Source organism: Paraburkholderia sp. BR14312, assembly GCF_040948675.1.
Taxonomy (GTDB): domain Bacteria; phylum Pseudomonadota; class Gammaproteobacteria; order Burkholderiales; family Burkholderiaceae; genus Paraburkholderia; species Paraburkholderia nodosa_A.
Window position 1 is genome coordinate 57,672 of the sequence record NZ_JBFPKI010000009.1, and the last position, 115,084, is coordinate 172,755.

The following is a 115,084-nucleotide window of genomic DNA, read 5'->3' on the forward strand; positions in this document are numbered from 1 at the left end:
TAAAGGTATATTGTAGAATTGCGCTCCAATCGTGGAACCGGTTCCATTTACCATCTCCGTTCCGTGGCCGCCGCGGCGGATGTCACGCGCAACAACTCAGGATGGCTACGCGGACACGGTCGAACCACACCGCGCCGAACTCATACAGAATCCCACCATGTCTGACTCTCCTCTCACGACACGCCGCGGCTTCCTGCGCACGGCAGCGGTGCTCGTGCCCGCCAGCGCACTGGCGGGCTGCGAGGGCGGCAAGCAGCCGTCGAGCGAAACCGCCGCGGCGGGCAGCGCCGCCTCTGCGCCCAACGTCAGGCCAGAAGCCGGTCAGGCCGTCGCCTACAAGCCGCGCTTCTTCGACGCGCGCGAGTGGGCCTTTGTCGAAGCCGCCACCGACCGTCTGATTCCCGCCGACGCCGAAGGCCCCGGCGCGCTGCAAGCCGGCGTGCCCGAATTCATCGACCGGCAGATGGATACGCCCTACGCGCACGGCGCGCTCTGGTACATGCAGGGACCGTTCCAGCAAGGTGTGCCCGAACTCGGCTACCAGCTGAAGCTCGTGCCGCGCGACATCTACCGGCTCGGCATCCAGGCCGTGAACGCGTACTGCGCGAAGGCCTACGGCAAGGACTTCGACGCGCTCGACGCGAGCACGCGCGACAGCGTGCTCAGCGCGCTCGAAGCGGGCAAGGTCGAGCTGGATGGCGTGCCGGCCTCCGTGTTCTTCGGGCAGCTGCTGCAGAACACGCGCGAAGGCTACTTCTGCGACCCGATCCACGGCGGCAACCGCAACATGGCTGCGTGGAAGATGATCGGCTTTCCTGGCGCACGCGCCGACTTCATGGATTTCGTGAACCAGAACGGCAAGCCCTATCCGTACGGCCCGGTCTCGATCAACGGGGAGCGTACCTGAATGGCGATCAAAAAACCTCATGTCGATGCCGTCGTGGTCGGCTTCGGCTGGACCGGCGCGATCCTCTCGAAGGAACTGACCGAAGCCGGTCTGAAAGTGGTGGCGCTCGAGCGCGGCGAGTATCGCGACACCTACCCGGACGGCGCGTACCCCAACACCATCGACGAGCTCACGTACAACATCCGCAAGAAGCTCTTTCTCGACCTGTCGAAGACCACGGTTTCGATCCGCCACGGCGTGAACGACACGGCCCTGCCCTACCGCCAGCTCGCCGCGTTTCTGCCAGGCGAAGGCGTGGGCGGCGCGGGCCTGCACTGGTCGGGCGTGCATTTCCGCATCACGCCCGAAGAGCTGCGCCTGAAGAGCCATTACGAAGAGCGTTATGGCAAGAAGTTCATCCCCGAAGGCATGACGATCCAGGACTACGGCGTCACCTACGACGAACTGGAGCCGCACTTCGACTTCGCGGAAAAGGTGTTCGGCACTTCGGGCCAGGCGTACAAGGTGAAGGGCAACGTGGTCGGCGACGGCAATGTGTTCGAAGCCGCGCGCAGCGACAATTTCCCGTTGCCCGCGCAACTGAATACCTATTCGGCGCAGCGTTTCTTCGATGCGTCGAAGTCGCTCGGCCTGCATCCCTACCGCCTGCCTTCGGCGAACACGTCGGGGCCGTACACGAATCCCTATGGCGTGCAGATGGGCCCGTGCAACTTCTGCGGTTTCTGCAGCGGCTACGCGTGCTACATGTACTCGAAGGCTTCGCCGAACCTCAACATCCTGCCCGCGCTCAAGCAGGAAAAGCACTTCGAACTGCGCTCGAAATGCCACGTGCTGCGCGTCGAACTCGACGACACGAGAAAGCGCGCCACGGGCGTGACGTATATCGATCCGGCGGGCCAGGAAGTGTTCCAGCCTGCCGACCTCGTGATCGTCTCGGCGTTCCAGTATCACAACGTGCACCTGCTGCTGCTCTCGGGCATCGGCAAGCCCTATGACCCGGTGTCGGGCGAAGGCGTAGTGGGCCGCAACTTCGCGTACCAGAACCTCTCGACCATCACGGCGTTCTTCGACAAGGACACGTGGACGAACCCGTTCATCGGTGCGGGCGGCAACGGCGTGGCCGTGGACGACTTCAACGCCGACAACTTCGACCACGGCCCGCCCGGCTTCGTGGGCGGCTCGCCGCTCTGGGTGAACCAGGCGGGCGTGAAGCCGATCAGCGGCATCGCCACGCCCGCGGGCACGCCGAACTGGGGCGCAGGCTGGAAGAAGGCCGTGAAGGACCACTACGCGCACACCATTTCGATGGACGCGCACGGCTCCAACATGTCGTACCGCGACGTGTACCTCGACCTCGATCCGACCTATCGCGATTCGTACGGCCAGCCACTTCTGCGCATGACCTTCGACTGGAAGGACAACGACATCAAGATGGCGCGGTACGTGACGGGCCAGATGCAGAAGATTGCCGAGGCGATGGGCCCGAAGGCCATCAACGTCTACACGCGCGAGTTCGGCGCGCACTTCGACTCGCGCCGCTACCAGACCACTCACCTCGTGGGCGGGGCCGTGATGGGCACCGATCCGAACACCAGCGTCATCAACCGCTATCTGCAGAGCTGGGATGTGCCCAACGTGTTCGTGATGGGCGCCTCCGCGTTCCCGCAGGGGATCGGCTACAACCCGACCGGCCTCGTCGCCGCCCTCGCTTACTGGAGCGCGAAGGCCATTCGCAACCAGTATCTGAAGAACCCCGGTCCCCTGGTGAGCGTGTGAAGAGCCGCATGAAGAAGAACATTTTTTCCATCGGCGCGAACGTTGCACGCGCAACTTTCGCGTGTGTGGCGTTCATGGCATTTTCGGCGCACGCGGCTGAGCAACCGAACGCCGCGCTCGTCGCGCATGGCGAATACCTGGCACGCGCCGGCGACTGCATTGCCTGCCATACCACGCAGGGCGGCAAGCCCTTCGCGGGCGGCCTGAAGTTCGACACGCCGATCGGCGCGATCTACTCGACCAACATCACACCCGACGCGAATACGGGCATCGGCAAGTGGAGCTACGACGATTTCGCGAAAGCCGTGCGCCAGGGCGTGCGGCCGAACGGCGACACGCTTTACCCGGCGATGCCCTACCCGTCGTACGCACGCCTCTCCGACGACGACATGAAGGCGCTCTACGCGTACTTCATGCATGGCGTCGGGCCCGTGCAGGCGCAGAACCGCGCCGTGGACATTCCCTGGCCGCTCTCGATGCGCTGGCCGCTCGGCGCCTGGCGCGTGCTGTTCGCGCCGAAGGTGCAGGCGTTCGACGGCTCGCATTACAACGATGCGATCGTCGCGCGTGGCGCGTATCTCGTGCAGGGCCTCGGCCACTGCGGCGCGTGCCACACGCCGCGCGCACGCACGATGCAGGAGCTTGCGCTCACCGACCTCGAAGGCGACGACTTCCTCGCGGGCGGCGCCCCGATCGACGGCTGGGTCCCCTCCAGCCTGCGCGGCAACCCGCGCACGGGCCTCGGCAACTGGAGCGAGGACGACATCGTGCAGTTCCTCAAGTCGGGCCGCAATCTGCATACTGCGGCCTTCGGCGGCATGACCGACGTGGTTCAGCACAGCATGCAGCACATGAACGACGCGGACCTGCTCGCCATCGCGCGCTACCTCAAGACGCTGCCCTCCAGTGACCCGAAGGAAACCGCGTATGCCTACGATCCCGCCGCCGCGCACAAGCTGCAAAACGGCGACGCGAGCGCACGCGGCGCAGCGGTCTATCGCGACAACTGCATGGCCTGCCACCGCAGCGACGGACGCGGCTACACGCGCGTGTTCCCGGCGCTCGGCGGCAACCCGGTCGTGCAGGGCAAGGACCCCACTTCGCTGATTCACGTGCTGCTCGCAGGCAGCGCGCTCGAAGGCACGCAATCCGCGCCCTCGTCGTTCACGATGCCGTCGTTCGGCTGGCGTCTGTCCGACCAGGAAGTGGCCGACGTGTCCACCTTCGTGCGTGCGAGCTGGGGCAACACCGGCGCGCCAGTGAGCGCCGAAGACGTCGGGAGGGTCCGCAAGACCATCACCGTGAGCACGCCGGGGCTGCCGCCTGGCGCAACGCTCAAGCACTAACGCGCCCCGCGCAGCACTTTTCCCTCCCCGCGTTTCACACCTGCGGTCTCGTTCGCGAGACCGCACGTGTGTGCGCGCATAACCAGAAATCGCTCAACAGGCGATCTTTAGACGTTGATACAACAAATGATGAGAAAACACCTGCTCGCCGCACCAGTCCTGTTCTCGCTCGCCGGCATCGCATCGGCGCAAGGCTCGGTCACGCTGTATGGCATTGCCGACGCCGGCATCACGTATCGCAGCAACGAGCGCACCGGCACCACCGGCGCTTACACGGGCCATTCGAACGTGGGCCTCTCCACCGGCAACCTCTCGGGCAGCCGCTGGGGCATCAAGGGCAAGGAAGACCTGGGCAACGGGCTCGCGGCCATCTTCCTGCTCGAAGACGGCTTCGACATCACGAACGGCACCTCGGGCCAGAGCGGGCGCCTGTTCGGCCGTCAGGCCTTCGTGGGCCTCTCGGACCAGCGTTACGGCTCGCTCACCATGGGCCGCCAGTACACCTCGCTCGACGACTTCGTCGGGCCGGTCGCGCCCGTGAACTACATCGGCGGCTTCGGCGCGCATCCGGGCGACATCGACGACCTCGACCAGACCACGCGCGTCGACAACTCGATCAAGTACACGAGCGCGAACTACGGGGGCTTCACGTTCGGTGCGCTGTACGGTTTCGGCGGCCAGGCGGGCAGCATCAAGCGCAAGAACACCTGGAGCGTGGGCGCGGGCTACGCAAACGGCCCGCTGCGCATGGGCGTGGGTTATGAACGCTCGGACAACAGCAAGACCGGCCTTGACGATCCCACCTACGGCAAGTGGCAAGGCACGTACGACGGCACGTTCAACTCGTCGATCAACGAAGGCTATGCGAGCGCGCAATCGCAGCAGGTGGTGGCGGCGGGCGCAACGTGGGACTTCGGTCCCGCCGTGGTCGGCGTGAACTACAGCAACGTGCAATATCGCTCGGGCGCGAATTCGCTGTTTTCGGGAAATGCGATCTTCAATATCGCGGGCATTTTCACGCAGTGGAACGTGCAGCCGCGCACGCATCTGTTCGCGGGCTACAGCTATACGCGGGGCAGCGCCGTGGAAGGTGTGGATGAAGACGCGCAGTACCACAACGTTTCGGTGGGCGCGACCTATGATCTCTCGACGCGCTCGACGGTGTATCTACTCGCGGGCTACCAGCATGCAGGAGGCATGACGCTCGACGCAGCCGGCAATCCGGTCGCGGCAACCGCTTCGGTGTCCGACAAGGGCAACGGCCACTCGTCGGCCACGCGGTCGCAAGCCATCGTGAGCGTGGGCTTGCGTCAGAAGTTCTAATACTCCGAAGTTTCGTTGCTTGCGCAACGAAATTGCGGGTGCTCACGCCATGAGCGCCCGCTTGCCTTTGCCGGCCGCGCCGCCGCTCAGTGCAGCACCTCCGGCCGGTCCAGCAGGCCGTAGAACTCGTCGATCGTCACGGTCGGTGCGAACTGCGAGAGCGTGGCGACGATCACGTCGTCGGTAATCGCCGATCCTGCCGCCGATTCGAGCTGAACCCCGGCCGCGGCGGCCTGGCTCTCGGCCAGCTCGAGGGCGATCGACAGGATGAAGCGTGCGTCGGTTTGGGTGAGTAGGGCTTTCATGCCTGCTCTAACGGCGCGCGCACAGGGAATCTTTAGGGTTTTGTGGGGTTTCGTAAGGCTTCGTAATCGTTACGCGCAGCCCTATGTTCAACGCGTACGGGCCACGAACTGTCCGGGACTCGTGCCCGTCAATCGTCGGAACATTGCGATGAAAGCCGACGACGTGGCGTACCCCAGATCCAGCGCCACGGCCTCGACGCTGCGCCCGGCATGCAGCATCGGCAGCGCGTTGACGAGCCGGATGCGCTGGCGCCATTCCGTCAACGACATGCCGAGCTCGTTTTGCGCGCGGCGCATGAGCGTGCGCTCGCTCATGTGAAATGCATCGGCAAGCTCTGCAAGCGAGCGATTGTCGGCGGGATTCTGCCGTAGCACCTGGAGGATAGCGTTGAGATCGGCGTCGTCGGTATGCGGCACGAAGCTGCCCGTGGTCGCGCAGGTCGACAACTGATCCACGAGCACACGCAACAGACGCGCGCGCTGCGCTTCGCCCTCCTCCTCCGCTAGCGTCACACGCAGATGCTCGAGGATCGCGCGCACGAGCGGCGACACCATCACCGCGCAGCTCGTTGCCGGCATGCGCGTGCACAGGTCGCGGCTGATGTAGACCGAGCAATGCACGGTCTCCTGCTCGTTGAAGCCCACGTGCTCGGTGCCCGGTGCGATCCACAGCCCGAGATGCGGCGGCGTGATGTAGTGCTCGTCCCCCGCCTTCACCTCGGTCGTGCCGCTGAACGCATAAACGAACTCGCCCCACGGGTGGCACATCTGCGGATAGGTGGCATGCGAAGGCATGTGCTCCATGCGGAAGAACACGGGCGTGGGCAGCACGTCGGTGAAGGGCGGCAGGCGCAGGTAGCGCGCCGGGCGAGCACGGGCAGGTGTTTTGGGCATGGCGGTCTGGGGCTATCGATTGTCAGTTTTGCGCTATATGCGCGCATCCCGTCGCATCAATACTACGCCCACTGCCAACAAACTTCAGCCGAATCCTTCAAATCAGTGAGCCCGCAATGAGAAAGCAAGTCGACGCAACGGCCGTGGCCATCATGGTGGCGCTCTGCCTCGCATGGGGTCTGCAACAGGTCGCGATCAAGGCGGTGGCCGGGGACATCCCGCCCATGCTGCAGATCGGGCTGCGTTCGGGCGTGGCGGCGGCACTCGTGTGGCTCTTCAACCAGCTCGTTTCGCGCGAGCGCTGGCTGCCGGGCGTGGCGCGCGGCGCGGGGCTCGTCACAGGCGGCTTGTTCGCGCTCGAATTCGTGTTCGTGGCCATGGGCCTGCGCTGGACCAATGCCTCGCACATGGCCGTGTTTCTCTATACCGCGCCGATGTTCGCGGCAATCGGCCTGCATCTGCGCCTGCCCGACGAACGCCTCGCGCGGCTGCAATGGGGCGGCATTGCGATCGCCTTCGCGGGCATCGCCATCACGTTCCTCGGGCCCGCGCTGCTGGGCGCCGACATCCCGGGCTCGCCGTTGTGGCTGCTCGGAGACTTCATGGGTCTTTGCGCGGGCGCGGCGTGGGGGCTCACCACTGTCGTCGTGCGCACGAGCCGCCTGAGCGAGGCGCCCGCCACGCAAACGCTCTTCTATCAACTGGCGGGTGCTTTCGTCGCGCTGGTGCCGTTCTCGTTCCTGACCGGCCAGGCGCATTTTCACGGCACGCCGCTCGCGCTGGCCTCCCTCGCATTCCAGACCTTGCTCGTCTCGTTCGTGAGCTATCTCGTGTGGTTCTGGCTGCTGCGCCGCTATCTGGCCGCTCGCCTCGGCATACTGTCGTTCATGACGCCTCTGTTCGGCGTGGCGTTCGGCGTCGCGCTGCTGCACGAGCGCGTAGAGCCCGCGTTCCTGTTTGGCTCGGCGCTCGTGCTGATCGGCCTGCTGGTGGTGAACGCCCAAAGCTGGGTCCGCCAGGCTTTCGGCCGTCGTGCCGCCAACGCAAACGGCGCTCGGGTTTCCTGATTCGATCAACAAAGTACCCGAATTACGCGGCATCTACGGTCTTTCGGTTGGCGTGACGGCGTCTCGCCGCACGCCTGCGCTTTCTGAGGTAAAGTCGCTCGGGTTCCGACTCACCTCGAATCCGGCACCCGATGCAAACCCTCTCGACTTTTACGCCCGTAGCGCTCGAACACGCGAGCCGCCTCATCAATCACGGCCCCACCGTGCTCGTCACCAGCAGCGACGGCAAGCGCCGCAACGTCATGGCGGCCGCGTGGTCGATGCCCGTAGAATTCACACCGCCGCGCATCGCCATCGTGATCGACAAGCGCACGTTCACGCGCGAACTCATCAACGCGAGCGGCACGTTCGGCGTGATCATTCCGGGCGCCGCCGCAATCGATCTGACCTACGCCGTGGGCAGCGTCAGCGGCCGCGAGACCGACAAGTTCCAGCGTTTCGATATCGCCGCCATTACGGGCCCGAAGCTCGGCTTGCCCCTGCTCGAAGCAGGCTGCTGCGCGTGGATGGAATGCCGCCTGATTCCCGAACGGCACACCGAAGACGCCTACGATACGTGCTTCGCCGAAGTGATCGCTGCCGCGGCCGAGCCGCGTGTCTTCCGCAATGGCCACTGGGAACTCGACAGCAGCAACGCGGACTTGCACACGATTCACCATCTGGGCGCCGGCAATTTCGTGCGCGCCAGCGACACGATTAAGGCACGCGAACTCGCGTAAGCGCACCAACGCGATCAGGCCGCTATGATTCGCGTGTGGTGTGAAATCGCCACAAATATTTCGCATTGCATATATTTGAAAACATCCAACGGCGTGCTTTCAAACGGCCAGGAGCCACGCATGAGCGATCTCGATACGCCGGCATCATTTGGCAGCCCCAAGGCGACCGCGCAAGCCGGACGACTCGGTTACCTGCCCGTCGCGCTGTTCGGCTCGGTCATGGGGCTTGCCGGGCTCTCGTCGGCGTGGCGGCTCGCGCACCGCATGTACGGCGTGCCGCTGTGGATCGCGCAGTTGATCGGCGTGCTCGCCGTGCTGGCGTTCCTGATGATCGGCTTCGGGTACGCCGTGAAATGGGTCACCGGCCCCGATGCCGTGAAAGCCGAATTCAATCATCCCATTGCGAGCAATCTCTTCGGGACGCTGTTCATCAGCCTGTTACTGCTGCCCATCCCGCTTGCCGACGTGAGCGTGCCGTTCGCGCGCGCGGTGTGGATCGTCGGCGCCATCGGCATGATCGTGTTTGCGTGGTTCGTGATCATGCGCTGGCTCAGTCAGCGTCAGCATCCGTCCCATGCCACACCCGCGTGGATCGTGCCCGTCGTAGGGCTCATCGACATCCCGCTCGCCACGCCCGCCATCCAGATCACGGGCGTGAACGGCGTCTTGATGCTCGCGCTCGCCGTGGGGCTCTTTTTCGCTGTGCCGCTCTTCACGCTGATTTTTTCGCGCCTCATGTTCGAGGAGCCCATGGCCAACAATCTGCAGCCGACGCTCGTCATTCTGCTCGCGCCGTTCGCCGTGGGCTTTTCGGCCTATGTGACCGTGACGGGCGAAGTGGACCGCTTCGCCGATGCGCTCTACATGCTCACGCTGTTCCTGCTCACTGTGCTCGTCGGCCGGTTGCGCTATCTCGCGATCGCCTGCCCCTTCCGGCTCTCGTGGTGGGCCGTGAGCTTTCCGCTCGCGGGCTCGGTGAGTTGCGCCGAGCGTTACGCCGACCATGCTCCGGGCCCCTTCACGCACGGCATCGCGATCTTTCTGCTCGCGACGGTCACGCCGCTGCTGTTCCTGCTGGCCGGCCGCACATTGTGGGGCGTGCTGCGGGGAGAACTGGAAGCGCTGGCCCGCTAGCAGCTCGAACACAACTGCGTGCTTGAATTTTATAGACGATCGGTCTAATATCGGCGACATGGAACCGATCATCGCCAAACCGCGCCGCGGCAGGCCGCCGAAAGATCCGCGCGCGCACGCCGACACACGCGACACGCTCATTCGCGCCGGCATGGAAATGCTGACCGAACAGAGCTTCGCGGCCACGGGGCTGGATGCCCTGCTCAAGCGGGTGAACATTCCCAAGGGCTCCTTCTATCACTACTTCGACAGCAAGGAAGCATTCGGGCGCGAGTTGATGAGCGCGTACGATGCGTACTTCTGCGCGAAGCTCGACCGCTGGCTGCAGGACGACACGCGCCCTGCTCTCGAGCGGCTCGGCGCCTTCGTAGACGACGCCAGCAAAGGCATGGCCCGCCACCGCTATACACGCGGCTGCCTCGTGGGCAACCTCGGCGTCGAGGTGGACATCCTGCCCGACGACTTCCGCGACACGCTCGAACGCATTCTGCAGGGCTGGCAAGCGCGCATCGTGGCGTGCCTGCACGAGGCCCAGCACGAAGGCGTACTCGCAAAGCGAATCGACCTTGCGTCACTCGCCGCTTTCTTCTGGATAGGCTGGGAAGGCGCCGTGCTGCGCGCCAGGCTCGTGCGCAGCGCGGCTCCACTCGAGACATTTTTTAGGGGTTTCATCGCGGGGTTGCCTCGCGCGTGAGCGCGTGAGCCGCGGCAACGCCAACCGTTCACCGTTTCAGGAGCAAGATGCATCATGTTCAAGGCCATCGTCATTGATAAGGAATCCGGATCGTATGAAGCGCGCGTTGCCGAATTCGACGAAGCGCGCCTGCCGGAAGGCGACGTGCTCGTCGATGTCGGCTATAGCACGCTGAACTACAAGGACGGCCTCGCAATCACAGGCAAAGGCCCGGTCGTTCGCAGCTTCCCCATGGTTCCGGGCATCGACTTCGCGGGGACGGTCGCGCAAAGCGCGAACCCTGCCTACGCGGTGGGCGACGCGGTCGTGCTCAACGGCTGGGGCGTTGGCGAACAACATTGGGGCGGGCTCGCGCAGAAGGTGCGCGTCAAGGGCGACTGGCTCATTCCGCTGCCGGCGGGCTTTACGCCGCGGCAAACGATGGCAGTCGGCACGGCCGGATACACGGCCATGCTCTGCATTCTTGCGCTGGAACGGTACGGCATCACGCCCGCGCACGGCGACGTGCTCGTCACGGGCGCGAGCGGTGGCGTGGGCAGTTTTGCCATCGCGCTGCTCACGCGCCGAGGCTATCGCGTGGTGGCGTCGACCGGCAGGCTGCAAGAGGCGGAGTATCTGAAGCAACTTGGCGCCGTCGAAGTCATCGACCGCGCCTCGCTATCGGAGCCGGGCCGCCCGCTGCAAAAAGAGCGCTGGGCCGCCGCGATCGATTCGGTTGGCGGCCACACGTTGGCAAATGTCTGCGCAAGCCTGTGCGCCGATGGAGCGGTGGCTGCCTGTGGCCTGGCACAAGGCATGGATCTTCCCGCGACGGTCGCGCCATTCATTCTGCGCGGCGTGAGCCTCCTCGGCATCAATAGCGTCACGCGTCCGTTTGCGCAGCGGCAGCAAGCCTGGCACGCGTTGGGAGAGACGCTCGATCTGAAGCAGCTCGACATGATTACGCGAGAAATCGGCCTGGCCGAGGCCATTGCCGCCGCAAGCGATCTGCTCGCCGGACATGTGCGCGGGCGGCTCGTGGTGGACGTCAACCGGTAACGTGCACAGCCGCGGCGATTCGACGATTCACGATGTCGCCGCGTTCACGAACGATTCGCGAACGCGCGCGGCGTGACGCCGAGAAGCCGCGTCATCCAGTGCGCCATATGGCTCTGATGCGCGAAGCCCGCTTCGAGCGCCACCTGGCTCAGGCTGAGTTTGCCTTCGATGAGCAGCGCCCTCGCGCGTTCGACGCGCCGCCGCACGACGTATTGATGCACCGGCATCCCCAGCGTTTCGCGAAACAGGACCTTGAAATGTGGCACGCTCAGGTCGACGACTGCCGCGAGTTCGCCGAGTGTGAGGCGTCGATCGAGATGGCTCTCGATGTAATCGGTCACGCGCGCCGCTTTGTGTGTCGCAAGCATGGTTGCGCCCCGGCCTTCTGATGCGCCCGTGCCGCCGAGCAGCCGCACGACCATTGCCGTGGAAATGCTCTCGGCAAATAGCGGATCGCAAGCCGTTCCCGCATCGATCTCGGCCAGCAGCGCGCCAGCCAGCGAATTGATGCGCGGGTCGCGCAACTGCAGATGCGGCCGGATCTCGCGCTTACCCCACGGGTTCTCCATCTGCTCCGCAATCGATCGCACGAAGCGGTCGTCGAACCACACGCGCAGAATCATGCAGTCCGCATCATCGGTCCATTCGCCTTCGACCCCGGCAGGCACCACATCCGCGTCGCCGTGCGCCTGGAGCCGCGATTGACGGCGGCCGTCGCAGGCGCATCGCGCACGCACCGGCATGCCGACATGAATGCCTAGGCGGTGGTACGCCATGGCGGGAAAGCGATGCTGCCCCGCACTCACACGCAGCAGTTCGGCGCCACCGCCCTGCCAGCCCAATCCGGCGCTCGAACGCAGGCTGACGCTTGTTCCAGCGTGCCGGTGCGGATCTGCAGTCAGTGCGCTCATGGCAATCCTTTTCGACGCTCAAGCCGTGCGGGAATTCGTGCGATGTTTGCGGCCAGTTTACTGGATTCGGGCCACGCTCGCGCACCGCGCCATGGTGGACGTATTCAATCATCCGTTTCTGTCCAAGGCCATCCGTTCCTGCGCGCCATACGGCGTTCGTCTGCCTACGATGATGCAGACCACGCACACCAGGAGAAAGCGATCATGTTCGTGATTTTTGGAGCAGCGGGAAAAGCCGGGCGCGTCACCGCCGCCGCGTTGCGCCGCGCGGGCAAGCCCGTGCGCGCCGTGGTGCGCCACGCTCGTCAGGGCGAGAGTCTCGCGGCGCTGGGCTGCGAAATCGCACTCGCCGACCTGACAGACGCGCACTCGGTCGCGGCCGCGATCAAGGGCGCACACGCCGTCCAGCTGCTATGTCCCGTTCCATCCGGTGATACGGATCCCGAAGCGACCATGCGCACGACGATCGACGTCGCCACCGATGCCCTGCGCGAAAACCCGCCCGCCACGCTGCTCGCCATTTCCGACTATGGCGCGGAGCTGCCGTTGAATACCGGCATCACGCGGCTCTATCACTACCTGGAAAAGCAGCTGAAACCCATTGCCACGCAATTGGTGTTGCTGCGCTCGGCGGAACATATGCAGAACTGGGCGGCGTTCTTGCCCGGCGCGCTCGCAACCGGTGCGCTGCCAAGCCTCCATCTGCCTTTGGAGCGCCGCTTTCCCACGGTTGCCGCACAGGACGTTGGCGCGGCGAGCGCCGAACTGCTGCTCGAATCGCATCAGTCCGGCACGCCGAGAATCGTGAGCATTGAAGGACCGCAGAGGGTCAGCGTGAACGACATCGCGACGGCATTGAGCATTGCGAGCGGCCGCACGATCACGCCTCATGCGCTGCCGCGCGAATCGTGGGCACCGATGCTTCTCAAAGCCGGACTCAGCGAGAAGCACGGCCGGCTCATCACCGATCTGTACGACGTTTACAACACCGGCCGCATCGACGTGGAAGCGAGCCGCAGCGAGCGGCGCTTCGGCATGACTGCGTTAAGCGACGTGTTCGGGCCGCTCGTTGCGAAATTCAAGAGCCAATAGCGTGCACGCCGCAGTGACAAAAAAGCCGGGCGCTACGCACGCCCGGCCTTCAGTGCATGACTGCGCGGCGATCAGAACCACTTGCCGAACTGGCCGCCCGGAGCAAGCGACACCCCGCGCAGCACTTCACCGAAGCCCGCGTTGCGCAGCGTCACGAAACGCTCGTTCGCCGCACCCGAAGCCGTGGTGTTGCGCAGCACGTCGCGCACGGCGACGAGGCGATTCGGGTCCGCGCCCTGGTCGCCGTTGCCGCTCACCGTCGAGGTGATCGCCCAGATCGTGACCGTGCCGTCCTGCTCGACGTGGCCCGTGATGTTACGCAGGCCGTCGGTGGCGGGCGACCACGGCAGGCCGGTCGCGCTGTTCGTGCCCACCGGATAACCGGCCACGGTGTACGACGTCCCCAGATTCAGACCGTTCTGGATCGTGTAGGCAAGCTTCCACGACTTCGTTCCGGCGTCGTACACCCACTTCTGCAGGCCTGCACCGGTCTGCTGCGCGGCGTGCGTGTAGAGGTCCGTGCCGCCCGAATAGCCATCGCCCTCGTCGGCCACATAGAGCGTATTGGCGTTGGCGAACCACAGGCCGAACGGATACGAGAGCGTCGTCGCCGTCTTGTTCGGCGTAGCGGGGAAACCCGCGAGCACGCATACGTTGCTCGGCAAGCCGCTGGTCGTCAACGTGGAGGCGTCGTACGCGAGCGGGTTGGACGGCAGTTTCGCGCCCGCCACCGGCACGCCCACGCCGCCCGAAGGGCACGCCTTGCCCGTGGTGTCGACGAAGTACACTGTGTTCACGCCGTTGCCGCCGCTGCCCTTCGTGAAGTACACCACGTTGTTGAAGACGGTGAGCCCGCGGAAGTTGTCGTCCTTGCCGACCTTGTCGGCCTTCGCACCGAGTTGCGTGACCGAAAAGCTCGCGAGCGGCGTGGGCGTGCCCGGCGTTTGCTGCGCCTCATGCTGATGCGTCGCCTCGATGAATTGCGCACCTGCACCGAGAATCACACCTGCCGGCTGCGGATTCGAACCGTTGCCTGCGTTGCCCACCGTGAAGTAAACGCCATTGCCTTCGCCGTTGTCGTTGCCGTTGTTGAGCAATGCGGCGCGGCCGTTATTGCCGCTGTATGCATTCGTCTCCGTAAAAGAGAAGTGCCCTTCGGCATCGAGCCGCGCGACGGCGCGATAGAACGCCTGACCATCCGGATTCGTCGGATCGATCGCGCCCGGCGTATTCGAGTTCGATACGTCGATCGTATTGACCGGCGCAACGTAGCCCATGAAAGTCAGGTAACGGCCGTCGCGCGAGAGGTTGAGCCCGAGTTCGGACTTGGAGCTGAAGCTCGTTACGAGCTGGTCGTGGCCATGGCCCGGATGCAGACTGTTGGGCACTTCCAGCGTGTGGACGACCTGGCCGCCCGGCGTAATGGTATCGAGGAAAATGCGCGCCGTGATGCCGAAGCTCGGATCGTAGAGCGCGTTGTTCCAGACGGCCGGATACGTGCCGTCAGTGGGCGCGCCGCCCGTGGGGCAGCTCGCCTGCGCGCTATTGCAATTGGGCGGCAGCGTCATGCCCGGGGTGACGTTGCTCGACACATTGTCGTAGACACTGCGGCTCACGACGAGCAGGCCCGAACCGCCGAAAAATGCGCCGGTATCTTGCGCGGAAGCGGATGCGCCTGCACTGGCGCAAACCAGGGCAGCGGCAATAGCAAGTCGGGAAGGACGTGCGGCAAAACAAGGGCCGCGAACTACTGGGCGAAGGGTATTGATGGCCATCTGTAGCGTCTCCGAAAGGAATTACAAGCGTTTTGTCAGGACGAACGCGGGGTCAATCCTGCTTACCGTAGCGAAATTTTGTGAAAGATTCGTTGCAGGCAATGCGGCTTCGTTCACGCGATTTCCTCTGCGGAAATCGAACGGCTCAGCCTGTTTTCCGATGCAGACTAATTTCGTTTGTTATCCTCATCATCTGTTCGTGCGCACGCACGTAACGCTTCGTCATAAAACCGCCGCACGATAGCAGGATTCAATTTGAATCCTGCTTGTCACCATCCTGTAATTGACAGTACGCGGACCAGACAGACTCCGCGACTTCCCAGAAAACATGAATAACGGGAGAGGCTCGTGAGACCATTGCGCCCCCTGATTGCCGCGCTCGTTTGCGGCATTTGCACGTTGTCGGCCAGCGCCGAAGACGTGACCGGATGCGGCAGCACGCTCGCCGCCCCCCTCTACTCCCACTGGGCCACCGCCTACCAGAAATCCGGCGGCGGTAAGGTGATCTACCGCAGCACAGGCTCCACGGACGGCATCAAGGAGATCGTCGCGCACACGGTCGATTTCGCCGGCTCCGACGCCCCGCTCACGAGCGAGCAATTGAGCAAGGACGGATTGCGGCAGTTTCCTACCGCGATCGGCGGCGTGGTGCCGGTGGTGAATCTCCCGGGCATCAAGGCCGGGCAGTTGATGCTGAACGGCGAGGTGTTGGGCCAGATTTTTCTCGGCAAGATCCTGTTCTGGGACGACCCGGCCATCGTGCGGCTCAATCCGAAGATCAAGATGCCCAACACGCCGATCGCAGTCGTGCGGCGTCTCGATGGTTCGGGGACGACGCTGATCTGGACGCACTATCTCTCGCAGGTGAGCCCCGAATGGAAACGCAAGGTCGGCGAAGGCACCACTGTTCACTGGCCATTGGGGATAGGCGGGAAAGGGAATGAAGGCGTCGCCACGTTCGTGGGCTACCTGCCCGGGGCGATCGGCTATGTCGCCTGGGACTTCACGAAGCAGAACCGTCTGACCTACACGGCCATGACCAACGCGGCGGGCGAGATTGTGGAGCCGGGCATCGATACATTCAGCGCAGCGGCCGCGAATGCGGACTGGTCAACCTCGCTCTTCGAGATGCTGACCAATCAGCCGGGCAAGGACGCATGGCCCGTCATGGGCGCGACCTACGTGCTATTGCAGGCGACACCGGACCACTCGGCGCGCAATGCTGAAACGCTGAAGTTCTTCGACTGGGCGCTCACGCACGGCGAGCCGACGATTCAGGCACTGGACTATATTCCGCTGCCGGCCGTGGTCGTGACGAAAATCCGCGCGCAATGGCACGACGGCAAGAGCGACGACGTCGCACCGAAGGACGCTAGCGCGCAGTAGCGTCCACAAGCGCGTTGCCTGGGTGGATAAAAAACGTGGGCGAAGTTCTGTGACGGCGCACGCGAATCAACGTTTGCCTGCTTTGCGCCTGCGGGAATCGGATTTACGGCAGAGGTCCGTCAACACCCAGCGCGCGATGATCTCCGGGCGATTCGTCCCATACTGCGCGAACTTGATTTCGTTTTCGAAGTAGACGATGACGCTTCCGGCCATGACGCGGTAAGCACCCGCGTAGTTCACGCCATCCAGTTCAACGCTCAAAGGATGGGTGGTTTCGTATTCTGCAAGAGCCAAGGTAAACGCGGAAATGTCTAAATTATGACAATATCGTTTCGCGCCCCCATTGGTCAATTAAATATGCGTTTTGTTTCATATTGACGATTGCCTTCCCGATTTCAGTACATTACGGGAACCTGTCGCGCCTTTTAGCGGGGCACGCATCAATGCCGCCTGACTCAGCCTGCCATATGGGCTTGCGGCGAACCACCGCTCGCCGACGGAAGCGCTCCACGCATTCACCCAGCGCGTCGCCATCAATTTATCGGGTTCTGCTTCGGCGTTCATCAGCCGCTTCATTGCCAGGCCAAGGCGGTGCATTGCATACCGCTTACGGCGCGCTTCAGCATCTACTCGCGCGTTCATCGTCTCGCCTCTTCCGATTGAGTATTGCGTAGACAAAACCTGGAGACCCACCTGCACCGAAACTTTGCGAAGCCGGAGCATGACTCCCGCCGAACCAGGCGAGAACACTCATTAAGGCACGGAAATAATGGCGGAAACATCAGGGAGAGTATGGACGCAGTCGCCATGAAAGCGCTTTCGCCGAACGACGGGAAAAAGGGCACGCCACCCGCGACAGTCTGGCTCTCTGTCGACCACATTACGCCGGCCATATGACACTCGTTAGTAAGCCACGAATTCGAGCCTTTTTGTCGAAATACAACCGATGAATGGCGGCGACCTGGCGACGCACCGCGCGATGATGATGGATCGCAATTCCTGTCCAGAAGGTTCACAACGCATCGATCCATGCGAACAACGACACACGGCGGCCCCCGATTCGCGCTCGGACGCGCACTGAAGCAACCGTTGCTGAATGTGGTGGCCCGGTTGCCCGATAGCGTACAGCGGGCGATGCTCATCCCGTCGATACGGCGCATCTGCATTCGCGTTCCGGTATTGCGCGCGGTCTACTCCGGCTGCCTGCGGCGCCACCCCATCGATCTCCTGTACGGCACGACCACGAGCGGACTGGTCGATTCAAACGCGCTGCAGAGCGATGCCGGTCTTGCTGTCCAGCTCAGGCCTTACATGGGCTCGCAGCCGTCCATCATCCGCCGTGCGCTCGACACCCTGGGCGATATCACCGGCTATACATTCATGGACATCGGTTGCGGTAAAGGCCGGCCGATGATAGTCGCCTCCGAGTATCCGTTTGCTTTGGCGCTGGGCTACGACATCAGCGCGGATCTGGTGCGAACGGCGAACGCAAACGCGGCTGTCATGGCGCGGCGCTTTCCGCAGCGACCGCCCATTCGCGCATTGCATGCCAATGTCGCCGATTTGAAGGTGCCCTCGGGCAACGTCGTCGTCTTTCTGTACAATCCATTCGGGCCCGAGTTGATGGCGTCGTTGCTCGAGAAACTCGAAGCGGGCCTTGCGAGCGGCATCATCGAGCATCTTTTCATCGTCTACGATAACCCCGTGTGCGGCGAAGTCTTCGACGGCTCCCGCCAGTTGCAGCGCTGGTTCGCCGGCGTATTTCCGTACGATCGCGACGAAGTCGGCTTCGGACCTGAGGACCACGAGAACGTCGTCGTCTGGCAAAGCGTGCGCGGCGCACGCCCTGACATATTCGCCGACCGCAATCGCCGCATTACGACTAAAGACCGCCTCAGCACTTCCATTGAAGGCTGAATCACAAGCACCACGAATTCATTCAGGAGACGCAAGTGCCGACCTCCGTCGTGGCGATATACGAGTCGTCGCCGGCTGCTTCCTTCCGGTACGCGTTGCGCACGTGCGAGACCGTCGATGCGTTTCGTGCATTCGAGCCCCAATGGCGTGCGCTTATATCCGGAACCGAGGCGCACTCGCCATTCATCAGCTTTGCCTACTGCGAGACAGCCGTCGCGGCGGCACTGAAGAGCGGCGCAAAGGTCGAAGTCGCGACGGTGCACGATGCGCGTGACCTTCTGGCGCTATGGCCCGTTGTCATTACGCGCGAAGGCGCGTGGCGAACGGCCCGGGCGCTGGGCTGCGGATGCGGCGAGGAATACGGCGGCCCGCTGATCGCCGACACCCGGCGCGCGGAACTTTACGATGCGGCAGTCCGGGCCGTTTTGCGGATTCACGCCGACGTGCTCCACATTCCGATGCTCGAAAACGGCAGCGCGCTGCAACATGCGCTCGACGCCGCGCCGCAGTCCTGGGTGCAGCGTGCACTGCCGCAGCGCTGGCGCGTGATGCCCGGCTATTCGATCAACCTGCGCGCCGCGCCCACATGGAACGATTTCCTCGCCACGCGGCACTCGACGCTGCGCGCCGCGCTGCGTTCGAGTGCGAAGCGGCTACGGCGCGAAGGCGAGGTCAGTTTTGGATGGTGCAGCAACGCCGAGGACACCGAGCGCGTATTGAGGTGGCTATTCGCCAACAAGCGCCAATGGGCGCTCAAGCGTGGAATTGAGTCGCCCTATTTGATGGACGACCGCGTACGCGATTTCTTCATCGAGCTTGCCAGGCGAACCGATCTGACCACCCTGCCGCTCGTCGCCTACGTGCAGGTCGATGGGCAGCCGGTGGCGGCATCCGTCAATCTCGTTGGCGCGCGCAGCGTCGAGTATTTGATCACCACTTATGACGAGGCGTTCAGCGTGTTTTCGGTGGGAAACCTGCTGATCGAATCCATCGCGCAATGGGCCCAGGCCCATGGCCGCGATTTCGACTTTCGGCCGCTGCACGGCGACTACAAGGTGCGTTGGGCGGATCGCGAAACAAAGCACGAATCGCGCATCGTCGTGCTCAACGCACGCGGGCGGCTCATCGAGCTGGCGTTGTCGTGGGCCCAGGCGAGGCGCGTCTATCGAAAACTCACGACCCTTGTGATGGCGCGCCTGAGATGAGTAGCGTGCAATGCATAGGCGCCGCTCACGGCCTCACCGCACCGCCCTCCCCGTGTGTTTCGCCTTGCGGCGAATCGTCGAGCTTTTCCAGCGCCGGGTTGTGAGGGAGGACGAGCGCCGCGCCCGCGCCCACGAGCCCGGCTCCCGCAAGACATAGCAGGCCTGCGCCGAAGCCGCCCGTGCTGTCCTTGATCCAGCCCATTGCGTAGGGGCCGAAAAAGCCCGCCAGATTGCCGAGCGAATTGACGGCGGCAATGCCGCCGGCCGCGGCCGCGCCTGAAAGGAACGCGGCCGGCAGTGTCCAGATCACTGGCAGGCAGCCGAAAATACCGAAGCCCGCAATCGAAAGCGCGAGCATCTTGAGCACCGGATTATCGAGTCCCGCGGCAGCCGCAATACCGGCGGCCGCGACGGCCAGCGCAAATGCGACGTGACGCTTGCGTTCCAGCCGACGGTCGGAATGCCGACCCCACAGCACCATAGAAACGACGCCCACGGCGTAGGGCAGCGCAGTAACGAAGCCCGTCTGCACGTTCGAGAGCCCGAACGCCTTGACGATCTGCGGCAGAAAAAAGCTCAGGCCGTAATTGGTTGCATTCGCACCGAAATAGATGAGCGCCACCGCCAGCACGCGCGGATTGATCAGCGCCTCCAGCACGCTGAACGAGCGCACCTTCTCCCGATGACGGCGCTCCTGCGCCTGGCGATCGACGAGCCAGCGGCGCTCGTCGTCGGCTAGCCAGCCGGCGTCGGCGGGTTTGTCGGTCAGATAGAACAGCACGGCCACGGAGAGCACGACCGCAGGGATTGCCTCGATCAGATAGACCCACTGCCAGCCCGCCAGCCCCCCTCTACCGTCCAGCGAAAGCAGCGATCCGGATATCGGGCCGCCAATCACCGTCGACAACGGAATGGCCGCCATGAAATAGCCCACCACGCGCGCGCGGTATTTGGCGGGAAACCACAGCGTAAGCAGAAAGATGATGCCGGGGAAGAAACCCGCCTCGGCGATACCGAGCAAGATACGCAGTCCATAGAATACGTGCGCGTTCGACATGCCGGTGAAGCGGGCCAGGTCCGGAATGAACGCCATCGCGCCCGCGATGATGCCCCACGTGAACATGATGCGCGCGATCCAGCGCCTTGCGCCGAAACGTTCGAGCAGCAGGTTCGACGGCACCTCGAAGAAGAAATAGGCAATGAAGAAGATCCCTGCGCCAAAGCCGAACGCGCTCGCGGAAAGATCGAGTGCCTTGTTCATCTGCAATGCAGCAAAACCGACGTTGACCCGATCGAGATACGCCACGAAATAGCAAAGGATCAGGAACGGCACGAGCCTTGCCATTACGCGCGCCATGGTGCGGTTTTCAAGCTCCATTTCTGTCTCCTTCGAGGCCGGCTCCGCTGCGCGGTGCGCCAATCACGGGCCGGACCGTTCGTCCGTTTGGAATCGTTAAAGACTAGTCGCTCGCAACGCGATACGAAAGGGTGGTTCACATGGTGGGACATCGACCGCAAACGGCATGACAGCGGAATTAAAGCCTCGGACACGAGAGCACTTGCAGCGGCTGTGTCGCGACCCCGGGCTGGGCGCCACCGGTCGGTGTGCCCTGCGGAGGCGTCGAAACGAGGCGCACGCTGTCTGGACCGGCGTTGGCTAGTGCGTACTTCTCTTCGCTGCCTTGGGGTTGCCAGTACGCGCGAAATACGGGTCCATCGCTGAAGACGAGCAGCGTGCCATGCGTGGCCTGTCCCTCCGACACGAAATCGACCGGTTCGCCGCTGCGCAGTGCGAAGCCGCCGGCGGCGTTTGTTCCTACTAGCTTGCCGCACGGCGGCGCGGCGTCAGGCGTGGGCGTGAGGGTAGGATCTGCGCCATGTGCGGGCTGCGTCGTGAGCAACGCCACGCCGAGACATGACGACAACGCGAGCATAAAAGTCGTTTTCACGCGCAACCTCGTGAACTCGTCATCGATCTTGCGAAGCTCGCAAATCGCATTCCCGCGCGAGAAGGGAACGAATGGCCCCAGCACCTTAAAAGTCGCCGGAGTCCTTGCCGAGCGTGTTGATATCGATCTCGAGGGCGCGGCAGACGTCGCGCACGAATTCATCCATGGCAGCCGTGCATTCAGGACTTCCCGCCGGGAAGTCCTCGGGGTTCTTCTTGCCTTGCGCACGGCGGATGGCGCGAATGCTTGCCTCGAGCGCGCGCGCCTCTGCCCAGATGGGAGGTTTGTCGGGATAGTCGGGATGTTTGCGCGCCATGGACGGTATTTCGGCAACGGATACGCGAACTTTAGGCCGGCCCACGAAGCGAACGGCGGCACGTCCATATAGTTGAGGACGCCAAACGTTTGCGCCGAAATCATTGCATTGCGATTGACCGCCCTGGTGCGGGGAAGACCGGTTTAAGGGCACGTTGAAAGCCCCGAAGAATGAGGCGCGCGTCGACGATGAAAAGCCCGCGCGTTGCCTCCAGAAATAACGCGAGCGGTCGTAAACGGGGGTATTACATTTCGTTCCCGGCAGTTGCAACGGGACCGCCCCGACTCGCAAGACCATGTTCAACGTTCTGGCCCAGTATTGGGGAACGATTCGGCGCACTTTCCTCGCCGGAAACAGCGCGGCCCTGAAGCTGGCGCAGTTGCGCGTGATGATCTATCAGCTTCCCATGATGTATGGGCTGCTGGTCGTCAACACGTGGGGCATGGTGCTGCCCCACGAGAACGTGATTCCCGCCTGGCAGGGCGTAATCTGTCCGCTCGTGCTCACAGCATTGTGTTTCGTACGCGTGCTCTCGTGGTTGCGGCTCTCGAGGCTCCATGTGAGTGCGGAAGACGCGGCTACCATCCTGCGCAATTCCGGCAGGCTCGCCTGGGTCTTCTCTATCTCGTTCACGGCATGGTCGCTGTCCCTGCTGCCTCATGGCGGCGCGGCATTCAAGCTTCATGTCGCGTTTTACATGGCCATCACGGTCATCGGCGTCATCTTCTGCCTGATGAACGTCATCAAGGCGGCGTTCACCGTCACCGCCATTGTCAACGGCGCGCTCGTCGTCACGTTCCTGAGTTCGGGAAACGGCGTATTCGAGGCGATCGCGATCGATACGTCGCTGGTTTCGCTGGCGATGCTGATCGTCGCCTTCACACAATTCAAGAACTTCTCGGATCTCGTTGCCACACAAGCCGAAAACAAACGGCTCGCGAATATCGACAGTCTCACGAATCTCCCTAACCGGCGGGCCTTTTTCACCTCGCTCGACAAGCATTTCGATGCCGCAATGGCATCGGGCGGGCGGCTCGCGGTGGGCCTCGTCGATCTCGATGGCTTCAAGTCCGTCAACGATATTCACGGCCACTCGCTGGGCGACCACGTGCTGGCCGATGTCGCGTCGCGCCTCGCCAACGCGGCGCGCGGCACGATCACGCTTGCGAGGCTGGGCGGCGACGAATTCGGCATCATCGTCACGGACGACTGCACGGACGCTGGCCTCTCGCAACTCGGCCGTACCATCTGCGATGTTTTCCAATGTCCCATACTGGTCGGCGAGATTTCGGTTCGCCTCGGAGCGACGATCGGCTTCTCCACCTATCCGCACATTTCACGCAACAAGGCGGATTTGTTCGAAACAGCCGACTACGCGCTTCACGAAGGCAAGCACCGCTCGCGCGGCTCGGTGACGATCTTTTCGGAGACGCACCGCAACGCCATCATTCGCGAGTCGCAGATTGCCCAGGCGCTACGCTCCCCCGATCTCGCCGGCGAACTCGACCTTGCGTTCCAGCCGATCTACTCGCTCGAACGCCGGCGCACCGTCGGTTTCGAAGCCCTGGCGCGCTGGCGAAGCGCGTTGCTCGGCACGGTCCCGCCCGGTGAATTCATTCCTGCCGCGGAGCGCAACGGCGTCATCAACGGCTTGACCCTCGCGCTGTTTACCCAGGCCCTGGCCTGCACGAAGCAATGGCCAGCGCATATTCGCTTGTCCTTTAATCTTTCCGCGCATGATTTCGCCAGTGAGTCCGCGGTGAAAGAGTTGGCCCGGTGCATCGTCAGCAGCGGCATCGACCCGGCCCGGCTCGACTTCGAGATCACCGAAACCGCGATGGCCAAGGACTTCGACCAGGTCCAGAAAGCGGCCAAGGTCCTGCGCGCGCTGGGCTGCGGTTTGTCAGTCGACGATTTCGGCACCGGTTATTCGAGCCTCTCGTACCTGTGCAAACTTCCACTCACGCGCCTGAAGATCGACAGGATGTTCGTGAGCGGTCTCAAGGAGCGCACGACGGCGTTCACAGTGGTTCGCACGCTGCTCAATCTCAGCCGGCAGATGTCGCTCGACTGCATTGTGGAAGGGGTGGAAACGGCGGCCGAACTGCAAACGGTCGCAGCGCTCGGGGCCACGCTCATTCAGGGCTACTATTGTTCGCGCCCGATGGAGGCTTCGGCCGTGGCGGGTTTTCTGGAGCGCGAAAGCGAGGGCGAAACCCTGGCTCGCCTGGCGGGTGCATGACGAGTAGTCCGCATACCAGAACGGCTGCCGAACTGTTCATACGGCTGCGCGCGGCTTACGATGTGCCGAACAATCACGGAGCCCATCATGAAGCGCTTTCATACGGGGTTCCGGTCAAGTCGTGATGCGTGCGCATCGCTCAGCCGGCTAACGCGCCCAGGCAACGGCCGCACGAACGCGCCTGGCCCAGTCGCAGACGCCCGGCGCTCACGGTCACCTCATTGCCGCAATCGCACCGGCAAACCCACTTGCCATCGCCGGCATAGCGATCCGTCGTCAGCTGGCCGAACACCTCGCCGCCTTTGAGCGCAGGCGAGCCCGGCCGGGACCGCCACACGCGGCGCTGCTCGCCGCAGCCGCAATCCCTCGTCTGGCCGCCCTCCACCGCATCCAGCGCGGCCGTGACGTGCGCGCCGCAGCGGCACCGCCAGAGCCACATGCCCGCGCCGCGATATTGAAGCGCGACGAGATCGCCGAAGGCGCGGCCGGACACGTCGCGATACGGCGGAAACGGCCATTCGGGCGGCAAGGGGGGACGGATACGCTGGTTCACGACAGGTAAATGGGATTCGGCGTCCTGGTCTCAAGGGTGTCCGGCCGTTTTCGATGTGCGGGCGTGCGGCCCGGCAAAGAGGGGCGGATCATCCCGCGCGGCCGGCGGGTCACCGCCTCGTTACGGGTTATCTGTGTATTTTGGCATCTCACGTCACGAATGATAAATCGTGAACGTCCTGGCAGCAGGAGCGGACGCCATTTGACCCGCTCAGACATCGCAAGTCATTCCTGAACATCCTGTTCGCACGATGCACTGCGGGCCAGCACACGGACGCCCACCGACTCTCTGCGCAGCCTGCGGCGCTCCAGCGCGTTGCGCAACTGACCCAGGATCAGCGTGCCGGCAATCAGCGCGAGATAGAGCGTGACGAGAACGTGACGTGCACCGTTGAGGGCGGCCTGATGGACGACGAGCGCGGCGTCGACAGGCGGAAGCAGGTGGCCCGCCCCCTCGACGGCTCGCATCATGTGGATGAAGCCCGCTGCCGAAAGCAGCGGCAACAGGACGAAGAGGATCAGCAGCGTGAGCCGCATGCGACGCGCCCACGCACGGTGGCGCAACCGGAACCACAGCCCGAGGCATCCGTGTATCCAACCAGGCGCTAGCAACGCGAGTTGCAGCCCCTGCGTGCCGCTCGTGAGCAGTACGACGATGACGCGCTCGTAGTTCGGTTCGAAACCATAGAGCGAAGAAGCAAGCCGGGTCGTCACCGCATGCCGGATCAGCAGGAGCGGCAGGCTGAGCCCCGCCCACAGGCGGATCCATTCCGCAGGCGGAAGCGCCCAGTGGCGCCGCCCATATATCGTGTGCAGCGCCAGCGCGAAATGCACCGACGCGGCTCCGTACAGCGCGATCGTGCCGGGCGCGCTGCGCCAAAGCCGCAGCGCGAGTACGAGACCGTGTCCGGCAAGCTCGATCGACCAGATGCCGAGCGCGTGATTGACCAGATGCAGAAAGAGATACGTCAGCATCACGAGGCCCGACGTGAGTTGAAGCCGGCGCAGCAAGAATTGAACGTTGATCCTCGCTTCGCTGGCGCGGCGACGGGTCACGTCGACGATGTCCATATTGGTTTCCGCCATTTCGTGTGCCACGCCTGCCATACCGCGAACCCACGCCGGTTATTCCCGTGCTCGACTCGCAAAAAAAAACCGGGAATAAAACAGCGGCGCTCGCGGTATTGCACGTGAAGCCCGCCCTGGAGGCGCTCCGAATTGCGCCGGCGGTCGACTTTCTGAACCCCGTCGAGAGGACATCATGTCGTCAGATCTTCCTTCCCAACCGTCACGCCGCAACGCCCTGAAATGCCTCGCCTTCGGTGGCGCCGGCACCGTGTTCGTTCTGGCCGGAGGCGTCCTCACGCCCATGGAACTGGCACTGGCGGCGAGCAGCAAAGAAAACGCCGGCGTTCCGCTCTTTTTGCAGATCAGCGACTCGCATATTGGCTTCAACAAGGAAGCCAATCCCGACGTCGCGGGCACGCTCAAACAGACCATCGACTATGTCAACGCGATGCCCGTCAAACCCGCCCTGGCGATTCACACGGGCGATATCACCCATCTCTCCAAACCTGAGGAATTCGATCTGGCGGCGCAACTCCTCTCCGGTCTCGACATTACGGAGTTGCACACCACGCCCGGCGAACACGATGTGACAGATGGACCGCAAGGCGAATACTTCAAGCGCTTCGGCAAGGCGTCGGACAACCGGGGGTATTACAGCTTCGACCACAATGGCGTGCACTTCATCGCGCTCGTCAACGTAATGCATTTCAAGCCGAACGGGCTGGGCAACCTGGGCGAGGATCAACTCGCCTGGCTGGAAAACGATCTGAAGGGCCGCACGTCGAGCACGCCGATCGTCGTGTTTACGCATATGCCGATGTGGACGATCTACGAACCATGGGGCTGGGGTACCGGCGATGCGGGCCAGGCCATGGACTACCTAAAGCGCTTCGGCTCGGTGACCGTGCTCAATGGCCACATACATCAGATCGTTTCCAAGGTGGAGGGCAATATCACGTTCCACACGGCACGCTCGACCGCCTATCCGCAGCCGACGGCCGGCGACGGACCCGGCCCCGGGCCGCTCAAGGTGGCAAGCGATCAGCTGCCGAAAATGCTTGGCGTCACCAGTATCCGGATCACGCGCCATCCTCTCGCGGCGACGCTTTCCGACACGTCCCTCGCCTGACCTCGCGTCTCGCTCACTGAACAAGGATTCGAGCCATGCTCTCCATTCACTATCGTCGCGCGTTCGCCCTCTTCTACGGGATCGGGATGCTCGTGGCCGGGGCCTCCCTTGGCGTGCCTGCCGCCCAGGCGCAGGAGCCCAATGAGATCGACATCAAGAATTTCATGTTTTCGCCGATGGCTCTCACCGTGAAAGCGGGCACCACGGTGACCTGGAAAAATATGGACGGCGAACCGCATACGGTCGTCAACGATGCAGGCGTCTTTCACTCCGCCGCGCTCGACCAGAACGATACGTATCAGTTCAAGTTCGACAAGCCGGGGGTGTACAAGGTGTTCTGCGGGATTCACCCGTATATGAAGGCGACCATTACGGTGCAGTAGAGACCGATGCCGATGCGTCGTCGCGCTTGTTCCAACTCGCTTGCGCGACGCGACGACGCTGGTTCGCAGTTCAAGGATTCGGCAGCAGGGTCGGCGAAATCTGCGCTGCGTTGCTGATGAAGACATTCGTCGCATCGTCCTGCAGCAAGTAGCCTTGCTTGACGAGTGCGTTTGCCGCGGCCGCAACCGCCGCTTGGTAGCGTGAGCGGCTGCCGCCATAGAGCGCGTTCAGCGTGGCCCGGCTATCGACGCCGCCCGACTGCGCGGACGCGTTCACCGCGAACGGAATCGCCGCGCCGTTGGAGATGCAGCCTTCGCCGATCGCGTGGCCGGCACCGCGATAGTTCCACCCGGTGTAGGTTGCAAGCGGTACGCTCACATCCGGCACGAGTACGCCCGTGGTTTCGTTGCCGTTGGTGTCGACCTTGGGGACGAGAATCGTGTAGGGCTGCGCAGTGCTCACGACCGGCACGGCCTTGCTGTAGTCGGTCACGAAGACCTGATTGTATTCGCCGTTGAACGTGAGACTGAGCGCTGTCGGCGTCGCGGCGGGTCCGCTCGGCACGGTCACGCTCTCGAGATCAGGGAAGCCCGTCGCGGCTTGCGTCGGCGCGACCAGATTGCCCGATGCCACGGTCGGATATTGCGAAGCGGGCGGCTCGGTACCCTTGCCGGCCCATGCGACCAGCGCGGGAATCAATGCGCGCTCGACGGGCGTTTCCTCCACGGGCGAGCCCGGCAACTGACACAGACTGCCTGTCGCCGGCACCGTGAAGTTGCCCGTGGTCACGCCGCTGCCGCCGCCGTGCTGCGTGCCCGGCACAAGGTAGTAACGCACATTCGGCGGCAAGTGGATGTCGTTGCCCCGTCCATCGGTGACGACCAGCGACGCGGCCCCGCCCCACCATTCGAATGCGCCGTCGAGTTGCATGATCTTCGGACACGTACCGGAGGCCTCGCAACGCTTCAACAGGCCATCGGTCGCGCCGCTGACCGGATCGGTCGTAACCGCGTACGTGAAGGGGAACTGGAACCCTGGCATGAAGTGGTCTTCATGCTGTTTCGACCACCGTCCCGGCTGTGCGAACGCGGCGTTGGTCCACGTGCGGCGTGCAGCGGAAATGATCGGAAACAGTCCGTCGAAAACGATCCTTCCGTGCTTGTCCTCGTTGAATCCCTGATAGAGAAAGTCCTTGATGAAGCGGCCCGACTGCGAAATGCCTTCCCCGATCGCGACGTCGAAGTTAGTATCCCGGGAGCACTTCGACGCTGCACATGCCGCATCCTTCAGATCGTTGAGCGGATTCTGGACGCCCCGCGCATCGGCCCTGTCGTAGCGCAGCCAGGAGACGAGATCGCGCAGCGCCGCAAAGCCGATGCCGTCGATGGTCGGCGCCGCGGCCTTGTAGACGAAGCTGTAAATCGTCCCCGCATCGGGCGTGACGGTCCTGCCGTTGGGACCCGGCACCGACGCGGGCGGCGTGAACTTGACCGAGTAATTCCCTTCATAGACATTGTTCGGCGTGCTGATATAGCTCCACGCCGTCACCTTGGTCGAAGGCGCCGTATAGGTTTGCACGCCGCCCGGAATGCTGCCGTAGGCCGATAGCCACGATTGCCGCGCGGTGAAGGTCACGCCGCCCGTGTCGTTGAGATCGGCGGGCGGGTACGTGAGCGGAATCGTCGTCGGGTCGCCTCCCGCATAGTCGGGAATGAACTCCTCGCGCGATAGTGCAGTCATCGGCGAACCGTCCTTGTTGGTGGCCACGGGGAATCTCGTGCCGACCAGACCCGTGCCGGCCAGCGTACTCGTCCCGTTGAGCGGAATGTCGCCTTGCCAGCCGCTCCAGAGAATCGTATAACCGTGGCGCAGCAACGAAGGAAATGTGGACGGCGGGGGTGCCCCGGTATCGAGCGCACCTGCGCCAATGAACGACCCGTCGGCGAGCTTGTTGCCGCGATTCACGACGTCGTAGAAGAGCACGCGCGTGGCGTTCGCCGCGCTTCGCGGACGCAGGATCACGACATCGGTCCAATAGTCGACGTAACCATCGACGCCGACCGGCGCGTTCCTGATGTTGACAATACCGGCATTGAGCGGAGAGCGCGGATCGAGGGCGCCGTGCACGACGGCGGTGATGACCTCGTATGGCCCAGCCGCGCCGGCAGGCGTCGCACCGCCAAACGCCGGTTCGGCAGCAATAATCTGAAAACTCTTGATGAAGCCCGCGCCCCGCTGGCCAGGTTGCGGGCCGTGCGGATCGCTGTGGGCGATTCCGCCGACGAACATGCCACTCGCACCGACAATCAGTAGCATTCCTATATTTCCAGTCTTCATCGTAGAATCTCCTGACCGTGGAGAACATGGCGGAAGCGGAGTCTCGCGCCGTGTCCCTTGAAGAACGGCGAACCCGAGAGAGGCAAGGTTTTCACGCGAATGGTCCAGCATCGCGCATGCATGCTGGACCGACACGCGTGAACAGGCGTGGCGGAAGTCGAACGCTTACGATTGGCCGAAATCGTTTGATATATCTTGCGCGGCCTTGTGTATTTATAACTCGCGCAAACACGATTCCAACTGTCGTTTACGCGTACGCTGGAGGTGCTCACGCAGGCATCACAGGTCAGCGCTTCGCGATATCGTCGCCGTGCGAGTCCTTATAGACGACCTCGACGTCGACGGTGCGGCCGTCGTCGCCGAACTCGCGCGCCTGCCTGCGCAGCGAGCGGATCTTCCACCAGAGATAGCCGACGACAATCGCGCCCACGCCGAACAGCACGGCAAGCAGCACCAGCGACAGCATCGCTGCCACCACCAGCACGATTGTGCTCACGACGACGGCGGCCAGCCGGCCGAACCATCCGTACTCGCCGATCCGGATCCCTTTCTGATACGTCGCGCGCTGCGGCGACGGTTTGTCGTTGTCCATTCCACTTCTCCTGGCCGCCGTCCTGCTTAACTGCCCGCGCGAGCGTGGACTTTGCCTGGACAGCGGATCAATGATGCCGACGCATCCCGCGATACGCGTGGCGCATATCCCGGATCCCACATCGTGCAGATGCACATGAAGCGTTCCGAAACATCTCTGCCCTTCGCACGCCTGTCGTCGTCGTTCGGTTAACTGAAAACTTACCCATCGCCCGCTCGCGCCTGTGTCTATTCTAAAGAAGTCAGGCAAGCCGAATCGAGTCGTTTCCAGTCACTGTCGAATGGGGCAACCTATCATGGCTGACACGAGCTACATGGCGCGCAAGTCCGTCGCCGACATAGTGGGAAGCGCCGAAGCCGAAGGCGGCCGCGCGCTGTCGAAGACCCTGGGGGCGCCAAGCATCACGGCGATGGGCATCGGCGCCATTATCGGCGCGGGCATTTTTGTCCTCACCGGCACGGCGGCGGCACAATTTGCCGGACCGGGCATCATCCTGTCCTTCGTGCTGGGTGGCGTTGCGTGTGCGTTCGTCGGTCTCTGCTACTCCGAACTGGCCGCCATGCTCCCCGTATGCGGCAGCACCTACACGTATACGTATGCGACGCTCGGCGAGGTGTTTGCGTGGATCATCGGCTGGGACCTGATTCTCGAGTACGCCATGGGTGCCGCGACGGTCGCCGTCGGCTGGTCAGGTTATATCGTCAGCCTGTTGCGCAACGTCGGAATCAGCATCCCGCCTACGCTTGCTGCCGCACCCGGCACGACGGTCCAGTTGCCTGACGGCTCGACTGTCGCCGGCATCATCAATCTCCCCGCCGTGCTGATCATCGCGATTCTCACGACGATGCTGGTGCTCGGCACGCGCGAGTCGGCACGCATCAACAACGTGATGGTCGCAGTCAAGCTGACGGTCGTGGCGGCCTTCATCGCCATCGGCGCGTTCTTCGTGCATCCCGCCAACTGGCATCCATTCGTTCCGCCCAACACCGGCGCGTTCGGCAGCTTCGGGGCCAGCGGCATTCTGCGTGGCTCCGCCGTCGTGTTCTTTGCGTTCATCGGTTTCGATGCGGTATCGACCGCCGCGCAGGAGGCGAAACGGCCACAGCGCGACATGCCGATCGGGATCCTCGGTTCGCTGGTCATCTGCACCTTGCTCTATATCCTCGTGGCTGCCGTGCTCACCGGACTCGTTCCATACGCACAACTGAACGTTCCAGACCCGATCGCCAAGGGCGTCGACGTCATTGGTTTCACCTGGTTCTCCATACTGATCAAGATCGGCGCGCTAACCGGGCTGACCACCGTGATACTCGTGCTGCTCTACGGGCAAAGCCGGATCTTCTTCACGATGTCGGAGGACAGACTGCTTCCCCATCTGTTCTCCACCGTCCATCCACGCCTGCACACGCCGCATCGAAGCCAGATGATGATCGGCACGGTCGTCGCCATCGTGGCGGCCCTCACGCCGATCGGCGTACTAGGCGAGATGGTCAGCATCGGCACGCTGTTCGCGTTCGTGCTCGTGTGTGGCGCAGTCATGTACCTGAGGCGCAGCGACTCTGACGCGAGCCGTCCATTCCGCGCGCCCGGCGTGCCGATTGTCCCCATTCTCGGCATCGCGTTTTGCGTGTTGCTGATGGTGGGACTGCCGCTCATCACCTGGGTACGGTTGATCGTCTGGCTGCTGATCGGCATGCTGATCTATATGTCTTATGGCCGGCATCATTCGCGACTACGCCATCCGGAGCGTGAATGACAGAACCGGTGGCTACCATGAACGCTCAGCGCGCGTATTTCGTTCGCACCGCACGGGCTGCAATGTACGCGGCTTCGCTAGCAACGCTTGCCGCCTGCGGAGGAAACGCATGCATTGGCCTCAATGGCTGCGGCGGCACAAGCGTGACGCCGAATGTCACCATCTCCGGCACGGCCGCGACCGGCACAGCGATCGCCAGCGCAACGGTCAACCTCAGTTGCGCTCAGGGCTCGGGGTCCACCCTGTCCGATGGCGGTGGACACTACGCAATCACGTTCAATGCCACGCCTGCCTGCATCCTCAGCGTAAGCTCCGGCAGCGTGAGTCTGCATTCGGTGGCGTTTGCCGGGGGCACCTTCAATACGACGCCGGAGACCGAGTTGATGCTCGTCTACCTCGCCTCACAACTCGGCACGAGCGAGAGTGGTTTGATCGCGGGATTCCCGACCAACTCACAGTACCAGCAGGTACTGGGTAACGCGTCCGACGTGCAGGCTGCACAATCCGCAGTCGTCACCAATCTGCAGCAGCGCTATGCTGTCACGCTGACGGTACCGGCATTTCTCACGACATCCTTTACGGTTGGCCAGGCAGGTGTCGATAGCGATCTAGTCACGCTGGCGGCAGCAGGCGCGATAGACGCGAATGGCATGCCAGATCCGGCCGCCATCTCGCTGCTGTCGGCGGCGGGCGCCGCGCATCCGCTCACCGCGACGTCCACCCTCTCTTCCGGCACCGGCGGTACTGGCAGCGGCAGCGCAACGATGTGATGTGGACCTGCCGATGTCTGAACGGCGCCGGACCGCTGCGCCCAAAGGCGGTTGGAACCGCGTGCGAATGCCCACCGTTGCCGCGACCTGATTCCCCGTTGACGATGCGCCGCTGACCCGACAGACGCTACGGCAGCGCGGGAAATCAAGCGACTGATCGAACAACAACACGACAACTGTCTTGTCGTGCGGGGCTTCGCCAATGGAACGCTTCTGCTGCGCTCATTTCTGCGGCATCTGCTTCTTGAGACACCGATGCGGACGCGATAACGTCGTCCTTTCTCTGTCCGCCGTATCACGGCATTTCCGCACTCACCATGTATCGCTATAACGAATTCGACAAGGCCTTCGTGGCGAGCCGCGCGGCGCAGTTCCGCGATCAGATCGAGCGTTGGCAGCAAGGCAGCCTGAGCGAGGATGCGTTTCGCCCGCTGCGTCTGCAAAACGGCTGGTATGTGCAGCGGCACGCACCCATGCTGCGCGTGGCTGTCCCGTACGGCGAACTGTCGAGCGCACAGCTTCGCGTGCTCGCTCGCGTGGCCCGCGAGTACGACGAACCTGAGGCCGAGGTATACCGCAGCGCGCTCGATGCGCAACGCAAGCTCGGTACGAGGCGGTTGCCCACGCATCACGCCCACTTCACGACACGCACCAACGTTCAGTTTAACTGGATACCGCTTTCGAAAGCGGCGGACGTGATGGACCTGCTTGCGACGGTCGACATGCACGGCATCCAGACGAGCGGCAACTGCATCCGCAATATCTCTTGCGACGAGCGTGCGGGTGTCGCTCCCGACGAGATCGCGGACCCGCGCCCGTTCGCCGAAATCATGCGGCAGTGGACCACGCTGCATCCTGAGTTCGCCTTCCTGCCGCGCAAGTTCAAGATTGCGATCACCGGCGCGACGGAAGACCGTGCGGCGACGGGCTGGCATGACGTCGGCCTGCGCCTCGTGCGCGACGAACAGGGTGAACTGGGGTTTCGTGTGACCGTGGGCGGAGGCATGGGTCGAACGCCGATGATCGGCACGCTGATGCGTGAGTTCCTGCCGTGGCGGCACATCATGAACTACATCGAGGCCGTGGTACGTGTGTACAACCAGTACGGCCGCCGCGACAACAAATACAAGGCGCGCATCAAGATCCTCGTGAAGGCCGAGGGCCAGCGCTTCGTGGACGAAGTCGAGGAAGAGTTCCGGCAGATCGTCGACATCGACGGCGGTCCGCACACGATCGAGCAGGCCGAGTTCGAGCGGGTACGCCGTTGCTTTATCGAACCGCCGAAGCTCGATACGGCACGTGTCGTCGATACGCATGCCCCCGCCATGCTCGAGGCTGCAGCCACGAGCACGCCACAGCTGCAGCGCTGGCTCGAGCGCAACGTCGCGCCGCACAGGGACCCGTCGCTGCGCATCGTCACGCTCTCGTTCAAGCGCGTGCTGCAGGCGCCCGGCGATGCGTCAGCCGACCAGCTCGAACGCGTGGCGGATCTCGTCGATCGCTTCTCCGCGGGCGAAGCGCGCGTCACGCACACGCAGAACGTCGTTTTACCGTGGGTTCACGCCGACGATCTGCTCGCCCTGTGGAAAGCGGCGAACGCGGCCGGCCTCGCGAGCGCGAACGTGCACCTGCTCACCGACATGATCGCCTGCCCCGGCGGCGATTTTTGCGCACTCGCCAACGCGCGGTCGCTGCCGGTCGCGCAGAGCATCATGGAACGTTACCAGGACCTCGACGAACTGAGCGACATCGGCGAGATCGACCTGCATATCAGCGGCTGCATCAACTCGTGCGGCCACCACCATAGCGGCCACATCGGCATACTCGGCGTCGACAAGGACGGCGCCGAGTGGTACCAGGTGACGCTCGGCGGCTCGGACGGGTCGGCACGCAGCGGCGATGCGCGTCCTGGCAAAGTAATCGGGCCGTCTTTCTCGGCGCTGGAAGTGCCCGAAGTCATCGAAGCCTTGATCGGCGCTTACGTCGCGCTGCGCGAACCGCGCGGCGAATGCAACGAGACATTCATCGAGACGGTGCGCCGCGTGGGGCTCGAACCGTTCAAGGCGGCCGCCGATGGGGTTCGAGCCACGACGGAGGGCACGGTATGAAAACCGCCTCACGCATACGTCTTCTGGACGCTGAGGCTCATGCCGGCGATGTTTCGGCATCCACCTTGATCCTCCCGAACGATGCCGATCCGCTTGCCTACGCCATCGAAATTGCAGCTGCGTCGCGCGTGGAGCTTCAATTCCCGTCGTTCACCGATGGGCGCGCCTATAGCCAGGCCTACCTGATCCGGCGACGGCTCCGCTTCGAAGGCGACCTGCGCGCGACGGGCGAAGTGCTCGTCGATCAGTTGCTCCAGATGGAGCGCATGGGGTTTTCGAGCGCCGTGTTGAGCGCTGACGTGTCCATGGCGGATGCCCTTCGCCAGCTCGAACGCTTCCCCGCGTTTTATCAGGGTGATGCCCTGCGCGAGGCGCCGTGGCGCGGGAGCGCGTTGGAGTGACCGCCTAACCTCTTACTGCATTCGCGCGCGTGGCCGTTCTAACCGGTCACCGTTTTGTTGCATCACTGGTCCGTCCCGGCCGGTTATGACGCCCGGGTCAGGGCAGCGAACACCGGCTGATTCATGACGCTCTGACGCTCCAGCATTCTTGCGTACCAGGCCTGAAGCGCATCACACTCCACAGGCACCGGTAGCTTCACAAGTTTCGCAAAGACCAAACCGCCGATGACGGTGATGTCGGCCATCGAGAAAGCCTCGCCGGCGACATAGGGTTGGCTTTTCAGAACGGCATCAAAGTAGCGCATACCCCTCAACGCCTTGTCGCGTTGACGGAACCCCCACTCCGGGTTTTGATACGTCTCGACGTCGAGGCCCAGTCCCGGCGTGCCGTGATGGAAATAGACGCTGACGGCGTCGAGCAGCTCCAGCTCGGCGCGCTTGCTCATCATGTGGATCACGCCCTTTTCGCGCGGTGTGCTGCCGGTGAGCGTAGGCGCGCCGTCGAGCGCGTCGAGGTATTCGGTAATGGCGGTGCACTCGGCGATACAGGTTCCGTCATCGAGTTCGAGCACCGGCAGCGTCCCTGAATAGTTCTTGGCCGCGATGAAGCCGGGCTTTTTGTGCTCCCCCTTGTAAAGATCGACCATCACGAACTCGACGCATGATTGCAGCCGCTTTTCAGCCAGCGCGATGCGGACGCGTGTCGGATACGGCCCGGTCGGGAAGTCGTAAATCTTCATCACTGGCACCTGGGTTGCTTCGAAATTGACGGTACTGGAAGTCATTGCCGGTTCGCTCCATAGTCGGTTGCATTGGATTGGGCCTTGTAAAGACACGTCACTCACGCCCCTACCTAACGTTTGTTAGGTTAACAATAGAAGGTACAATGAGCGGTGTCAACACCCATTTCCTGTTTGCGGAGGCTGAAGCAGTGAGAAATGACGCGAGCTCAAACTCGAGGGAGAGAATCCTGGCGGCCGCCACGAGGCTCGCGCAGGCGCACGGCTATGGCGGTTTGAACTATCGTGATCTTGCGGACGAGGTTGGTATCAAGGCCGCGAGCATCTACCACCACTTCGAAAGCAAGGCTGATCTCGGCGCCGCGGTAGCGAGGCGTTACTGGGAGGATTCCGCGGCGGCTCTCGATGACATGCTGGCCAGATCGCAGGATCCGCTGCACTGCCTGCGTCACTATCCAGACACATTCCGCAAGGCGCTTGAGACCGGCAATCGCATATGCCTTTGCAGCTTCATGGCCGCCGAAACTGACGACTTGCCGGATGTCGTGATGAATGAAGTCCTGACCTTTGCCGACGTGAACGTCGCGTGGCTGAGCAAGGTTCTGTCCGCAGCGGCGGTGGTCGGTTCCCGGGAGAGCAAACAGCGCGCTCGCGCTATCTTTGCTGCCATCGCCGGCGCTCAGCTCATTGCGAAGAGCCGTTCTGATATCTCTCTCTATGACGCACTCATCGAAAGCTATCGAAAAGCTGGACTTTTGCCCGCATGAGGCGCAGGGCCTGCCGGAAAAACCGGTACGAGAGACGACCACCTGAGCCGTCCACGATGGCTTGCGCACGAACGGTGGAGCGTCAGCTGCGCGCTCGACAGCGGACCGACGCTGCTACGCCGGCCCGAGCCCGTGTCGGAGGGAATGCACGCGTCTCTAGAATATCGTGCGAAGTCCGACTGCCACGCCCACCTGATTGGTGCGGCCAATGGTGTTGGTCGGAATGCCCTCGCCGTTGACCCCGCCCGGGTAGTCGGCGGAGAAGGCGCCTGTGCCGCGCGCGAAGTCCGTGATCCCGTAGACTTCCGTGCGCTTCGTGAACGAGTATTCGGCGAGAACGGTAGCCGATTGGTTTATCCCCCTGCCGAGGGTGCCGTCGAGCAGTTCTGCGTTGCGCGTCTGCCCGTAGTAGTAGGCGAACGTGAACAGCAGCGCAGGCATGGCGTGCCAGTTCGCACCGATGTACCAGGTGTCGTCGATACGGTTGGGGCTGCCGCTACCCTTCAGTGTCGGCGCGCCAGATTGCTGCATATAGCTATCAGTCAAACCAGTCCGGTCCTGCCCCCGCAGCCAGCCGGCCAGCAGGCGGATGTCGTGGGTGATCTGAAACGCGCCGCTGATGTGCAGGAAGTTGGTCTTGGTGCCATTGATCGAGCTGCCGACACTGGTGCCAACCGAAGAGCCAGTCGCAGATGTCGGAACGGAGACCTGCTGGAAGCCTGCGTTGAGCATGGCTGGGCCGTACGTGTAAGTCAGTTCCACGGCATAGGTGGCGCCGAGACCGAGCGCGCCCGGCTGGTTGCCAAAGCCGTAAAGGGCATTGATATCCAGGCCATCGAAGCTGCCCTTGTACTTGACCGAGTTGTTGACTTCCAGGTAAGGGCCGATGCCGTTATACATCCAGCTGTTTTGCCAATAGTTGCCAACGGTCAGCGGGTCGAAGATATCGCCCAAGGTGTCGTAGGCCGGCGCATATTGCCTGCCAAAGGTCAGCGAGCCCCACGTTTTGTTGGACAGACCCACGAAAGCTTGCCGACTGAACAGTGTGCCGGGGACGTGTAGCTGCCCATTGAACGCTTCGAAGCCGTTCTCGAGGCGGAAGATTGCGGACCAGCTGTCGCCCAGATCCTCACTGCCCCTCAAGCCCCAGCGGCTGTGGGTTTCCGGGCCGGACGTCATCGCAACCTGGTCATTGCCACCCGGGCCAGCATTCGTCTGATACCGAATGGCTTCATCGACGATGCCGTACAGCGTGACCGAGCTTTGTGCGAATGCCGACGACGCCGCTGCAGCGAACAGCGCGCCAGTGGCACTGAAAATAAGTATTTTTTTCATTGGCAATCCACAGTAATTGATGGGTAACTGGGAAAGTCTTTTCGCGCTCGAACCAAAAGGCCGTGAACGGGAGCGTAGCGTGTCATTTCATTGCCGCACAGCTATTCGTTACAGAGTGTTGTTTATCTGCTGTGCCGGGACAGGTAGGTGCAAATCGTCTGATAACTCTATGTTCGGGAAAACGACCTGGCTGTCGGGTCTTGATGCGCCGCGCCGCTTTGAGCACGCGGCAAGCTATTCATCGCTGCGGCAGTGGAGCTTTAGTATAAGGAATGAATTAAGCGAAACAATACTTTCTTCTGTTGCGCGGTTCACAGGATTTGGCTTTCTGCGAGAGTTCGCCGCAGGATCGAGTCCAGCCTCACACGACCGCTCGCGTACTCGATGGGACCGCCCGGCCGGCTTCTGCGCGTCCGACTTGCTACACTGCGGTGGTACTTGCGCCTGGCGCATTTCACCGCGTAAAAGACACGTCAATCGCCGTTGCCCGTCTGAAACGTCTGAAGCGTCTGAAATGTCTGAAGCAGGTCGAGGCTCTCGCAGGCGCCTCCGGGACGGACCCGGTGCCGCACTCCCGAGATTGGCCCGGAGGTTCATCATGTTCACGACATTTTCCCGCCTGTCGAGAACCGTCCTGGTTGTGGCTGTGTGTACTGCATCGACAGCAGCCTTTGCCAGGCACGCGAGGCAGCCAGAGGTGCCCCCCGAATCGATTTCCTCCCTGTTACTGAGCGACGACGAACGCATTGAGTACTGCGCAGAGATGCACCGTGCGTCGACGCTCGAAGAACGTCGGGTGGTCGTGGAGCGCATGCGCAATACGCTCATTCCCCGCGCAAAAGCGCAAGATCTCCCCCTCCCGCGCTGGTTGCTGGAAGGACGTCCGATGAACGGGTTCGGCGGCCCCAATGGCGTCATACCCGGACTGGATTGCGAATCGGGTATCAGCAGACCCCACGCACATGCCATCGCGCCTGCGCGGCAGGCACCCGACCACAAGACGCCCCCCACTGAGGCGCCGCCCAGCAAGACGCCTGTTCAGGAGATCCCAGCCAGCGACATACCGGTCGGACACGACCGCGGTATCGCCTATGTCACGGGCGGCGTGGGCGAGGATGAAGCCACTACGCTTCGCAGGCTCGCGCCCGGCTATAGCATGCGGGCAACATTCACCGCCGCATCGGGCGAGTACCTGTCGGGTGTCGCCATGCAGATATTCGGGTCCAACGGGAATGTCGTCTTTGCCGGCACATCGGCCGGCCCCTACCTGTTCGCGCGGTTGCCCCCTGGCCACTACCGCGTCGTTGCCACATTCGACGGCGTGGAGCGGACTCGCGCGCTCTATGTTCCCACCCGCGGCAGCGTCCGATTCACACTGACATGGTCGACGTCGCGCGCGGCTTCGTCCAGCTGAGTTCTCCGGACGTGCCGCCTGCCGCGAAGGCGCGGATGACCACTGATCCTGGACAGCAGCCAGCAGCCGCTCGTGGGGCGGCCATATCAGGGGGAACGGCGAAGCCGCACCCTCGCGCAAACGAAAGGGCGGCCCGCCAAAGGCCAGGGTTACTGACCCACTTCCTTGATGGTCAATGCGTTCTTGACCGAGGTCACGCCGGCAACGCCCTGTGCGACTTGAGCGGCCTTGTCGACCTGCGAGGAATCCGGAACGGTGCCTTCCAACGTCACCACGCCATCGCGAGCGCGAATCACAATATTTTCCGGCTTGATGTCCTTCGCGTGATCCAGTGCGGCACGCACTTTCTTTTCCAATGCGTGGTTGGCCTGCTTCGACGTTTGCGAAGTGGCAGGCGCCGTGCCTGTATCGTTCCCCTGCGCCCATGCGCTGACCGAAGCGGCGACGATCAGTGCGCCACCAGCCAGCTTGATTGCCTGAATACCCTTCATTCTCTTTCTCCTTTTTCAGAGTTACGACGAATCCGAACAGTGGTCTCACAGAGACACTAACGGAACGCAGGAAAACTAATGCAGCTGCGCCGACAGGTTTGTCAGGAAGCTCAAGGCCACCGCATGAATTGTACGAGGATGCTCAATTCTTCGCCGCGCCGGCGGCCGGCACGGCCCGCACGTTTTGCGCGGTAGCGCGGACAGAGGTCGGCCATAAAGAGACAACTGCGTCGCGAACACGAATGTCGTTGTGCGAAACCAGTCCGTCACACTCATGTCGGTGGCAGTCCCAAAGCTGCGGATACGGGCGTCATTTGGGTGGTGGGGATCTCTGCTGAATCATGCAAAATAGTCGGCATCCAGGATGCGGAGGCCGGTTGTGGGCGTGAACTTTGACTTGAATGACTTGCAGGCGTTTCGGGCGGTGGTGGAGCTGGGAAGCTTCCGAAAGGCCGCGGAGGCGGTGAGCATATCCCAGCCAGCGTTGAGCCGTCGGATTGACAAGCTCGAGGAAGCGCTCGGCGTGCGTCTCATCGAGCGCACCACGCGCAGCGTCACGCTCACCACCGTCGGCCGCGTGTTCGCCCAAAGCGCAGAACAACTGCTCGATGATCTTGACGTCGCGCTGCTCGGCATTCGCGATGTTTCATCGAGCCACTTGGGTCATGTGACTATCGCGTGCGTGCCTTCGGTGGCGTATTACTTTCTGCCGAGCGTCATCGCGAGCTATCATCGCCGCTTTCCACGCATCCGGGTCAAGCTCCTCGATTCGAGCGCTAACGAGGTGCTTGGCGCCGTCATCAGCGGCGAGGCTGATTTCGGCGTGAGCTTCATGGGCAGTCAAGAGTCCGAGATCGAGTTCAAAGTCCTGCTGCAGGAGCGGTTCGTTGCTGCCTGCCGCCGCGACCATCCGCTTGCACGCAAGAAGCGCGTGACCTGGGACGAGCTCTACGAACACGACTACGTCTCGGTCGACAAGACTTCCGGTAACCGCCTGTTGCTCGACCAGGCGCTCACTGCCGTGGCGCCGCGAGCACCGAGCGTTTGCGAGACCCGGCACGTGACGACCATGCTCGGATTGATCGAGGCGGGGCTCGGCGTCGCCGCCGTGCCCTCAATGGCCATGCCCGGACATGACCATCCAATCCTCACGAGCGTGCCGCTCGTCGAACCGGTGGTAAAACGACGCGTGGGAATCGTAAGACGGCGCGGACGGCCGCTCACACCGGCTGCACAGGAGTTTCACCGGACGATCATCGAGACGAAGCGTGCCGGCGTCGCACGCAGTGATGTCGTGGGCAACAGCGCGACGACGGCGAAGACGAGAAGGAAGACCGCATCGTGAGGCTGGCTGAGACAAGCCTTCCCATGGTTCTGCCTCAATGGGCGGAGACGGAATCGAGCCCGGTCGATCTCACTTCGGCTTGCACATCGGGCGATGCGAGATAGTCGAGGAGCGCCTTCGCTTCCTTCGGATGCTGCGCGCCCACGGGGATGCCGCCGGCGAAACGCGTGACGGACTGGAGAGACTCGGGAATCTTGCCAACGAACGTTGCCCCCTGGACGGGCAGCAATTCGCTCACCTGCTGGAAGCCGACTTCGTAGTCACCGTTCGCCACCACCGACGCCACTGGAATGCGCGGAATCATCTTCGCTTTCGACCTGACCTGATCCTCGATACCGAGCTTCCTGAACAACTCTCGCTCGATATAGACGCCGCTCGCGCTGTCCGAGTAGGCAATCGACTTCGCATGCAGCAAGGTCTGCCTGAGGCCTTCCGTCGAGCCGATGTCGGGCTTTGCCGCACCTTCACGCACGACCATGCCGATGCGCGAATCGGCCAGCTCGACCCGCGATCCGGGAATGACCTTGCCTTGCTTGATCAGGTCGTCGAGTGCGTAGCCGACCATGATGACGACGTCCGCAGGCTCGCCACGCTCGAGCCGGTTGGGGATCGCTTCGGGCGATTTGCCCATCGACGGGCCGAGCGCGGTGTCGAGCGTGTTGCCCGTCTGGGAAGCGAACCTCGGGCCGAGCACCTTGTACGCAGCGGTGAAGCCCCCCGAGCTCATGACGTGCAGGTCGGCGGCCTGCACGTTCGCCGCAGCGGCCGAGGTTGCGACGAGCGCTGCCGCGCAAAGTTTCAGAAGCAGGTTTCTCATGGTCGTGGTCGTGCTGGGTTGCGATGCGAGCGGGGGAAACGCATCAGTGCGCCGGCGTCAGTGTCACTGCGCGGCGGCGATAGAGCGCGAACGTCGCCAAAAGGGCGCACGCTGCGGCCAGGCTCATCCAGTAGCCGGGTGCGGCCTTGTCGCCGGTCATATGAATGAGCGCCGTCGAGATCGCCGGCGTGAAGCCTCCGAACACGGCCGTAGCGAGACTGTAGGCGAGCGAGAAGCCAGCAACGCGTACCTGCACCGGCATCACTTCCGTGAGCGCGACGACCATCGCGCCATTATAGATTCCGTACATGAAAGAGAGCCAAAGGAGGACGAGCAGCATGTTGACGAAGCTCGGCGCGTGAGCGAGCAGCGACAGGGCCGGGTATGCGGTCGCGATAGCGAGCACCGTCATGCCGACGAGGAGCGGCCGGCGGCCGATCTTGTCGGAGAGTGCCCCGCCGATCGGCAGCCACACGAAATTCGACACGCCGACACAGAGCGTCACGAGCAGACTGTCGGCGGTGCTCAGGTGCAGGACCGTCTTGCCGAAGGTCGGCGCGTAGACGGTGATGAGATAGAAGCTCGTGGTGGTCATCGCCACCAGCATCATGCCGGCGACGACGACGGCCCAGTTCTGGACCAGCGTGCCGAATGCTTCTTTCATGCTCGGGCGATGCTGGCGCGCCTTGAACTCCTGCGTTTCCTCCAGATTGCGACGCAGCATGAAGATAAACGGCACGATCATGCAGCCGACGAAGAACGGTACGCGCCAGCCCCACGCGGCGATGGCCGGTGCGCTCAGGCACTGGTTGAGCGCAAAGCCGAGGCCCGCAGCGACGACGATCGCGACCTGCTGGCTCGCCGACTGCCAGCTCGTGAAGAAGCCCTTGCGGCCGGGCGTGGCCATCTCGGCGAGATACACCGACACGCCACCCAGTTCGGCGCCCGCCGAGAAGCCCTGTAGCAGCCGCCCGAGCAGCACGAGCGCGGGCGCGAGAAGTCCGATCGTCGCATAGCCCGGTACGAACGCGATCAGGATGGTGCCGCTCGCCATGATGGAAAGCGTAGCGATGAGGCCCTTGCGGCGGCCGACGTCGTCGATGTAGGCGCCAAGCACGATGGCGCCCAGCGGCCGCATCAGGAAGCCGGCACCGAAGACCGCGAACGTCATCATCAACGAGGCGAACTCGCTCCTGGCGGGAAAGAAAACGTTGGCGATCTGCGTGGCGTAGAAGCCGAACAGGAAGAAGTCGAACTGCTCGAGGAAATTCCCGCCTGTTACGCGGAAAACCGCGGCGGCCTTTGAATGTCTGGTCGAAAGGTTAGACGAGGGGTCCATCGAGGTGTCTCCTGAATTCTGGAACATACGCGGCGTTCCGGTCGATTGTGGCTTTCGCCATATTCGCCCGGAGCCGGCAAAACGATAAGTGCAATTTTCTGAACGATTGATGTTCTGTGGTTATCAATCGATGTCGAAGCCGCCGCGACCTTTCGTGCCGCGGCCTCGACTCAACTGGCAGTGGTCAGGGATCCGACGACCAGTTACGCGGCGGAGAGGGAGTGTCGCCGCCACCCGGTTACCCGCGAGAGAGCAAATTGACTTCGGTTGAGATCCTTACCCCATGTGAAGCCCACCATTCAGCGAGAAGTCCGCTCCAGTCGAAAAGGCCGCTTCATCGCTGGCGAGCCACGAGACAATTGAAGCGATCTCATTGGCTTCTCCGAGGCGCCTGACTGGAATGCTCTGGACGATGGCATCAAGCACTTCGGGACGAACGGCCCGAACCATATCCGTCCCGATGTACCCGGGGGATACCGTATTCACCGTGATGCCCTTTGTCGCGACTTCCTGGGCAAGCGCCATCGTAAAGCCATGAATGCCTGCCTTTGCGGTCGAGTAGTTGGTCTGGCCGAACTGTCCTTTTTGTCCATTCACGGAGGAGATGTTGATGATGCGCCCCCATCCCCTTCCGACCATCCCGTCGATGACCTGCTTGGTCACATTGAAAAGACTGGTCAGATTCGTGGCAATGACTTCGTTCCAGTTCTCACGTGACATCTTGCGAAACACGCCGTCTCGCGTAATGCCCGCGTTGTTCACCAGCACATCGATCTCGCCGATCTCCTTCTTTACCTTGGCGAAGGCGACCTCAGTTGATTCCCAGTCCGCGACGTTGCCCTCCGAGGCGGTGAAGGAAAAACCGAGTGCAGCCTGCTCGGTCAGCCACCGCTCGCGACGCAATGAATTTGGCCCACAGCCGGCGACTACGGTAAATCCGTCGTTATGGAGCCGCTGGCATATTGCGGTTCCGATTCCGCCCATGCCCCCTGTTACATAAGCAATTCGCTGTGCCATTGTTGCCGCCTCCCATGCGCTACGTTGGTAGATCGAAACGCTTTCAGGTACAGCTACGATGAGTCGCGTTTTACACGCACTCGAAAATCGCGTTAGAACTGTTGGACAACTCGCGAAAACTCGAAACTCATTGCTTTACATGCTGATACGGGCGCTTTGCATAACCATCCGCTCTTGCGCGAACGCGAGCGAAGCGAAGGTTTAAGGCGTTGCCCCTGGCGACGGGCCATGCTTTACAAACCCCCGGATTACCTCGGCTGCTCTCAGGTTTCCGCGCTCCTCCAGCTTCCTGGCGAGTGCGCGCGTGAATATTTTCAACTCCTCAGGTCCGTGCGCGGCCTCGAACTGAAGAAGGGTTTCCCTGATGGCTGCCTGCATGCTTTCTTCATGCAGCATGCTTGCGATGTGGGAAGCACTTCGCGCCAGTTCCATATCATGCTCGATCAACCACTGCCTATCCGCCCTGTAGCGACCTGTCGTCATATCCGCACCTTTCGCACTAGTTGTTCGAGACGCGTTCTACTCGAATGTCGACGGGAAGCCAGAGCTGTTCACGCCTATTGGTTCACTCAAAATTGCTCCGACCGCAGCGAATCGAATTCGTCGCGGCAAAGATCGCTGAATCGGTTGAGAATGTCGATCGAGCCATCGGCGAGCATTTCGCGCAGTTCGACGAAAGTTTTCTCCGGGGCATCATAGGTGTCCACAATCTTTCGCCCGATCTGATCGGCTTCAATGGAAACCTCGGTGGAGGATTGGACACGCATGCGACTTATCTTAGCGAACAGACTGACGAGTGCGGTAACGTCCGGCTCTTTGTGCTGTAGCGCGTGGACATAGCATTGCGATGCCTGCTCGATGAATTCTCTATAGAGGTCCTGTCGGCGGATGCGGTCGTGCGCGAGCCACTCTGCCCTTGCCTGCGTTCGTTGAGTAACAAGAGATGTCAGGCCGCCAATCGCTGCACCGAACAATGCCGCTGTAGCTGATAAGAGTGTTGCATTCATCGTATTCAATTGGCGACGGGCCGCCTGCCCTCCAATATGTTTGCCAGGACATTGCAGGTCCACGTGCAGTCGGTCGGCAGCGGCATGTGATCCAATAGCCGTAAGCGCCTCGCCTTCACACTCCCTTCTGTGGTACGCGCACACTCGCGACTGCGCGCCTGGCATGCGACTCCGCCATGACACCGCTCTCTACCGGGACACCAGCAAAGACTGTTAATGACATTAGATTCAATATTGATCGTTATGTCAATTATGCGCAAGAAACTCGACCCTCTCAAGAAATGAATTTTCTGAGTGTCTGCTGCATCATTGGTGTTCCCGGACAACCTGTGGGCGAGTGGCACTGCCTTCACTAACCTCGAAGAACGCCGCGGCGTGATCGATAAACGCTCTAACCTTCGCTGGCAACATCGCGCGCCCTATATACGCCAGCCGGACCTCCGCCGCGGTATCCGCGATCTCGAAGTCTTCCAGCAGTCGAATGAGTCGTCCCGACTTGATGTCTTCTTCCACGAGCGCGATGGGAAGCAAACCGATGCCCAATCCCTCCAGAATGACGTCGCGGTTAAAGATCGGATTGTTCGACGATATCTCGTAGTTGATCGGGACGGCGATCTTCTCCTCTCCTGTCCGAAACGTGACAAACGGCTTGTGCATTGACGGCGGAACCGTCACGAATGCATGTTGCTCGAGATCAGCAGGATGCCGTGGCCGAGGATGCGTGCCAAGGTAAGCTTCCGTTGTCACGATGACGAGCGGTAACCGCTGCAGAAGCCGTGTCACTGCCAGATCCGTCGCCAGCATGAATGGCAGCACGATACCCAGATCGTAACCGTCGGCCGTCAGGTCAACTGGCCGCTCAGTCAGCGTGATATCGAGCGTGACATTTGCGTGTTTCCGTCTGAACGACGCAATCAACGGCGGCAGCCACGTCAGGGCGGCCGTCGTGTGCGCAACCAGTCGTAACACTCCCGTCGGTAGCCGGCCGTGGTCCGCGGCGCTCGCTTCCATGCAATCCAGATCGTCGAGGACGCGGCAACACCCGTCGTAGAAGCACTCCGCAGCTTCCGTCAACGAAAATTGTCGAGTCGACCGGTGAAACAGTCGCGCCCCGAGGCGCTCTTCCAACGACGCAATCGCACGGGAGACGACCGAGGGTGACAGGCCCATCATTTCGCCAGCTCGCCGAAAGTTTTTGACTTCGACGATGGTGCGGAAAAGGCGCAAACTTTCGATATATTCCATCGTTGAGATAAACCAGGTGTCTCTGTTACGGCATTGCCGGTCGCGCTGAGGACATCGTCTTGTGACGTCTGAATCGCGAACCGATGACTACGGACCGCGAACCTGGCCTTTGACCGTCTGCGTGTTGCACATCCTGACGAACTGAAGTCCCTCAGACAGGCTCATCAGAGCGACCGCGAGCGCATCAGCGCCTCCAGACCATAGCCTGTCGGCATCAGGCACGAACGTCCGCAAGCAGTTGCTGATATGGAAGAGCGTCTCGTGCCGCAATACATCAAGACGCTCCCCGAACAAATTATCTTGACGCGCGAGAAGTTGCGCTTCGATCCAAAGGGGGAAGCAATCGCTGTCAAATTCCCCATTGCCGTAGCAGGCGATCGCGCGTGCCAGCATCTCTTTGGGCGTGCCGCCCATTTCAATGAAGGCCTGCATGTTCTCGCGGGCCAGAACTGCGTCGCGCTGCAACAGCTCAACCAGCACGTCCCGTTTGCCGCGGAAGTTCGAGTAGAAGGCTCCGCGTGTGTAACCCGCCGCCCCGGCAATGTCCTCCACGCTCGTAGCGGCCACGCCCTTCTCAAGGAAAACGGTTCTTGCAGCGTCAAAGAGGCGCTCGCGGGTCTGCCGCTTCCTTTGTGCGTGTGTCAAACGTTCGTGCTTCATGATGTAGCGCTGGCGAGCGACGCCTTCTGCGTTCACCGGAACCGAGGCGCGCCAGCGGCGGGTTCTCAATGAGTCAACACACGTTCGGATCGCTCTATTTGTATATTACACTCACTTCTGATTTTTTAGTCAATTATAAAATTGAGGGCGTGAGCGAAAGAGATAGTGGCGTCAGGCGGCCTCGACTTCATTGGTCGACCGGGCGAGTTCGATCTCGCCCAGATAGACGCTTTCGCCCAGCTGACAGTCACGCGACGCATCGCCGAGGTCATGGCGTACCTCGATTCGATAGCGCCCGCTGTCTTTGGCCAGTCCTGCGAACCGAAAGTCGCCAAACGCGTCGGTGACGGTATCGGCAACCTTCTGGCCGCCCGTATACAACGCGACTGCGGCCGAAGCCACGCACTCGTCTACCTGCCCCACCCGTGCGCTGACGCTGCCGCCAATAAAGCAGGTATCCCAGCGTTCGAGGCCGCGATACCACACCCGGGGCTTTGTCTTGAGTTTGGGCTCCAGAACCCTGAGCCCTTCGCGTCGCGCTTTGTGTGCCATTGCAGCGTCATCGAGCCTGATGGTTTCGAAAACACCGGTAGGACATGACTGCCCGCATCGCGGCTGTTGCCAACCCTCGTCCAGCAGATGCGCGTCGAAGATCCAGATCTGTGGCAGTTGCAGTGCCTCGTTCCAGACGATCGCCCTGTACGGACAGGCTTTCACGATGTCCTTTCTGCCCCTGGCCTTCTCTGGATCGATGATGACGATACCGTCGGCGCGTTTGCGGATCGCATCGCCACCCACTCGCATGCATGGCGCGTCGTCACAGTGATTGCACATGACCGGCAGGTACGTCGTCTCGACCATGTGCGAGTCGCCCTGGACCCGGCGCAGGATGCGGATGGGGCTTTCGGCATCGACCGCCGCGGGTGCCGCGTACCCGGGAAAGTCGTTGCCCACGTGCTCGTCTCTCGCAGCGATCACGCAGTTCTGGCAGTTCTCACATTGCCCGACGTTGATAACCAGATTCCACTTGCTCATCGTGTGCTCCTCATGCTGCGCGGCCGAGCATGAACGCGTCGGCGCCTTTCCACTTTTCGACCTGCACGAGGCATGAATTCGGGCTCATACTGCTTGTCCCGGCCGTCTGGGGCCGGTCAGGCGTCAGCATGTTCATGCAGCCGCCGATCTCGACACGCTCACCGGCGATTTCGATGAGCTGGAATTCAGCGCTCGCCTCGTATGACTTCACGACGCCGACGGCCACCAGTGGCGACACGTCAGCCGCACAAATAACCGCGCCGCGGTCGTTGAAGACCTTGACGAGATCGCGATGGACAATGCCCCGGGCCGCCGCGTCGGCGGGGCCGAGCCGCAGCAGCCAGAAGCGATGCCCACCGATCAACGCGCGATGATCGTCGACGCTGTTGACCGACGAATGCTTGCCGTCGCAATGAGTGTGGAAGCTGTACCGGCTATGAGTCGCAATCAGTTGCAGCGGATAGCGCTGGGCCAGCTCGCTGCGCAGCCCCTCCCACGACGGGATATACCGGTTCAGCGGCGGCCGCTCGGGGTTGTCGGCGGTGTGCCGCTTCAGCAACTCCGGCACGAACTCGAGCTTGCCGCTAGGCGTCTGCAACCCCATGCCGAACTTTTCGGCGTATTGCGAGGGCATCGGATGCGGTTCCTGCAGATCCTTGCGACGACCTTCCGCGAACCAGCGCATGTCCACCGGATGGCGCAGTTCAGGCTTTTCGGGCGGGACGACAAAATAGCCTTTGCGGCAGAAGTTGCGCCATGAAATGTGATCCGGCAGATCCGACGATTCGAATACCCTCTTGACCCAGTCGAGTTCGCCGCATCCTTCGGTGAACACGCCGCCGAGCCCGAGGCGGGTCAGAATCGCTGTGAAGATGTCATAGTCGGAGCGGGACTCGCCCAGCGGCTCGATGCATTTGTGTTGCATCATCACCATGCGGTGATTGACGGTGTTGAAGCCGTGATGCGCATACCCGCCCGAATTCGACCATTCGCCAATATCCCATCGTTCCAGGGACGTGCACGCCGGCAGAATGATATCGGCGAACTGCGCCTCGCCCTCCATCCAGATCGACTGATTGACCACGAACTCGATGCTGGGGTGCCGGTAGGCGTCGGCCCAGCGTCCGGATTTCGTGACCGTGCTGAAAGCAGATCCGCCATAGCGATAAATCATGCGGATCGGCGAATAGCCGGGCATTGGATAAGTAAACGGCGCGAACTGCGCTTCCTGAGACATACCGTCCCACAGGTATCCCGTTGCATGACCGTTGATGATGGCGTCGGGTAGCTGCTGCCGCGGAACCATCTGCTTGACGGGATTCATGGTCAGAATGTGCGGCATTCGCTGATAGTTGTTCACCGCATTGGCGGTCCACGCGAGATCACCGGACATGCCGCCGTCCGCGTAGCCCGGGAAATAGAAGTGCAGGTCGTGCGGAGCGCCGAGCTCCAGACATCCGAAATTGACGCCCGGTTTGCCCCATCCCTGCATGGCCATCATCATGATCATGCAGCGCGCCCACTGCGCCCCGGTCGCGCCGCGTCCTGCGCCGCCGAACCCCGCACCTGTCATACCGACCGCGAGATAGACCTTCTTCTTTCCCCAGAGGCGCGCGAGCGCCCGCACATCTTTCGCCGGCACGCCAGTCTCGGACTGCTGCCATTCGGGAGTCTTCGGGACCCCATCGGATTCCCCCAGCAGATAGGCGCGCCACTCATCGAAGCCGGTCGTGCGGGTCGCAACGTAATCCTCGTCGTACAGACCCTCCACGACCCAGACGTGCATGATGGCGGTCGCGAGGGCCGCGTCGGTTTGCGGACGCACGGGAATCCAGCGCCCACCCAGCAACTGTGCGGTCGGATTGCAGTGCGGATCGATGTGAACAAACTCGATACCCAGTTCCTTGGCCCATAGCCGCCGCGGCGTGCCCTCGAATCCCGCATATGCCCCGTTGGTGCTTTCCGGGTCGCACGACCAGAAGACAATCATTTCCGCTTCCCTCAGGCAGTCTTCGATGCCGCCATAGCCTGACGGAACGCCCACGCGCATCGAATTGCCAAAGTGATGCATCGCGCCCCAGTACCATCCTTCCCAGCTATCCGGGTTCGCAGCCACCCGGGTGAAGCCAATCAGGTTGGCAAAGCGCGTTAGCGCGCTCAGGTAGTAGCCGACATTGCCCCACTGGTGATGAGACGACATCGGGAACGTAATCGAACCGGGACCGTGAACGCGTTTTTGCCGGTTAATTTCTTTGGCGACGATGTCAAGGGCCTCGTCCCAGCTAACGGGTACATAGCCCGACTTGCCGCGGTTCTGCGGATTGCGTTCCCCGTCGGGATCGAAATCGACCCGCTTCAATGGACGAAGAATGCGCTTGTCCGAATAGACAAGCGACTTGATCGCCAGCGCGTGCGGCGCAACGAGGCCTCGCCGTGGCGGGCTGAAGCGGCGCCCGCGTGCCTCTATCTCCCAACTGGCAGCATCCTTGTCGTCCAGATCGACAGGCGTCACCCGAACGATGCGATCCTCCTTGACGTAGACGAACAGCGGCCCGCCGTTCGTACAGGTGGTGTACCGGCGCGTGCCATCTCGCATCGGCGTGCCCATCGGCAGGCCGATGGTTTGCATCATGCTGAGCGTCTGCATGAACCACACCAGCAGTTCATCGTCGCCCTCCGTCACGACTTTGAAGTTCTTCGCCGCATGAATAATGTCGGCATGATCCTGGCGCGGAGAAAGGAACTTGAGGGCCGTGGCGACGTCCTTGAACAGCATGCTCACTTCCGCATCCTGATACGAGCATGCTCGCGACCGGATGCGACCGTTCCTGATCTCAATGAGGCGACCGAGGCTCCGATCCATCAACCCGATCCAGGCAACCAGGTCTCGCTCCTTGAGGCGTTCACGATAGTCGGGGAAGCGGCGCGCCGTCAGAGCGAGTACCTTCGGCAGCGCGAACAGAATCGATTTGAGTACTTGTCGCTTCATCGTTTCATCCGGAATAACACATCGCTGCAGGGAGAAAAAACAAACGCATGCTTGACCGTAGCTACGTCCAGACACGCGTCAACTGCTTGAACCGAAGGGTCGCTTTCAACCTCTGTGCTGTGCATTGAAATCTCTAATGGTGAAACGCTGCCACCCTCGCAGGCGTCCGCCTGGGACGTCGCTCGTGTTGGGTTAGAACGTGTAGGCGACATTCAGGAAGACATTCACGGGATTGATCCGGATCGTTGACCGGGAAACGATTTGCGTCCCGTTCGCCGTCGTCCCGTCCAGTGTCAAGTGAGTCTTTACGGGAACGTAACCGACACTGGCTCCAACGGACCAGTGGTTTGAAATTGCGTAGTACGCCCCGAGTTCGAATACCGGATTCCATGACGAACTGAGTGATGCGTGCGCAGACCCGCCTGGACCGAGGCTGTCAGTGACAAACTGACTGTTGGTCGTGCGAACCTGTGTGAACCAGGTGTAGTTCACGCCTACCCCGACAAAAGGTCGGAATTTCGATTGGGCGTCGAGCAGGTGGTAACGAAGAACGATAGCGGGCGGCATCGGCCGCGTCGAGCCCAGGGTGCCATACTTCGCGAGCGCGCCATCACCGTCCAGATTCACTGTCAGCGGGAGCCCGATCAACGTGGCAACGCCAATGTGATCGGTGACGTAGTACTCGGTCGTGATCCCCAGCGTATCCGTGGGCGTCGCGTGCGCTCCGGAACCCGGTAGCTGCTGATTCACCGTCATTCCGCCCACGCTTTCCACGGTGAGCGGCGTTGCGCTGCTTTGCGGCGCGACGTGAAGCCACCCTGTCGCCACGGTAAAGCTCCCAGCGGTCTGGGCGTTTGCAGTAACGGCAAGCGCAGCCGAGCAGATACAAACCGCCAGACCGGCGCAGCGAATCGTTCTCCTGTCATTCCTCACGTGTCTTCTCCTGTCTCTTAGGCCGGGATTTTTTGCTCGCACAGTTGTCACGTTCCGCTCAAATGAATGAACGGCACTGCGTTGTGTCGGCATTCATCTGTTTTAATCACAACCGGTAATGTCCGGCCAGTGTGTTATGTAGTCCTGCTAAGTTAAATGGGACCATTCTCCGACGTCTCCGATCTTTCCCTCCTTAGCGCCGCCTTCTGAACCGAAACAGAAATCGTCCAGTTGCAGGGTCCGCGGTCGTTCTTGCTGTTAGCGTTGCCTTATGATCGTCAGGCTCCCTCAGTAAACGCGCAGCGCGTGAACGCGCGCTTAGCGTGTCTCGATCTGCTTAGTGCTCTTACTGTCGCCTGCCAGACCTGCCGACACAGACAGCGAAAAGGAGAAAGGAAAACGCCCTAGCGTAGTGCGCGCTAGCTCTTCTGATTCAGCACCGGGGAGATCGACGTGAACTGCAATCCCACGTGACGTGTCATCTGCAACGTTCACGGTCGCATTACCGACGCCAGCCTCGACGAGTGCCGACCGTAACGCGTCTGCCACTTCTCTGCGCTTCAGCGCCGGCTTGAATATCTTGCCGACGGCCGTCAGCGGCATCGAATCGACGACCCGTATGCCCTTCGGAAGCGCAGCGCGCTCGTTGATCCCGGCACGCAGAAACTCGGCAAGCTCCGCTTCGGTTGCGGCGACGCCGGGCTTGAGCTGGACATAGGCGACAGGCAGCTCGCCCGCGTGCATATCGGGACGCCCCACCGCAGCGGCAATCTGGACTGCCGGATGACGATGCAGTGCTTCCTCGATTGCCACAGGGTCGATATTGTGTCCACCCCGGATAATCAGTTCCTTCTTCCGCCCAGTGAGCCAGAAGTATCCGTCGGCATCACAGCGCCCCAGGTCTCCAGTATTGAGCCAACGTTCGCCGTCGCCGAGGTCTGTCCAGATTCCGCTGTCCTGCTCGGGCCTGGAATAACCAACAAACACATTTGGCCCGGAAATCACCAACTGGCCGACTTCATCGCCCGCGCAGTCCCGTACATACCGTCCCGCTTCGTCCACCATCACGGCCTTCATTGCCTGGCCAGGCAGGCACAGACCAATCGAGCCCACCCTGCGCTCTCCAAATGGCGGATTGACGCTGCTGACGCAGGCGCCTTCAGTAAGCCCGTAACCTTCCAGGATGCGAATCCCTGTACGAAGCTCGAAACTGCGAAACAGCTCGACCGGCATCGGCGCGGCGCCGCACAGGCCATACTCGAGCGAGCTGATATCGTTCTCTCCAACTGGAACCTCCAGCAGCGAACCATAGAGCGTCGGAACAGCGCTGAAGAAGTTAATGCGGTAATGCTCGACTATTTCCCAGAAGCGCTTCACAACGCCCTCACCCCGATAGCCTTGCGGCGTGCCGAGGACGACGTGGGCACCACGCGAAAACGCCAGCAGTCCTGTCACCATCACAGCGTTGACGTGAAAAAGTGGCAGCCCGCAAAATATTGTCTTACCCGGGCCGATGGTTTCGCCAAAGAATTGCCCCGCATTCCATGCATTGGCCACTTCGTTGTGATGCCGGCGCATGGCAATTTTCGGTAGTCCGGTGGTGCCGCCCGTGCAGAAGCAGGACGAAACATCATCGAAGCTCGGTCGACGTGAGCCGTTGAGCACGACCCCGGACTCGCTCGAGTGAGCGGACGCGAAATCGTGAATCCGAAGCTGCGCTGGAACCACGCTTCGCATACCACCCTCGCCATGCAGCCTGGCGTTCTCACCACGCTGCAGCATCCGTGACGCAAATCCCTTTTCGCCAGGAATCCGGTCGGCCAGGTTGACGAGCACCAGGTCCCGCAATGCGGGGACGCAATGCAATACCGGTTGCACTTTTTGCCACAGTTCAGTCCCAGCCCCAGGAAATGGCGCGAGGGTGACGAGCACACTGGCGCCGGAGGCATTGAGCAGTTCGCCTATTGCATCGCTTTCGAGCAGCGGATTGATCGCGCAGACAATCCCCGCTGCTTCTCCTCCCCAGATCACGAAATGCGTTTCCGGGAGATTCGGCAGCAAATAGGCAATGACCGTGTCCTTTTGCACGCCCAGTCGCGAAAACATGTTGGCAGTGCGCGTGATATCTCGCACCAGTTCGCCGTACGTCCAGCACTCGGGGCTGGCATAGTCGTCGGCTGTCAGGAAGAAAGAGAGCGCGGGCGCCGATGGATTGATGGCGGCGCCCCGGCGGATCATTTCGTAGGTACTCGACGGAAGATCAGCCAGTTGCCCCTGTGCTTCGACAGCAAGGACGTCCTGCGCGTTCGCGACGTCTTTCATGCTGCCTCTTCGACAACGAGGTTACGTTGCGTGCCCAGATTGATGGAGCGGTCGTAGCTGACGATCTGTGCCTCGACAACGTCCCCGATCTGAAGGTACTGCGGCCTGTCCTCCTGCATCTTCAGGAAAAGCCGCCACTTCTCCGCTTCAGGCAACTGCGCGGCAGCGCGTTGCTTCTCAGGTGAAGGAATGCTCAGTGCACAACCGGAGGGCGTACCCGTTGCGAGCAGGTCACCGGTGCGCAGGTCCTGTACGCCAGACAGCTCAGACAGTGTCTCTGCGGGGCCATAGACCAGCCCGGCAGTCGTGTCATTCTGGCGCACGGTTCCGTTGACTGTCAGCGTCAGCACGAGCTCTTTCAACTTTGGCATGTCTTGCTTCTCGAGCAGGCAAAGATAAGGACCGACAGGACCAAAGGTCCGGTAGCTTTTGCCCTTGTAGAACTGCATCTGCGGAATCTGGATATCGCGCGCGGAGTAGTCGTTGACGATCACCGCCCCGGCAATGTACTCATGCAGGTTTTCGTCGGTGATCGTTTCACGGGACGTGATATCGCGTTTGAGGACGAGTCCGAGCTCGATCTCATAGTCGAGGAAGTGCACCGCGTCTGGTTTCACGACGGCCGAGTTGGCCGCAACGATGCAACTCGTTGCCTTCGTGAAGATCATGTTGAATTTCTTCACGTCCGGGTCCATGCCCGACTCGATCATATGTTGGCGATAGTTCGCGCCTTGACATATGAACTGCTGGTCGGTGGTCACAGGCGATAGCCACTGTACTTTTGCTTCGGGAATCGACGGTCCGTTGAGCGTCATAAGCCGCTCTACCGGATTGGCTGCGATAAATGCGCCTGTCGAGCTGAACTCGCCGGGAATCGGCGTGATGACGCCATCCGCGACGACACCCCACTGGGCGCGCCCATCATGAAGGTAATGCAGGACGTGAATTGCCATTGCAGAATGCTCCGGAGTCTGTGAATAGGGTGTGATTCAGGCAAAAAGCTTTGCCAGCGTCCGCAACTTGCTCAGCGTCAGGTCAGGGCTGCGGCGCAGATTTCTGACAAGCGCCACCATGCTCGCGAACGTGAACCTGGGTTTCGTGAAACTGCGCGGCATGGTTGGCCCCCATTGAGCCATCGCCTCGCGGCTTACGGCGTGAATGCCGGTCGGCTCGTTGGCGGTGAACAGGTCGCCGTCGCAGTAGTGTTCGTGCTTGTCGCCCCACGGGTCCTGCCAGTAGTCGAAAATCTGGCTGCCGAGGATATGTCGGCCGATACCCCAGGCGTGCGTCCAGCCCTTATCGCGCAGTACGCGCTGCCCCATACCGACCGCGTCCGCGTCGATGAGCTCGTACGCGCTGTGGCTGTACGTCGCCGCAAAGCCCTGGGCAAGCGCAAGTGTGTGATGATCGGCCGGCCTGTCGCCGAGATCCAGGCGCATGAACGCGACAGCCGGCGACCCGTCGGGAAGCACCTGGACATCGCTCGGGATAAAACCGAAATGGCGCGTGTACCACGCACAAGTCTCCTGATAGTCGGCGAGTTCGAGCACGACATGCCCCAGCCGGATGACTTCCGGGGCATTTTCGGGCGGTCGCTGCGTACCGTTGACCCGGACGGTGGCATCGACGGAATTGAAGGGCAGCGGTAGCCGATGCGGCAAGCTTGACGCTGGCGCCTGGCCCCATACCGCTTCGATAGCGAACCCGGACGGGTCCGTGAGTCGCACCACGTAGCCGCCGCCCGGCAGCGCAGAGCGTTCGACCTCCGATGCATCAGGCAGCTTTGCGAGCGCATCGAGCTCCGCCCGGCCGCCGACTTGCAAGCCAAATCCGACAAACCGCGCTTTCGATGCCCTACGCACTACATAACAAAAATGCGAAGGTCCGGTGCCGCGCAAAAGCAGCATCGCCTCGTCCCGCGATACGGTTCGAAGCCCAAAGTCATTGAGAAAACGCTCGGCTTGCTCGAGATCTGACCGATCGAATACCAGATAGGCCAATGCGGTCGCCTTCGCCGTCGGATGGGGGTGACGAGCCGGTTGTGAAGTAGTCAGTTTCATGGCGGAACGTAATCAGGCGGTTGCGGTGGCCGATGCGGATTCGAGAGATGTCGCGCCGACGGTGCGATAGAGCGGAACGCCAGCCGCTGGATCGCTGGCGGCCTTCCACGGGCGGCAATTCACCGACGCGCAATGGATAGCGGGTCCCGGTGCCGGGATGGGCAGACGGATAACGTGATGCAGGCCGCCTGGCGCGGCGCCATGTCTGATTGCTGTCTCCACAGTCACTCCATCAGTTCTAGTTAGATCGGTCTACGAGGCCGTCGATGACATTAAACTCATGACTGATCGTTTTGTCAATATAGACGTTCGAATCTATACTGCGGAATATGACCAGATCAGGATCCATCATGACGACCACGACAAATCGCCGGGCAGTCAAACGTGCCACGGTTGCAGCATCCGTCGCCCCTCCCCCCCTTGTCGAAGAACGCGAGCCGCGCGGTGCACGCCGCAAGCGTGAGACGCGTGCCCGTCTGCTCGACGCCGCCCTGAGGCTGATGGCGGAAAAAGGCATGGAGGGCGTGGCGATCAACGAAATCACCGAGGCCGCCGACGTGGGCTTCGGCTCGTTCTACAACCACTTCGAATCGAAGGAAGCGATCTACGCGACGCTCGTCGACAACGTTTTCGAAGAGTTCGCGAACATGCTTGACCGCCTTTCGGTGGGCATTTCCGACCCCGCCGAGGTGGTCGCGGTCTCCGTGCGCCATACGGTTCTGCGCGCGCGCACTGATCCTGTCTGGGGACGTTTTCTGATACGCGAGGGTTTTTCTGCCCGCGCGATGAGTCGCGGCCTCGGCCAGCGGCTGCTGCGCGACATCGGCAGTGGCATTGCGGCCAAGCGGTTCGCCGTTGCCGACCCCTTTATCGGCTTTCTTGCCGTGGGCGGAACGGTTCTCTGCGCCATCGCGGCCGAACTGAACTTCGTTGTGCCGGGCGCAAGCGCCGCGGGCGTGCTGAAGGAACTCGGCTTCAGCGGCGAGCACTTTCCGGAGCGCACGGCCGCGATGTTGCTGCAAACGCTCGGGCTAAAACGCGCGGAGGCGGAAAAGATCGCCGCGCGCCCATTGCCCGTCGTGGACGAAGCTGTCGACGAAAACTGAGATCGGTAAGCCGAACAGCTAGCGCTCGAAGCGCGCAGCTGCCCCGTTGGCTGCCGTTTGCGGGCTGTCCCCGGATTGCGGGCAAGCGAGCGGCGTCTTCTCCGCTCCGCGCGATGCCCCCGCAGTCAGCAATCGACTGCCAGTCGGCCTCGCAGCGAGGCCGCGCACGACCTCGGCAATTTGCCCGGCGACGGCGCCTATCGCATGACGATGGCCGACCACAATCGCCTGATATCCATCCGCCACGGGCTCGCTCACGACGCTGTGACAGGTCAATGTATCGGCGCCTGGCGACGTGCGCACAGTCCATACGACGTCAACCAGCACATGTGAGCCAGGCCAGGATTCGAAGCGCTGGACGTCGACGGCAACCTGATACACGGGGCTGTCCTCATCGCGCATGACCGTCTGTGCGCCCGCACCGCCGGCCTGCTGGCTCACGCCCGCAATCAGCGCATAGCGGAGCTCGTCCGGCAGGGACGACGCCCAGCGATCATCCTCCAGCACCTTGACCTGTGTCGCGTCGACCTGCACCACGAGCTGACTTCGCGCGACGGCAGCCGGCACCCGAACCGGGCGTATATCTATCCGCAACGAAGGGCTTGCTTTGCTGCTCGCCATCGTCTGTTGCGCGTCCGTTCCGAGCGTGTAATAGCGCGTAGCCGGCGAAGCACACGCCGTCAGAACGGCCAGGCCAATGGTGCTCACGGTCTGCGCCATCGCGCGCCACGAGGCGGGTTGCATCAGGTTCATGGCGTGTCTCCCTTCTTGCCGAACAGCAGTGCCTGCGGATGACGCTCCAGGTAATCGGCGAGCGCATTGAGCGACTGCAGCGTGCGCGTTAGCTGCTGCATCGCATCCTGAACATCCGACTGCATCGGCGCGGCTTCGCGCAGCGTCGATTCCGCGGTGCTGAATGTCTTCTGGGCCGCAGCCAGCGTGTCACGGGCTTGCGGTACGACTTCCGTGTCCATGTGCCCGAACAGCCGGTTGGCGTTTTCCAGTGCGCCATTCAGATTGGCGCCGATCCGGTCGAACGGTACCTGGTCCAGCTTTCTGGCGATGTCCGCCACCTGCACCTGGAGTTCGTCGAGCGTATTCGGGACTGTCGGAAGTTCGATGGGACTGCGACGCACATCGACGCTCGCGCGAGGCGCCTTCGGGAACATGTCAAGGGCGACGTAAAGCTGGCCCGTTATCAGACTCCCGGTCCGTAGCTGCCCGCGCAGGCCCTCCATCACCAGGTGCTCCAGCAATTCGTGACCGCCTGGCGTGTCCGGTGCGGGCAGCGCGTCACTGGAGCGCCGGCTGAGCCGGTCCGGATAAAGTGCCATCGACACCTTCATGCTGAAGCTCTTTTGCGCGTCGTTGTACTCGATGCCAATGTCGGTCACCTGCCCCAGCACGATCCCGCGCAGATCGACGGGTGCCCCGACGGACAACCCGCGCAGCGACTGATCGAAGCGCATCACCACATTGAGCGGCTGGCCGTCTGGCTCGCGCATGGCGTCGGCTTCGTCCGCGGCAAGCCGGAACACGGCCTTGTCGGCAGCGGGCTCGCCGGCGTCCTGCCCTGCCGGAGACTGAAACGCCAGGCCGCCGACAACGACCGTCGCCAGCGACTGCGTATTGAGCTTCAGACCGCTCGAATCGAGACGCAGATCGACGCCGCTCGCATGCCACCACCGCGTATTGGCACTGACGTAGCGGTCAAACGGCGCATTGACGAAGACATTCACGATGACCCCTGCACCGCCGGGATCGAGCGAGAATCCGACCACCTGACCTGCCTGGATACGATGGTAGAAGATGGGGGCGCCGATATCGATCGAGCCCAGCGACTCGCCCCGTAGCGTGTACTGATGCCCCGGCTGTCCGGTCGTGACAATGGGCGGGTTCTCGAGACCCAGAAACGCGGTCTGGCTTGTGGTCGAGCGCCCGATGTCCACGCCGATATACGCGCCCGAGAGCAACGTGCCGAGGCCCGAGATGCCGTTTGCGCCGATGCGCGGGCGCACCACCCAGAACCGCGTGCCTTGCGTCGCGAATTTCCCGGCGTCCTTGTCCAACTGGACGCTCACGAGGACGCGCCGCAAATCGCCAGACAGCCTGATGCCTTGCACCGTACCGATCTCGACGTCCTTGTACTTGACCTTTGTCTTGCCGGCTTCCATGCCCTCTGCGCTATTGAAAGTGACGGTTACGACGGGTCCCTTGTCGGCAATGGACCTGGCCACCAGCGCAACACCGATCAATGCGGAGATGAGTGGCACCAGCCAGATGAGGGATGGCAGCCAACGTTTGCGCGGCTTGAGTTCAGGAGGAGATAGATTGGAAAGATGCATCGTTCGAAATCGGTTTCAGGAATTCCGGTGTGTGAGGAGAGGCGCAGCCAGCGCTTCATCGTTCATCGTCGAGACGGGAGACAGCGCGGCATCCGCGTTGTCCCAGATGAGGCGCGGATCGAACTGATGCGACGCGAGCATGGTGAGGATGACCACCGCGGCGAAAGCGAGCGCGGCGGGCCCCGCAGTAACGACGGCAAACGAGCCGAAATGCACCAGCGTTACCGTCAGGGCAACGACAAAGACATCGAGCATCGACCATCGGCCAATGCGCTCGACAATCCGGTACAGACCTGCCCTTTCCCGGGCGCGCCATCCGGAACCTCGATGGGCGGCAACCGTGAGTAGCGTGAGAACCACCAGTTTGAGCATCGGCACCAGAACGCTGGCGACAAAAATGACGATGGCGAGTGGCCAGTCTCCAGACGTCCAGAAGTACGCGACACCACCCAGGATGGTGTCGTCTTCCTGACGGCCCAGTGACGTCGCGTGCATGATGGGCAGCAGGTTCGCCGGAATATAGGCAAGCGCGGCGGCAAGAAGCAGGCTGAGCGTCCGTGTCAGGCTTTCCGGCCGGCGTTCATGCAGCATGTGCCGGCATCGCGCGCAGTGCTGGCGGATCTGACTTTCGCCACGCGTCTGAACGAGACCGCAGGCATGACAGCCGACGAGTCCAGCACGTTGTGCCGTGATGGCGGACGACGAACCGGCCTTGCGCATCCGCACTGGACGCGTGAAACGCCCACGGCCTGAACTCACTCGTGACCAGCGAACCCGGGCCATTCGAGAAAGCGAGATTTCGTCACGGACGGCCCAGAGCCCGCTCGGGTCAAACGAGGCGACTATGCCCAGCATGACGGTGAGCGCGCCCCATGCGAACAGTCCAGGCCCAGGGACCACCTCGGCGACGGTGACCATTTTTACGATCGTCACCAGCACGCCGAGCATGAACACTTCAACCATGCCCCATGGGCGGACGAGTTGCACGACGCGCAACATCCCGTCGAACCGCGGCGCAAGCTTGCCGAGCCGAAGCGGCACCAGTACATATAGGAGTGCGAGCAGTTCGACCAACGGAAAGAGCATCGACGCACAGAACACCACCGTCGCGACGACACGCATGTTGCCCGTCCAAAGCGTATGCACTGCGCCAAACAGCGTCGCCTCCGACGTCATGCCGTTGGCGTGCAGTTCGATCACGGGAAAAGACTGCGCTATGCAAAAGGTGATCAACGCGGCGAGCGTCACAGCGCAGATCCAGTCGAGCGACAGTCCGGCGCCAGGTAGCGCTGTCAGGTTCGCGCCACAGCGCGAACAGGTAGCGCGGTAGCCGCTGACACTGCGAGGTTTGCGAAACAGAAGATCGCATTCGTGGCAGACAATCAGTCTCTGATATTCCATGGAGAATCTAGCGGGAAATGCGGTTGCCTCCGCTGGTGCAACGCCTGCTTGCGGCGCTTGCCCCAGCGGGAACGATCGACTGGCCGTTATCACGAACACGCGTTCATCGCGTAATCGCTGCCGTCTGCTGGGCGGCTGGCAATTCACCCATCGACTGGAACAGCGCTGCCGTATCGCTCATGCGCTGACCTGTGGCGCGCGTGGCGGCGATCTGCGCGTCGAGATACCGTGATTCACTGGCATGTGTCGCAGCCGAAGGCAGCGCACCCAGGCGATGGCGCGACGCAGTATCGTCGAATGCCGTGCGAGCGGCGTCTGCGGCTTCGTCCGTCGAGGCCAATGTCTGCGCGTCGTTATCCAGTGCAGCGAGCGAATTCGCGACGTCCTGGAACGCAGACAGCACGGTCGCCTTGTAGTGCAGCACGGCGGCGTCGTACGCGTCGATCGATGCGCGGCGCTGCGCGAACAGCGCGCCACCATGAAAGATGGGCTGCGACAGGCTGGCGCCGATAGCCCACAGTCCGCCCGCGCCGGAAAGCAACATCGGCCAGCTGAACCCGCCGCGGCCCATTGAGCCCGTCAGCGAGAGGCTCGGAAAGAGTTGGGCCGTCGAGGCGCCCACATCCGCGGCAGCCGCCTTGACGGCAGCGTCCGCTGCTTGGATGTCTGGGCGCGAGCGCAACAGGTCCGACGGCACGGCGACGGGCACCTGCCCGGGCAGCGACAGGCTGTCGAGGGCCGGCACGCTCGGCGCGTTGTCCGGTGTGCGGCCCATCAGCACGGCGAGCGCATGGATCGCGCACGCGCGTTGCTGACGCAGCGGCGGCAACGTCGCCGCGATGGCAGCCGCGTCCTGTTTTGACGCAAGCGCCTGTGCGCGCGAGACGGAGCCTAGCGCGTAGCGCTGCTGGTCCTCATGCGCAGCATCGTTGGACACGGCAACGAGCCGTTCGGTAAGTGCGATCTGCCGGTCGAGGGCCGCCACATTGATAGCAGTGCCGACGATGTTCGCGGCAAGCGCGCGACGCGACGCCTCCAGCTCATAAGCCTGCACATTCACACGGGCCGCGCTCGCGGAGTTCGTGTACCGCGTCTGGCCGAACAGGTCGAACGTGTAATGCGCAAACAGCTGTCCGGCAAAAAAATTGTATTGGACCTGCTCGGGGCCAAGGCCCGGCACCACGGCCGTACGCGCGCGCTCGACCTGCGCGGCGCCGTCGATCGACGGCAGCGTCGATGCGCCGACCTGTGCGCGCAATTCCTCCTGCGCGGACGCGAGCGTACGCTGCGTCGCCGCGAGGGTCGGGCTGTTGTGCAATCCTTCGTCAACGAGTGCATCCAGGTCGGAGGACCCGTAGAGCCGCCACCATTGCGAGCCAGGCGTCGCGCCGATTTCGAAGGTCTGCGCAACACCACCTGCGGACACTGTCTTCGCCGGCTGCGCGTCGGCACCGTAATGCTCGGGCGCCGGCATGGCCGGTGGCTCGCCGCTCGGCCCGAACGAGCACGCCGTCATGGCGAGCGCCACAGCCGCGGCAGCCACGGATGTCTTGTAAGTCAAACTCATGATCAACCCTCGGTATGCTCGACGACGACCTGTTGCGCGCCGCGCTCGTCACGATGGACCCTGAAGCAGGTCGCATAGAGCGCGGGCAGGAAAAACACCGTCAGCAATGTGGCAACGGTGATGCCGCCCATCAGCGCGGTCGCCATCGGTCCGAAGAATCCGGAGCGAAGCAGCGGGATCAGTGCGAGCACGGCGGCGGCGGCCGTCAGCATGATCGGGCGGAAGCGCCGCGCGGTCGCCCCGATGATGGCGTCAAAGCGCGCGTGCCCCGCTGCGATGTCCTGATCGATCTGATCCACCAGAATCACGGAGTTACGCATGATGATGCCGAACATCGCGATCACGCCCAGCAAAGCGACGAAGCCAAACGGCTTGCCGAAAAGCAGCAGGGCCGCTACCACGCCAATCAGGCCCAGCGGCGCGGTCAGCACGACGATGAACGTGCGCGCGAAGTTCTTCAGCTGGATCATCAGAAGCGTCAGCACCGCGATGATCATCAGTGGCATTTCCGCGTTGATGGACGTCTGGCCCTTGACGCTTTCCTCGACCGCGCCGCCCACCTCGATGCGATAGCCGACCGGCAATTTGGCGCGCGCAGCGGCAAGCGCGTGCTCGATGTTGCGCGTCACGTCGATGGCCTGCGCGTCGCCGCGCACGTCAGCCTGCACGGTGATCGTCGGCTGGCGATCGCGTTCCCAGATCACGCCGTATTCGAGCCCGTCGCGCACATGGCCGAGCGAGCCGAGCGGAACCGGGCCGTTCGGTGTGGGGACGGCGAGGCTCGTGAGCTTTGCAGGATCGACGCGCTCGCTTTTCGGCGCACGCAGATCGACATCGATCAGCTTGTCGCCCTCGCGATATTGCGTGACCGTGTAGCCGGACAGCGTCATCGCGAGGAAGCTCGACACGTCCTGCGACGTCACGCCGAGCTGGCGCGCGCGGTTCTGGTCGATCTCAAACGAGATTGAGCGCTCGGCCGGCTCATCCCAGTCGAATTGCACGTTGCGCGTACGCGGGTCGGCACGGACCTGCTCCGCGACCGTCTCGGCGATCGAGTGCACCGTTGCAATGTCGTCTCCGCTCACGCGGAACTTGATCGGGAAGCCGACGGGCGGCCCGTTCTCGAGTCGTGCGACACGCGTGCGCTCGCCGGAGAAGTCCATTTCCAGTTTCGCGTCGAGCCAGTGCATCAGCTCCTCACGTGCCTCGACGTCCTTCGCGGTGATGACGAACTGTGCGAAGTTCGGCTGTTGCAATTGCTGGTCGAGCGGCAGATAGAAGCGCGGCGCACCGGTGCCAACGAAGTCGACGTAATGATCGATGCCAGGCCTGCCGTGCAGGACTTTTTCGAGGCGTTGCGCTTCACGCAGGGTGGCCTGATACGAGGCGCCTTCCGGCAGCCTCAGATCGACCAGCAGTTCTGGCCGCTCGGAGTTCGGGAAAAACTGCTGCGGCACGCGCGTGAACGCAATCATGGCAAGCGCGAACAGGCCGCCGGTGACGCCAAGCACGACCCAGCGCCGCTCGATGCACCATGACACCCAGCCCGACAGGCGGCGGTAGAAGCCCGTGTCGTACACCGCCTGCTCATCGCCATGGCCCGCGCCAGCATGAGCCTTGCGCTCGGGCAGCATATGAAAGCCCAGCAGTGGCACCAGTACGACCGCGGCGAACCACGAGACGATCAGCGCGATGGCCGACACCTCGAAGATCGAGCGCGTGTACTCACCCGTACTCGATTTTGCGAGCGCGATCGGCAGGAAGCCCGAGACCGTTACCAGGGTACCGGTCAGCATCGGAAACGCGGTGCTCGAATAGGCAAATGCTGCCGCGCGCATCCGGCTCCAGCCCTGCTCCAGCTTCACCGCCATCATTTCGACCGCAATGATCGCGTCGTCGACCAGCAGCCCCAGCGCAAGCACCAGGGTGCCGAGCGACACCTTATCCAGACCGATGCCGAACAGATGCATGCACAGCGCTGTCACGGCAAGCACGATCGGAATCGTGATCACGACCACCATGCCGGTTCGCAGACCGAGCGACACCAGGCTGACGACGAGCACGATCGCCACGGCTTCTCCGACCGAGCGCACGAACTCGTCCACGGAGTGCTTGACGGCGTGCGGCATGCTCGAAACCGGCACGAGCTTTAGCCCCGCCGGCAGCGTTGCCTGCAGTTCGGCCGTCTTCGCGTCGAGCGCCTTGCCGAGGTCGATCACGTCGCCGCCCTTTTGCATCGTAATGCCGATGCCGAGCACTGCCTGGCCACCCACACGCATCTGCGTGACGGGCGGATCGTCGTAGCCGCGCTTGATGCTCGCGACGTCGCCAAGGCGGAACGTCCGCTTGTTGACCGTGATCAGCATGTCCGCTAGCGCCTGTTCGTCCTTGAATGCGCCGCTTGGGCGCACGAACACGCGATCATCCGCCGTCGCGAAGGTGCCCACCGGCGCGACGGTATTCTGCGCGTCGATGGCCTGAGCCAGTTGCTGCGGCGAGATCGACAGGCTCGTCAGCCGCGCGTTCGAGATCTCGACAAAGATGTGCTGATCGGGGTCGCCGAAATAGTCGACCTTGGCGACGCCTGGGACGCGCAACAGCACCGTACGGAGCCTGTCCGCGTAGTCGTGTAGTTGCGCGGCAGAGAAACCATCCCCTTCGAGCGCGTAGAGGTTCGTGTAGACATCGCCGAACTCGTCGTTGAAGAACGGTCCGACAGTTCCCTTTGGAAGCGTTGCCGCGATATCGCCGACTTTCTTGCGGACCTGGTACCACGTCTCCGGGACTTCCTTGACCGGCGCGGAATCCTTCATCGCGAAAAAGATCATCGACTCGCCAGGCCGCGAGTAACTCTTGATGTTGTCGACATAGGGCGCAGCCTGCAACTGACGGCCGATGCGATCGGTGATCTGCTCCTGCACCTCGCGTGCGGTCGCGCCCGGCCAGTAGGTCTTGACGACCATCGTGCGGAACGTGAACGGCGGGTCTTCCGATTGCGCGAGGTGCACATAGCCGATCACACCGAAAAGCGTGGCGAGGCCGATCAGGAAGATCACGAGCTGCTGATGCCGCAGCGCCCAGGATGAGAGATTGAAGCCGGTTGCGTCGGCGGCTTCCTTGCCGGGAGCGCTGACGGGCGCGCTATGGCGGGTGTTTTCATGGTCGCGGGCGTTCATGTCGTGGGGTCCTCCTGACGCAGCGGAGGCACCACCTGCACATGCTCTCCCGAACTCACTGCATGCACGCCTTGCAACACGACCCGGTCGCCATCGTGCAAACCGGAAGCGATCGACACCGTGCGTTCGTCGAATCGATCAATCGTGACGGGGCGCAGCTCGAGCGTGTCGCTATCTTTGCGAACGACCCATACGGCAGCGTTTTCACCCTGATGGAAAAGCGCAGTCACCGGCAGCGTGTACGGCACGCTCGCAGCATCATCGGCTGCGACAGCGAAGCTCACGTTCGCCGTCATGCCGAGGCGTACTTCGGGACCCGGTGCGGTCAGGGTCAGCTTGATTCGCCACGTGCGGCTTTGGGAATCCGCGGCAGCGGACACCTCGCGCACGGTTGCATCGAACGACTTGCCGGGAAGCGCCGGCAACGACACGCGCGCCTTGTTGCCGACACTGAGCGCGTTGACCGTGCTTTCTGGCGCGTCGCAAACGATGTCTACATCGCCCGTCCAGTCGAGGTGGTACACGGCCTGGGTGGCCTGCACGTTCTGCCCGGTATCGACGTCTTCCGAGGTGATGACGCCGTCGTGATCGGCCGTTAGCGTCGCGTAGCGCAGATGATCCGTCGCAAGCGCCATCTGCGCGAGAGCAGAGGTTCGCTGTGCGAGTGCGGAAGCATAGGCGTCCTGCGATTGCTCCAGTTGCGCGGTTGCAATGAGGTTCGCGCGTGCCTGTGCCTCATCGCGGTCAAGCTGCTGCTTCGCAAACACAAGGCGATGCTCCGCCGCATCGAGCTGCGCGCGCGCGTTGACGAGGTTGTTCTGCAAATCGGTCGGATCGAGCAGCGCGACGACCTGTCCGGCCTTCACCGTGTCGCCAATGCGCACGCGCCGTTCAATGACCTTGCCGCCGACGCGGAATGATAGCGGCGTGGAATAGCGTGCCTGCACCTGCGCCGGCAGTGACGCCCTGGCCACATGTCCGTCTGGATGAACAGCGCGTGCCACCACCGGCTTGGGCTCCGGCACGACGGCTTCTCGCTGATGGCATGCGCCAAGGAGGATCGCGCTGCACGCCGCGATGACGACGGGCAACCGGTGCGTCGGCTGGAACAGGGAAGAAATCGAGGGGCGCGCCTGTTTCGGCGCGACGGGTCCGGAAAGTTTCACGATGTTCAAAAGGCAGGTGATGAATCCAGGTGAAAAAGTCATCCGCGCGGACAGATGAGGCGGTGCTTCCGCCATGCCCTCCGCACGGATGACATTAGACCCATAACTGATATCATTGTCAACTATGAGATGTACATCTAAAATATGAAGAAACTGCGAATTGGGAGGCAGGATTGCCAGATGGCCCTAACCTGAGTGCGAGGCATCGGCCACCGATCAAGGGGCCGGGCGCGAGCCGCGCGCCGATGACGGGGCAATCGCCCCGTCGAGCCCGACGCAAGCACGAGACGCGTGTCCGGCTGCTCAACGCCGCATTCGTGCTGGTAGCGGAAAAGGGAATGGACGGCGTTACGATCAGCGAGATCACCGAGGCCGCCGACGTGGGTTTCGGCTCTTTCTACAATCACTTCGACTCGAAGGAAGGGATCTTCGCTGCTCTCGGCGACTGGCTTTTCGACGAATTCGGAAAGACGCTCGATCACGTTGTCAGCGGACTCTCCGACCCGGCAGAAGTGATCGCCGTATCGGTACGCCACACGCTCATGCGCGCCTGCCGTGAACCGGTCTGGGGACAACTGCTGATACGCGAAGGGCTGTCCGCGCGTGCTCTCAGCAGGGGGCTTGGTCAGCGGCTATTGAGAGATACTGCGCAAGGGATTTCAGAAAAGCGCTTCACGGTGGCCGATGTCTTAATGTGCGTTATTTCAGTGATTGGCACTGTGCTCGCTGCGGTCGCTGCTGAGCTTGACCTGTCAGGGTCACCCAAGCCGGCGAATCGTGTGCGCAAGGTCCTCCGGACCCGAGCCGAACAGTTCGCCGAGGACACAGCGGCCATCGTTTTGCAGGCGTTCGGCCTCAAATACCTGGAGGCGGAGAGGATCGCCCGGTGCCCACTGCCCGCGACGTCACAGAACGTGATCGACTGACGGGAAGTGGCACTGCGCCAGGCCATCAATGCATACGCCCGCTCTTTAGCTCAAGCAGACGCTCCAGTTCCAGCAACGCGTCGCCCAGCACGTCAATAGCACTGTTGGGCGTGGACGCCGTCGCAGCACTGCGAAGCGCCTCCTGAACGATCTGATGGACGTTTTCCGGTTGCGCCTTACCGCTCCTGGCGATCAAATACTTTTCCACTAGTACTCCTATAGGTATAACGATAGGTGGCGCTGGAAAGTATATGTGCGTCAGACGTTGAAACGACGAACGCAATTGTCTTTTGTCGCTTCGCGAATCAACGGCCGCAGACTTAAGTCTGTTCACAATTGATCCCCGGCCTTAACGCGGTTCAACACTCAATGTCGTTCCCACGCCACCCGTTCTTGTCGCATACGGGTGAAAGCCGCCTTAAAAATCTGCTTAATTAATCGTTTGCAAATTTTCATGCAAGCAAGTCCCGTCCTCACTGAACCAAGGAAACGCCTACTTAACCAACGTTGTTGCGGTGGCACAACTCGTTATGGAAACGATACGTATGCCGGTCGTCTCGCCACAGGTCGCAAAGTCAAATCGCCGCTCAATTGCTGCAATTTGATGAAAGAACCCATTCTCTTGCAGCACTTATTTTCAAGGGCGATTCGGCTTCTGCGCCGGGCGCGGCTATAGACTGGCGCGATCGTTTCTCTCACGTCATCGAGTGGCATCTCATGAAGAAGATTTCCATTGCCGTCGCCGTTTGCGCAGCATCTGCAGCGTCCGCGGCCAGTGCTCAGAGCTCGGTCACCCTGTACGGCCTGATCGACGCGGGCATCTCCTATACGAACAACGTCCAGAACGGCGCGCCCAGCCACGGTAGCTCGCGCGTCGCACTCGCGAGCGGCAATATCAGCGGCAGCCGCTTCGGCCTGCGCGGCAGCGAGGACCTGGGCGGCGGTCTGCATGCGATCTTCGTGCTCGAAAACGGCTTCAACGTCAACAACGGCACACTCGGCCAGGGTGGTCGCATGTTCGGCCGTCAAGCGTTTGTCGGCCTGACCGGCGATCAATACGGCACCTTGACGATGGGGCGCCAGTATGACTCGATGGTCGATTACGTCTCGCCGCTGTCCGGCACGGCGGGCACGTTCGGCGACTCTGGCTTCGCGCACGTGTACGACAACGACAACCTGCAACATACTGTCCGCTTCAGCAACTCGGTGAAATTTTCCAGTATCGACTACGCCGGCTTCAAGTTTGGCGGCATGTACGCATTCAGCAACAGCACCAGCTTCGCCGTCGATCGTGCGTACAGTGCTGGCGCGAGCTACAACAACGGCCCGCTGCGACTGGCAGCGGCCTACCTCCAGATCAACGGCTCGGCAGCGGCGAGCACCCCTGCCGGAACAGCGAATCAGAACGTTGCGGCCGACCCCAGCGAGTTCAAGGCGACCGCGGGCGGCGGCAACCTGACGGCGAATGTGCAGCGCACGGTCGGTGCAGGCATCGGCTATACGTTCGGCCCGGCGGCGGTCAACTTCGTCTACACGCACAGCCAGTACCAGAACACGTCCGCGTTCGGCCTGAACCCGGTGAGCGGTTCGACTCACTTCGACAACTATGAACTGAACGTCAAGTACGCACTCACGCCGGCGCTGAATCTTGGCCTCATGGATACTTTCACGGACGGTCATCTGAACGGAGTGAGCAAGTCGAACATCGGCTCCGATCCGAAGTGGAATCAGGTCAACGCGATTGCGCGCTACTCGCTGTCGAAGCGCACGGAAGTGTATGGAGAAGCGATGTACCAGCGCGCGATCGGTCACAACAACGTCGCAGTGATGTACAACGCCGGCGGTTTCTCGGCGACGAGCAATCAGGTGATGGCTGCGATCGGCATGCTGACCCGCTTCTAAGCGGCCGCCAGAACCTTCATACCGCGGCCACCGAGCCGGATTGTTGTACCCGGACTGCGAGAGGAATATCGCATTCGGCATTGGCGTAGAACATTGCCCGCCACGTTGGCGGGCAATTTTTTCATCAGCTGCCGCTGCGCACTTACGGTTGCACAAGCTACGAGGTGGAGTCCTTCGGCTCAACTCGAATCGACATCACCGTGGAACCACGCTGCGGTTCATTGCCCGTTCTGAGCGGACGTTCGTCCTTTGGTGCCATTGACTGGCGCAATGATACCGAAGAGTCCATTGGACTCCTTGTTGGGCCCCGCCGAAAAGTACAGCGCGTCCGGGCTTGAATTGCGCCCGCCTCCGAGCGTCAGCGTCCACAGACCGTCAATAGCCAGTGGATTGCCGAACTCGTTCTCCAGTTGATCGACGAACGTGCCGTCGTTGTCGAAGACATTGATTCGGCCGTTGCCGAAGTTGCCAACGAGGATCTTCCCGCTGAAGCGCCCGAACGCAAACGACGCTCGCGTTACGCCCCAGGGCGAGTCGAGCGTCCCCTGGCTCGCAAAGCGGCGCAGCAGGTGGCCGTCGGTATCGAATACATCGACGAATCCATGACCGCGGCCTGCAACGTCGTCATGCTTCGGACCGTCTTGCTGCGCATAGGTGACGAAAAGGTCCCCGTCGATGTTCGCGATACCAAACGGGGCGTAGCCGGCCGGCATGTTCGGGTCGGCGAAGCCACCGTCGGTCGTCGCGGGCGTGAACAACCCGTTCGAACCGTTCGGTCCGAATACATCGATCCGGCCCGCACGGAAGTTTGTCGCAAAGAGGAATCCCCCTTGCGCGTTCACTCCGAAGACGAGCCCCTTGTAGACGGCCCCGCTGGCGGCGGAGGGATTGGACGAGTTATCGACCGCGATGACAGCATTGTTCGCCGGATTCAACCCACCGGCCCAGGCGGAAATCGTGCCGTCTTCGGTCGCGAAGATGAATACGGCCGGGATGTTGGTACCTGGGACGAGAAAAGACGACGAAGGATTCCAAACTATCCCCGTGGGTGCCGCGGGCGTGGGTTTCGGTGGATTGTTGGGAAAGACGGGATGGCAGGCGCCGGCCGGTATGACGTTGCCTGGCAGCGGGATGGAGACCTGCAGCGCCACCTTTGTGCCCTGGCCGTCATACAGCGTGGAGCAGCCGGTGGCATTGTCGTTGATCCAGAACGGACTTCCTGCCGGACTAAAGGCGATACCCCAGGCGTTCTGCAGGACCCCGTCGACCTTCGGGGCAGAGCCTGCCAGGCTGGATACAAGCGGTGTGACGACGTAAGCTTCATCGGCAGCAGCATGCCCGATTGTGAAACCGGCGGCTAAGACGATCACGGCCGCCGCTTTGAGACCCCACGAGATCTGAGACATAACTTCCCTCCGCGTCTGACTGGCGAAATATCGCCGCAGGCTAAACGACCGCTGTACTTCAAATATTCCCGCTCGACGCAAAAAATTTCCGCCAGCCACCGCATCCACAAGCCGTCATCACCTGGCGCGTCTGCTTCCTCAACGCGGTTGTAAGCCTTGCGCCATGTTCGTGTCACGCCGGGGTGTGATTCTCCGCTGGCAACCGGGCAAGCGCACGTATTCAAACATCAACGCTCTGTGCCTGGCTCCGGTCGTTGCACGGTCGTCCGCCTCAATTCCGTAAGCCAACATGTCTGCCTCCGGTTCGGTTCACCGTTCCGGAGGCCCGGCCGCGTATTGAATCAGGACTGCTACTTTTAAACCGATAACATCTATCCAATGAGAATGAGGGGAACATGAGCGCGATGTTGCTCGAGTCAGTCTGGAACTATCACTTGCAGACGAACGTAATCGACATGCATATCAGCAACCTGCGCCGCAAGTTGAGCTTCAACGGGCGGCTCTCGGCGATGGTCGTTACGGTGCGCAACGCGGGCTACATCATCCACGCAACGGCTTAAGAGGCGCGGGCATGCGCGAATGAGGAGCGTCGGCTGGCTGCTGGTGGCGTTCGTCGGCTCGGCGATCATGCTCTTCGCGCTTCTCTACTTGCTCCCGATGAAAGGGAGTCCCAGCGCGCTCCGGCATCCGCGCCCGGCATACGGTCTCGCGTTGCCAAGCCCGGTCGTTGGACGCGTGCTCGCTGGTATTGCGCATCCGCGGAGTAGTCCTGACAGAAGTCGGCCGCGTCTTGCGCTCCATTTGTTCGGCGCTCGCCGCTCTTCGATCGCTTTTCTCACAAGTCCCGACCCGCCAGTGCCCCGTATCGAACCGCATCAGCCAGTCGACTCGACATTCGTTATAACATCGTAGACCGTGTTTTAACCGGTACCCTCTGGAGGCAGCATGCGACCCGACAGAATCATGTTTATCCGCCACGCGGATAAACCCGCCGCAAATGAAGGTATGGGAATCGAAGCGGACGGCAAGCCTGACGCGGAGAGCCTTTGCGTTCGCGGTTGGCAGCGTGCTGGCGCTCTGGCACGATTCCTTTGCCCAATCGAGAAAGCGCATGCGGCGCAACTCAAACCAGCCACCGTATTCGCTGCGGGTGCAGGTCCTTCGAGCAAGAGCAAGCGGTCGATGCAAACTGTGGCGCCCCTTGTTTCGCTGCTGCGTGAGACATCGCAGGTCGACTACGTCACGACTTATCTGAAAGACGACGGTCGAGCGCTAATGGCAGACGTACTCACTCGCGCGGGCGTCGTGTTGATTGCATGGGAGCACAAAGTGCTGCCGTCGCTCATCGGGCACATGCCGCGCGCGCCCATCGTCCCTGCAACGTGGCCCGATGACCGTTTCGACGTCGTATGGATATTCGATCGCACCGGGGACAACTGGTCATTTTCGCAGCTCCCTCAATTGCTCCTTGCGGGCGACTCGACCGCGCCGATCCGCTAGGCATTACTTTTTGGTTTCGGTCCGTTCTCGCATTACCTCAGATTGGTTTCATCCGATATTAAGAATCGGAGCATGCCGCAACTTCAGATCGCGCAAAACTACAAGAGATATGACGGAAAGAGACCGTCATTCGTAAGTTTATTGCCGTTTTTTCCTGACTTCGGCGAAGAAAGCGGGCGCCCAATGTCTGCCCAAAAAATGGAGAATCGGCATGGATGTTATCGTGATTGTGTAGCGGCTCATGCCACAAACCTGCCGTCCCTGAACATCGTCCCGATGCGTTCCGGCATTTCGCCTCACCACAGGAGGGCCCTTGAACGTGCCAACTTCGCAGATCCCATCCGCGCAACAACAAGCACTCGCGGTCGAACCGCAAGCGATCGATGCGCCCTGCTCGGCCGCCGCCGCTTTCCTCGTACTCGTGGTCAAGGACGACAACGCGTCGATCGCTCTCGCTCGATCCGTCATCGCCAGCACCGACGATCTTGTCAAAGACGTCCGGATTCGAGCCAGCGGTGGCCACTTTAGCTGTAACGTAGGGATCTCACATCGCGCCTGGGGGCCACTCACCGGGAAGCCGCTGCCGAAGGAGCTCAGACCGTTCCAGGAAGTACGGGGCGCGACTCACACCGCCGTCGCAACCGCGGGCGATCTGCTTTATCACGTACGCGCGGAATCGACGGACGTCATCGTCGAATTCGAAAGAATTCTCCTCGAAGCCTTCGGCACCGCAGTCGAAGTCATTGACGACGTGGCGGGATTCCGTTATTTCGACGGACGCGATCTGCTGGAATTCGTCGATGGCACCGCGAACCCCGATGGTCTCGATCTGCCCGACGCAACAATAATCGCGGAGGAAGACCCGGAATATGCCGGCGGCAGTTATGTCGTGATCCAGAAGTATCTGCACGACATGGCTGCCTGGCGAGCACAAAGCGTGGAGACGCAAGAAGCCATCATAGGTCGAAAAAAATTCGATAATGTCGAGCTGGCGGACGCGACGACGGGCCAGAAATCGCACAAGACGCTCTGCACCATTGAAGATGCAGACGGAGAACACGATATTCTCCGCGACAACATGCCGTTCGCCGCGCCGGGGCGTAACGAGTACGGCACCTATTTCATTGGCTATTCACGCCATCTATGGGTGATAGAAAAAATGCTCGAGCGAATGTTTATCGGTGATCCGCCACCGCTCCACGACCGGATTCTGGACTTCTCGAAGGCCGTAACGGGGGTGACGTTCTTTGCGCCGGCGCGACAATTTTTAAGCAGCATCGCAGGGTGATCGCGGCTACTTCCCGTCGCGTGGCGGAGTAAGTGACAAGCGGGCGAAGTCAGCGGCCGGCATCGCGCTCGCTTTCCTCCTGTACCGTTAGGATTGCCTCGGGCAGTACCTTTAGTCGCTCGATGGGAATAGGTTCGCCGCTATTGTCGGAATACCCATAGGTGCCTTCGGCGATCTTTTCAAGCGCACGCTGGATGTCGGCGATCCTGCGGTCGTTCACGCTGCGCAGCGCCTGATTGGCGATATCCTGCTCCATCTTCTGGGCATCGTCCTCGAACTCCCTCGCCTCGTCGCCGGACGCCTCCTCCTGATTGCGCTCGGCCGAAATCGTCCCTTCTTCACCGCCGAGCACCTCGCGTTGCATCGCCAGCAAGCGCTGACGCTGATTCTCGATGAACGCTTCGCTCAATATCTGGCCAGTCATAGCGATTCTCCCGAAGACCCATCAATGACACTGCGAGCTAGTGAACCAAACCCTTGAATATTGTCGTCAAACTTGCGGCCATCATTTCGACTGCGATGGCTGCCAGTATCATACCCATCAGACGTCTGGCGATTGCCGTCACCTTGGCAGACAGAAAGCGCCCGAGATACGGCGCGGAAAACAACGCAACGGCCAGCAATGCGAGGAATACGACCAGCCCAATGGCGAGACTCCCAATCTCTCCGTTGGCGGCTGCGGCGTGCCCGAACACGACCAGCGTGGCGATCGTGCCGGGGCCGACAAGAAGAGGCGTCGTCAGCGGGAAGATCGCCACGTCCTGATCATAGCCGCTCTCCCCCACTTCGCGTTGCTGCGGCGTGTGCTGCGCGCTGGGCGAGCCGTGTACCATGTCCAGCGCGATGAGCAATACAAGCAAGCCTCCCGCGAGACGGAAATCGTCGATGCTGACCCCAAACACGTTGAGGATCGTCTCGCCCAGCGTGACGGAGATGGCACAGCCAATTGTCACGCCGATAAAGGTTGTGGCCGCAACGGCCCGCTTCTTCCCTTCCGCCATCCCTTCGGTTAGCGAAAGAAAAACCGGGATGTTCGCGACGGGATTCATGATCGCAAAGAGCGAGGAGAAGACCTTCATCGAAAACGTGAAGTCGATGGCCATGAGCAACCTCGTGATCGCAGTCCACCCTACGATTCCAACGCGTACCGTTCGACGAACGCAGCAGACGCTTCAATCCAGCCCGGGCCGCCCGCCTTCGCGACAGGCTTGTGTGCGCCGCTTCGAGCATATCATCACGCGGCCACCGACGGCTTCGATGAGAGTCGGCCCACAGGCTCGCCATCGAGCTTGAAAATGGCAACGCATGTACACAGTACCTGTGCCTGCTGCGCCATGGTCTGTGCCGCGGCAGCAGCCTCTTCGGCTAAGGCCGCGTTCTACTGCGTGACATGGCCATCTGGTTTATCGCCTGATTCGCCTGTTCGATCCCGGCACTCTGCTCGTGCGAAGCGGACGAAATCTCGCTCATAATTTCAGTGACGCGTCCCACCGAGTGAACGATTTCGCGAATGATCTTGCACCAATCTTTGGCTTGATATTTGCCACGTTCTTAATTGAAGCATGCACAGTCTATGCCAGTCCCGAAATAAAATCTCCCTCATCTCTTCCGATACTTGGCATCACGTGTAAGTCCGGTGTTCGCGGGCCTGCTGGACCAATCCGTCTTGCTTGCTCGCGCGTGCCGGTGCCATAATCAGTTTCCTGACGACCAGCGGGAGTCAATCGTGGCGCTTGAGCGAAAGAGCCGAAGGCACCGTTTTCTGCACGATCTGAAGTGGATGGCCATTCTCTGGTGCGTCGGATTCGGCGCGACCGTTCTACTCACGCTACCGTTTCATTTTCTCGTTATGGCCATGATGAAGAAGTAGGAATACGCAGAGGGTTATTTCACAGGAATCCACTGCGCGCCGCGCCGCATCAGATCGACAAATAACATTCAAGTTGCGTGGTGCATGCCGTTGACCAAACGTTGACGGCACATCACGGCCCGGTACAAATGTACGACCGCGCGAACTCGTCCGATATTATGACTTTGGTTGCTGGCTTACCTGAGCAGCACGCTTTCCCTATCGCGCGCACGACGCTGCGAGTTTGCCGACCGTGATGACCGCCTGCTCGATTTCCGGCGACCACGGCGTGCTGTAATTGAGCCGGATATAGTTGCGATAGTTGTCCGAGACGGAAAACATATGGCCCGGTCCGATCGTGATTCCCCGCGCCAGGGCGAGCTGGTAGAGCTTCATCGAATCCACCTTCGCCGGCAATTCGATCCATAACACGTATCCACCCGTCGGACTCGACGTGCGCGTGCCCGCCGGAAAAAAGCGCGCGACCATCGACTTCATCAGATTGGCCTGTTGCGCGTAGTTTTTGCGGATGCGCCTCAAGTGATGCTCGTAACCATCCCGTTCGAGATATTCGGCGATCGCGAGTTGGGGAATCACCGAAGTCGTCAGCGTATTGAGAAACTTCAGCTTTTCGACTTCGTCGCGATAACGGCCGGGTAAAGCCCAGCCGATGCGATACGCCGCTGTCAGACTCTTCGAAAATGACCCACAGTGAAGCACCATGTTCTTTTTGTCATACGACTTGAGCGTGGTGGGATGCGAATCGCCGAAATACAGTTCGTTGTACACACCATTTTCGATCACCGGTATCCCCGCCTTCGCAAGCAGGGCGACAAGTTCGCGCTTGCGCTCGTCAGGCATCTGAAACCCGAGCGGATTCTGGAAATTCGGCATTACCATGCAGGCGGCAATCGGCCCTGATTCAATGATCTTCTCCAGCGCCTCTATTTCGATGCCGTACTCGGGGTGCGTTGCCACCTCGATCGCCTTCATGCCCGAGCGCTCGATGGCGTGAAGCATGGCGTAGAACGTGGGCGATTCCACGGCGATCACGTCGCCCGGTTTGGCGACCGCCTGCAGACACAGATTGATGGCCTCCGTCGCCCCCACCGTCACGATGATCTCGTTGGGGTCCACGGCCATGCCGTTTTCGAGGTACCGCCGGGCAATTTGCCGGACCAGTTCCGGTGTGCCCGGCGGCAGCGCGTTGGTCACGCCCCATAGTGACTTCCTGCGTCCCGCGGCCGACGCGTAGCGGTTGAGCTTTTCATAGGGAAAAAGCTGCGGGTCCGGATACGGCGAACCGAGCGGCACAGCGTCGTCGGCGCCGATGGAGCGCAGCGTGGACAGCACGAGGCGGCTCACATCGACCGTCGCCGACACCGCAATCGGCCGGCTCGTGCGCAATTCGTCCGAATGCGTGCGTCCTTCGCCCACGCGCGTGCTCACAAAGTACCCGGACTGCGGGCGGCTCTCCAGCACGCCGCGGCTTTCCAGCAGCAGATAGGCGCGTATCACGGTGGTAATGCTGATGCGGTGCTGCTGGCTCGCCTGGCGAACCGACGGCACGCGGTCGCCGGGGCGGTAGACGCCCTTGCGAATCAGCGTCTCGATATCGTCCGCGAGTTTTTCATAGAGTTTCACTGTGGTCTCCCCGACAATCTCTCACAGCACAGTTCATACAGTGTACTGCGGAGGACGAAACTGTACTCCATGTTCCAGGTGGATTCGCTTCGTCATGCAAGCCCCTCTTAACTTCTACGCTTGCGCCTATCCAGATACCGCGCACACCCTCATGGGCACATCGGGCCGCGCAAGCAACGAAGCTGCGTTCCTCTATCAGTTGTTCGTACGCATGTACGGCACCAACAATTTCCCCGACTGCTCGAACATGCGCCAAGAGGCCACGAGCCGCGGCCTGCCGACAACAGTCGGCATCGGCAATCGTCGCCATATTCACGCCCGTGGCCGCCGCCTCGGACAGCACCCCCCTTACGCCTATGCTGTTCGGCATTGGTATCGTGTTTCCGGTCATGATCGGGTACAACCTCTATCTGTTCCGAGGCAAGGTGGTACCGGTCAAGCACTAACGCCTGCGCTCCCGATAGCTAATATCGGTTAGGCGGCAGTTCACGACAACGCGCTGCATCCCTAGAATGAGGTGGAGAATTTTAGCTCCACCTCATTTTTGTTCGGACGATCGTCATGTGAGGGTGTCTGTCCAGAGCAATGGAGATCGAGATATTCGAATATACACAACGATAAAATAAAAAGTCGAAGTTAATAAGTTAATTCTTGTTCCGAATTCGGGATTGCCTAGAATCAAGCGTGGCACGCCGGATATCATCCGCGGACTTGTGCGGTCCCGGTATGGCATTGTCCCGGCTTTTCGCAGCGTGCGTAGAAAACCCAATGGAGTTTCCCATGACGAAACTACGTGATGTGCCCGGCGTCCATCCCTACACCGGCCCCGCCGGCGGCTGGGGCGCGCTCAAAGCAACCGCGCAGGCGATTCACGATCAAATGGAAAGCATCGAGGCGCCCATTACGCTGATGCGGACCAATCAACCCGATGGTTTCGATTGCCCCGGCTGTGCGTGGCCGGACAAGGAACACCGGTCCACGTTCCAGTTCTGCGAGAACGGTGCAAAGGCGGTGACCTGGGAAGCCACCACGAAGCGGGTGACGCCGGAATTCTTCGCTGCGAACACAGTCAGCTCGCTGCTGCAGAAAACGGACTATGAGCTCGAAGACATGGGGCGGCTCACACATCCTCTTGTATACGACCGCGCCACCGACAAGTTTCAGCCCGTCGACTGGGAAGACGCATTCGCGCGCATCGGTGAGATCCTGCGCTCGCTTACGCCGGACCAGGTCGAGTTCTATACGTCCGGACGCGCATCCAACGAGGCGGCGTTTCTGTATCAACTATTCGCACGCGAGTACGGAACGAACAATTTCCCCGATTGCTCGAACATGTGCCACGAGCCGACCAGCGTTGGTCTGCCGCAATCGATCGGGATCGGCAAAGGCACTGTCTCGCTCGAAGATTTCGATTCGACCGAACTCATTCTTTCCATCGGTCACAACCCGGGCACGAACCATCCGCGCATGATGGGCACGCTGCACGAAGCTGCGCGGCGAAACGTGCCGATCATCGTCTTCAATCCGCTGCGCGAGCGCGCGCTCGAACGCTTTGCCGATCCGCAAAGCATGATTGAAATGGCGACGTTCGGCTCGACCCGCATCGCGTCGACCTACTTTCAGCTGGACGCCGGCGGCGACGCGGCCGCGCTCAAGGGCGTCATGAAAGCGCTGCTGCAGATGGAGTCGGAGCAAGGCGACATACTCGACAAGGCGTTCATCGCTCAGCACACCGAAGGCTTCGACGCCTTCGCGGCGGACCTCGAAGCCACTTCGTGGGAAGACATCGAGAAAGCCAGTGGCCTTACGCGGCCCGACCTCGAACATGTGGCGATCGCCTACGCCAAATCGAACGCGACGATCGTCACGTACGGCATGGGCGTCACGCAGCACAATAAAGGCACCGCCAACGTGCGCTTGATCGCCGATCTGCTGTTGCTGCGCGGCAATTTCGGCAAGCCCGGCGCCGGCATCTGTCCGCTGCGCGGCCACTCGAATGTGCAAGGCAACCGCACGGTCGGCATCACCGAAAAGCCGTCGAAAGCGTTTCTCGGGCTGATCGAGAAGGCCTGCGGATTCACGCCGCCCGAAGCGCACGGTCACGACGCGGTGCAAGCCATGCAAGCCATGATCGACGGCAAGGCCAAGGCGCTGCTCTGCCTGGGAGGCAATTTCGCCGTTGCGCTACCCGACTCCGAACAGTCGTTTCCCGCGATGGCTGCACTCGACCTGGGCGTGCACATCGGCACGAAGCTCAATCGAACCCATCTGCTCGTTTCGAAGGAAACCTATCTATTCCCGTGCCTCGGCCGCACGGAACTCGACATGCAGGGTACCGGGCGTCAATCCATCACGGTGGAAGATTCGATGTCCATGGTTCATGCATCGGCCGGCAAGCTCACGCCCGCTTCCGAACAGTTGCGCTCCGAACCCGCGATTGTTGCCGGCATGGCGCGCGCCACGCTGCCCGCCACCAAAGTGGCGTGGATGGACCTGATCGCCGACTATGACAAGATTCGCGATCTGATCGAGCAGACCGTACCCGGCTTCGAGGACTTCAACCGGCGCATTCGCGTACCGGGCGGATTCCGCCTGCCGCTTCCGCCAACCGAACGGCAGTGGCACACGCCATCGGGCAAGGCCGAGTTCTCCGTCTATGGCGGCGTGAAGGAAGACGCTGACGTGCTGGGTGCGGAAAACGTGCTGCGGCTCATCACGATCCGCAGTCATGACCAGTACAACACGACGATTTACGCAATGGACGACCGCTACCGCGGCGTGTTTGGACGGCGCGACGTGCTCTTCATGAACGCGGACGACATGGCCGCGTACGGCATCGAACACGGCGATCTTGTCGACATCGAAACGGTCACCTCGGGCCGCAAGCTGCGGCTCAAGAACATCACGGCCATTGTGTACAGCATCGCACGCGGTTCCGTGGCGGCCTATTACCCGGAAGCCAACGTGCTTGTCCCACTGGACTATATCGACAAGGAAAGCGGAACGCCTTCGTACAAGTCAGTGCCCGTGCATGTCGTGCGCGCGGCGGGAAACTAGTCTCATGGTATTCCGGTAGTCCGGCCGGGTGCCCGGCTTCCCGCGGCCGGCCTGTCCTTGGCAGGCAAATGCAGTCGTCACCAGGAGCTCAGAAGAATCATGGACATCTTCGACGCATTTCATCTCGCCAGGCTGCAGTTCGCATTCACCGTCTCGTTTCACATCGTATTTCCGGCGATCAGCATAGGCATGGCAAGCTTTCTCGCCGTGCTCGAATGGCGCCTCCTGCTCACGGGCGATGCGGCCTATAAGGACATGTACCGCTTCTGGTCGAAGATTTTCGCGGTGGGGTTCGGCATGGGCGTGGTCTCGGGCGTCGTGATGGCTTACGAGTTCGGGACGAACTGGAGTGGGTTCTCGACGATTGCGGGCAATATCACGGGTCCACTGCTCACCTATGAAGTCCTGACCGCATTCTTTCTCGAGGCGGGTTTTCTCGGCGTCATGCTGTTCGGCTGGAATCGCGTGAGTCCGAAAGCGCATTTCTTCGCCACGCTCATGGTCGCGATCGGCACGCTCATTTCGACATTCTGGATTCTCTCGTCAAACAGCTTCATGCAAACACCGCAAGGCTACGCGATTCAGAATGGCCGCATCGTGCCGGTGGACTGGTGGAAGGTGATCTTCAATCCTTCGTTCCCGTTCCGTCTGGCGCATATGACCATCGCAGCCTTTATCGTTGCCGGCTTTATCGTGGCCGCCTGCGGCGCGTGGCATTTGCTTCAGGGGCGGCGCGACGTGCCGGTGAAGCGCAGTTTCTCGATGGCGCTGTGGATATTGCTCTTTCTCGCGCCCATTCAGATTCTGGTCGGCGACGCGCACGGCCTCAATACCCGGGAGCATCAGCCGGCGAAGATCGCCGCAATTGAAGGGCTCTGGGAAACCGAGCACGGCGGCACCGCGCTCAATTTAATCGGCTTTCCCGACATGAACGCGGAAGTGACGCGTTACGCGATCCGCATCCCGCATCTCGGCAGCCTGATTCTCACCCACAGCTGGAACGGCGAAATTCGCGGACTCAAGGAGTTTCCGCCGGAGGATCGCCCGTTTTCGCCAATTATCTTCTGGACGTTCCGCATCATGGCCGGACTCGGCATGCTGATGTTGCTCACCGCCGTGGTCGCACTTTTGCTTCGTCGCGGCGGCCGCCTTTATGAAGCGCGCTGGTTCCAGTGGTTCGTATTGTGCATGGGCCCATCCGGCATTCTGGCACTACTGGCGGGCTGGATTACGACTGAAGTGGGCAGGCAGCCGTGGACCGTGTACGGCATCGTGCGTACCGTCGACTCCATGTCGCCCATTGGCGCGCAGCAGGCGGGTGTTTCGCTGCTGATCTTCGTGATTGTCTATTTTCTCGTGTTCGGAACGGGCGTCTATTACATGCTCAAGATGATGAAAAAAGGTCCGGCCACCGGAGTGGAAAGCATCGAATCGCTCAAGTATCCGGGACTGCACAATCGCGCACTCGACGCTGTGGTGGGGGAATGAGGCCATGCAAATCGATCTTCCTGTGATCTGGGCAATCATCATCGGACTCGGCGTTTTCATCTACGTGATGCTCGACGGCTTCGATCTGGGCATCGGGCTGCTGTTTCCGTTCTTCGAAGGGAAAGCCGAACGCGAGGTGATGCTCAATACCGTCGCGCCGGTATGGGATGGCAACGAAACGTTCCTCGTGCTCGGTGGCGCCGGCCTCTACGGCGCGTTCCCGATCGCCTATTCAACGCTGCTGCCCGCCAACTACATGCCGCTGATTCTTATGGTGGTCGGCCTGATTTTCCGTGGCGCGGCGTTCGAGTTGCGCGCAAAAGCCACGCGCACGCAACATGCATGGGATCTCGCGTTCATCGGCGGTTCGGCGCTCGCGGCAATGTGCCAGGGTATCACGCTCGGATCGCTGTTGCAGGGGATCAAGATCGTCGACGACAAGTTCGCGGGCGACCCGTTCGACTGGTTCTCGCCGTTTAGCGTTTTCTGCGGTTTCGGCGTGTTGCTCACGTATGCGACGCTCGGCTGCGGCTGGCTGATCCTGAAGACCGACGGCGAACTTCAGCGCAAGATGCGCGTGGTGATGCGCCCGCTGCTCGCGGTTCTGCTCCTCGCGATTGCCATCGTCAGCCTCTGGACGGTGCTAGGCCTGCCCGCCGTGAGACAGCGATGGTTTTTCAGCGGCAATCTCGGCTGGTTCCTGCCGGTGCCGATCCTGGTTGTGCTGTGCGTCGTGGGCATCTACCGCGCGCTTAACCAGAGCCACGAGTCGACCCCCTTCCTGCTCTCACTGGCAATCTGCTTCCTCGGTTATACCGGCATTATTATCAGCATCTGGCCGTACATCATTCCGCCCTCGCTCACAATCTGGGACGCGTCGTCGAGCCACTCGAGCCAGCTGTTCGCCCTCGTCGGCACAATCATCGTGCTGCCGATCATTCTCGTCTACAACGCGATGCAATATCGCGTTTTCCGCGGCAAGGTGCGTGAAGGAGACCACGGCTATCACTGAAGCACATGATTCCTCGCGGCGCGCGCAAGCTCCGAATAACTACGGCGCGCGCCAGCGAGGAAACCTGAATGGATCACGCATGCCTTAAGGCCAGGCGAACGTATTTCCTTATTCCAGATAATAAAAGTCCATCATGATCGTCCGGCCCCGAGAAAACTGGTTCCGGTTGCTGTTCGTCTGGAACGGCTCGGTTCTGTCATCCATCATCCCACAACTGTGCTTCATGGCGGTGGTGAGTACACTGGCGGTCTTCACGCACGGGCGCGTATTTGGAGAAAAGATCCCGCTCAACACCGCGCCCTTCACCCTGTTCGGCGTCGCACTGGCTATCTTCCTCGCGTTTCGAAACAATGCGAGTTATGAGCGCTTCAACGAAGCGCGGCATCTCTGGGGTGTTTTTCTGATCGCATCACGCACGCTCACTTCGCAGATGCTTTGTTACATTCCGGAGCGCGCAGACACCTTGCGCATCGCCCAGCTGATTGTCGGATTCATTTACGCCCTCAAGCACGAACTGCGCGGCACCGATCCCACGGTGGATTTTCAGCGGCTCCTCGGCCGCGAGCAGGCCGAGATCGTAGGCGGCCAGATCTATCAACCGATGTACATTCTCAACGAAATACGGCGCGAGCTCTCGCTCCCGAAGCATCGCCTTCACACGCCCGACACGAAGCTGTGGATGCTCGACGCACAGATCGACGAACTGGGCAAGGCATTGGGCGGCTGCGAGCGTATCGCCGCAACGCCGATTCCGTTTGCTTATAACGTGTTGTTGCATCGAACCGTCTATGCCTACTGTGTTTTACTGCCGTTCGGGCTCGTGGATTCCACGGAATTTTTTACGCCGCTGCTGTGCGTTTTCATTGCCTATACGCTGATAGCGCTCGAAGCGATTGCCAGTGAAGTCGCCGATCCGTTCAGCGTCGCGCCCAATGCGCTCGCACTCGACGCGATGTCGCGCAATATTGAACGCTCCGTTCTGGAGCTATGTGGATGTCCCGTTCCCGACCCGGTTGCTCCCGTTCGCCCCTATCAGCTTACCTGAGTGGACACGCAAGCTCATTTGAGCCGATCTCCCTGCAACTGTACGGGTTCGATCATGCGTGGTGGAGAAGAGCCCTGACGGAAAGCTGTCCGTTCTTGAGCGGCAAACGCGGTCCTTCTGGGGCACGACGATCGGCGCGGTGACGGGGGCGCTCATCGGCCTGCTCGGTGGGCCGGTCGGCTCGATTATTGGCTTTGCTATGGGGGCGAGCGCCGGGTTGACGGGCCATGCGCTACGTGCGCTGCTTGACGATGAACCGCCATATCGCGCTGCAGAAGAAGTCTTTCACGCTTGCATCGAGATCGGGTTCGCTGAAAATCAGGACTCCAAATTCATTTTCCACGTGGTACGCGATCGACGTAAGCGCCGGCGTGAGCGGCAGAAAGCGCAACGCGAGCGCGTCCGCAGCCGTGGCACTGTGCAGCCAGCTTGCGCCAGCGCTCCCGGCACTGGGCGATCCAGTTTCCATAACAGTTCAGGGCTGGCCAGGGCTCCAACTGTTATCTACGCTCTTCACCCGGCGCTCGTGCATCCAAACTGTACTCTACTCAGTGAGTGCGATTTGTGCGTTCCACGCATGAGTCCCCCCTCTTACTCTTGTTCCATCGCCACGTCGCCTCTTCTGGATGCGACGCAAGAATTGGAGTTAAAGAAATGAGAGGAATCGTATGTCAACGCCACTTACGGAAGGACGCACCGCGAATATCCCCGGCCACGGCAGGGAACGTAATGTGAATCTGCTGGAGGCTATGCGGATTTACGTCAGAGTCGTGGAAAGAGGCAGCATCTCGGGCGCAGCGAGAGATCTGGACATCGGCCAGCCGGCCGTCAGCGAGCGCATCGAGCGGCTCGAAAAGTACCTTGGATGCCGCCTGCTGCTGCGCAACGCGCGCGCCTTCAAGTGCACACCTGAGGGAACCATCTTCCATGAACGCAGCAAGGCTGTTCTAGGCGCTGTGGAGCAAGCCGTGGCCGAAGTCTCGAACGACGAACAGGCAATGAAGGGCGCGATCCGTATCGCAGCGCCGCATTGCTTCGGCGAAACCCTTCTGCCGGAGGGCGTCAAGCGTATCCGTGAAAGCTATCCGCGCATCGACATCGAGCTCGTGCTCAACGACAAGGTCACCGATCTTGTCACCGAGGGCGTCGATATCTCGTTTCGTCTCGGACAGCTAGGCGACGGTGCGTATATCGCGTGGCCGCTTGGGGACATCGAACGCGTGCTCGTTGCTTCGCCGGATTATCTGAGCCGCAGCGACGCGATCGACGACCTGGCGGATGTCTCGCAACACAATCTGATCCGCGTGAAGGGTGCTTTCGATGCGGACCTGCTACCCATCTGCCGGGACGGCTCGCTCATCGATTCCGTGCCGGTTCAGACGATCATCAAGACGACGCATTGGCGTCCGATGTATGAACTGGTCTTGGCTGGACTCGGGCTCGGTGTGCTCGAAGCGCCGGCCGTGAAGGACGCCCTCGCGACCGGCGAACTGGTGCGGGTGCTTCCCCAATATGAAGTGCCCGCGCTTGCCCTGAACCTGCTTATCCAGCCGCAGCGTCCAATTGCCCTGCGGGTCCGTAAAGTCGTCGACACGCTCAGAAGCTACATCTCGGAGGCGTTGAACCAATAGTTAATATCGGAATAATGTTCAATGACGCGAGCATCCCGATTGACTATCTTGAAGAGTCCCGGATGATGATCACAGGAGAGGGCATGACTCAGAAACTGATCGTGGCAACGTTTGGCAATCTGGATGTCGCTCAAAGAGCTTCGCGCGATCTGCACAATTTCGAAGAGGACGATGACTTCAAGATTGAAAGCGGCGTGATGGTCGAAAAGACTGCGGACGGCAAGCTGCACGTGCTGACGCAATACAGCGAGCCGCACTGGGGCGTCGTGATCGGCGCAGTAAGCGGTGCGCTGATCGGTCTGTTGGGTGGGCCGCCCGGCGCAATCGCGGGCGCTGTCGCAGGCGCGGGTGCCGGGTTCGCGGGTCGGGCGCTGGAGCACGTTCTGGACAAGAAGCTAACGGGCGCGATTGAACTCGAACTCCGTCCGGGGACCTTCGCGCTCATTCTCGAAACCAGGAATCCGCCTGACAATGAAGTGGAGGACGTCGTGCGCGGTTATGGCGGCAAAATCTTCACACAATCTCTATCGTGGTAAGGCGTTGCGTTGCAGCCTGATTCGCACGCGGCACAGCTTCACCATCCCGGGAAAGGGTCGACCGATATGAGTCGCCAACGCCGGACCAGCTTCGGGTCATCGTAGACGAGTGCAAGGTTGCAATCGATCACTACGCCAACAATGTCGACGACAGTTGATGCGGCGCGGTACGGCCACGGTGCATGGCGTGGTTCGACTGCGCTAGCGGGTCCCCTCAATGCGCATCGAGATCGCGGACGATCTGCTGCGCTTCCTGCGAGGTTTCGAGTCTGAAGAACCAGCGCTCCGCGTGCTCGCGAACGGCGACCCACGAGCGATCCTGGCGGTCGTTCTTTATGCGGTCGATGAATTTGCAGCCTCGCTCGAGGCCATCCCGATTGGCCTCCGTCTCCGTCAACCATTCCGGCTGGACGGTGTCAGGGCTGCAAACAAACAAACGGCCGTCGCGACGAATCTCCACGTGCGCGATCCAGCCACCGCGCTCGTTGTTGCGGGATCGTGTCGTTATCACAAACCCGTTGTACGTCACATTCCCGGTTGGCACCATCCGGGGTCTCCGTGATTACGCAGGCTGCTGGTCGTCAATCCGCCGGCGCGGCCGGCCGTCCGGTCGTCGAGGTTCTCATCTCCTGCACTGCGCGATGAATTGCTTCCGTTAGCGTATTGTTAACTTCAATGAGGCTGCGCATTTCGTCCTGCAGTTTCAGGAGTGCCTCGGCGTCCTTGTAGGTTTGCAATGCCTGCTTGTCGGATGCCGCTGCTGCCACCTTCTGGCCGACCATGATTACCGAAAGCAGTACGAGCTGCAAAAAGGTCTGGGCGATCCACGCAACGAGCGCTGAAATGCCGCTTTGGATTGCCGAGGGTAAGCTCACAAGTGCAATCGCCGCAAAGACATAAGCGCACCACATTGTCCCCACCACATTGGTAATGGCGACCGCAATCTTGCCGTTCAGCCCCACATGTTCGTGCGTGGTCAGGTGCGGCCCGGCTTTTTTGGGCGCATCCACACGCGCGCTCGCCTCGTTATCGAATTTCATCACTGAACCCCGTTGGAAAGCGCTACCGGACCGGCGGCAGCTGACGAAACCAAAAATCAAGACCCCGTGATCAGGTCGGGGCCGAACGGGCGCCTCATGCATTTCGTGTGAGCAATGCAATGCATTTATCGCCGCATTGGACAAATCGTACATCGAAATTCACCACGCAAAATTGTCGGGTTCCTCTCCTGAACCCGATAGCTGATATCGTGAATTGGCTCGGTCATGAATTCGCCGATATAAAGTATCGGACGGCGAGATGTTCACTTCCGCTGAATCCGACAATAGAATTCAATCGTCAAATTGTCCCTTTTTGGTTTCGCCGCGATTTCCCCCAACCCCGGGCGCGGTCTTCCGGATAGTCCACGGTGTATTGAAAGGCGGCTTCTCGCCGGACTGAAACAGTGTGATTCAACGTATTGACTGCGTGGATATCACACATCGTTATTCAGGAGTCTCCCGATGAAGAGGCCAGGTACCGAGCCGCAAGCCGTGATGCGTTCCGTCGGCGCCTTCGCGAACTTTATTGCGGCGACGATCGACCTGCGCTTCGAGTTGGCCGCACACTTGCCCGACAACCGCGGCGACGCCACCACGGTCGTGAACAGCGACCCCGGCTCTCGCACCTGGAACGCGCGCGCCATGATACACGCGGGGGCGACTACGAGCTCCATTTCGGCGAGGAGCTTTCCATCGGCTATCTTGGCCACACCGACACTACGGTCAGGCTGTATCTGCGTGAAACGTTCACTTTCTTGATGCCAACAAGCGAAGCGTCGGTGCCGGTTGCCCTTTCACAGGCAACGGACGGCGCCCGCTGACTTCTTCAGGTTAACCCCCAACGGTTAAAGGTGCTTCGATCATGGCTACACTCTGCGATATCTGCCACGCTCGCCCCGCTGTTGCGCGAGTCGTTGTGACCGAGAACGGCGAGCGAAAGTCGCTGTCGATCTGCGACTATCACTATCGACAGCTGATGCGCCACCAAAGCATGCTGAATCCGTTCGACTCTCTGCTCGGCGGGGGCGGCGATCTGTCCGGTCTGCTGAGCGGGTTCGGTGACGAGTCCGGACTGAGCGCGAGTGTGCCTCGAGAGTCCGTCGACGCAACCGATGCATTCAGTGAACAGACCATGGAGCTGCTCCAGCGCGCGGCGGAAAAGGCCCACGAGTTACACCGCACCGAGCTGGATACGGAGCATCTGCTTTACGTGCTCGCCGACACCGACGTGTGCGCGGCGCTACTGAAAGAGTTGAAGCTCTCTCCCCAGGACATCAAGAGCTATATCGACGAGCACGCAAAGCACGGGACCGCCAGCGACGACGAATCGCTCGAGAGAATGACCGTATCGCCGCGTCTGAAAAAGGCATTTCAGTTCGCATTCCAGGCCTCCCGCGATCTCGGACACTCCTATGTTGGCCCGGAGCATCTGCTGATCGGCCTTGCAGCCGTCCCGGAAAGCCTTGCGGGCACGCTGCTGAAGAAGTATGGCGTAACGGCTGAGGCGCTGCGCCAGAAGGTCGTAAAGGTCGTCGGCAAGGGCGCGGAAGACGGGCGTGTCGAAACACCCACCGGCACGCCGAACCTCGACAAGTTCGGCCGCGACCTTACCGCGCTCGCTCGCCAGGGCAAGCTCGACCCGGTACTCGGTCGCGCTCAGGAAATTGAAAGCACGATTGAAGTGCTAGCGCGCCGCAAAAAGAATAATCCTGTACTCATTGGCGAACCGGGCGTCGGCAAGACCGCGATTGTTGAAGGACTCGCACAACGCGTCGTGAATGGCGATGTGCCTGAAGTGCTGCGGGGCAAACGCCTCGTCGAGGTCAATATCAATTCGATGGTCGCCGGTGCGAAGTACCGCGGCGAATTCGAGGAGCGCGCCAAACAGTTGATCGACGAGGTGACGGCCAAGCAGGACGAACTGATTTTGTTCATCGATGAGCTGCATACCATCGTCGGTGCCGGACAGGGCGGCGGTGAAGGTGGCCTCGACATCGCGAACGTCTTGAAACCCGCGCTTGCGCGCGGCGAACTGAGCCTCATCGGTGCGACTACGCTCAACGAGTACCAGAAGTACATCGAGAAGGACGCGGCGCTGGAACGTCGATTCCAGCCGGTGCTCGTTCCAGAACCCAGCGTCGAGCAGACCATCGTGATCTTGCGCGGCCTGCGGGACAAGCTTGAAGCGCACCACCAGGTAACGTTCTCTGATGACGCATTCGTCGCTGCCGCGGAGTTTGCAGACCGCTATATCACCTCGCGCTTTCTCCCGGACAAGGCCATCGACCTGATCGATCAGGCCGCCGCGCGCGTGCGCATCGGCGCCACGTCCCGGCCGGCCGACATCCAGGAACTCGAAGCGGAAGTTGCCCAGCTCAAGCGCGAGCAGGACTACGCGTCGTCGCGCAAGCGCTTCGATGAGGCCAAGGCATTCGAGGAACGCATCAACGACAAGCAGAAACAGCTCGATGAGCAGATGGAATCATGGCAGCGTAAAACCGGCACAGAAACACTGGAAGTTACGGTAGCGTCCGTCGCAGAGGTCGTCTCGCGCCTTACCGGTATTCCTGTTGCCGAGCTCACGCAGGAGGAACGTCAAAAACTTCTGAAGATGGAAGACAAGTTGCGAGAGCGCGTGGTCGGTCAGGACGACGCGGTCGTGGCGGTGAGCGATGCCGTTCGCCTGTCACGCGCGGGCCTGGGTCAGGAGCACCGCCCCATTGCAACGTTCCTTTTTCTCGGGCCGACGGGGGTTGGCAAAACCGAGCTCGCAAAGGCGCTTGCGGAGAGCGTTTTTGGGGACGAGCAGGCAATTATCCGTATCGACATGAGCGAATATATGGAGCGCCATGCCGTCGCCCGGCTTATCGGCGCTCCGCCTGGATACGTGGGTTACGACGAAGGCGGACAGCTCACCGAGCGCGTGCGGCGGCGCCCGTATAGCGTAATCCTCCTCGACGAGATCGAGAAAGCGCACCCCGATGTCTACAACGTCCTTCTGCAGGTGTTCGACGACGGTCGTCTCACCGACGGCAAGGGCCGCGTGGTCGATTTCAGCAACACGATCATCATCGCGACGAGTAATTTGGGCGCCTCGATCATCATGGATAACCTCGAGCAGCCAGAGGCGCAGCGCAAGGGCGAAAAGGAGGTGCGCGAGGAGCTGATGAAGGTGCTCAAGGGCCACTTCCGTCCAGAGTTCCTCAACCGGATCGACGATATCATCGTGTTCCATTCCCTTTCAAAGGAGAATATTCGCGCGATCGTACAGATTCAGCTCGATCGCGTAGTTCGCACTGCAGCCGCACAGGACATCACGCTCAAGGTGAGCGAGTCGCTGGTGGACCATCTGGTCAATGTCGGCTATCAACCGGAATTCGGTGCGCGCGAACTGAAACGGCAAATCCGCCAGGAAGTGGAAACACGCCTTGCAAGGGAAATACTCGGCGACACGCTCAAATCCGGCGATAGCGTGGCAATTGACTACGACAAAGAAAGCGAAGAAGTGAAATTTAACAAGCTCGAGCCGGCGGCCACGTCTGAGCCGCAGATAGGCAATGGCGCTGAGTCTAAAGAAGACGCAGACAAGGCCGCACCTTCGACCGGAGCCGCCTCCGGCAAGGGGCGCAAAAAGCGTAGCGACAAAGAGTCGGGGCGGAACGCCAGCTAAATAGTCAGGAATGAAGTGGCGCCCGGTGGTTAAACCGTTAATTCTTTAACCTCCGGCGCCCATTCTCAAATTTTTCTACGGTATTGAACGACATCGGGCGATCGACAGACCCCAACGGGAACCATTCGTATTGGTGCTCCCCATTGTTTCGGCGAAGTGCTGCTGCCCTCCGCGCTGGTATTCGTGCACGAAGCCCATCCGCAACTGGACATTGACCTCGCGTTAAATGACAGGGTCGTCGAACTCTACACCGAAGGGATCGACATCTCGTTTCGCCAGGGTCCGGTGGGCGACGGTACATTCCATGCGTTCCGTCTAGGTCACGTGGAACGAACTCTTGTCGCCTCGCCGGATTATCTCGCCGGGCATCCGCCGATAGGGGAACCCTCCGACCTGACCGGGCACGCGTTCATCCGCATCAAGTCGATGTTCGGCACCGATCACCTACCGCTTGCCGACGAGTTCGCAAAGCGCGATAACGTCGCGATCCGTACCACCATTACGACGAACCACTGGAGGGCGATGTATCAGATGATCAGGAACGGGATGGGGATCGGAGTCGTCGAGACCTTTGCGTGTGTCGACGCGCTCGCCAGCGGAGAACTCGTGCCGCTATTGCCTCAGTATTGTGTCCCGCCCCAGGAACTGCATCTGCTGATTCGGGCGCAAAGACCGATTCCCACGCGCGTGCATACGGTCGCCGAGATCATGAAACAGTGCGTGCCCGATCTGCTCCGCACACTGACCGTGAACGACTGCCCTGAGCGCGAACCATACCGCGCCGGCTAGGCATGATCCATGCAAGGATACAGCGAGTTCGCTTTGATGGTTCTCACTCGGACTCCGGCAGACTCGCCAGTACAGCCTTTCGGATATGCCCAATGGAAAGAGCTACCGAATTTCGGTCAAACGCGAAGGCGGAGGCGGAACAATTCCGTCGGGGTTTGTTTCGTGCCTGCTGGCCTACTGCGAGGAATGCCGTCTGCTCATCCCCCGAGTTCCTGGAACGCATGCCCGTTCGCCTCCAGGTTCTTCAGCGTTTCAGCATCGAGCTCGCTTTGCCAGATGTGACCGGAAAACTGCCACTTTTTTGGGTCGGCAAGATCGGGCAAACCCATGCCTTTGCGCACATAAAGTCCCAGCGTCGGCTTGGCGAGATTGATATAGAAGTCGAACTCCTGCTGCTGTTGCGGTGCGGGGGTCGTTGCGGGTTGCTGCGGTTCCATGAGTCCTCCTCCTGGCGGTGTTGCGAGCACGCCGTGATGCGCATCCCTATTCTTTCCCGGCCTGGGTCAGCCATCGTTTTTCACAAAGACGAGGATACATCTTTCGGGCGCAGCATACGCCGTTGGATGAGTAGCTTTCATGTCGATCGCAGGCTTTGCGGACCTCTTAAAGAATCGATGAGCAATGCATCGATACAATAAGATACGTATTCCTATCTAAACCGTAGGAATATACCCTCGCGTCGCCCCGACGTCCCCCCCGCGGTGCATGGCCGGGTACGATTTTCACCAGAGAAAGCTTTGACACACGAGCCTCAGCAGAAGCTCCAGTCGGAAGCGCAACGCCACGCTCAAGCAGCGGAGGCCTCCCTCCCCGGAGCGAGGCCGCCGTACATCCGCTCGCACAGTCCAACGCTTGCACCGAGCTTCCTCGACAGTTCCGATGCGGCGCGCAGCATCACTGTCGCGATGTCGCCCGACGTACGCGCGGCGTCGAGCCGCGACGCCGGTCCGGAGAGCGTGAGCGCAGCCATGAACTTGTCGCCGGACCCGAAGATGGGTGCCGCGAATGCAGCCGTATGGAGATCGCGCGCCCCCGACGTGAAAAGCGGCAGCTCAGGCGTCGTGTCGAATATCGCTTCGCCGAGCCCCCAGAATCTCAAGACCTGACCGATCGCCGTATCGTCGAGCGCGAACACGGTGCCGGGCAGCCGCGTTTCGCGCAGACCTTCGGATGGCTCCGCGCGGAACAGGCAAAGGCGCTGCGAGTGATCGATGACGTAGTACGACGCACTCTCCTTCGTCGACGTCGCGAGCGCATGAAGTGCCGGCTCGACCACCGACGAAAGATGGAACGACTGCTCATAGAGCTTGCCGAGATACAGCACGCGCGGCCCCAGCGAATACGAGCCGCTATCCGAGCGGATCACGTAGTTCATGCGCTCTAGCGAATTCATCAGGCGATATACAGTCGTCTTATGCATGCCCGATGCTTGCGACAGCGCCGCGAGCGACAGCGACTCGGCACCCGGCTTGAAGATGTCGAGTAGCGAAAGCGCCTTCTCGACAGACTGCACCCCTTCGTTTCCCATCGTCCCCCCTCCAATTTCTGTTGCTCGATTGTACATCGTACAACATTCTGCCCCGGTGTTTTACCATGTACAACTGTGTTGTACATCGCGGAGGGTAAACGAGGATGGCAGGTGCGCCTTACGCACCGTTATAGTGATTTCACCTTGTACAACAGTGTTGTACTACGTACAACGCAATCGAAGAGGTTGATTACCATGAGCGCATCTTCCAGCATCACGCCCGCCATCGTTCGCGACATCACGCGCGTCTCGCCCGAACTCGTCAAAGCCGCGTCGCAATTCCAGGCGGCCATTCTCGCCGACGTCGCGGGACGTCGCGGCACGCTGCATGGCCGCGTCAAGCCGGTCGCTCCCGGCATGAAGGTCGCGGGCCCCGCGTTCACAGTGGAGGTTCGTCAGGGCGACAACCTTGCCATTCACGCCGCGCTCGCCATCGCCAAGCCGGGCGACGTGATTGTCGTTGACGGCAAGGGCGACCTGTCGTGCGCGCTCATCGGCGAAATCATGACGACACAGGCCCACGAAAGCGGCCTCGGCGGCCTCGTCCTCGACGCCGCGGTGCGCGACTCTGCCGAACTGGCGAAGAACGGCTTTCCCGTGTTCGCCGCTGGCCTCAACCCGTGCGGCCCGACCAAAAGCGTGGCAGGCCGCGTCAATTTCCAGATTTCCGCGGGCGGCGCGACGATCAACCCCGGCGATCTCATCGTCGGCGATGCCGATGGCGTCGTCGTGATTCCGCGCGAGGACGTCGAGCGCATTCTCGTACTGGCGCAACAGAAGGTCGACGCGGAAACCGCGCGTATCGCCGCCATCCGCAAGCGCGAGGCGCTGCGCCCGGCGTGGCTCGACAAGGAACTGCGCGCAGCGGGCATGCTCGCCGAAGGCGAGGTCCTGTAATGAACGCTTCGACGCAAAAGCCGGCCCTTATCGTCACCGGCGCCGATCTCGCAGCGGAAGCGCTCGAGATGCTGGGCGACTTCGAGGTCGTATTCGCGGGCCGTCAACCGACAGAGGGCGACCTGGTTGCGCTCTGTGCCTTGCACAAGCCCGCTGCCATCATCGTCCGCTACGGGAAGATCAACGCGCGCGTCATGGACGCCTGCGGTGGCAACCTGCGGGTCATCTCCAAACACGGGAGCGGCATCGACGTCATCGACCAGACCGCAGCCGCTGAACGAGGGATCGCCGTGCGCGCCGCCGTTGGAGCCAACGCGGCGGCGGTTGCCGAACACACCTGGGCGCTCATTCTCGCCTGCGCGAACTCGGTGCCGCAGCTCGACGGGCGCATGCGTGCGGGCCACTGGGACAAGTCCACGCACAAGTCTCTCGAACTTGCTGGTCGCACCATCGGCCTCGTCGGGCTTGGCGCAATCGGGCGGCGTGTAGCGGCAGCCGCAACGGCATTCGACATGCGTGTGCTCGCGTTCGACCCGTACGCGAAGGAAGCTCCCGCCGGCGTTGCGCTCGTCAGCCTCGACGAACTCTTCTCCTCTTCCGACATCGTATCGCTGCACTGCCCGCTAACCGACGAGAACCGCAAGATGATCAATGCGCAAGCACTCGGCAAGTTCAAGGCGGGCGCGATTCTGGTCAACACGGCGCGTGGCGGCTTGATCGACGAAGCCGCGCTCGCCGAGGCGCTCTCGAGCGGCAAGCTGCTCGCGGCCGGCCTCGACAGTTTCGATGTCGAACCGATGCCCTCGCCCCATGTGTTCCAGGGCATCGCGAACGTCATTCTGTCGCCGCATATCGGCGGCGTCAGCGACGCAGCGTACGTGAACATGGGTAAGGGTGCGGCGGCGAATGTGATCGCCGTATTCGAAGAGCATACGCGCAGCGCTTTGCAGTCCTGATCGAAAACGCAGGTTCGAAATGTTCTATCTCAAGCAGCCGGAAGTCCGCCAGGCGGACGTGTTCACCCGCATGCCGGAGCACTTGCGCAAAGCAGGCGTGCAAACGGATTGGTCCAGAGCGAATCGCGGCGGGCAGCCGACCGACTCATTCCTTGAAGGTCCGGTCTGGAGCCCGTCCGGCCATCTCTATGTGACCGACATCCCGCACGGCCGCGTGTTCCGTATCTCAGCCGACGGCAAGTGGGAGCTCGTCGTCGAATACGACGGCGAGCCGAACGGCATGAAGCTCGTCGATGACGGCCACCTGCTCATCACAGATTACCGCAACGGCCTGATGCTGCTGGATATCGAACGCGGCGAAGTCACGCCATATCTCGAGCGGCGCAACACGGAACGCTTTCGCGGCGTCAACGACCTCACGTTCGACTCGAAGGGCAACCTGTATTTCACGGACCAGGGCCAGACGGGCCTGCACGACCCGACCGGGCGCGTCTACCGGCTCACGCCCGAGGGCAGGCTGGACATGCTGCTCGGCAACTGCCCGAGCCCGAACGGACTCGTGCTTTCGCCCGACGAAAAGGTGCTCTACGTGGCGATGACCCGCGGCAACTGCGTATGGCGCGCGCCGCTTCAGGCCGATGGCTCGGTGAGCAAGGTCGGCCAGTTCTTCACGTCGTATGGCCCGAGCGGCCCGGATGGCCTGACCATCGATAGCGCGGGAAGGCTCTTCGTCGCCAATCCGGGGCTGGGTCGCGCGTGGGTGCTGAATCACCTCGCAGAGCCCGAACTGATCTTGACCAGCCCTGCGGGCGCTTCGCTGACGAACCTGTGCTTCGGCGGCCCGGATATGAAGACACTTTTCATGACCGAATCTGTCTCCGGCACCGTGCTGAAGGCCGAGCTGGACATCGCCGGGCCCCTTCCCAAACAGGCAAAAACGCTAAACCAGGCGACCTGAAGAAAATTGCCGGCAGCGCGCAAACGCCAGCCGGCTTCGAGACAGCAAGTTGCATCGAGCAAAGAGCAACTGAGGAGCGCACATGCAGATCTCCCAATCCCTCCGCGAGGCGGTTTCGTCTACGGACAATAAGGATGCCGAATCGACTTATGCGTCGATGTCGGCCGCACAGCACGCTGAAAGCGAGCGCACGCTTGCGCGCGCGTTCCGGCGCATTCTGCCGTTCATTTTCGCGTGCTATGTGATCAGCTATCTGGACCGCACCAATGTCGGCTTCGCGGCGCTGACGATGAACAAGGATCTCGGCCTGACCGCGCAGCAATTCGGCGTGGGTGCGGGGCTCTTCTTCATCGGCTATTTCCTCTTCGAGATTCCGAGCAATCTGATCATGCAGAAAGTGGGCGCGCGTATCTGGATCGCGCGCATCATGATCACGTGGGGCTTGATCTCGATGGCGACGGCCTTCGTTGTCGGGCCGAAAAGCTTCGCCGCCGCGCGCTTTCTGCTCGGCATCGCCGAAGCCGGCTTCACGCCGGGCATCTACCTGTATTTCACGCAATGGTTCCCGGGCAAGTGGCGCGCGAAAGTCACAGCGGCCTTTCTCGTCGGCATTCCCGTTGCGAACATGATCGGCTCGCCCGTATCCGGCGCGCTGCTCCAGCTCGGCGGCCTGCACGGGTTGCGCAGCTGGCAATGGTTGCTGCTCATGGAGGGGCTGCCCGCGATTGCGCTCGGTATCGCTTGCCTCTTCATCCTCGCAGACCGCCCCGAAAAGGCCCGCTGGCTGAGCCGCGAGGAAAAGGACGTGCTCGCGCATCGCCTCGCGCTCGAACAGCGCAGTATCGCCGGCAAACACGGCTCCAGCCTGCGCGACGCCATGACGAACTGGCGCGTGTTCGTGCTCGCCTTGATCAACTTCTGCGGCATTGTCGGTTCGATCGGCGTGGGCCTGTGGATGCCGCAGATCATCAAGCAGTTCGGCGTCGGCCACGCAACGGTGGGCTGGCTCGCAGCCATTCCCTATGCGCTCGGCGCCGTCGTGATGCTCTGGTGGGCACGCCTCGCGAACCGTGCCGCACATCGCATTCCCTACGTGGCCGGTGCTCTCGTCATCGCGGCCGCCGCGCTCGCGATCAGCGCGATGCTCGACACGCCGCTCCTCAAGCTCGTCGCGCTGTGCGTGACCGTGAGCGGCATCCTGGCGTTTCAGGCGACCTACTGGGCGATTCCCTCCGGCTTCCTCACCGGCCGCGCCGCCGCGGGCGGCATCGCGCTGATCGTTTCGATCGGCAATCTCGGCGGCTTCGTCGGACCGTCGATGATCGGCGCCATCAAGGATATGTCCGGCGGCTTCACCGTGCCGCTACTCGCCGTGGCCGCCGTGCTGCTGCTCGGCGCGCTGACGATCGCATGGCTTGGCGACCCCGGCGCGGGCGTGGGAGAGGAGCCGAACGCCTGAATCATTTTTTCGCTTTTTCGTTGTCCGCTTCTCGCCAAAATCCGCACGCACTCAAACCAACAACCGGAGACACCATGCAGGAACACAAGACCTACACGACGCACGCCTTCACGCGCACTTCGCCGCGAGCTTTCGCGGCGACGGCAACGGCCGCGGCAGCAACGGCGGCATTCGCCCTCGCGCCGCACGCCGCTCACGCCCAAAGCAGCGTGACGCTCTATGGCATCGTCGATGTGGGCATCGAGCACATCAACAACACGCCAGGCGGCGGCGCGACCACGCGCGAAGTGTCGGGCAATCTCTCAGGTTCGCGCTGGGGCCTCAAAGGCGTAGAAGATCTCGGCGGCGGCATGAAGGCTATCTTCACGCTCGAAAACGGCTTCAACGTCAACGACGGCACGAGCGCGCAGTCGACCAAGGGCTTGGGCGCGAACGCGGCGACCACCTCGCGCCTGTTCGGCCGCCAGGCGTGGGTGGGCCTCACGTGGCATGGCCAGCAGATCACCTTCGGCCGCCAGAATTCGGTGCTCTACGATCAGGCCGTCGTGTTCGATCCGATGGGTGCATCCTCACGCTACTCCACGCTCTCCATCGACTACGCGACGGCGGGCCGCGTGGACAATTCCGCGAAGTACGTGGGCGCCTTCGGCCCCGTGAGTGTCGCTGCGATGTACAGCACGCGCTACGACACCGGCTACGGTAGCGAAGTGCCCGGCGCGCAACTCACGGGCCGCTACTTCGGCGGCTCGCTCACCTACGCGGGCGGACCGCTCGCCGCCAGCCTCTCGTACGAGCAGCGCAACAGCAACGGTCGCGACCAACACTGCCACGGAGCGCCGCGCCACCGCCGCCGCAACCTGGCTCGTCGGCAGCTTCAAGGCGTTCGCGGGCTATCGCTACCTGCAGGCGTCGCGCGCCTTCCTGCCCGCGAATCCGATCGGCGCCGCCAACGGCTCGCAGTCGGGTGCGGCCAATCTCTGGTGGGCCGGCGCGAACTACGCGTTCACGCCCGCCTTCTTCGTGACGGCGGCCGCCTATTACCAGGACGTGCACGGCAGCAGCGCCGATCCGTGGATGTCCGTGCTGAGCGCCGACTATCTGCTCTCCAGGAGCACCGATATCTATGCCACCGCTGCGTTCGCACGCAACAAAGGCGGCTCCGCGCTCGGTGTGAACGGCTACGGCACGGTCGCGGCGAATTACGACCAGACCGGCTTCGTGGTCGGCATGCGCAAAAAGTTCTGAGCAAGAAAACCATGCAGATCGTCCACGCCCCGCATCTTCCAGTTCGCGACGCCTGGCTCGCGTTGCATCGCGAAGATGCGCTGCTGCCGGAGCTTCCCATCGTCGATGCGCATCATCACCTCTGGGACCGGCAGACAGGCCGCTATCTCGCCGACGAGTTCCGGCAAGACATGGCAGCCGGGCACCGCATTGTATCGACGGTGTTCGTGCAGTGCCGCTCGATGCTGCGAACCGACGGCCCGGATGCCATGAAGCCCGTGGGCGAGGTCGAGTTCGCCAATGGCGTCGCCGCGATGTTCGCGAGCGGGACGTATGGCGCGATGCGCTGCTGCGAAGCCATTGTCGCCGGTGCGGATCTTGCGCTGGGGCATGACGTCGATGCAGTCATCGAGGCGATGCTCGAGGTCTCCGGGGGCAGATTGCGCGGCATCCGCAACCCGTTGGCGTGGCACGCGGACGAACGGGTTCGCTCGAGCCCGGTGACGCCGCCGCGCGATCTCATGCAGAACGCGGCGTTCATCGACGGCGTGCGCACGCTGGGCCGGTACGGACTCTCGCTCGACGTCTGGGTCTATCGCACCCAGCTCGACGCGCTGTTCGAACTGGCGCGCCTCGTCCCGGACGTCACCATCGTCATCGACCACTTCGGCGGCCCGGTCGGCGTCGGTATTCACGCCGGCCAAACGACGCAGACGAGAGCGGCGTGGTCGGCATCGCTGCGGCGTCTCGCCGCCCTGCCGAACACACGGCTCAAGCTCGGCGGCGCCGGAATGCCCGTGTTCGGCTTCGACTTCGCCCAGGCCGAGCGTCCTCCTGCTTCGGAAACGCTCGCAGCCGCGTGGAAACCGTACTTCGACGTCTGCATGGAGCTATTTGGCGCCGAGCGCTGCATGTTCGAAAGCAACTTCCCCGTCGACAAGGGCATGTTCAGCTACACCGTCCTTTGGAACGCCTTCAAGCGACTCGCCGCCAGCGGATCGATGACGGAGAGGTCGGCGCTTTTCAGCCGCACCGCTACAACGACATACGGCCTCACGGTACCAGGAGACGAGTAAATGAAAGTGAACACCCCTATCGCCGGCGGGGCGCCCGCGAGTACGAAGCGCGCCGGCATCCGCTCCGTGACTGCGCCTGAGTGGCGGGCGCTGTCTCTCGCGGGACTCGGCTGGACGTTCGAGAGTTACGACTCCTTCCTGCTCTCGCTCCTGCTGCCGACACTCGCCTTGCAGTTTGGCCTCACGAAACCCCAACTCGCCGTGTTCACGAGCATCACGGCCGCCGGTCAGATCATTGGCGGCATCCTCTTTGGCTATGTGTCGGATCGAATTGGCCGCGTGCGCACCGCGCTGCTCTGCATCGGCATCTACTCCCTCTTTTCGGGCCTGCTCGCAGTCGTGCCGAACGAGCACTGGTTCGCCGTCACGCGGCTGTGCGGCGCGCTCGGCATGGGCGGCATGTGGACCGCCGGCGCGGCGCTGGTGGCGGAGACCTGGCACGCGAGCCGGCGCGGCAAGGGCGGCGCGCTCATGCAGATGGGACTTCCCATTGGCGCGATCATCGCGATCAGCATCGCGGGCATCGTGACCGAACTGAATGGCGGATTGGGCGGTCAGGGCTGGCGCACGCTGTTCCTCATCGGCGCCGCGCCGTTCTTCATCCTCTTCTGGGTTGCGCGCAAAACTCCGGAATCTCCGATCTGGCTCGAGCGCAAGGCATCCGCACAGCGGGCCGCCGCCAGCCGGAACGCGCCGCGCGCACAGCTCAACGTCCGTGGCTTGCTCACAGCTTTCTTCTTCATCTTCTTTCTCCAGTACCTCTACTGGGGCGTGTTCACCTGGACGCCGACCTTCCTCGTCACGGTCAAGCACTTTGATTTCGCACACAGCCTGAAATTCGTGCTTGCACTGCAGTTCGGCGCCATCGCAGGCTTCCTGCTTTTCTCGGCGCTGGTCGACAAACTCGGGCGTCGCCCGATGTTCATCGCGTATCTCCTCGTGGGGGCGGTGGCGGTCGGCGTGTACATCGGCTCGGCGGAGCCGTTGTTGATTCTGTGCGCGATCTTTCTCACGGGGTTCGGCGTCAACGGCATCTTCGCGGGCGCCGGTCCATTCCTCGCGGAAGTGATTGGTGACACCGCTTCGCGCGGCTTCCTCATGGGCCTCGCCTACAACGGCGGGCGTCTCGGCGGCTTTATCGCGCCTCTCATCATCGGTTCGCTCGCCACCACGCCCAGTGGTTTCGTCGAGGGACTCGCGACGACGATTGTTGCCTTCGCAGCCGCTGCGGTCGTCGTTCTGTTTGCACCTGAAACGCGTGGGAAGACGCTCGCATGAATACGGCGGCACGTCAAAGTGCATTTTACGACCGGCTCTTCCCGGCGCTCGCGGAGCCCGCGCTGCGTCGCTACGCATGCGGGCAGGTGCTTTCCGTACTCGGCAGCTGGACCCAGAACATCACGCTGAACCTGCTCGTCTATCATCTCTCGGGCAAGGCCTCCGTATTGGCACTCCTGAATTTCCTGCTCTACGGACCTCAGCTGATCGTCGCACCCGTGGCCGGCTCGCGCATCCGCGCCGCGAATGCACGCCGCGCCACGCTCTGCGTACTTGCCACGTCATTGACGCTGACGTCGATCCTGCTCGTTCTGTGGTTGGCTGGCGCACTCGGCGTGAAGCTCATCCTCCTGCTCGCGCTGGCGATTGGCATTTCGAGCGCAATCGAGACGCCGGCGCGGCAGCTCCTGCTCGTCAGCAGTCTGCGAAATCCTTTGCTGACGTCCAACGCGGTCGCCATGAACACGATGGTCTACAACGTCGGACGCATGGTGGGTCCGAGCATCGCCGGGTTCGTCTATCCGCTGCTGGGGCCGGCGGCGGCTTTCGCGATGTACGGGTGCGCGTTGTGCGCGATGGCGATGTGCGTGCGTTCGATCCACCCCGCCAATCTTTCGGCGCGTTCGCGCGCGGACGGAGGCGGACTCCGGAATGCCGTGGGCTACGTCCTCTCGGATATGTTTTCCGCTCGCTACCTTCCGACGCTTGCCTGCATGGGCCTTTTCGCTGCGAGCTATCAGACGCTGGTGCCGCTGCTTGCCGACCACGCCTTTCATAACGCGGCGCGCTATACGGGCATTTTCTTCGCCGCTGCGGGCGGCGGCTCGCTCACTGCTGCGATTCTGCTCTCGTCCGCGTGGGGGCCACGTGCAACCAGGAAGCTGCTCGCTTTCGCACCGTGGCTCGCTGTCACCGCGCTTTTCACGCTGGCGTTCACCAACGACGCCAGCCTTTCCGTGCCCGCTTTCTGCGTGCTCGGCTTCAGCCTCACGTTTTCAGCAACCTCTACAAACGCCACCATCCAGCAGCGGTGCCCGGACCACGTTCGCGGCGGACTCGTCGGCATGTACGGCATGGCCTACAACGGCACGATGCCGTTCGGCTATCTGCTCGTCGGTACCGTGTCCGAAGCGTTGGGCGTGCGTTCGACTTTCACGGCGATGGCGATCGTGCTCGCATCGAGTGTCGTCGCCATTACCGCCCTGCACCATTTCAAGCAACGCCGCACAGGCGCACAATAAACGCATTGGAGACGCGTATGAACATTTCCAGCACTGATTTCGCAACCGAAGTGGAGACCCGGACCATCAAGAAAGTCGTCCTGCGTCTCGTCCCCTTCCTCATGCTCTGTTACCTGCTCGCATTCATCGACAGAGGCAACGTCGGCATGGCTTCGTTGCAGATGAACAATGACATCGGTCTGTCTGCACAAGTATTCGGATTTGGCAGCAGCCTGTTTTTTGTCTCCTATTTCATCTGCGAAGTGCCGAGCAACCTCGCGCTCCAGAAGTTTGGTGCGCGTGTGTGGCTTGCGCGCATCATGATTACATGGGGCCTTGTTTCCGCCGGCACCGCGCTGGTTCGCTCGCCGTCGAGCTTCTACGTGCTGCGCTTTCTCCTCGGTGCCGCAGAGGCCGGCTTCTTCCCTGGCGTGCTCCTTTACCTGTCGTACTGGATTCCGGCGAAGTATCGTGCGCGCATCATCGCGACTTTCATGGTCGCCATCCCGGCGGCAAGCTTTATCGGCTCGCCGATTTCCGCCGTATTGCTGCATATGGACGGATTCGCGGGCATTCGCGGGTGGCAGTGGCTGTTCATCCTTGAAGGCATCCCGACGGTCATTCTCGGCTTGATCTGCCTGAAACTGCTTACCGACAAGCCGACGCAAGCGACCTGGCTGAAGGATGATGAGCGCGAATGGCTCACGGCAGCGCTCTCGCAGGAAAAACGGGAACCCAAAAAAGTCGCTCAGATGTCCCTCGCGAAACTGTTCTGCAACCGCTACGTCCTCTGCCTCGCGCTCGTCGATGTATGCGCGTCGGGTGCGGGGAGCACGCTCTCGGTATGGCAGCCACAGTTGCTGAAGTCATTCGGGCTGACGGTCATGCAGACCGGCCTCCTCAATGCGGTTCCGTACGCGCTTTCCTCCGTCCTGATGGTCTACTGGGGACGTAGCTCCGACCGCCGCCAGGAGCGACGCTGGCACACTGTCATCCCCATGCTGCTGATCGGCCTCGGCCTCTTCGGCACGTCGCTGAGCGGCTCGCTCGGGCCAACCATCGTCATGCTCTGCGCGGTTCTCGTCGGCGCGTACGCCTTCAAGGGACCGTTCTGGGCACTGGCCTCCAGCATGCTTTCGAACAGCACGGCCGCAGCTGGACTGGCCACCATCAACGCCATCGCCAACCTGTTGGGCGGCGGACTTATGGTCAACGTCTATGGATGGGTGAAGGGCGCAACGGGAAGCTACGCGCTCGCGCTGATGCCGCTCGGCGCGCTCACCCTCGTCAGCGTCGTCACGCTCGTGTTGCTCACGCGCCCCGGCTCGGGCAAGCAACTCCACAAGAACAAAGTCGAAATCGCCTGAGATGCAGACCACTCGCAGAAAGTTTCTCGCCGCGATCGGCGCGGCTGGAATTACGGCCAGCATGCGCGCGTTCGGCGCTGAAGAAGAAGTCTGGTCGACGGGTGTCAATCCGCCGTCGTTCAAAATGCCGGCAGGTGCTATTGATTGCCACATGCACATCTACGACGACCGCTTCCCCGTTGCGCCTGGCACTTCGCTTCGGCCGCCAAATGCGACAGTCGAGCAGTATCGACGCCTGCAGAAGCGCCTCGGCATTCATCGCAACGTTGTCGTTACACCGTCGACTTACGGAACCGACAACCGCTGTCTCATCGACGCACTTCGGCAGTTCGACGGCAACGCGCGCGGCGTAGCCGTCGTCGACACATCGGTGACCCGCGAGCAACTCGATGAAATGAATACGGCAGGCGTGCGGGCCATCCGATTCAACCTGAGCTATCCAGGTGCCACGACCATCGACATGCTTGCGCCTCTCGCAGCGCGTATTGCGCCGCTGGGCTGGCACATCGAACTTGTCGTCCAGGGTGCCAGGCTGCCGGAACTCGCACCACGCCTGAACGCCTTGCCGTGCCCGCTGGTCATCGACCACATCGCGCACATCCCGCAACCGGACGGCCTCGGCTCGGAGGCAATGAAGGCCGCGCAGCGCCTCGTCGACAACGGGAAAACGTGGGTCACACTCTCCGGACCATACGTGGATACAAAAGCCGGCGCTCCCGCCTATGCAGACGTGGCGCCGGTCGCCAAGGCCTTGATTGCGATGGCGCCCGACCGGATGCTGTGGGGAACCGACTGGCCGCATCCTACGGAAAAAGCGCGCAAGCCGGACGATGCCTTGCTGGTCGACGTCATGGCTTCGTGGATAGGACGAGCGGACTGGCGGGAGAAGATCTTCGTCGAGAACCCGGAGAGGCTTTATGGATTCGTGGGCGCAGAGTGAGCGAAACAAATGGTTGTGAGGGTGTACTGAGGCGGAACGGCCACGTCCGCCGCACGCTTTTTCGCGAAACATTGGGCGCTTTCCTCTGTCGATCGCGCACTGAGATTGCCCGGTTTGATGGACGGATTTGCAGTCGGCGATCTGCGGAAGCATCGTGGCGTCCAATACCTGGTTCCCCTCACCTCTACCAAACCGGAAACACGACGTCTGGTTGCGGCGTAAATTCAATGCCCGAGTCGGGGCAGGATACGCGTCCCCTGACGGCAACCCGCTGTTTCAGATACGGCAGCAGGAGCGTGGGGGATGGTTCGCCCCCCTCTCCAAGAAGGATGTCGGACACCACCTTGTGGTTGCAGGGCGAGGTGGAGGGGCGATCCAGCATGATTGTCGTATAGTCACCCGGCGCATACTCCCCGCTGCCACGCTGGACAGTCCCGGTGATCCAGATGTCGTGTTGCAGGGGCAAAGTCGGCAGCGGCGGGCTGGCTGACATGGCGTTCTCTGACCATAATCCGGCAATCACAATTGCCGGGACCAAGGCACACAATCGTCTGTTCATGGTGCAAGCCTCTTGACGTCCAGTGACGCTCCCCTGCATGTCACGTTTTCCTTTCACTTCCCTGAAGCATGCCGCCGTGCGTACGTGCCTCACGACGAGCGTGTGCATACGGATCTCCAGTCCGTTGCGTATCTCGACTCTCAGCCGTTCCATTGAAGCACTCACCTTCGCGCGGGTACCGGTATCGCACCCTCCATGCGGTGCTCGCGCGAAAACCGCTCCGAACGCGGCGCTGAACGCTTCGTGGGACGGCACCGGGTGCACGGCGCCAACGACGGCATACCGTCGTGGCAAACGGTGCCCGCGGGGCAACCGCCCTGCCAACGGCGGCACAGGCTCGACGTGAACTGGTGAAACGTCAGCTACCCGGCGGCGATGCGCTCCGACAGCGTGCGCCGGGCACGCTGCGCCACCGGCTGGAAAACGCCGGACACGGCGACGATCGTACGGGGGACGTGCCCGAACAACGTAGTCGAAGCCGGGCGGAAATGAAGGCAGCTCATCGTATTCTCCTTCGACGCAGCAAGGAAGAGAACGGGCTTGCGCGCTCCAGTTCGCCTGCCATGCTGCGGGGCAAACAAATCGAAACACGCAGCATGCAACCGATCCATCACCGGGCACACTGCCAGAGCTGGATATAAGTTAGTTTCACTGATGAAAATTTTCAAGGTGGCGCGATGGATCCCGCTCACCTGGACCCGACATCCCGGATTATCGGACGCTGAAAGCCGGCGTTGCCTGTCGGACGGATCGCGTCAGGATATGCGCCCGTGGCTCACGGAGGACACCACCTTTTCACGGTGGCGGGCCGGAGTGCAGCCGGGACCGGCTTGATAAAGGCAGTCGTCCCACTGCACCGGCCCCGGCATCGAAGGTGGCATCGCCGTAGGAAGCAGAATCCGGATGTGTGCCAGAGCAGCATGCGCCCGGATCTGGCGGCACAGCTCACACACCGGTCAGCGACATCGTCCAGTCCGTTATGATCAGATCGGTGGCTGGCGCAGGGCATGGTTGAGGGCCTCCACGCCATTGTGTGCGCAGTGCACGCCGTACCCGTTCGAGGGTGAACATGAGGCAGTAGGCGTCGGGCAGTTCAGGCGGGTCGTTGACAGGCAGGATAGAAGGTATTCTGCTGGTCGGTGGACTTGCTTCCGCCAGGCGGAGCAAATTGCGTTCCCGGCTGCCATCCTGGTCATTGTCCATTGACGGTGCGAGGAAACGATAATGTGTCCTCGCACGCAGGTCTTTCGAAATGGTGTCACGCATTGGTACGGATCATGACCGATTCTCAAACGGGAACTACCCTGCAGGCCCTCGCCGGATTTCTACGACGGGAACAGGCGCGCCTGACGGAAAGATGGATGCAGGCCGTCGCTGCGGATGCCGACCTCATCGAAGCCGACCGGCTGACGTGGGAGCAGCTGGCCGATCATCTGCCCGCTATCCTGAGCGGCATCTGCATCGCGCTCGAAGAGCAGGATCTCCAACCAGTCGAGCGGGCCATTGAACGCAATGCGAGGCAGCACGGGAACGTGCGCTGGCAGCAGGGGTACCGCGTTGATGAACTCGTGCGTGAACTGGAGCTGTTCCGGCAGGAACTGGCCGCCGCCGTCCGGGCATTCGCGGCGTCCGACGACACGTTCACACGCGACCACGAATCCCGCGCCCTGCATCTGATCGACGAGGCGCTCAGCTTTGTCACCCTGACATCGATCCGCGAGGTCATCGGCGAGCGTGACCGGACCATCGCCGAATACACGAGCCAGCTGGAGCGTGCTAACGAGGAACTGCGTGAGCAGCAACGCGAGGTCGGCGAACTGTACCGGTCGCGCATGCAGGTCACGCGCGGCCTCGTGCACGACCTGCGCAACTTTCTGAACGCCTTTTCGATCGACCTGCAACTGATTGCGCGCGTTCCGTCCCGAGCCGAGGCCGGACTTGCGCTCGCGACCCGGCAGGCGGAGGACATGAAGCAGCTGGTCGACGAAATGGTGGAATATTCGGTTGTCGTCGGCGACAGCAGCCAGATCTGCATCGAGCCGGTTGATCTGCCCATGCTGTTTGACGAACTGGTCACGAACGCCCGTCCAGCGATCGAAGGAAAAGGCCTGCGTCTGTCCGCCTCGCTTGAGGCCGGACTGGTCCGTGTGCAGTCCAACCGCATCAAGCTCAAGCAGGTTGCGCTGAACCTGCTGTCGAATGCAACGAAATATACCCGCGAGGGGGGAATCGAACTGGTCATCGCGAGATGCGGTGACGGCCGGTGGTTCATGCGCGTGGCCGATACCGGTGTCGGCATTGCGCCGTCAGATACGGAGCGCGTGTTCAGGGAGTTCGAGCGGGCCGCCAGCGACGACATCCCGGGCGCCGGCCTGGGTCTGGCGATCGTCAGGGAGCTGTGCCACGCACTCGAGGGCGAGATCCACTTCGAGTCCCGCGAGGGTCAAGGCACGACCTTCGAAATCCGCTTTCCGGTCGACCTGAAGCCGCGAGGCTGACGCGGCGCCCGCCCGGCTCGTGATCTGAACGGATGTAAGCAGGGTGAGCGCCTTTCGGTCAGTGTTCCCGGCGGGGTCCATATCGCGGATCGAGCCCGACCTGCTCCGCAGGACGGCCTTCGGCCGACGCCTCACGTCCTTGTCGCGCCGGGGCACACTCCCTCGGTGCCCCCGGCCCGTCTGCAGCCCTGTCACTGGATCGGCGGTGCGGTGCCCAGCTTTTCGGCCAGCATCCGCTCGTACACGCCGAAGTGCAGGTCCACTTCAGACTGATCGACTGCGGTAACGATCAGGGTGATCTGGTCCGGCAGGAGACCAAGCACGCCTGCGATAAACGTTTCGAGCTGCGGCGCGCATACCTTGTCCTTGGCGACGGTCGTCCCGATCGTGACTTCATAGTTTTTTTCCTGTCGGCAGACCACCTCCACCAGGCGCGCGCGGGCGCTCATGTTGTTGTCGACCGCAGTCCGGATGACGTCCACCGCCTTACGCATTGCTTCCGTCGGAAAACCTTTGGTCGAGCGCAGACGCACGCGGTGCGGGCCCAGGGTCAACCAGTCGGTATCGAATTCCATCGTGTCCTCCGCTTGCTACATGTTTCCGCCGCGATGATATGAGCTGGCAAAATTTTTTCAAGGTGCACCGCTGCTTTTGCTCCTTGAAATCCTCGCCAGAGTACCTATCTTAGGATTCGCTCAGGCAGACGCGCGGGTTTCCGCGTCCCGTGCGCTGCGTGTTTCGATTGTTTGCCAGACGCTGGCAGGCGAGCTGGAGCGCGTAGGCCGGTTCGCCTCCTTGCGTCGTTCAAGGAGAACTGCATCATGAGCGATCTCTATTCTGGATCCGACCTCTTCAGCGAGTTCGACCGGCTGCAGCAGCAGATGGCGAGCCTTCTCGGTACTTTCCCCTCCAGTCTGCGGGCGAGCCGCTTCGGCACGTTCCCGCCCGTCAATATTGGCGCCACCGACGACTCGATCGAGATTGTCGCGTTTGCACCGGGCATCAATGCGGCGGAGCTCAACGTATCGATCGACAAGGGACTGCTGACCATCAGCGGTGAGCGCAAGCCGGCGCAACCGGATACCGGCGAGGACACACGCGTTTATGCGCAGGAGCGCTTCACTGGCGCGTTCCGGCGGGTCATCGAACTGCCGGAGAACGCGGACCCCGACAAGGTTCAGGCACGCTACGAGAACGGTTGCCTGTCGATCGCCATCGGCAAGCGCGAATCTTCGAAGCCTCGAGCCATCACAGTCCAGTAATCCAGGGAGCTGAAAATGAGCGATACCACCGAACTGAGCAGGCGCGACCCGTCAGCGGTCGCGCGCAGCGAAAGCCGGCCCTCCGCACGGCGGATGACGATTACTCCCGCTGTTGATATCTACGAGAACACCCAGGGCGTCACGTTGTGGGCGGACCTCCCCGGTGTGACCCGGGACAAGCTCGATGTGCGAGTCCACGACGGCAATCTCGCCATCGAGGCTGAGGCGGTTGTGCCGACACCGGCAAATCTGCGGCTGCAGCATGCTGAGGTTCGTGAGCCGCGCTTTGCGCGCACGTTCACGCTCTCCCCGGACTTCGATACCTCGAAGATCGAGGCGAGCCTGAAGGACGGCGTACTGAAGCTCACGATCCCGCGCCGCGACGAGGCGCGCCCACGACGGATCGAAGTGCGTACGGGCTGAGGTCGGCGCGCGGGCAACAACGGCAGGAAGCACCGGGTGGCGGCTGCCTGGCTGCCACCCTCTGACAGCGGAGGCCCGCCGACGGCAGAAAAACGGCGGCGCGGGAGGCAAGTAGAGCGGCAGTTGCACGGTATCGATCTGCTCCTGAAGCCTGTCGAAAAGGTCCATAGAGCCTCCCGGTAGACATGTTGCAGGGCCACTTGAAATTTCCGTTCCTTGCGCTATTTTATGCATCGCTCAGGCAGTCGCGATCATGCGCTGCGTGTTTCGATTTGTTTGTCGGCGGGGTTTCCCACGGGCAGGCGGACTGGAGCGCGTGGTTCCGTTCGTCTTTCGTGCGCGGCCCCGGTTTCAGGGAGCCAGTCATGAGCGATCTTTTCTTCAGCACCGATCTGCTGGGCGAATTCGACCGCCTGCAACGGCAGATGGCCAGCGTCTTTGCGGGCTTGCCCGCGAGCCTGCGCGCCACGCGCAGCGAAACCTTTCCACCCGTCAACATCGGCAGCACCGACGACAGCCTCGAGATCGTCGCGTTCGCGCCAGGACTCGATCCCGCCGCCATCAACGTTTCGATCGACAAGGGGGTGCTTGTGATCAGTGGCGAGCGTAAGCCGCCCGGACCTGAAGCGGACGATGAGACCCGCGTCTACGCCACGGAACGCTTCATGGGGGCATTCCGGCGCGTGATCGAGCTGCCGCAGCACGCGGACCCCGACAAGGTCATTGCGCGCTATGTGAACGGCTGCCTGACGGTGAGCGTCGGACGTTCCGAGGCGTCGAAACCACGCGCCATCGCCGTCCAGTGAGCCCGGCGCAAATGGAGTACGTGAAAGCACGGAGGACATCATGAACGACAGCACTGAACTGGCCAACCGTGAGTCGCGCACTGACGTTGCCTCGCGCGAGGGCGCGCAACCTGCGAAGCAGCTGACCCGGATCTCACCTGCGGTTGACATCTTCGAGGACAGCCGCGGCATCACGCTATATGCAGACCTGCCTGGTGTGCCGCGCGAAAAGCTCGACGTGCGCGTGCAGGACGGCAGTCTGAACATCGAGGGCGAGGCAGTGATTCCCGTTCCATCAGGACTGCGCCTGCAGCATGGCGAGGTGGTCCACCCGCACTTCAGGCGCGCCTTCACGCTTAGCCCCGATTTCGACGCCTCGCGCATCGACGCACAGTTGCGCGATGGCGTCCTGAAGCTCACCGTTCCTCGTCGTGAGAAGGCAAAGCCGCGACGCATTGAGGTGAGCGTTGGCTAGGCGTACGCACAGGGGCAAGGCCGGTCATGCGGCGTGGACCGGACGGCCCGCGCCGCGTGACCTGTCACGCGGAGGTATTTATGGACGACGTACGCAGCGAATGCTGGAGGGGCTTCGTGATCGAGACCCGCGCGTTTCCGGTTCGGCACTGTGCGCTGCCTCATGCCGGCCGCGACACGTACGTGGCCGTCGTGCGCATCCGGCACGCGGAGCAGATGGTCGCGGACTGGCATCTGCCGTGCTACGCCCAGCACTGGGCAAGCGTGGACGAGGCGCATCGGGAGACGGCCGAGTACGCGATACGCGCCATCAACGCAGGCTGTCTGAACGACACGGGTTCGCCGGCGCGATTCCTCGCGTGAGCGCGCCGCGTTGCACGGTGGCGCAGCCCCTTTCCGGCTTGCACTACGTTTCGTTTTTCTGCAGGGGACCGCTGCTGTCGGGACCCTGTCTTACGGGAGAAGAAAATGCTTAGTCCACACGAATTTGCGACCCTGATGCTGGTTCGTCAGGCGCCGGACCAGCTCGACATGGACCGCGCCGAGCTCGACGCGCTGCTCGAACGCCAGCTGGTCATGCTGGAACATTGCGCCGAGGGCGCACGCCGCGCATACCTGACCGGGAAGGGCCGAACGTTCCTCGACGCGCTTCACCCGGGCGACGCAGCCCGCCGAAGCCGGAAGACCGCCGGCAACGGCAGTGGGGAGAGGCCGGAGCCGCCCCCCGTGCCGGGCAGCCAACCGGCGGATATCGTGGTGCCGGGACATGCAGGCTGAATGGGTGTGCGATCGCAACGCCTGGCTTGTCATTTCCGCGGTCGCGTGTGGGCGCGAGGTTACCGTGAAATTCTCCGGTAACCCCGGTGCGATACAGGTCGTCGCCGGGCGTCCAACCGATGGCCACCCGAGCGTGCAGGTCGGGGAATGACACGTGCTGCGCTTGAGGGACTGGACGCGAATTCCGCGTGTCCGGTCATGTTTCGGAAATGATGCTCAGCTGGAGATGTCATATGCAAACGGACAAAGTCATCGAGTATCACGGCTGCGAGGTCCGGCCGGTGGTCACCGCCACCGGGAGTGGCCGTTACGCAGCCGCGGCCGTCGTCACCGACCGGGCGGGCGAAATACGCACGCTCGGTGTCGATGGAGATTTTGCCAACGCCCAGGAAGCACGCGATGAAGCGCTGGAGCTTGCCGTCGCGTGGATCCAGCAGCGCTCGGTCGTTTCAGACCGGTATGTCCGACGAACCTAGCCGCCAATCAGCAACTGCCGTCCGGACGCACGGTGAACAACGGCGGATTCGAGGGTCGATCCGAGTCCGGTTCGCCGTGCTTCCGGAACTGTTTGGGCGCAAGCCACATCAAGGAAAAGAGAATGACAGATATTGCAGTCATCGATCCCGACGACGAAGACGCGCTTTATGAACGCATCCGGCTCCTGCTCTTTAGCGCTGACCTGCCGGTGCAGCGTCTGCAAGCCGACATCGACGACATCGGACGTTTCACCACGCCGGATGTGCGCTCACCGCATCTGCACCTGGTCGAGGCCATGCCGCCGCTTACGCCCGCTGCGGAAGCGATCGTGCGCGCCATGATCCGCGCATACGGCATGGAGCTGTTCGGGCGCGGCAGCGCGGATTCCGGGCTGCGTGCCTTGATCAAGGCTGGACCGGTCAAGTTTGGACAAACTGCCTTGATGCTGGGGCCAGACGCCCCCGTTCCGGTGCGTGCCCGTCCACTCGTCGAGGCGTTCAACCGAATTTTCGAGCACTACCCCGAAAGCGGCTTCCCGCAGGCGCGATACTTTCTTTCGGCTATTGGGCTGCCAGTCGGCCGCGACATGAATTCGCGAGTGCGTCGCTCGCTCCAGCGCAACTAGCACAGGCGTCGTACAGCCAAATATCCCGCGTCGGGAACTTCGCTTCATATCATAGCGGTCACCGAAATCATCGGCTGATGCGTCACTGGAAACCGATCAGCTTGGAACTGGAGTGTATGCGGCGGAACGATTTTTGCTGGGCATAACGTTGCCCGCACCGCTTTGGTCTTTCGGCGGCCGGGGCCTCCGATGCGCAAGGGCGCAGGCGATCCATCCCTCCGGTGTCATCGATGAAAACTACCGACGTATTGACGGCAGGATCGGGCGGCCATGCCGACCACTGCGTGCACTTCTATGAAGACGACGCGCCGCTGATCCGGCGCGTCGCGGACTTCGCGGAAGAAGGGCTGGACGCCGGCGGCAGCGCGATCCTGATTGCAACGGAGCCGCATCTCGCCGCGCTTCGGGCGCGCCTGAGCGGTCGCAGCGTCCGCGGCGATCCTGAGGCCCGCGAGTCGTCACTCGTCATGCTCGATGCGCAGACGACGCTCTCGGGTCTGAGCGTTGACGGCTGGCCGGACGAGCGTCTGTTCGATTCGACGGTCGGTGCCATTGTCGCCCGCGCTGCGCGACGCAGCGGACCCGTGCACGCGTTTGGCGAGATGGTCGCGCTGTTGTCCGCGCAGGGCCGGCATGACGCAGCCCTGCGGCTCGAGCACCTGTGGAACGCGCTGGGCACCCGGTACCACTTCTCGCTGATGTGCGCCTACCCGCAACGCCTCTTTCCGACTGGCGAAGAAACTGGCGTTTTCCGGCACATCTGCGACGCCCATACGCGCGTGCTGCCAGACGACATTTTCACCGCCGATTCGCCAGCGGAGGCATTCCGGCACACTGCGCTCTGGCGGCAAAAAGCGGGCGCCCTGGAGGCGGAAATCCTGCGCCGGCAGCGCGCCGAGCGACAGCGTGACGGCATGCTGATGAATTCACCTGTCGCCTCCGCACTGCTCGTCGGTCCCGATCATTGCTTCCGCCTCGCGAATCTCGCCTACGCGGCGCTGGCGGGTCACGATGACGTCATCGGTTGCCGCTACGCCGACGTGTTTCCCGGGGATCATGAGGTCGTACAGGCGTTGCGGCGCGCGTTCGCGCGCGGCGAGGCGGTCGTCATCGACGAACACCGCCGTCACGGAGCCGCTGGCGCTGGGCGCGTGTTCACCGTGCACATCAATCCGCTGCATCCGGAAAGCGGCCAGCCTGTCGACAGCCTGATCCTGACGGCCGTTGACGTTACGGAGCATGTGCGTACGCGTGAACGGCTGGAACGACTGCATGCGGAACGGGCCACGCTGGTCGCTGATCTCGAGCAGGCAGGTCGCGTCAAGGATGAATTCCTCGCCATGCTGGGTCACGAACTGCGCAACCCGCTGGCACCGATTGTCACCGCGCTGCAGCTGATGCGGCTGCGCGGAGAAACGGCAGTGGCCCGCGAGCATTTGATCGTCGAGCGCCAGGTGGACCACCTCGTCCGTCTGGTCGATGACCTGATGGATGTTTCCCGCATCACACGCGGCGACGTGGTGCTGAAAAAGGAAGCCGTCAATGTTCGGGAGGCGATCGCGAAGGCAGTAGAAATGGCAAGCCCGCTGCTCGAGCTGCGCGGACACGCCCTCGAGGTCGATATCGGGAGCGACATGATCTGCGACGCAGATCCCGTGCGCTTCGCGCAAATCATCAGCAATCTGCTTACGAACGCGGCACGTTATACCGATGCGGCGGGCAAGATAAGCGTAAGAGCTTCATGCGACGGTCAACATGTCCAGATCCGCGTACGCGATAACGGCATGGGCATCGCACCGGACTCGCTTACGCAAATCTTCTTGCCGTTCTATCGCGGCAACGCAGCCGACGGACGCGGTGCAGGCGGACTGGGGCTCGGTCTGGCGCTCGTGAAAAATCTCGTCGAGCTGCACGGCGGCTCGGTGCGCGCGACGAGCGACGGGCCCGGATGCGGCAGCGAATTCACCGTCGAGCTGCCGCGCGGCAACGTCGAACCGCTGCCTGCCGATGCGAAGGGCGGTATGGCGACTGTGACGGCAGCCGCGGGGCGGCGGGTCCTCGTGGTCGACGATAATGAAGATGCGGCCCTTGCGCTCGCCGAGTGGCTGCGGATCCATGGTCATATCGTAGAGACGCTTCATGATCCGG

The 115,084-nt window shown here is 61.9% G+C and carries 103 protein-coding genes and 6 pseudogenes (1 of these 109 running past the window's edge); 60 read left to right on the plus strand and 49 right to left on the minus strand.

Annotation, left to right across the window (positions count from 1 at the left end; genetic code table 11):
• Positions 1-157 precede the first annotated feature (157 nt).
• From AB3X98_RS24695 to AB3X98_RS24710, 4 genes are all read left to right on the plus strand, one after another.
• A complete protein-coding gene (locus AB3X98_RS24695) occupies positions 158-907 on the plus strand; it encodes a gluconate 2-dehydrogenase subunit 3 family protein (protein ID WP_368603042.1) in 750 nt (249 codons plus the stop codon).
• On the plus strand, positions 908-2,683 hold the full coding sequence (locus tag AB3X98_RS24700; RefSeq protein ID WP_368603041.1) for a GMC family oxidoreductase: 1,776 nt from the start codon (positions 908-910) through the stop codon (positions 2,681-2,683). It abuts the gene before it with no gap.
• Positions 2,684-2,757: 74 nt separating this feature from the next.
• Positions 2,758-4,029, plus strand: coding sequence for a c-type cytochrome (locus AB3X98_RS24705; protein ID WP_368603066.1), 1,272 nt, complete (start codon positions 2,758-2,760; stop codon positions 4,027-4,029).
• 129 nt (positions 4,030-4,158) lie between these two features.
• Entirely contained in the window at positions 4,159-5,352 is a 1,194-nt protein-coding gene (locus tag AB3X98_RS24710; RefSeq protein ID WP_368603065.1) for a porin, read from the plus strand.
• 86 nt (positions 5,353-5,438) lie between these two features.
• On the opposite strand, the gene AB3X98_RS24715 is transcribed toward AB3X98_RS24710, so the two are convergent.
• Positions 5,439-5,657: a hypothetical protein gene (locus AB3X98_RS24715; RefSeq protein WP_028207581.1), complete on the minus strand. Its 219-nt coding sequence runs from the start codon at positions 5,655-5,657 to the stop codon at positions 5,439-5,441.
• Positions 5,658-5,744: 87 nt separating this feature from the next.
• Complete coding sequence (locus tag AB3X98_RS24720; protein ID WP_368603040.1) at positions 5,745-6,551, minus strand: helix-turn-helix domain-containing protein; 807 nt, start codon at positions 6,549-6,551, stop codon at positions 5,745-5,747.
• 116 nt (positions 6,552-6,667) lie between these two features.
• On the opposite strand from AB3X98_RS24720, the gene AB3X98_RS24725 reads away from it, so the two are divergent.
• The 5 genes from AB3X98_RS24725 (at position 6,668) to AB3X98_RS24745 (ending at position 11,203) form a co-directional block, all read left to right on the plus strand.
• On the plus strand, positions 6,668-7,618 hold the full coding sequence (locus AB3X98_RS24725; protein ID WP_069266345.1) for a DMT family transporter: 951 nt from the start codon (positions 6,668-6,670) through the stop codon (positions 7,616-7,618).
• Between the two features lie 131 nt (positions 7,619-7,749).
• Positions 7,750-8,337, plus strand: a complete 588-nt coding sequence (locus AB3X98_RS24730; protein WP_069266344.1) for a flavin reductase family protein — start codon at positions 7,750-7,752, stop codon at positions 8,335-8,337.
• A gap of 120 nt (positions 8,338-8,457) precedes the next feature.
• Positions 8,458-9,471 (plus strand): SLAC1 anion channel family protein, encoded by a 1,014-nt coding sequence (locus AB3X98_RS24735; RefSeq protein ID WP_368603039.1) that lies wholly within the window; start codon positions 8,458-8,460, stop codon positions 9,469-9,471.
• Positions 9,472-9,529: 58 nt separating this feature from the next.
• Positions 9,530-10,165, plus strand: a complete 636-nt coding sequence (locus tag AB3X98_RS24740; RefSeq protein ID WP_368603038.1) for a TetR family transcriptional regulator C-terminal domain-containing protein — start codon at positions 9,530-9,532, stop codon at positions 10,163-10,165.
• A 54-nt stretch (positions 10,166-10,219) separates the two neighbouring features.
• Entirely contained in the window at positions 10,220-11,203 is a 984-nt protein-coding gene (locus AB3X98_RS24745) for an MDR family oxidoreductase (RefSeq protein WP_368603037.1), read from the plus strand.
• A gap of 44 nt (positions 11,204-11,247) precedes the next feature.
• Here the strand turns inward: AB3X98_RS24745 and AB3X98_RS24750 are convergent, their stop codons facing one another.
• Positions 11,248-12,114: a helix-turn-helix domain-containing protein gene (locus AB3X98_RS24750; protein ID WP_368603036.1), complete on the minus strand. Its 867-nt coding sequence runs from the start codon at positions 12,112-12,114 to the stop codon at positions 11,248-11,250.
• Positions 12,115-12,318: 204 nt separating this feature from the next.
• On the opposite strand from AB3X98_RS24750, the gene AB3X98_RS24755 reads away from it, so the two are divergent.
• Positions 12,319-13,206: an NAD(P)H-binding protein gene (locus AB3X98_RS24755; protein ID WP_368603035.1), complete on the plus strand. Its 888-nt coding sequence runs from the start codon at positions 12,319-12,321 to the stop codon at positions 13,204-13,206.
• A gap of 71 nt (positions 13,207-13,277) precedes the next feature.
• Here AB3X98_RS24755 and AB3X98_RS24760 read toward each other — a convergent pair whose 3' ends face one another.
• Positions 13,278-14,822, minus strand: coding sequence for a hypothetical protein (locus AB3X98_RS24760; protein ID WP_342946371.1), 1,545 nt, complete (start codon positions 14,820-14,822; stop codon positions 13,278-13,280).
• 507 nt (positions 14,823-15,329) lie between these two features.
• On the opposite strand from AB3X98_RS24760, the gene pstS reads away from it, so the two are divergent.
• Positions 15,330-16,367, plus strand: coding sequence for a phosphate ABC transporter substrate-binding protein PstS (gene pstS / locus AB3X98_RS24765; RefSeq protein ID WP_368603034.1), 1,038 nt, complete (start codon positions 15,330-15,332; stop codon positions 16,365-16,367).
• A gap of 66 nt (positions 16,368-16,433) precedes the next feature.
• On the opposite strand, the gene AB3X98_RS24770 is transcribed toward pstS, so the two are convergent.
• The gene (locus AB3X98_RS24770; RefSeq protein WP_035514793.1) at positions 16,434-16,661 is read right to left on the minus strand and encodes a hypothetical protein; all 228 of its coding nucleotides are present in this window, start codon (positions 16,659-16,661) and stop codon (positions 16,434-16,436) included.
• 75 nt (positions 16,662-16,736) lie between these two features.
• A complete protein-coding gene (locus AB3X98_RS24775) occupies positions 16,737-17,009 on the minus strand; it encodes a hypothetical protein (protein ID WP_368603033.1) in 273 nt (90 codons plus the stop codon).
• 387 nt (positions 17,010-17,396) lie between these two features.
• On the opposite strand from AB3X98_RS24775, the gene AB3X98_RS24780 reads away from it, so the two are divergent.
• Together AB3X98_RS24780 and AB3X98_RS24785 are read left to right on the plus strand one after the other, a co-directional pair.
• Complete coding sequence (locus AB3X98_RS24780) at positions 17,397-18,284, plus strand: class I SAM-dependent methyltransferase (RefSeq protein ID WP_368603032.1); 888 nt, start codon at positions 17,397-17,399, stop codon at positions 18,282-18,284.
• A 35-nt stretch (positions 18,285-18,319) separates the two neighbouring features.
• The gene (locus AB3X98_RS24785) at positions 18,320-19,489 is read left to right on the plus strand and encodes a GNAT family N-acetyltransferase (protein ID WP_368603031.1); all 1,170 of its coding nucleotides are present in this window, start codon (positions 18,320-18,322) and stop codon (positions 19,487-19,489) included.
• A 25-nt stretch (positions 19,490-19,514) separates the two neighbouring features.
• Here AB3X98_RS24785 and AB3X98_RS24790 read toward each other — a convergent pair whose 3' ends face one another.
• From AB3X98_RS24790 to AB3X98_RS24800, 3 genes are all read right to left on the minus strand, one after another.
• Positions 19,515-20,867: an MFS transporter gene (locus tag AB3X98_RS24790; RefSeq protein ID WP_069266333.1), complete on the minus strand. Its 1,353-nt coding sequence runs from the start codon at positions 20,865-20,867 to the stop codon at positions 19,515-19,517.
• 157 nt (positions 20,868-21,024) lie between these two features.
• Complete coding sequence (locus AB3X98_RS24795; RefSeq protein WP_368603030.1) at positions 21,025-21,438, minus strand: hypothetical protein; 414 nt, start codon at positions 21,436-21,438, stop codon at positions 21,025-21,027.
• Between the two features lie 85 nt (positions 21,439-21,523).
• On the minus strand, positions 21,524-21,754 hold the full coding sequence (locus AB3X98_RS24800; RefSeq protein WP_069266332.1) for a hypothetical protein: 231 nt from the start codon (positions 21,752-21,754) through the stop codon (positions 21,524-21,526).
• A 295-nt stretch (positions 21,755-22,049) separates the two neighbouring features.
• On the opposite strand from AB3X98_RS24800, the gene AB3X98_RS24805 reads away from it, so the two are divergent.
• A complete protein-coding gene (locus tag AB3X98_RS24805) occupies positions 22,050-23,996 on the plus strand; it encodes a putative bifunctional diguanylate cyclase/phosphodiesterase (protein ID WP_368603029.1) in 1,947 nt (648 codons plus the stop codon).
• 139 nt (positions 23,997-24,135) lie between these two features.
• Here the strand turns inward: AB3X98_RS24805 and AB3X98_RS24810 are convergent, their stop codons facing one another.
• Together AB3X98_RS24810 and AB3X98_RS24815 are read right to left on the minus strand one after the other, a co-directional pair.
• Complete coding sequence (locus AB3X98_RS24810; protein WP_342946376.1) at positions 24,136-24,549, minus strand: hypothetical protein; 414 nt, start codon at positions 24,547-24,549, stop codon at positions 24,136-24,138.
• Between the two features lie 224 nt (positions 24,550-24,773).
• Positions 24,774-25,523, minus strand: coding sequence for a hypothetical protein (locus tag AB3X98_RS24815; RefSeq protein ID WP_368603064.1), 750 nt, complete (start codon positions 25,521-25,523; stop codon positions 24,774-24,776).
• A gap of 286 nt (positions 25,524-25,809) precedes the next feature.
• Between AB3X98_RS24815 and AB3X98_RS24820 the strand changes: the two genes are divergently transcribed.
• Positions 25,810-26,745, plus strand: coding sequence for a metallophosphoesterase (locus tag AB3X98_RS24820; RefSeq protein ID WP_069266329.1), 936 nt, complete (start codon positions 25,810-25,812; stop codon positions 26,743-26,745).
• Positions 26,746-26,831: 86 nt separating this feature from the next.
• Positions 26,832-27,128 carry a cupredoxin family copper-binding protein gene (locus AB3X98_RS24825; RefSeq protein WP_368603063.1) on the plus strand — a complete coding sequence of 99 codons (297 nt, stop codon included), beginning with the start codon at positions 26,832-26,834 and terminating at the stop codon, positions 27,126-27,128.
• 70 nt (positions 27,129-27,198) lie between these two features.
• Here AB3X98_RS24825 and AB3X98_RS24830 read toward each other — a convergent pair whose 3' ends face one another.
• Together AB3X98_RS24830 and AB3X98_RS24835 are read right to left on the minus strand one after the other, a co-directional pair.
• Positions 27,199-29,445, minus strand: a complete 2,247-nt coding sequence (locus AB3X98_RS24830) for an alpha/beta hydrolase domain-containing protein (RefSeq protein ID WP_368603028.1) — start codon at positions 29,443-29,445, stop codon at positions 27,199-27,201.
• A 307-nt stretch (positions 29,446-29,752) separates the two neighbouring features.
• Positions 29,753-30,058 carry a hypothetical protein gene (locus tag AB3X98_RS24835; RefSeq protein ID WP_069266327.1) on the minus strand — a complete coding sequence of 102 codons (306 nt, stop codon included), beginning with the start codon at positions 30,056-30,058 and terminating at the stop codon, positions 29,753-29,755.
• A gap of 295 nt (positions 30,059-30,353) precedes the next feature.
• Between AB3X98_RS24835 and AB3X98_RS24840 the strand changes: the two genes are divergently transcribed.
• The 4 genes from AB3X98_RS24840 (at position 30,354) to AB3X98_RS24855 (ending at position 35,093) form a co-directional block, all read left to right on the plus strand.
• Positions 30,354-31,814, plus strand: coding sequence for an amino acid permease (locus tag AB3X98_RS24840; protein WP_069266326.1), 1,461 nt, complete (start codon positions 30,354-30,356; stop codon positions 31,812-31,814).
• Positions 31,815-31,831: 17 nt separating this feature from the next.
• Positions 31,832-32,584: a hypothetical protein gene (locus AB3X98_RS24845; protein WP_368603062.1), complete on the plus strand. Its 753-nt coding sequence runs from the start codon at positions 31,832-31,834 to the stop codon at positions 32,582-32,584.
• 317 nt (positions 32,585-32,901) lie between these two features.
• Positions 32,902-34,692, plus strand: coding sequence for a nitrite/sulfite reductase (locus AB3X98_RS24850; RefSeq protein WP_368603027.1), 1,791 nt, complete (start codon positions 32,902-32,904; stop codon positions 34,690-34,692).
• The gene (locus AB3X98_RS24855; protein ID WP_069266324.1) at positions 34,689-35,093 is read left to right on the plus strand and encodes a DUF934 domain-containing protein; all 405 of its coding nucleotides are present in this window, start codon (positions 34,689-34,691) and stop codon (positions 35,091-35,093) included. The genes AB3X98_RS24850 and AB3X98_RS24855 overlap by 4 nt, the downstream gene beginning before the upstream one ends.
• Before the next feature lie 83 nt (positions 35,094-35,176).
• Here the strand turns inward: AB3X98_RS24855 and AB3X98_RS24860 are convergent, their stop codons facing one another.
• Positions 35,177-35,878 (minus strand): glutathione S-transferase, encoded by a 702-nt coding sequence (locus tag AB3X98_RS24860; protein ID WP_368603026.1) that lies wholly within the window; start codon positions 35,876-35,878, stop codon positions 35,177-35,179.
• A gap of 146 nt (positions 35,879-36,024) precedes the next feature.
• On the opposite strand from AB3X98_RS24860, the gene AB3X98_RS24865 reads away from it, so the two are divergent.
• On the plus strand, positions 36,025-36,600 hold the full coding sequence (locus tag AB3X98_RS24865; RefSeq protein WP_176732930.1) for a TetR/AcrR family transcriptional regulator: 576 nt from the start codon (positions 36,025-36,027) through the stop codon (positions 36,598-36,600).
• Between the two features lie 156 nt (positions 36,601-36,756).
• Here the strand turns inward: AB3X98_RS24865 and AB3X98_RS24870 are convergent, their stop codons facing one another.
• Positions 36,757-37,935, minus strand: coding sequence for a porin (locus tag AB3X98_RS24870; protein WP_368603025.1), 1,179 nt, complete (start codon positions 37,933-37,935; stop codon positions 36,757-36,759).
• 598 nt (positions 37,936-38,533) lie between these two features.
• On the opposite strand from AB3X98_RS24870, the gene AB3X98_RS24875 reads away from it, so the two are divergent.
• Complete coding sequence (locus AB3X98_RS24875; protein ID WP_368603024.1) at positions 38,534-39,349, plus strand: hypothetical protein; 816 nt, start codon at positions 38,534-38,536, stop codon at positions 39,347-39,349.
• A 149-nt stretch (positions 39,350-39,498) separates the two neighbouring features.
• On the opposite strand, the gene AB3X98_RS24880 is transcribed toward AB3X98_RS24875, so the two are convergent.
• A complete protein-coding gene (locus tag AB3X98_RS24880; RefSeq protein ID WP_069266319.1) occupies positions 39,499-39,840 on the minus strand; it encodes a BON domain-containing protein in 342 nt (113 codons plus the stop codon).
• A gap of 379 nt (positions 39,841-40,219) precedes the next feature.
• Here AB3X98_RS24880 and AB3X98_RS24885 point away from each other — a divergent pair, with 379 nt between their 5' ends.
• Positions 40,220-41,185, plus strand: a complete 966-nt coding sequence (locus AB3X98_RS24885) for a LysR family transcriptional regulator (protein WP_368603023.1) — start codon at positions 40,220-40,222, stop codon at positions 41,183-41,185.
• A gap of 34 nt (positions 41,186-41,219) precedes the next feature.
• On the opposite strand, the gene AB3X98_RS24890 is transcribed toward AB3X98_RS24885, so the two are convergent.
• The 13 genes from AB3X98_RS24890 to AB3X98_RS24950 form a co-directional block, all read right to left on the minus strand.
• Complete coding sequence (locus AB3X98_RS24890) at positions 41,220-42,002, minus strand: substrate-binding domain-containing protein (RefSeq protein WP_368603022.1); 783 nt, start codon at positions 42,000-42,002, stop codon at positions 41,220-41,222.
• 43 nt (positions 42,003-42,045) lie between these two features.
• The gene (locus tag AB3X98_RS24895) at positions 42,046-43,341 is read right to left on the minus strand and encodes an MFS transporter (protein ID WP_368603021.1); all 1,296 of its coding nucleotides are present in this window, start codon (positions 43,339-43,341) and stop codon (positions 42,046-42,048) included.
• Between the two features lie 276 nt (positions 43,342-43,617).
• Positions 43,618-44,358 carry a 3-ketoacyl-ACP reductase gene (locus AB3X98_RS24900; protein WP_069266315.1) on the minus strand — a complete coding sequence of 247 codons (741 nt, stop codon included), beginning with the start codon at positions 44,356-44,358 and terminating at the stop codon, positions 43,618-43,620.
• 201 nt (positions 44,359-44,559) lie between these two features.
• Positions 44,560-44,805, minus strand: a complete 246-nt coding sequence (locus AB3X98_RS24905; RefSeq protein WP_368610335.1) for a hypothetical protein — start codon at positions 44,803-44,805, stop codon at positions 44,560-44,562.
• Between the two features lie 122 nt (positions 44,806-44,927).
• A complete protein-coding gene (locus AB3X98_RS24910; protein ID WP_368603020.1) occupies positions 44,928-45,365 on the minus strand; it encodes a hypothetical protein in 438 nt (145 codons plus the stop codon).
• Between the two features lie 306 nt (positions 45,366-45,671).
• On the minus strand, positions 45,672-46,610 hold the full coding sequence (locus AB3X98_RS24915) for a LysR family transcriptional regulator (protein WP_069266312.1): 939 nt from the start codon (positions 46,608-46,610) through the stop codon (positions 45,672-45,674).
• Positions 46,611-46,697: 87 nt separating this feature from the next.
• On the minus strand, positions 46,698-47,270 hold the full coding sequence (locus AB3X98_RS24920) for a TetR/AcrR family transcriptional regulator (protein WP_368610336.1): 573 nt from the start codon (positions 47,268-47,270) through the stop codon (positions 46,698-46,700).
• 171 nt (positions 47,271-47,441) lie between these two features.
• Complete coding sequence (locus AB3X98_RS24925; protein WP_069266311.1) at positions 47,442-48,305, minus strand: 4Fe-4S dicluster domain-containing protein; 864 nt, start codon at positions 48,303-48,305, stop codon at positions 47,442-47,444.
• A gap of 10 nt (positions 48,306-48,315) precedes the next feature.
• Positions 48,316-51,294, minus strand: coding sequence for a molybdopterin-dependent oxidoreductase (locus AB3X98_RS24930; protein ID WP_368603018.1), 2,979 nt, complete (start codon positions 51,292-51,294; stop codon positions 48,316-48,318).
• Between the two features lie 192 nt (positions 51,295-51,486).
• Entirely contained in the window at positions 51,487-52,227 is a 741-nt protein-coding gene (locus AB3X98_RS24935) for an OmpW family protein (RefSeq protein ID WP_069266309.1), read from the minus strand.
• Positions 52,228-52,545: 318 nt separating this feature from the next.
• Complete coding sequence (locus AB3X98_RS24940; RefSeq protein WP_368603017.1) at positions 52,546-54,549, minus strand: acyl-CoA synthetase; 2,004 nt, start codon at positions 54,547-54,549, stop codon at positions 52,546-52,548.
• Positions 54,546-55,502, minus strand: coding sequence for a fumarylacetoacetate hydrolase family protein (locus tag AB3X98_RS24945; RefSeq protein WP_368603016.1), 957 nt, complete (start codon positions 55,500-55,502; stop codon positions 54,546-54,548). Before AB3X98_RS24945 ends, AB3X98_RS24940 begins: the two co-directional genes overlap by 4 nt.
• A 36-nt stretch (positions 55,503-55,538) precedes the next feature.
• The gene (locus tag AB3X98_RS24950; RefSeq protein WP_368603015.1) at positions 55,539-56,609 is read right to left on the minus strand and encodes a VOC family protein; all 1,071 of its coding nucleotides are present in this window, start codon (positions 56,607-56,609) and stop codon (positions 55,539-55,541) included.
• Between the two features lie 350 nt (positions 56,610-56,959).
• Between AB3X98_RS24950 and AB3X98_RS24955 the strand changes: the two genes are divergently transcribed.
• Positions 56,960-57,715, plus strand: coding sequence for a TetR/AcrR family transcriptional regulator (locus tag AB3X98_RS24955; protein ID WP_368603014.1), 756 nt, complete (start codon positions 56,960-56,962; stop codon positions 57,713-57,715).
• A gap of 18 nt (positions 57,716-57,733) precedes the next feature.
• On the opposite strand, the gene AB3X98_RS24960 is transcribed toward AB3X98_RS24955, so the two are convergent.
• The 6 genes from AB3X98_RS24960 to AB3X98_RS24985 all read right to left on the minus strand — a co-directional run bounded on the left by AB3X98_RS24960 (position 57,734) and on the right by AB3X98_RS24985 (position 67,379).
• Entirely contained in the window at positions 57,734-58,468 is a 735-nt protein-coding gene (locus AB3X98_RS24960; protein ID WP_368603013.1) for a membrane integrity-associated transporter subunit PqiC, read from the minus strand.
• Positions 58,465-60,060 (minus strand): intermembrane transport protein PqiB, encoded by a 1,596-nt coding sequence (locus AB3X98_RS24965; RefSeq protein WP_069266303.1) that lies wholly within the window; start codon positions 60,058-60,060, stop codon positions 58,465-58,467. Before AB3X98_RS24965 ends, AB3X98_RS24960 begins: the two co-directional genes overlap by 4 nt.
• Positions 60,061-60,075: 15 nt before the next feature.
• Positions 60,076-61,461 carry a paraquat-inducible protein A gene (locus AB3X98_RS24970; protein WP_368603012.1) on the minus strand — a complete coding sequence of 462 codons (1,386 nt, stop codon included), beginning with the start codon at positions 61,459-61,461 and terminating at the stop codon, positions 60,076-60,078.
• A 103-nt stretch (positions 61,462-61,564) separates the two neighbouring features.
• On the minus strand, positions 61,565-63,028 hold the full coding sequence (locus tag AB3X98_RS24975) for an efflux transporter outer membrane subunit (RefSeq protein WP_368603011.1): 1,464 nt from the start codon (positions 63,026-63,028) through the stop codon (positions 61,565-61,567).
• A 2-nt stretch (positions 63,029-63,030) separates the two neighbouring features.
• Positions 63,031-66,204 (minus strand): efflux RND transporter permease subunit, encoded by a 3,174-nt coding sequence (locus AB3X98_RS24980; protein ID WP_368603010.1) that lies wholly within the window; start codon positions 66,202-66,204, stop codon positions 63,031-63,033.
• Positions 66,201-67,379, minus strand: coding sequence for an efflux RND transporter periplasmic adaptor subunit (locus tag AB3X98_RS24985; protein WP_368603009.1), 1,179 nt, complete (start codon positions 67,377-67,379; stop codon positions 66,201-66,203). Before AB3X98_RS24985 ends, AB3X98_RS24980 begins: the two co-directional genes overlap by 4 nt.
• A gap of 236 nt (positions 67,380-67,615) precedes the next feature.
• On the opposite strand from AB3X98_RS24985, the gene AB3X98_RS24990 reads away from it, so the two are divergent.
• Complete coding sequence (locus AB3X98_RS24990; protein WP_368603008.1) at positions 67,616-68,296, plus strand: TetR/AcrR family transcriptional regulator; 681 nt, start codon at positions 67,616-67,618, stop codon at positions 68,294-68,296.
• Positions 68,297-68,321: 25 nt separating this feature from the next.
• Here AB3X98_RS24990 and AB3X98_RS24995 read toward each other — a convergent pair whose 3' ends face one another.
• Positions 68,322-68,504 carry a hypothetical protein gene (locus AB3X98_RS24995; RefSeq protein WP_368603007.1) on the minus strand — a complete coding sequence of 61 codons (183 nt, stop codon included), beginning with the start codon at positions 68,502-68,504 and terminating at the stop codon, positions 68,322-68,324.
• Between the two features lie 509 nt (positions 68,505-69,013).
• Between AB3X98_RS24995 and AB3X98_RS25000 the strand changes: the two genes are divergently transcribed.
• Entirely contained in the window at positions 69,014-70,198 is a 1,185-nt protein-coding gene (locus AB3X98_RS25000) for a porin (RefSeq protein ID WP_368603006.1), read from the plus strand.
• 218 nt (positions 70,199-70,416) lie between these two features.
• On the opposite strand, the gene AB3X98_RS25005 is transcribed toward AB3X98_RS25000, so the two are convergent.
• Positions 70,417-71,604, minus strand: a complete 1,188-nt coding sequence (locus AB3X98_RS25005; RefSeq protein ID WP_368603005.1) for a TIGR03118 family protein — start codon at positions 71,602-71,604, stop codon at positions 70,417-70,419.
• 395 nt (positions 71,605-71,999) lie between these two features.
• Between AB3X98_RS25005 and AB3X98_RS25010 the strand changes: the two genes are divergently transcribed.
• The 3 genes from AB3X98_RS25010 (at position 72,000) to AB3X98_RS25020 (ending at position 74,392) form a co-directional block, all read left to right on the plus strand.
• A complete protein-coding gene (locus AB3X98_RS25010) occupies positions 72,000-72,164 on the plus strand; it encodes a helix-turn-helix domain-containing protein (RefSeq protein WP_342946400.1) in 165 nt (54 codons plus the stop codon).
• Between the two features lie 403 nt (positions 72,165-72,567).
• The gene (locus AB3X98_RS25015) at positions 72,568-73,104 is read left to right on the plus strand and encodes a phosphoglycerate mutase family protein (protein WP_368610337.1); all 537 of its coding nucleotides are present in this window, start codon (positions 72,568-72,570) and stop codon (positions 73,102-73,104) included.
• Between the two features lie 319 nt (positions 73,105-73,423).
• Entirely contained in the window at positions 73,424-74,392 is a 969-nt protein-coding gene (locus tag AB3X98_RS25020) for a Dyp-type peroxidase (RefSeq protein WP_368603061.1), read from the plus strand.
• 49 nt (positions 74,393-74,441) lie between these two features.
• Here the strand turns inward: AB3X98_RS25020 and AB3X98_RS25025 are convergent, their stop codons facing one another.
• The 4 genes and pseudogenes from AB3X98_RS25025 to AB3X98_RS25040 form a co-directional block, all read right to left on the minus strand.
• Positions 74,442-74,816, minus strand: a complete 375-nt coding sequence (locus tag AB3X98_RS25025) for a TraR/DksA family transcriptional regulator (RefSeq protein ID WP_368603003.1) — start codon at positions 74,814-74,816, stop codon at positions 74,442-74,444.
• Between the two features lie 37 nt (positions 74,817-74,853).
• Positions 74,854-75,495: a MarC family protein gene (locus AB3X98_RS25030; protein WP_069266293.1), complete on the minus strand. Its 642-nt coding sequence runs from the start codon at positions 75,493-75,495 to the stop codon at positions 74,854-74,856.
• Positions 75,496-75,626: 131 nt separating this feature from the next.
• Positions 75,627-75,910 (minus strand): annotated as a pseudogene (locus AB3X98_RS25035) (methyl-accepting chemotaxis protein); the annotation flags it as partial.
• A 550-nt stretch (positions 75,911-76,460) separates the two neighbouring features.
• Entirely contained in the window at positions 76,461-77,885 is a 1,425-nt protein-coding gene (locus tag AB3X98_RS25040) for a PLP-dependent aminotransferase family protein (protein ID WP_368603002.1), read from the minus strand.
• Positions 77,886-78,205: 320 nt separating this feature from the next.
• Between AB3X98_RS25040 and AB3X98_RS25045 the strand changes: the two are divergent.
• From AB3X98_RS25045 to AB3X98_RS25065, 5 genes and pseudogenes are all read left to right on the plus strand, one after another.
• Positions 78,206-78,331 (plus strand): annotated as a pseudogene (locus AB3X98_RS25045) (cytochrome BD ubiquinol oxidase subunit II); the annotation flags it as partial.
• Positions 78,332-78,665: 334 nt separating this feature from the next.
• On the plus strand, positions 78,666-80,942 hold the full coding sequence (locus AB3X98_RS25050; RefSeq protein ID WP_368603001.1) for an FdhF/YdeP family oxidoreductase: 2,277 nt from the start codon (positions 78,666-78,668) through the stop codon (positions 80,940-80,942).
• A 99-nt stretch (positions 80,943-81,041) separates the two neighbouring features.
• Positions 81,042-82,430, plus strand: coding sequence for a cytochrome ubiquinol oxidase subunit I (locus tag AB3X98_RS25055; protein ID WP_368603000.1), 1,389 nt, complete (start codon positions 81,042-81,044; stop codon positions 82,428-82,430).
• 4 nt (positions 82,431-82,434) lie between these two features.
• Positions 82,435-83,442: a cytochrome d ubiquinol oxidase subunit II gene (cydB, locus tag AB3X98_RS25060; protein ID WP_342946406.1), complete on the plus strand. Its 1,008-nt coding sequence runs from the start codon at positions 82,435-82,437 to the stop codon at positions 83,440-83,442.
• Between the two features lie 133 nt (positions 83,443-83,575).
• Complete coding sequence (locus AB3X98_RS25065; protein WP_368602999.1) at positions 83,576-84,487, plus strand: bestrophin family protein; 912 nt, start codon at positions 83,576-83,578, stop codon at positions 84,485-84,487.
• 232 nt (positions 84,488-84,719) lie between these two features.
• Here AB3X98_RS25065 and AB3X98_RS25070 read toward each other — a convergent pair whose 3' ends face one another.
• Positions 84,720-84,956, minus strand: coding sequence for a hypothetical protein (locus AB3X98_RS25070; protein ID WP_368602998.1), 237 nt, complete (start codon positions 84,954-84,956; stop codon positions 84,720-84,722).
• Positions 84,957-85,218: 262 nt separating this feature from the next.
• Between AB3X98_RS25070 and AB3X98_RS25075 the strand changes: the two genes are divergently transcribed.
• Positions 85,219-86,118 carry a LysR family transcriptional regulator gene (locus AB3X98_RS25075; protein ID WP_368602997.1) on the plus strand — a complete coding sequence of 300 codons (900 nt, stop codon included), beginning with the start codon at positions 85,219-85,221 and terminating at the stop codon, positions 86,116-86,118.
• 14 nt (positions 86,119-86,132) lie between these two features.
• On the plus strand, positions 86,133-86,654 hold the full coding sequence (locus tag AB3X98_RS25080; protein ID WP_368602996.1) for a DUF1269 domain-containing protein: 522 nt from the start codon (positions 86,133-86,135) through the stop codon (positions 86,652-86,654).
• Positions 86,655-86,868: 214 nt separating this feature from the next.
• Here AB3X98_RS25080 and AB3X98_RS25085 read toward each other — a convergent pair whose 3' ends face one another.
• Together AB3X98_RS25085 and AB3X98_RS25090 are read right to left on the minus strand one after the other, a co-directional pair.
• On the minus strand, positions 86,869-87,201 hold the full coding sequence (locus AB3X98_RS25085; protein WP_069266285.1) for a DUF6566 family protein: 333 nt from the start codon (positions 87,199-87,201) through the stop codon (positions 86,869-86,871).
• A gap of 34 nt (positions 87,202-87,235) precedes the next feature.
• Positions 87,236-87,694 carry a hypothetical protein gene (locus AB3X98_RS25090; protein ID WP_218108667.1) on the minus strand — a complete coding sequence of 153 codons (459 nt, stop codon included), beginning with the start codon at positions 87,692-87,694 and terminating at the stop codon, positions 87,236-87,238.
• A 647-nt stretch (positions 87,695-88,341) separates the two neighbouring features.
• Between AB3X98_RS25090 and AB3X98_RS25095 the strand changes: the two are divergent.
• The 4 genes and pseudogenes from AB3X98_RS25095 to AB3X98_RS25110 all read left to right on the plus strand — a co-directional run.
• A pseudogene (locus tag AB3X98_RS25095) lies at positions 88,342-88,515 on the plus strand (encapsulin); the annotation flags it as partial.
• A 41-nt stretch (positions 88,516-88,556) separates the two neighbouring features.
• Positions 88,557-91,364, plus strand: coding sequence for an ATP-dependent Clp protease ATP-binding subunit (locus AB3X98_RS25100; protein ID WP_368602995.1), 2,808 nt, complete (start codon positions 88,557-88,559; stop codon positions 91,362-91,364).
• Positions 91,365-91,481: 117 nt separating this feature from the next.
• Positions 91,482-92,153: pseudogene (locus AB3X98_RS25105) on the plus strand (substrate binding domain-containing protein); the annotation flags it as partial.
• 46 nt (positions 92,154-92,199) lie between these two features.
• Positions 92,200-92,325 (plus strand): annotated as a pseudogene (locus AB3X98_RS25110) (nitric oxide dioxygenase); the annotation flags it as partial.
• Between the two features lie 25 nt (positions 92,326-92,350).
• Here AB3X98_RS25110 and AB3X98_RS25115 read toward each other — a convergent pair.
• The gene (locus AB3X98_RS25115; RefSeq protein ID WP_368602994.1) at positions 92,351-92,590 is read right to left on the minus strand and encodes a hypothetical protein; all 240 of its coding nucleotides are present in this window, start codon (positions 92,588-92,590) and stop codon (positions 92,351-92,353) included.
• A 350-nt stretch (positions 92,591-92,940) separates the two neighbouring features.
• Positions 92,941-93,681 carry an IclR family transcriptional regulator gene (locus AB3X98_RS25120; RefSeq protein WP_368602993.1) on the minus strand — a complete coding sequence of 247 codons (741 nt, stop codon included), beginning with the start codon at positions 93,679-93,681 and terminating at the stop codon, positions 92,941-92,943.
• Positions 93,682-93,876: 195 nt separating this feature from the next.
• Here AB3X98_RS25120 and AB3X98_RS25125 point away from each other — a divergent pair, with 195 nt between their 5' ends.
• The 10 genes and pseudogenes from AB3X98_RS25125 (at position 93,877) to AB3X98_RS25170 (ending at position 105,056) form a co-directional block, all read left to right on the plus strand.
• Entirely contained in the window at positions 93,877-94,578 is a 702-nt protein-coding gene (locus AB3X98_RS25125; RefSeq protein ID WP_368602992.1) for an RraA family protein, read from the plus strand.
• Positions 94,578-95,534 carry a hydroxyacid dehydrogenase gene (locus AB3X98_RS25130; protein WP_368602991.1) on the plus strand — a complete coding sequence of 319 codons (957 nt, stop codon included), beginning with the start codon at positions 94,578-94,580 and terminating at the stop codon, positions 95,532-95,534. Before AB3X98_RS25125 ends, AB3X98_RS25130 begins: the two co-directional genes overlap by 1 nt.
• Positions 95,535-95,553: 19 nt before the next feature.
• Positions 95,554-96,492, plus strand: coding sequence for an SMP-30/gluconolactonase/LRE family protein (locus AB3X98_RS25135; protein ID WP_368602990.1), 939 nt, complete (start codon positions 95,554-95,556; stop codon positions 96,490-96,492).
• An 82-nt stretch (positions 96,493-96,574) separates the two neighbouring features.
• Positions 96,575-97,951 carry an MFS transporter gene (locus AB3X98_RS25140; RefSeq protein ID WP_368602989.1) on the plus strand — a complete coding sequence of 459 codons (1,377 nt, stop codon included), beginning with the start codon at positions 96,575-96,577 and terminating at the stop codon, positions 97,949-97,951.
• A 155-nt stretch (positions 97,952-98,106) separates the two neighbouring features.
• A pseudogene (locus AB3X98_RS25145) lies at positions 98,107-99,196 on the plus strand (porin); the annotation flags it as partial.
• A gap of 11 nt (positions 99,197-99,207) precedes the next feature.
• Positions 99,208-100,251, plus strand: a complete 1,044-nt coding sequence (locus AB3X98_RS25150) for an amidohydrolase (protein WP_368602988.1) — start codon at positions 99,208-99,210, stop codon at positions 100,249-100,251.
• On the plus strand, positions 100,252-101,529 hold the full coding sequence (locus AB3X98_RS25155; protein WP_083245373.1) for an MFS transporter: 1,278 nt from the start codon (positions 100,252-100,254) through the stop codon (positions 101,527-101,529).
• Positions 101,526-102,770, plus strand: a complete 1,245-nt coding sequence (locus AB3X98_RS25160; protein ID WP_368602987.1) for an MFS transporter — start codon at positions 101,526-101,528, stop codon at positions 102,768-102,770. Before AB3X98_RS25155 ends, AB3X98_RS25160 begins: the two co-directional genes overlap by 4 nt.
• A gap of 17 nt (positions 102,771-102,787) precedes the next feature.
• A complete protein-coding gene (locus AB3X98_RS25165) occupies positions 102,788-104,116 on the plus strand; it encodes an MFS transporter (protein WP_368602986.1) in 1,329 nt (442 codons plus the stop codon).
• A 61-nt stretch (positions 104,117-104,177) separates the two neighbouring features.
• Positions 104,178-105,056 (plus strand): amidohydrolase, encoded by an 879-nt coding sequence (locus AB3X98_RS25170; RefSeq protein ID WP_368602985.1) that lies wholly within the window; start codon positions 104,178-104,180, stop codon positions 105,054-105,056.
• A gap of 184 nt (positions 105,057-105,240) precedes the next feature.
• Here AB3X98_RS25170 and AB3X98_RS25175 read toward each other — a convergent pair whose 3' ends face one another.
• Positions 105,241-105,723: a hypothetical protein gene (locus AB3X98_RS25175; RefSeq protein WP_368602984.1), complete on the minus strand. Its 483-nt coding sequence runs from the start codon at positions 105,721-105,723 to the stop codon at positions 105,241-105,243.
• Positions 105,724-105,977: 254 nt separating this feature from the next.
• Complete coding sequence (locus AB3X98_RS25180; protein ID WP_368610338.1) at positions 105,978-106,118, minus strand: hypothetical protein; 141 nt, start codon at positions 106,116-106,118, stop codon at positions 105,978-105,980.
• Positions 106,119-106,892: 774 nt separating this feature from the next.
• Here AB3X98_RS25180 and AB3X98_RS25185 point away from each other — a divergent pair.
• Positions 106,893-108,113 (plus strand): sensor histidine kinase, encoded by a 1,221-nt coding sequence (locus AB3X98_RS25185; RefSeq protein WP_368602982.1) that lies wholly within the window; start codon positions 106,893-106,895, stop codon positions 108,111-108,113.
• A 191-nt stretch (positions 108,114-108,304) separates the two neighbouring features.
• On the opposite strand, the gene AB3X98_RS25190 is transcribed toward AB3X98_RS25185, so the two are convergent.
• The gene (locus AB3X98_RS25190) at positions 108,305-108,688 is read right to left on the minus strand and encodes a hypothetical protein (protein WP_069266268.1); all 384 of its coding nucleotides are present in this window, start codon (positions 108,686-108,688) and stop codon (positions 108,305-108,307) included.
• Between the two features lie 246 nt (positions 108,689-108,934).
• Here AB3X98_RS25190 and AB3X98_RS25195 point away from each other — a divergent pair, with 246 nt between their 5' ends.
• From AB3X98_RS25195 to AB3X98_RS25235, 9 genes are all read left to right on the plus strand, one after another.
• Positions 108,935-109,375 (plus strand): Hsp20/alpha crystallin family protein, encoded by a 441-nt coding sequence (locus AB3X98_RS25195; protein WP_342946424.1) that lies wholly within the window; start codon positions 108,935-108,937, stop codon positions 109,373-109,375.
• A 15-nt stretch (positions 109,376-109,390) separates the two neighbouring features.
• The gene (locus AB3X98_RS25200; protein ID WP_069266266.1) at positions 109,391-109,798 is read left to right on the plus strand and encodes an Hsp20/alpha crystallin family protein; all 408 of its coding nucleotides are present in this window, start codon (positions 109,391-109,393) and stop codon (positions 109,796-109,798) included.
• Between the two features lie 365 nt (positions 109,799-110,163).
• On the plus strand, positions 110,164-110,604 hold the full coding sequence (locus AB3X98_RS25205) for an Hsp20/alpha crystallin family protein (RefSeq protein WP_368602981.1): 441 nt from the start codon (positions 110,164-110,166) through the stop codon (positions 110,602-110,604).
• Positions 110,605-110,644: 40 nt separating this feature from the next.
• Positions 110,645-111,058 (plus strand): Hsp20/alpha crystallin family protein, encoded by a 414-nt coding sequence (locus tag AB3X98_RS25210; protein WP_368602980.1) that lies wholly within the window; start codon positions 110,645-110,647, stop codon positions 111,056-111,058.
• 80 nt (positions 111,059-111,138) lie between these two features.
• Positions 111,139-111,420 carry a hypothetical protein gene (locus AB3X98_RS25215; RefSeq protein ID WP_368602979.1) on the plus strand — a complete coding sequence of 94 codons (282 nt, stop codon included), beginning with the start codon at positions 111,139-111,141 and terminating at the stop codon, positions 111,418-111,420.
• A gap of 105 nt (positions 111,421-111,525) precedes the next feature.
• A complete protein-coding gene (locus tag AB3X98_RS25220; protein WP_368602978.1) occupies positions 111,526-111,834 on the plus strand; it encodes a hypothetical protein in 309 nt (102 codons plus the stop codon).
• Positions 111,835-112,067: 233 nt separating this feature from the next.
• Positions 112,068-112,310: a hypothetical protein gene (locus AB3X98_RS25225; protein ID WP_069266262.1), complete on the plus strand. Its 243-nt coding sequence runs from the start codon at positions 112,068-112,070 to the stop codon at positions 112,308-112,310.
• Positions 112,311-112,342: 32 nt separating this feature from the next.
• The gene (locus AB3X98_RS25230; RefSeq protein ID WP_368602977.1) at positions 112,343-112,936 is read left to right on the plus strand and encodes a hypothetical protein; all 594 of its coding nucleotides are present in this window, start codon (positions 112,343-112,345) and stop codon (positions 112,934-112,936) included.
• 230 nt (positions 112,937-113,166) lie between these two features.
• A protein-coding gene (locus AB3X98_RS25235) for an ATP-binding protein (RefSeq protein WP_368610339.1) crosses the window boundary here: on the plus strand, positions 113,167-115,084 show its 5' portion. 275 nt of this gene lie beyond the right edge of the window; the window shows 1,918 of its 2,193 coding nt (coding positions 1-1,918); it begins with the start codon at positions 113,167-113,169; the stop codon falls past the right edge of the window.

Excerpts from the sequence above, each read along its gene's own strand:
- AB3X98_RS24695 (WP_368603042.1), top strand. The coding sequence starts at position 158 with ATGTCTGACTCTCCTCTCACGACACGCCGCGGCTTCCTGCGCACGGCA.
- AB3X98_RS24700 (WP_368603041.1), top strand. The coding sequence starts at position 908 with ATGGCGATCAAAAAACCTCATGTCGATGCCGTCGTGGTCGGCTTCGGC.
- AB3X98_RS24705 (WP_368603066.1), top strand. The coding sequence starts at position 2,758 with ATGGCATTTTCGGCGCACGCGGCTGAGCAACCGAACGCCGCGCTCGTC.
- AB3X98_RS24710 (WP_368603065.1), top strand. The coding sequence starts at position 4,159 with ATGAGAAAACACCTGCTCGCCGCACCAGTCCTGTTCTCGCTCGCCGGC.
- AB3X98_RS24715 (WP_028207581.1), bottom strand. The coding sequence starts at position 5,657 with ATGAAAGCCCTACTCACCCAAACCGACGCACGCTTCATCCTGTCGATC.
- AB3X98_RS24720 (WP_368603040.1), bottom strand. The coding sequence starts at position 6,551 with ATGCCCAAAACACCTGCCCGTGCTCGCCCGGCGCGCTACCTGCGCCTG.
- AB3X98_RS24725 (WP_069266345.1), top strand. The coding sequence starts at position 6,668 with ATGAGAAAGCAAGTCGACGCAACGGCCGTGGCCATCATGGTGGCGCTC.
- AB3X98_RS24730 (WP_069266344.1), top strand. The coding sequence starts at position 7,750 with ATGCAAACCCTCTCGACTTTTACGCCCGTAGCGCTCGAACACGCGAGC.
- AB3X98_RS24735 (WP_368603039.1), top strand. The coding sequence starts at position 8,458 with ATGAGCGATCTCGATACGCCGGCATCATTTGGCAGCCCCAAGGCGACC.
- AB3X98_RS24740 (WP_368603038.1), top strand. The coding sequence starts at position 9,530 with ATGGAACCGATCATCGCCAAACCGCGCCGCGGCAGGCCGCCGAAAGAT.
- AB3X98_RS24745 (WP_368603037.1), top strand. The coding sequence starts at position 10,220 with ATGTTCAAGGCCATCGTCATTGATAAGGAATCCGGATCGTATGAAGCG.
- AB3X98_RS24750 (WP_368603036.1), bottom strand. The coding sequence starts at position 12,114 with ATGAGCGCACTGACTGCAGATCCGCACCGGCACGCTGGAACAAGCGTC.
- AB3X98_RS24755 (WP_368603035.1), top strand. The coding sequence starts at position 12,319 with ATGTTCGTGATTTTTGGAGCAGCGGGAAAAGCCGGGCGCGTCACCGCC.
- AB3X98_RS24775 (WP_368603033.1), bottom strand. The coding sequence starts at position 17,009 with ATGAACGCGCGAGTAGATGCTGAAGCGCGCCGTAAGCGGTATGCAATG.
- AB3X98_RS24780 (WP_368603032.1), top strand. The coding sequence starts at position 17,397 with ATGCGAACAACGACACACGGCGGCCCCCGATTCGCGCTCGGACGCGCA.
- AB3X98_RS24790 (WP_069266333.1), bottom strand. The coding sequence starts at position 20,867 with ATGGAGCTTGAAAACCGCACCATGGCGCGCGTAATGGCAAGGCTCGTG.
- AB3X98_RS24800 (WP_069266332.1), bottom strand. The coding sequence starts at position 21,754 with ATGGCGCGCAAACATCCCGACTATCCCGACAAACCTCCCATCTGGGCA.
- AB3X98_RS24805 (WP_368603029.1), top strand. The coding sequence starts at position 22,050 with ATGTTCAACGTTCTGGCCCAGTATTGGGGAACGATTCGGCGCACTTTC.
- AB3X98_RS24815 (WP_368603064.1), bottom strand. The coding sequence starts at position 25,523 with ATGCTGACGTATCTCTTTCTGCATCTGGTCAATCACGCGCTCGGCATC.
- AB3X98_RS24820 (WP_069266329.1), top strand. The coding sequence starts at position 25,810 with ATGTCGTCAGATCTTCCTTCCCAACCGTCACGCCGCAACGCCCTGAAA.
- AB3X98_RS24825 (WP_368603063.1), top strand. The coding sequence starts at position 26,832 with ATGCTCGTGGCCGGGGCCTCCCTTGGCGTGCCTGCCGCCCAGGCGCAG.
- AB3X98_RS24830 (WP_368603028.1), bottom strand. The coding sequence starts at position 29,445 with ATGCTACTGATTGTCGGTGCGAGTGGCATGTTCGTCGGCGGAATCGCC.
- AB3X98_RS24835 (WP_069266327.1), bottom strand. The coding sequence starts at position 30,058 with ATGGACAACGACAAACCGTCGCCGCAGCGCGCGACGTATCAGAAAGGG.
- AB3X98_RS24840 (WP_069266326.1), top strand. The coding sequence starts at position 30,354 with ATGGCTGACACGAGCTACATGGCGCGCAAGTCCGTCGCCGACATAGTG.
- AB3X98_RS24845 (WP_368603062.1), top strand. The coding sequence starts at position 31,832 with ATGAACGCTCAGCGCGCGTATTTCGTTCGCACCGCACGGGCTGCAATG.
- AB3X98_RS24850 (WP_368603027.1), top strand. The coding sequence starts at position 32,902 with ATGTATCGCTATAACGAATTCGACAAGGCCTTCGTGGCGAGCCGCGCG.
- AB3X98_RS24855 (WP_069266324.1), top strand. The coding sequence starts at position 34,689 with ATGAAAACCGCCTCACGCATACGTCTTCTGGACGCTGAGGCTCATGCC.
- AB3X98_RS24860 (WP_368603026.1), bottom strand. The coding sequence starts at position 35,878 with ATGACTTCCAGTACCGTCAATTTCGAAGCAACCCAGGTGCCAGTGATG.
- AB3X98_RS24870 (WP_368603025.1), bottom strand. The coding sequence starts at position 37,935 with ATGAAAAAAATACTTATTTTCAGTGCCACTGGCGCGCTGTTCGCTGCA.
- AB3X98_RS24875 (WP_368603024.1), top strand. The coding sequence starts at position 38,534 with ATGTTCACGACATTTTCCCGCCTGTCGAGAACCGTCCTGGTTGTGGCT.
- AB3X98_RS24880 (WP_069266319.1), bottom strand. The coding sequence starts at position 39,840 with ATGAAGGGTATTCAGGCAATCAAGCTGGCTGGTGGCGCACTGATCGTC.
- AB3X98_RS24890 (WP_368603022.1), bottom strand. The coding sequence starts at position 42,002 with ATGAGAAACCTGCTTCTGAAACTTTGCGCGGCAGCGCTCGTCGCAACC.
- AB3X98_RS24895 (WP_368603021.1), bottom strand. The coding sequence starts at position 43,341 with ATGGACCCCTCGTCTAACCTTTCGACCAGACATTCAAAGGCCGCCGCG.
- AB3X98_RS24900 (WP_069266315.1), bottom strand. The coding sequence starts at position 44,358 with ATGGCACAGCGAATTGCTTATGTAACAGGGGGCATGGGCGGAATCGGA.
- AB3X98_RS24910 (WP_368603020.1), bottom strand. The coding sequence starts at position 45,365 with ATGAATGCAACACTCTTATCAGCTACAGCGGCATTGTTCGGTGCAGCG.
- AB3X98_RS24915 (WP_069266312.1), bottom strand. The coding sequence starts at position 46,610 with ATGGAATATATCGAAAGTTTGCGCCTTTTCCGCACCATCGTCGAAGTC.
- AB3X98_RS24920 (WP_368610336.1), bottom strand. The coding sequence starts at position 47,270 with ATGAAGCACGAACGTTTGACACACGCACAAAGGAAGCGGCAGACCCGC.
- AB3X98_RS24925 (WP_069266311.1), bottom strand. The coding sequence starts at position 48,305 with ATGAGCAAGTGGAATCTGGTTATCAACGTCGGGCAATGTGAGAACTGC.
- AB3X98_RS24930 (WP_368603018.1), bottom strand. The coding sequence starts at position 51,294 with ATGAAGCGACAAGTACTCAAATCGATTCTGTTCGCGCTGCCGAAGGTA.
- AB3X98_RS24940 (WP_368603017.1), bottom strand. The coding sequence starts at position 54,549 with ATGAAAGACGTCGCGAACGCGCAGGACGTCCTTGCTGTCGAAGCACAG.
- AB3X98_RS24945 (WP_368603016.1), bottom strand. The coding sequence starts at position 55,502 with ATGGCAATTCACGTCCTGCATTACCTTCATGATGGGCGCGCCCAGTGG.
- AB3X98_RS24950 (WP_368603015.1), bottom strand. The coding sequence starts at position 56,609 with ATGAAACTGACTACTTCACAACCGGCTCGTCACCCCCATCCGACGGCG.
- AB3X98_RS24955 (WP_368603014.1), top strand. The coding sequence starts at position 56,960 with ATGACGACCACGACAAATCGCCGGGCAGTCAAACGTGCCACGGTTGCA.
- AB3X98_RS24960 (WP_368603013.1), bottom strand. The coding sequence starts at position 58,468 with ATGAACCTGATGCAACCCGCCTCGTGGCGCGCGATGGCGCAGACCGTG.
- AB3X98_RS24965 (WP_069266303.1), bottom strand. The coding sequence starts at position 60,060 with ATGCATCTTTCCAATCTATCTCCTCCTGAACTCAAGCCGCGCAAACGT.
- AB3X98_RS24970 (WP_368603012.1), bottom strand. The coding sequence starts at position 61,461 with ATGGAATATCAGAGACTGATTGTCTGCCACGAATGCGATCTTCTGTTT.
- AB3X98_RS24975 (WP_368603011.1), bottom strand. The coding sequence starts at position 63,028 with ATGAGTTTGACTTACAAGACATCCGTGGCTGCCGCGGCTGTGGCGCTC.
- AB3X98_RS24980 (WP_368603010.1), bottom strand. The coding sequence starts at position 66,204 with ATGAACGCCCGCGACCATGAAAACACCCGCCATAGCGCGCCCGTCAGC.
- AB3X98_RS24990 (WP_368603008.1), top strand. The coding sequence starts at position 67,616 with ATGACGGGGCAATCGCCCCGTCGAGCCCGACGCAAGCACGAGACGCGT.
- AB3X98_RS25000 (WP_368603006.1), top strand. The coding sequence starts at position 69,014 with ATGAAGAAGATTTCCATTGCCGTCGCCGTTTGCGCAGCATCTGCAGCG.
- AB3X98_RS25005 (WP_368603005.1), bottom strand. The coding sequence starts at position 71,604 with ATGTCTCAGATCTCGTGGGGTCTCAAAGCGGCGGCCGTGATCGTCTTA.
- AB3X98_RS25010 (WP_342946400.1), top strand. The coding sequence starts at position 72,000 with ATGAGCGCGATGTTGCTCGAGTCAGTCTGGAACTATCACTTGCAGACG.
- AB3X98_RS25015 (WP_368610337.1), top strand. The coding sequence starts at position 72,568 with ATGTTTATCCGCCACGCGGATAAACCCGCCGCAAATGAAGGTATGGGA.
- AB3X98_RS25025 (WP_368603003.1), bottom strand. The coding sequence starts at position 74,816 with ATGACTGGCCAGATATTGAGCGAAGCGTTCATCGAGAATCAGCGTCAG.
- AB3X98_RS25030 (WP_069266293.1), bottom strand. The coding sequence starts at position 75,495 with ATGGCCATCGACTTCACGTTTTCGATGAAGGTCTTCTCCTCGCTCTTT.
- AB3X98_RS25050 (WP_368603001.1), top strand. The coding sequence starts at position 78,666 with ATGACGAAACTACGTGATGTGCCCGGCGTCCATCCCTACACCGGCCCC.
- AB3X98_RS25055 (WP_368603000.1), top strand. The coding sequence starts at position 81,042 with ATGGACATCTTCGACGCATTTCATCTCGCCAGGCTGCAGTTCGCATTC.
- cydB (WP_342946406.1), top strand. The coding sequence starts at position 82,435 with ATGCAAATCGATCTTCCTGTGATCTGGGCAATCATCATCGGACTCGGC.
- AB3X98_RS25065 (WP_368602999.1), top strand. The coding sequence starts at position 83,576 with ATGATCGTCCGGCCCCGAGAAAACTGGTTCCGGTTGCTGTTCGTCTGG.
- AB3X98_RS25070 (WP_368602998.1), bottom strand. The coding sequence starts at position 84,956 with ATGGAAACTGGATCGCCCAGTGCCGGGAGCGCTGGCGCAAGCTGGCTG.
- AB3X98_RS25080 (WP_368602996.1), top strand. The coding sequence starts at position 86,133 with ATGTTCAATGACGCGAGCATCCCGATTGACTATCTTGAAGAGTCCCGG.
- AB3X98_RS25085 (WP_069266285.1), bottom strand. The coding sequence starts at position 87,201 with ATGGTGCCAACCGGGAATGTGACGTACAACGGGTTTGTGATAACGACA.
- AB3X98_RS25090 (WP_218108667.1), bottom strand. The coding sequence starts at position 87,694 with ATGAAATTCGATAACGAGGCGAGCGCGCGTGTGGATGCGCCCAAAAAA.
- AB3X98_RS25100 (WP_368602995.1), top strand. The coding sequence starts at position 88,557 with ATGGCTACACTCTGCGATATCTGCCACGCTCGCCCCGCTGTTGCGCGA.
- AB3X98_RS25115 (WP_368602994.1), bottom strand. The coding sequence starts at position 92,590 with ATGGAACCGCAGCAACCCGCAACGACCCCCGCACCGCAACAGCAGCAG.
- AB3X98_RS25120 (WP_368602993.1), bottom strand. The coding sequence starts at position 93,681 with ATGGGAAACGAAGGGGTGCAGTCTGTCGAGAAGGCGCTTTCGCTACTC.
- AB3X98_RS25125 (WP_368602992.1), top strand. The coding sequence starts at position 93,877 with ATGAGCGCATCTTCCAGCATCACGCCCGCCATCGTTCGCGACATCACG.
- AB3X98_RS25130 (WP_368602991.1), top strand. The coding sequence starts at position 94,578 with ATGAACGCTTCGACGCAAAAGCCGGCCCTTATCGTCACCGGCGCCGAT.
- AB3X98_RS25135 (WP_368602990.1), top strand. The coding sequence starts at position 95,554 with ATGTTCTATCTCAAGCAGCCGGAAGTCCGCCAGGCGGACGTGTTCACC.
- AB3X98_RS25140 (WP_368602989.1), top strand. The coding sequence starts at position 96,575 with ATGCAGATCTCCCAATCCCTCCGCGAGGCGGTTTCGTCTACGGACAAT.
- AB3X98_RS25150 (WP_368602988.1), top strand. The coding sequence starts at position 99,208 with ATGCAGATCGTCCACGCCCCGCATCTTCCAGTTCGCGACGCCTGGCTC.
- AB3X98_RS25155 (WP_083245373.1), top strand. The coding sequence starts at position 100,252 with ATGAAAGTGAACACCCCTATCGCCGGCGGGGCGCCCGCGAGTACGAAG.
- AB3X98_RS25160 (WP_368602987.1), top strand. The coding sequence starts at position 101,526 with ATGAATACGGCGGCACGTCAAAGTGCATTTTACGACCGGCTCTTCCCG.
- AB3X98_RS25165 (WP_368602986.1), top strand. The coding sequence starts at position 102,788 with ATGAACATTTCCAGCACTGATTTCGCAACCGAAGTGGAGACCCGGACC.
- AB3X98_RS25170 (WP_368602985.1), top strand. The coding sequence starts at position 104,178 with ATGCGCGCGTTCGGCGCTGAAGAAGAAGTCTGGTCGACGGGTGTCAAT.
- AB3X98_RS25175 (WP_368602984.1), bottom strand. The coding sequence starts at position 105,723 with ATGCACACGCTCGTCGTGAGGCACGTACGCACGGCGGCATGCTTCAGG.
- AB3X98_RS25180 (WP_368610338.1), bottom strand. The coding sequence starts at position 106,118 with ATGAGCTGCCTTCATTTCCGCCCGGCTTCGACTACGTTGTTCGGGCAC.
- AB3X98_RS25185 (WP_368602982.1), top strand. The coding sequence starts at position 106,893 with ATGACCGATTCTCAAACGGGAACTACCCTGCAGGCCCTCGCCGGATTT.
- AB3X98_RS25190 (WP_069266268.1), bottom strand. The coding sequence starts at position 108,688 with ATGGAATTCGATACCGACTGGTTGACCCTGGGCCCGCACCGCGTGCGT.
- AB3X98_RS25195 (WP_342946424.1), top strand. The coding sequence starts at position 108,935 with ATGAGCGATCTCTATTCTGGATCCGACCTCTTCAGCGAGTTCGACCGG.
- AB3X98_RS25200 (WP_069266266.1), top strand. The coding sequence starts at position 109,391 with ATGAGCGATACCACCGAACTGAGCAGGCGCGACCCGTCAGCGGTCGCG.
- AB3X98_RS25205 (WP_368602981.1), top strand. The coding sequence starts at position 110,164 with ATGAGCGATCTTTTCTTCAGCACCGATCTGCTGGGCGAATTCGACCGC.
- AB3X98_RS25210 (WP_368602980.1), top strand. The coding sequence starts at position 110,645 with ATGAACGACAGCACTGAACTGGCCAACCGTGAGTCGCGCACTGACGTT.
- AB3X98_RS25215 (WP_368602979.1), top strand. The coding sequence starts at position 111,139 with ATGGACGACGTACGCAGCGAATGCTGGAGGGGCTTCGTGATCGAGACC.
- AB3X98_RS25220 (WP_368602978.1), top strand. The coding sequence starts at position 111,526 with ATGCTTAGTCCACACGAATTTGCGACCCTGATGCTGGTTCGTCAGGCG.
- AB3X98_RS25225 (WP_069266262.1), top strand. The coding sequence starts at position 112,068 with ATGCAAACGGACAAAGTCATCGAGTATCACGGCTGCGAGGTCCGGCCG.